This window comes from Candidatus Melainabacteria bacterium, assembly GCA_003963305.1.
GTDB lineage: Bacteria > Cyanobacteriota > Vampirovibrionia > Obscuribacterales > Obscuribacteraceae > PALSA-1081.
The window spans coordinates 182,203-297,545 of sequence record RXJR01000032.1; the positions used below are offsets into that span (position 1 = coordinate 182,203).

At 50.1% G+C, this 115,343-nt stretch carries 98 protein-coding genes and 1 tRNA gene (2 of these 99 only partly in view); 42 read left to right on the forward strand and 57 right to left on the reverse strand.

The features are described from left to right. Both EKK48_28645 and EKK48_28650 read left to right on the forward strand, forming a co-directional pair. Positions 1–135: the 3' end of a hypothetical protein gene (locus EKK48_28645; protein RTL35654.1), read on the forward strand. The gene continues 630 nt to the left of window position 1, outside the view; 135 of the gene's 765 nt are visible here — the last part of the coding sequence; its start codon lies beyond the left edge, outside the window; its stop codon occupies positions 133–135. Between the two features lie 524 nt (positions 136–659). Next, a complete protein-coding gene (locus EKK48_28650) occupies positions 660–857 on the forward strand; it encodes a hypothetical protein (protein RTL35769.1) in 198 nt (65 codons plus the stop codon). A gap of 66 nt (positions 858–923) precedes the next feature. Here EKK48_28650 and fdhD read toward each other — a convergent pair whose 3' ends face one another. Beyond that, on the reverse strand, positions 924–1,766 hold the full coding sequence (fdhD, locus tag EKK48_28655; GenBank protein RTL35655.1) for a formate dehydrogenase accessory sulfurtransferase FdhD: 843 nt from the start codon (positions 1,764–1,766) through the stop codon (positions 924–926). Beyond that, positions 1,763–4,087, reverse strand: coding sequence for a formate dehydrogenase (locus tag EKK48_28660; GenBank protein ID RTL35656.1), 2,325 nt, complete (start codon positions 4,085–4,087; stop codon positions 1,763–1,765). Before EKK48_28660 ends, fdhD begins: the two co-directional genes overlap by 4 nt. Positions 4,088–4,452: 365 nt before the next feature. Between EKK48_28660 and EKK48_28665 the strand changes: the two genes are divergently transcribed. Next, positions 4,453–5,499 (forward strand): cupin domain-containing protein, encoded by a 1,047-nt coding sequence (locus tag EKK48_28665; protein RTL35770.1) that lies wholly within the window; start codon positions 4,453–4,455, stop codon positions 5,497–5,499. Between the two features lie 82 nt (positions 5,500–5,581). Here the strand turns inward: EKK48_28665 and EKK48_28670 are convergent, their stop codons facing one another. The 7 genes from EKK48_28670 to EKK48_28700 all read right to left on the reverse strand — a co-directional run bounded on the left by EKK48_28670 (position 5,582) and on the right by EKK48_28700 (position 14,582). Beyond that, positions 5,582–6,244: a hypothetical protein gene (locus EKK48_28670; protein ID RTL35657.1), complete on the reverse strand. Its 663-nt coding sequence runs from the start codon at positions 6,242–6,244 to the stop codon at positions 5,582–5,584. A 127-nt stretch (positions 6,245–6,371) separates the two neighbouring features. Further along, the gene (locus EKK48_28675; protein ID RTL35658.1) at positions 6,372–7,157 is read right to left on the reverse strand and encodes a hypothetical protein; all 786 of its coding nucleotides are present in this window, start codon (positions 7,155–7,157) and stop codon (positions 6,372–6,374) included. After that, positions 7,157–9,268: a carbon starvation protein A gene (locus EKK48_28680; protein RTL35771.1), complete on the reverse strand. Its 2,112-nt coding sequence runs from the start codon at positions 9,266–9,268 to the stop codon at positions 7,157–7,159. The genes EKK48_28675 and EKK48_28680 overlap by 1 nt, the downstream gene beginning before the upstream one ends. A 106-nt stretch (positions 9,269–9,374) precedes the next feature. Then, positions 9,375–10,607 carry a NupC/NupG family nucleoside CNT transporter gene (locus EKK48_28685; protein RTL35772.1) on the reverse strand — a complete coding sequence of 411 codons (1,233 nt, stop codon included), beginning with the start codon at positions 10,605–10,607 and terminating at the stop codon, positions 9,375–9,377. A 98-nt stretch (positions 10,608–10,705) separates the two neighbouring features. Next, complete coding sequence (locus EKK48_28690) at positions 10,706–11,059, reverse strand: carboxypeptidase regulatory-like domain-containing protein (protein RTL35659.1); 354 nt, start codon at positions 11,057–11,059, stop codon at positions 10,706–10,708. A gap of 82 nt (positions 11,060–11,141) precedes the next feature. Next, positions 11,142–13,394 (reverse strand): PBP1A family penicillin-binding protein, encoded by a 2,253-nt coding sequence (locus tag EKK48_28695; GenBank protein ID RTL35660.1) that lies wholly within the window; start codon positions 13,392–13,394, stop codon positions 11,142–11,144. Positions 13,395–13,580: 186 nt separating this feature from the next. Then, entirely contained in the window at positions 13,581–14,582 is a 1,002-nt protein-coding gene (locus EKK48_28700) for a tyrosine recombinase XerC (protein ID RTL35661.1), read from the reverse strand. A 209-nt stretch (positions 14,583–14,791) separates the two neighbouring features. On the opposite strand from EKK48_28700, the gene EKK48_28705 reads away from it, so the two are divergent. Further along, a complete protein-coding gene (locus EKK48_28705; protein ID RTL35662.1) occupies positions 14,792–15,157 on the forward strand; it encodes a hypothetical protein in 366 nt (121 codons plus the stop codon). A gap of 78 nt (positions 15,158–15,235) precedes the next feature. Then, positions 15,236–15,577 carry a hypothetical protein gene (locus EKK48_28710; protein RTL35663.1) on the forward strand — a complete coding sequence of 114 codons (342 nt, stop codon included), beginning with the start codon at positions 15,236–15,238 and terminating at the stop codon, positions 15,575–15,577. Positions 15,578–15,714: 137 nt separating this feature from the next. Here EKK48_28710 and EKK48_28715 read toward each other — a convergent pair whose 3' ends face one another. Then, positions 15,715–16,695 (reverse strand): alpha/beta fold hydrolase, encoded by a 981-nt coding sequence (locus EKK48_28715; protein RTL35664.1) that lies wholly within the window; start codon positions 16,693–16,695, stop codon positions 15,715–15,717. A 649-nt stretch (positions 16,696–17,344) separates the two neighbouring features. Between EKK48_28715 and rpoB the strand changes: the two genes are divergently transcribed. The 4 genes from rpoB to EKK48_28735 all read left to right on the forward strand — a co-directional run bounded on the left by rpoB (position 17,345) and on the right by EKK48_28735 (position 27,746). After that, positions 17,345–20,818 (forward strand): DNA-directed RNA polymerase subunit beta, encoded by a 3,474-nt coding sequence (gene rpoB, locus EKK48_28720; GenBank protein RTL35665.1) that lies wholly within the window; start codon positions 17,345–17,347, stop codon positions 20,816–20,818. Positions 20,819–20,933: 115 nt separating this feature from the next. Continuing rightward, the gene (gene rpoC1, locus EKK48_28725; protein ID RTL35666.1) at positions 20,934–22,733 is read left to right on the forward strand and encodes a DNA-directed RNA polymerase subunit gamma; all 1,800 of its coding nucleotides are present in this window, start codon (positions 20,934–20,936) and stop codon (positions 22,731–22,733) included. A 77-nt stretch (positions 22,734–22,810) separates the two neighbouring features. Continuing rightward, positions 22,811–26,494: a DNA-directed RNA polymerase subunit beta'' gene (locus EKK48_28730; GenBank protein RTL35667.1), complete on the forward strand. Its 3,684-nt coding sequence runs from the start codon at positions 22,811–22,813 to the stop codon at positions 26,492–26,494. A 184-nt stretch (positions 26,495–26,678) separates the two neighbouring features. Next, positions 26,679–27,746, forward strand: a complete 1,068-nt coding sequence (locus tag EKK48_28735) for an aldo/keto reductase (protein RTL35668.1) — start codon at positions 26,679–26,681, stop codon at positions 27,744–27,746. 103 nt (positions 27,747–27,849) lie between these two features. On the opposite strand, the gene EKK48_28740 is transcribed toward EKK48_28735, so the two are convergent. After that, on the reverse strand, positions 27,850–28,584 hold the full coding sequence (locus tag EKK48_28740) for a GNAT family N-acetyltransferase (GenBank protein RTL35669.1): 735 nt from the start codon (positions 28,582–28,584) through the stop codon (positions 27,850–27,852). 113 nt (positions 28,585–28,697) lie between these two features. Here EKK48_28740 and EKK48_28745 point away from each other — a divergent pair, with 113 nt between their 5' ends. Further along, complete coding sequence (locus EKK48_28745; GenBank protein ID RTL35670.1) at positions 28,698–29,348, forward strand: DUF2059 domain-containing protein; 651 nt, start codon at positions 28,698–28,700, stop codon at positions 29,346–29,348. 8 nt (positions 29,349–29,356) lie between these two features. On the opposite strand, the gene EKK48_28750 is transcribed toward EKK48_28745, so the two are convergent. Both EKK48_28750 and EKK48_28755 read right to left on the reverse strand, forming a co-directional pair. Continuing rightward, positions 29,357–29,935 (reverse strand): DinB family protein, encoded by a 579-nt coding sequence (locus EKK48_28750; GenBank protein RTL35671.1) that lies wholly within the window; start codon positions 29,933–29,935, stop codon positions 29,357–29,359. Further along, positions 29,928–30,464 carry a GNAT family N-acetyltransferase gene (locus tag EKK48_28755; GenBank protein RTL35672.1) on the reverse strand — a complete coding sequence of 179 codons (537 nt, stop codon included), beginning with the start codon at positions 30,462–30,464 and terminating at the stop codon, positions 29,928–29,930. The genes EKK48_28750 and EKK48_28755 overlap by 8 nt, the downstream gene beginning before the upstream one ends. Positions 30,465–30,555: 91 nt before the next feature. Between EKK48_28755 and EKK48_28760 the strand changes: the two genes are divergently transcribed. The 3 genes from EKK48_28760 (at position 30,556) to EKK48_28770 (ending at position 35,506) form a co-directional block, all read left to right on the forward strand. After that, on the forward strand, positions 30,556–30,993 hold the full coding sequence (locus EKK48_28760; protein RTL35673.1) for a transcriptional regulator: 438 nt from the start codon (positions 30,556–30,558) through the stop codon (positions 30,991–30,993). A 113-nt stretch (positions 30,994–31,106) separates the two neighbouring features. Beyond that, positions 31,107–34,286, forward strand: coding sequence for an efflux RND transporter permease subunit (locus EKK48_28765; GenBank protein RTL35674.1), 3,180 nt, complete (start codon positions 31,107–31,109; stop codon positions 34,284–34,286). Positions 34,287–34,288: 2 nt separating this feature from the next. After that, positions 34,289–35,506 carry an efflux RND transporter periplasmic adaptor subunit gene (locus EKK48_28770; protein RTL35675.1) on the forward strand — a complete coding sequence of 406 codons (1,218 nt, stop codon included), beginning with the start codon at positions 34,289–34,291 and terminating at the stop codon, positions 35,504–35,506. Between the two features lie 85 nt (positions 35,507–35,591). Here EKK48_28770 and EKK48_28775 read toward each other — a convergent pair whose 3' ends face one another. Then, a complete protein-coding gene (locus EKK48_28775) occupies positions 35,592–36,032 on the reverse strand; it encodes a hypothetical protein (GenBank protein ID RTL35676.1) in 441 nt (146 codons plus the stop codon). 158 nt (positions 36,033–36,190) lie between these two features. Here EKK48_28775 and EKK48_28780 point away from each other — a divergent pair, with 158 nt between their 5' ends. Together EKK48_28780 and EKK48_28785 are read left to right on the forward strand one after the other, a co-directional pair. After that, a complete protein-coding gene (locus EKK48_28780) occupies positions 36,191–37,357 on the forward strand; it encodes a tetratricopeptide repeat protein (GenBank protein RTL35677.1) in 1,167 nt (388 codons plus the stop codon). Between the two features lie 15 nt (positions 37,358–37,372). Further along, complete coding sequence (locus tag EKK48_28785) at positions 37,373–38,011, forward strand: 1-acyl-sn-glycerol-3-phosphate acyltransferase (GenBank protein RTL35678.1); 639 nt, start codon at positions 37,373–37,375, stop codon at positions 38,009–38,011. A 25-nt stretch (positions 38,012–38,036) separates the two neighbouring features. On the opposite strand, the gene EKK48_28790 is transcribed toward EKK48_28785, so the two are convergent. From EKK48_28790 to EKK48_28810, 5 genes are all read right to left on the reverse strand, one after another. Then, positions 38,037–40,799 (reverse strand): hypothetical protein, encoded by a 2,763-nt coding sequence (locus EKK48_28790; protein ID RTL35679.1) that lies wholly within the window; start codon positions 40,797–40,799, stop codon positions 38,037–38,039. Then, positions 40,789–42,042, reverse strand: a complete 1,254-nt coding sequence (locus tag EKK48_28795; protein ID RTL35680.1) for a hypothetical protein — start codon at positions 42,040–42,042, stop codon at positions 40,789–40,791. The genes EKK48_28790 and EKK48_28795 overlap by 11 nt, the downstream gene beginning before the upstream one ends. A gap of 48 nt (positions 42,043–42,090) precedes the next feature. Then, on the reverse strand, positions 42,091–43,299 hold the full coding sequence (locus EKK48_28800) for a thiolase family protein (GenBank protein RTL35681.1): 1,209 nt from the start codon (positions 43,297–43,299) through the stop codon (positions 42,091–42,093). 13 nt (positions 43,300–43,312) lie between these two features. Then, a complete protein-coding gene (locus tag EKK48_28805) occupies positions 43,313–45,280 on the reverse strand; it encodes a hypothetical protein (protein ID RTL35682.1) in 1,968 nt (655 codons plus the stop codon). Positions 45,281–45,390: 110 nt separating this feature from the next. Next, the gene (locus tag EKK48_28810; protein ID RTL35683.1) at positions 45,391–47,253 is read right to left on the reverse strand and encodes a DUF4388 domain-containing protein; all 1,863 of its coding nucleotides are present in this window, start codon (positions 47,251–47,253) and stop codon (positions 45,391–45,393) included. A gap of 200 nt (positions 47,254–47,453) precedes the next feature. Between EKK48_28810 and EKK48_28815 the strand changes: the two genes are divergently transcribed. From EKK48_28815 to EKK48_28825, 3 genes are all read left to right on the forward strand, one after another. Beyond that, the gene (locus tag EKK48_28815) at positions 47,454–48,737 is read left to right on the forward strand and encodes a tetratricopeptide repeat protein (GenBank protein ID RTL35684.1); all 1,284 of its coding nucleotides are present in this window, start codon (positions 47,454–47,456) and stop codon (positions 48,735–48,737) included. 162 nt (positions 48,738–48,899) lie between these two features. Beyond that, positions 48,900–50,039 carry a hypothetical protein gene (locus tag EKK48_28820; protein RTL35685.1) on the forward strand — a complete coding sequence of 380 codons (1,140 nt, stop codon included), beginning with the start codon at positions 48,900–48,902 and terminating at the stop codon, positions 50,037–50,039. A gap of 308 nt (positions 50,040–50,347) precedes the next feature. After that, positions 50,348–51,541, forward strand: coding sequence for a hypothetical protein (locus EKK48_28825; protein ID RTL35686.1), 1,194 nt, complete (start codon positions 50,348–50,350; stop codon positions 51,539–51,541). A 12-nt stretch (positions 51,542–51,553) separates the two neighbouring features. Here EKK48_28825 and EKK48_28830 read toward each other — a convergent pair whose 3' ends face one another. Both EKK48_28830 and EKK48_28835 read right to left on the reverse strand, forming a co-directional pair. After that, positions 51,554–51,952, reverse strand: coding sequence for a hypothetical protein (locus EKK48_28830; protein RTL35687.1), 399 nt, complete (start codon positions 51,950–51,952; stop codon positions 51,554–51,556). Positions 51,953–52,043: 91 nt separating this feature from the next. Then, positions 52,044–52,289, reverse strand: coding sequence for a hypothetical protein (locus EKK48_28835; protein RTL35688.1), 246 nt, complete (start codon positions 52,287–52,289; stop codon positions 52,044–52,046). Positions 52,290–52,599: 310 nt separating this feature from the next. Between EKK48_28835 and EKK48_28840 the strand changes: the two genes are divergently transcribed. After that, entirely contained in the window at positions 52,600–53,124 is a 525-nt protein-coding gene (locus EKK48_28840; protein ID RTL35689.1) for a hypothetical protein, read from the forward strand. A 172-nt stretch (positions 53,125–53,296) separates the two neighbouring features. On the opposite strand, the gene EKK48_28845 is transcribed toward EKK48_28840, so the two are convergent. Then, on the reverse strand, positions 53,297–53,662 hold the full coding sequence (locus EKK48_28845) for a hypothetical protein (protein ID RTL35690.1): 366 nt from the start codon (positions 53,660–53,662) through the stop codon (positions 53,297–53,299). Positions 53,663–53,799: 137 nt separating this feature from the next. Between EKK48_28845 and EKK48_28850 the strand changes: the two genes are divergently transcribed. Together EKK48_28850 and EKK48_28855 are read left to right on the forward strand one after the other, a co-directional pair. Further along, a complete protein-coding gene (locus EKK48_28850; GenBank protein RTL35691.1) occupies positions 53,800–54,441 on the forward strand; it encodes a DUF4937 domain-containing protein in 642 nt (213 codons plus the stop codon). Positions 54,442–54,688: 247 nt separating this feature from the next. Further along, a complete protein-coding gene (locus EKK48_28855; GenBank protein ID RTL35692.1) occupies positions 54,689–55,174 on the forward strand; it encodes a VOC family protein in 486 nt (161 codons plus the stop codon). A 12-nt stretch (positions 55,175–55,186) separates the two neighbouring features. Here the strand turns inward: EKK48_28855 and EKK48_28860 are convergent. The 3 genes from EKK48_28860 to EKK48_28870 all read right to left on the reverse strand — a co-directional run bounded on the left by EKK48_28860 (position 55,187) and on the right by EKK48_28870 (position 56,795). Beyond that, positions 55,187–55,258: transfer RNA gene (locus tag EKK48_28860), tRNA-Gln, on the reverse strand. A gap of 37 nt (positions 55,259–55,295) precedes the next feature. Then, on the reverse strand, positions 55,296–56,423 hold the full coding sequence (locus EKK48_28865) for a tetratricopeptide repeat protein (protein RTL35693.1): 1,128 nt from the start codon (positions 56,421–56,423) through the stop codon (positions 55,296–55,298). A gap of 135 nt (positions 56,424–56,558) precedes the next feature. Next, a complete protein-coding gene (locus EKK48_28870) occupies positions 56,559–56,795 on the reverse strand; it encodes a hypothetical protein (protein ID RTL35694.1) in 237 nt (78 codons plus the stop codon). A 482-nt stretch (positions 56,796–57,277) separates the two neighbouring features. Between EKK48_28870 and EKK48_28875 the strand changes: the two genes are divergently transcribed. Next, positions 57,278–57,838, forward strand: a complete 561-nt coding sequence (locus tag EKK48_28875; GenBank protein ID RTL35695.1) for a hypothetical protein — start codon at positions 57,278–57,280, stop codon at positions 57,836–57,838. Positions 57,839–57,878: 40 nt separating this feature from the next. On the opposite strand, the gene EKK48_28880 is transcribed toward EKK48_28875, so the two are convergent. From EKK48_28880 to gap, 4 genes are all read right to left on the reverse strand, one after another. Beyond that, positions 57,879–58,835 carry a cation transporter gene (locus EKK48_28880; GenBank protein RTL35696.1) on the reverse strand — a complete coding sequence of 319 codons (957 nt, stop codon included), beginning with the start codon at positions 58,833–58,835 and terminating at the stop codon, positions 57,879–57,881. After that, entirely contained in the window at positions 58,825–59,943 is a 1,119-nt protein-coding gene (locus EKK48_28885) for a tetratricopeptide repeat protein (protein RTL35697.1), read from the reverse strand. The genes EKK48_28880 and EKK48_28885 overlap by 11 nt, the downstream gene beginning before the upstream one ends. A 24-nt stretch (positions 59,944–59,967) precedes the next feature. Beyond that, the gene (locus EKK48_28890) at positions 59,968–61,191 is read right to left on the reverse strand and encodes a phosphoglycerate kinase (GenBank protein RTL35698.1); all 1,224 of its coding nucleotides are present in this window, start codon (positions 61,189–61,191) and stop codon (positions 59,968–59,970) included. Between the two features lie 90 nt (positions 61,192–61,281). After that, positions 61,282–62,304 (reverse strand): type I glyceraldehyde-3-phosphate dehydrogenase, encoded by a 1,023-nt coding sequence (gene gap / locus EKK48_28895; protein ID RTL35699.1) that lies wholly within the window; start codon positions 62,302–62,304, stop codon positions 61,282–61,284. 371 nt (positions 62,305–62,675) lie between these two features. Here gap and EKK48_28900 point away from each other — a divergent pair, with 371 nt between their 5' ends. From EKK48_28900 to EKK48_28915, 4 genes are all read left to right on the forward strand, one after another. After that, positions 62,676–62,894, forward strand: a complete 219-nt coding sequence (locus EKK48_28900; GenBank protein RTL35700.1) for a NifU family protein — start codon at positions 62,676–62,678, stop codon at positions 62,892–62,894. A 149-nt stretch (positions 62,895–63,043) separates the two neighbouring features. Then, positions 63,044–64,672, forward strand: a complete 1,629-nt coding sequence (locus EKK48_28905; GenBank protein ID RTL35701.1) for a hypothetical protein — start codon at positions 63,044–63,046, stop codon at positions 64,670–64,672. A 92-nt stretch (positions 64,673–64,764) separates the two neighbouring features. After that, a complete protein-coding gene (locus EKK48_28910) occupies positions 64,765–66,063 on the forward strand; it encodes a tetratricopeptide repeat protein (protein RTL35702.1) in 1,299 nt (432 codons plus the stop codon). Positions 66,064–66,199: 136 nt separating this feature from the next. Then, positions 66,200–66,571: a hypothetical protein gene (locus tag EKK48_28915; protein RTL35703.1), complete on the forward strand. Its 372-nt coding sequence runs from the start codon at positions 66,200–66,202 to the stop codon at positions 66,569–66,571. 4 nt (positions 66,572–66,575) lie between these two features. Here EKK48_28915 and EKK48_28920 read toward each other — a convergent pair whose 3' ends face one another. The 3 genes from EKK48_28920 to EKK48_28930 form a co-directional block, all read right to left on the reverse strand. After that, positions 66,576–68,252, reverse strand: a complete 1,677-nt coding sequence (locus EKK48_28920) for a hypothetical protein (protein ID RTL35704.1) — start codon at positions 68,250–68,252, stop codon at positions 66,576–66,578. Then, on the reverse strand, positions 68,233–68,937 hold the full coding sequence (locus EKK48_28925) for a hypothetical protein (protein ID RTL35705.1): 705 nt from the start codon (positions 68,935–68,937) through the stop codon (positions 68,233–68,235). Before EKK48_28925 ends, EKK48_28920 begins: the two co-directional genes overlap by 20 nt. Before the next feature lie 287 nt (positions 68,938–69,224). Beyond that, positions 69,225–70,319: a GNAT family N-acetyltransferase gene (locus EKK48_28930; protein RTL35706.1), complete on the reverse strand. Its 1,095-nt coding sequence runs from the start codon at positions 70,317–70,319 to the stop codon at positions 69,225–69,227. Between the two features lie 282 nt (positions 70,320–70,601). Between EKK48_28930 and EKK48_28935 the strand changes: the two genes are divergently transcribed. Together EKK48_28935 and EKK48_28940 are read left to right on the forward strand one after the other, a co-directional pair. Beyond that, on the forward strand, positions 70,602–71,840 hold the full coding sequence (locus EKK48_28935; GenBank protein RTL35707.1) for an MBOAT family protein: 1,239 nt from the start codon (positions 70,602–70,604) through the stop codon (positions 71,838–71,840). A 197-nt stretch (positions 71,841–72,037) separates the two neighbouring features. Then, positions 72,038–73,051 (forward strand): hypothetical protein, encoded by a 1,014-nt coding sequence (locus tag EKK48_28940; GenBank protein ID RTL35708.1) that lies wholly within the window; start codon positions 72,038–72,040, stop codon positions 73,049–73,051. Between the two features lie 196 nt (positions 73,052–73,247). On the opposite strand, the gene EKK48_28945 is transcribed toward EKK48_28940, so the two are convergent. The 4 genes from EKK48_28945 to lnt form a co-directional block, all read right to left on the reverse strand. Next, entirely contained in the window at positions 73,248–73,646 is a 399-nt protein-coding gene (locus tag EKK48_28945) for a hypothetical protein (GenBank protein ID RTL35709.1), read from the reverse strand. 109 nt (positions 73,647–73,755) lie between these two features. Continuing rightward, entirely contained in the window at positions 73,756–74,505 is a 750-nt protein-coding gene (locus EKK48_28950) for an enoyl-CoA hydratase/isomerase family protein (protein RTL35710.1), read from the reverse strand. Positions 74,506–74,514: 9 nt separating this feature from the next. Further along, positions 74,515–74,994 carry a DUF192 domain-containing protein gene (locus tag EKK48_28955; protein RTL35711.1) on the reverse strand — a complete coding sequence of 160 codons (480 nt, stop codon included), beginning with the start codon at positions 74,992–74,994 and terminating at the stop codon, positions 74,515–74,517. After that, entirely contained in the window at positions 74,991–76,616 is a 1,626-nt protein-coding gene (gene lnt / locus EKK48_28960) for an apolipoprotein N-acyltransferase (protein RTL35712.1), read from the reverse strand. The genes EKK48_28955 and lnt overlap by 4 nt, the downstream gene beginning before the upstream one ends. Positions 76,617–76,730: 114 nt before the next feature. On the opposite strand from lnt, the gene ruvC reads away from it, so the two are divergent. Beyond that, on the forward strand, positions 76,731–77,261 hold the full coding sequence (gene ruvC / locus EKK48_28965) for a crossover junction endodeoxyribonuclease RuvC (GenBank protein ID RTL35713.1): 531 nt from the start codon (positions 76,731–76,733) through the stop codon (positions 77,259–77,261). Here the strand turns inward: ruvC and EKK48_28970 are convergent. Together EKK48_28970 and EKK48_28975 are read right to left on the reverse strand one after the other, a co-directional pair. Then, entirely contained in the window at positions 77,251–78,171 is a 921-nt protein-coding gene (locus EKK48_28970) for a cobalamin-binding protein (protein ID RTL35714.1), read from the reverse strand. The genes ruvC and EKK48_28970 overlap by 11 nt on opposite strands. Before the next feature lie 23 nt (positions 78,172–78,194). Next, positions 78,195–79,286 carry an alpha-hydroxy-acid oxidizing protein gene (locus EKK48_28975; GenBank protein ID RTL35773.1) on the reverse strand — a complete coding sequence of 364 codons (1,092 nt, stop codon included), beginning with the start codon at positions 79,284–79,286 and terminating at the stop codon, positions 78,195–78,197. Positions 79,287–79,949: 663 nt separating this feature from the next. Here EKK48_28975 and EKK48_28980 point away from each other — a divergent pair. Further along, on the forward strand, positions 79,950–80,675 hold the full coding sequence (locus EKK48_28980) for a response regulator transcription factor (protein RTL35715.1): 726 nt from the start codon (positions 79,950–79,952) through the stop codon (positions 80,673–80,675). Continuing rightward, positions 80,675–82,384 carry a HAMP domain-containing histidine kinase gene (locus EKK48_28985; GenBank protein RTL35716.1) on the forward strand — a complete coding sequence of 570 codons (1,710 nt, stop codon included), beginning with the start codon at positions 80,675–80,677 and terminating at the stop codon, positions 82,382–82,384. Before EKK48_28980 ends, EKK48_28985 begins: the two co-directional genes overlap by 1 nt. A gap of 56 nt (positions 82,385–82,440) precedes the next feature. Here EKK48_28985 and EKK48_28990 read toward each other — a convergent pair whose 3' ends face one another. Next, positions 82,441–82,728: a hypothetical protein gene (locus tag EKK48_28990; protein RTL35717.1), complete on the reverse strand. Its 288-nt coding sequence runs from the start codon at positions 82,726–82,728 to the stop codon at positions 82,441–82,443. A 511-nt stretch (positions 82,729–83,239) separates the two neighbouring features. On the opposite strand from EKK48_28990, the gene EKK48_28995 reads away from it, so the two are divergent. Together EKK48_28995 and EKK48_29000 are read left to right on the forward strand one after the other, a co-directional pair. After that, the gene (locus EKK48_28995; GenBank protein ID RTL35718.1) at positions 83,240–83,977 is read left to right on the forward strand and encodes a hypothetical protein; all 738 of its coding nucleotides are present in this window, start codon (positions 83,240–83,242) and stop codon (positions 83,975–83,977) included. A gap of 254 nt (positions 83,978–84,231) precedes the next feature. Further along, entirely contained in the window at positions 84,232–88,014 is a 3,783-nt protein-coding gene (locus tag EKK48_29000) for a hypothetical protein (GenBank protein ID RTL35719.1), read from the forward strand. A 17-nt stretch (positions 88,015–88,031) separates the two neighbouring features. On the opposite strand, the gene EKK48_29005 is transcribed toward EKK48_29000, so the two are convergent. The 4 genes from EKK48_29005 to EKK48_29020 form a co-directional block, all read right to left on the reverse strand. After that, a complete protein-coding gene (locus EKK48_29005; GenBank protein ID RTL35720.1) occupies positions 88,032–89,684 on the reverse strand; it encodes a hypothetical protein in 1,653 nt (550 codons plus the stop codon). Positions 89,685–89,721: 37 nt separating this feature from the next. Beyond that, positions 89,722–90,234, reverse strand: a complete 513-nt coding sequence (locus EKK48_29010; GenBank protein RTL35721.1) for a hypothetical protein — start codon at positions 90,232–90,234, stop codon at positions 89,722–89,724. Positions 90,235–90,334: 100 nt separating this feature from the next. Further along, positions 90,335–91,459, reverse strand: coding sequence for a hypothetical protein (locus tag EKK48_29015; GenBank protein RTL35722.1), 1,125 nt, complete (start codon positions 91,457–91,459; stop codon positions 90,335–90,337). 134 nt (positions 91,460–91,593) lie between these two features. Continuing rightward, positions 91,594–92,256 (reverse strand): hypothetical protein, encoded by a 663-nt coding sequence (locus EKK48_29020; GenBank protein ID RTL35723.1) that lies wholly within the window; start codon positions 92,254–92,256, stop codon positions 91,594–91,596. A gap of 76 nt (positions 92,257–92,332) precedes the next feature. Here EKK48_29020 and EKK48_29025 point away from each other — a divergent pair, with 76 nt between their 5' ends. Beyond that, on the forward strand, positions 92,333–93,919 hold the full coding sequence (locus EKK48_29025) for a HAMP domain-containing histidine kinase (protein RTL35724.1): 1,587 nt from the start codon (positions 92,333–92,335) through the stop codon (positions 93,917–93,919). Positions 93,920–94,041: 122 nt separating this feature from the next. Here the strand turns inward: EKK48_29025 and EKK48_29030 are convergent, their stop codons facing one another. The 3 genes from EKK48_29030 to EKK48_29040 all read right to left on the reverse strand — a co-directional run bounded on the left by EKK48_29030 (position 94,042) and on the right by EKK48_29040 (position 97,659). Further along, positions 94,042–94,704, reverse strand: a complete 663-nt coding sequence (locus EKK48_29030) for a hypothetical protein (GenBank protein ID RTL35725.1) — start codon at positions 94,702–94,704, stop codon at positions 94,042–94,044. A 394-nt stretch (positions 94,705–95,098) separates the two neighbouring features. Then, entirely contained in the window at positions 95,099–96,238 is a 1,140-nt protein-coding gene (locus EKK48_29035; protein RTL35726.1) for a hypothetical protein, read from the reverse strand. A 296-nt stretch (positions 96,239–96,534) separates the two neighbouring features. Continuing rightward, positions 96,535–97,659 (reverse strand): hypothetical protein, encoded by a 1,125-nt coding sequence (locus EKK48_29040; protein RTL35727.1) that lies wholly within the window; start codon positions 97,657–97,659, stop codon positions 96,535–96,537. 298 nt (positions 97,660–97,957) lie between these two features. Here EKK48_29040 and EKK48_29045 point away from each other — a divergent pair, with 298 nt between their 5' ends. After that, entirely contained in the window at positions 97,958–98,641 is a 684-nt protein-coding gene (locus tag EKK48_29045; protein RTL35728.1) for a response regulator transcription factor, read from the forward strand. Positions 98,642–98,688: 47 nt separating this feature from the next. Here EKK48_29045 and EKK48_29050 read toward each other — a convergent pair whose 3' ends face one another. Continuing rightward, positions 98,689–99,813 (reverse strand): hypothetical protein, encoded by a 1,125-nt coding sequence (locus EKK48_29050; protein RTL35729.1) that lies wholly within the window; start codon positions 99,811–99,813, stop codon positions 98,689–98,691. Between the two features lie 246 nt (positions 99,814–100,059). On the opposite strand from EKK48_29050, the gene EKK48_29055 reads away from it, so the two are divergent. Then, a complete protein-coding gene (locus EKK48_29055; GenBank protein ID RTL35730.1) occupies positions 100,060–100,689 on the forward strand; it encodes a hypothetical protein in 630 nt (209 codons plus the stop codon). Here EKK48_29055 and EKK48_29060 read toward each other — a convergent pair. Next, positions 100,686–100,928 (reverse strand): hypothetical protein, encoded by a 243-nt coding sequence (locus tag EKK48_29060; protein ID RTL35731.1) that lies wholly within the window; start codon positions 100,926–100,928, stop codon positions 100,686–100,688. The genes EKK48_29055 and EKK48_29060 overlap by 4 nt on opposite strands. 408 nt (positions 100,929–101,336) lie before the next feature. Continuing rightward, entirely contained in the window at positions 101,337–101,684 is a 348-nt protein-coding gene (locus tag EKK48_29065) for a hypothetical protein (protein RTL35732.1), read from the reverse strand. Positions 101,685–102,005: 321 nt separating this feature from the next. Between EKK48_29065 and EKK48_29070 the strand changes: the two genes are divergently transcribed. Together EKK48_29070 and EKK48_29075 are read left to right on the forward strand one after the other, a co-directional pair. Then, on the forward strand, positions 102,006–103,829 hold the full coding sequence (locus EKK48_29070) for an ABC transporter ATP-binding protein (protein ID RTL35733.1): 1,824 nt from the start codon (positions 102,006–102,008) through the stop codon (positions 103,827–103,829). A gap of 31 nt (positions 103,830–103,860) precedes the next feature. Further along, positions 103,861–104,430: a DUF4256 domain-containing protein gene (locus tag EKK48_29075; protein RTL35734.1), complete on the forward strand. Its 570-nt coding sequence runs from the start codon at positions 103,861–103,863 to the stop codon at positions 104,428–104,430. Positions 104,431–104,464: 34 nt separating this feature from the next. Here the strand turns inward: EKK48_29075 and EKK48_29080 are convergent, their stop codons facing one another. Next, entirely contained in the window at positions 104,465–105,265 is an 801-nt protein-coding gene (locus tag EKK48_29080; GenBank protein ID RTL35735.1) for a hypothetical protein, read from the reverse strand. 209 nt (positions 105,266–105,474) lie between these two features. Here EKK48_29080 and EKK48_29085 point away from each other — a divergent pair, with 209 nt between their 5' ends. Together EKK48_29085 and EKK48_29090 are read left to right on the forward strand one after the other, a co-directional pair. After that, positions 105,475–106,080 (forward strand): TetR family transcriptional regulator, encoded by a 606-nt coding sequence (locus EKK48_29085; GenBank protein ID RTL35736.1) that lies wholly within the window; start codon positions 105,475–105,477, stop codon positions 106,078–106,080. A gap of 28 nt (positions 106,081–106,108) precedes the next feature. Then, on the forward strand, positions 106,109–106,498 hold the full coding sequence (locus EKK48_29090) for a hypothetical protein (protein RTL35737.1): 390 nt from the start codon (positions 106,109–106,111) through the stop codon (positions 106,496–106,498). Between the two features lie 48 nt (positions 106,499–106,546). Here EKK48_29090 and EKK48_29095 read toward each other — a convergent pair whose 3' ends face one another. The 5 genes from EKK48_29095 to EKK48_29115 all read right to left on the reverse strand — a co-directional run bounded on the left by EKK48_29095 (position 106,547) and on the right by EKK48_29115 (position 112,941). Then, positions 106,547–107,815, reverse strand: coding sequence for a DUF4185 domain-containing protein (locus EKK48_29095; protein ID RTL35738.1), 1,269 nt, complete (start codon positions 107,813–107,815; stop codon positions 106,547–106,549). Further along, the gene (locus EKK48_29100) at positions 107,787–108,302 is read right to left on the reverse strand and encodes a hypothetical protein (protein ID RTL35739.1); all 516 of its coding nucleotides are present in this window, start codon (positions 108,300–108,302) and stop codon (positions 107,787–107,789) included. The genes EKK48_29095 and EKK48_29100 overlap by 29 nt, the downstream gene beginning before the upstream one ends. A gap of 697 nt (positions 108,303–108,999) precedes the next feature. Further along, positions 109,000–110,628: a chaperonin GroEL gene (gene groL / locus EKK48_29105; GenBank protein RTL35740.1), complete on the reverse strand. Its 1,629-nt coding sequence runs from the start codon at positions 110,626–110,628 to the stop codon at positions 109,000–109,002. Between the two features lie 62 nt (positions 110,629–110,690). After that, a complete protein-coding gene (locus EKK48_29110; GenBank protein RTL35774.1) occupies positions 110,691–110,984 on the reverse strand; it encodes a co-chaperone GroES in 294 nt (97 codons plus the stop codon). 271 nt (positions 110,985–111,255) lie between these two features. After that, the gene (locus EKK48_29115; protein ID RTL35741.1) at positions 111,256–112,941 is read right to left on the reverse strand and encodes a GGDEF domain-containing protein; all 1,686 of its coding nucleotides are present in this window, start codon (positions 112,939–112,941) and stop codon (positions 111,256–111,258) included. A 110-nt stretch (positions 112,942–113,051) separates the two neighbouring features. Here EKK48_29115 and EKK48_29120 point away from each other — a divergent pair, with 110 nt between their 5' ends. Beyond that, complete coding sequence (locus EKK48_29120; protein RTL35742.1) at positions 113,052–113,408, forward strand: histidine triad nucleotide-binding protein; 357 nt, start codon at positions 113,052–113,054, stop codon at positions 113,406–113,408. A 228-nt stretch (positions 113,409–113,636) separates the two neighbouring features. Next, positions 113,637–113,843, forward strand: coding sequence for a hypothetical protein (locus tag EKK48_29125; protein RTL35743.1), 207 nt, complete (start codon positions 113,637–113,639; stop codon positions 113,841–113,843). 188 nt (positions 113,844–114,031) lie between these two features. Here EKK48_29125 and EKK48_29130 read toward each other — a convergent pair whose 3' ends face one another. Together EKK48_29130 and argH are read right to left on the reverse strand one after the other, a co-directional pair. Continuing rightward, positions 114,032–115,102: an NDP-sugar synthase gene (locus EKK48_29130; protein RTL35744.1), complete on the reverse strand. Its 1,071-nt coding sequence runs from the start codon at positions 115,100–115,102 to the stop codon at positions 114,032–114,034. A gap of 204 nt (positions 115,103–115,306) precedes the next feature. Next, positions 115,307–115,343 carry the final stretch of an argininosuccinate lyase gene (gene argH, locus EKK48_29135; GenBank protein ID RTL35745.1) on the reverse strand. 1,439 nt of this gene lie beyond the right edge of the window, so only the last 37 of its 1,476 coding nucleotides appear in the window; the start codon falls outside the window, past its right edge — the gene reads right to left on this strand; its stop codon occupies positions 115,307–115,309.

The following is a 115,343-nucleotide window of genomic DNA, read 5'->3' on the forward strand; positions in this document are numbered from 1 at the left end:
CGCACCTGCTACAAAGACAAAGCAGAAACTTACGGTCCAGTACTGCTTACCCTGGGAACGATTTTCTCAGTAATCCTCACCGTGACACTCGAATTAGCAGTCCTGGGACTGATGCTGCTCGGCGCATTTCATTAACCGTTCGCTTCCATACGGATGAGGCAGCTGCTAACGAAACAATTTCTTACAAGCGATCTGGGGAACTTCACGCAACATCCACGCTTTCGCTAGTTCAATGTACGTATTCGCCTCAGCCGAGGCGGACTCGCCTGAGCATCACCAAAAGCGACATGAGTCAAAGGAAGGAAACCATGAATTGGAAAGCGCTTTTACCGGCGGCGACACTTTTGGTTGTTTTGGCACCAAGTGCAGCATTTAGCAGGAATCATCACTATTACGGCAATGTCTCACAAAACGGAATGGCAAGCCAGTATGGGAATACGGCCTATTATGGCGGCAATAATATCAACGCGTTCGCGAACCATGGCATGAATCCCTACGCGGTGGCACCAGTAACTCCTCCAATAGCAAATATTGGAAATATGGGTATGGCACCATTCGCTAATAATGGTATCAACTACGTCGGCAATAACGGACTGATGGGCTACAACGGCATGAATGGCTCTTGCGGGCGGCATCACCACAAACACAAAAGACGTGGTTTGCTGCAAGCGCTACTTAATCAGAACGGCTATGGCTATGGCAATATGGGTTACGGCGGATACGGCAATGGTCTGGGATACGCCAACGGCATGGGATACGGTGGCTATGGCAACTACGGTAACGGATTCTTCGGTAACTCATACGGCTACGGAAACGGTCTGACCGGTGGTTTGCGCAATATTCTGAACCGCATCTAGCTGAGCGGTGGTTTGCGCAATATTCTGAATTGCATCTAGCTGAGCGGAACTTGAGCAAGGTCGCTCTCAGGAATACTGAATGCGATGCGCACCGGAATAAATATTGAAACGTCCATCTCTGACAAATCCAAGCAGCGTGATGTCGCATTCAGCTGCCAACTGCACGGCAAGACTGGATGGCGCACCGACCGCAGCTATAAGCGCAATGCCGGCATGAGCAGCCTTCTGTATAAGCTCAAAACTGGCGCGTCCGCTTAACATCAAGAGGCGATCCGTGAGAGGCAACGTATCAGCGAGCAACTGTGCGCCGATAAGCTTGTCCAGAGCATTGTGGCGTCCCACATCTTCGAACAGCGCAAGCAAATTTCCTTCCGTGTCGAACAAACAGGAAGCGTGAATGCCGCCTGTATGATCGAAATTTTCCTGCTGAGAACGCAATAGATCCGGCAATTTATGAATCAACTGATATGAGACAACTGGTTTGTCTTTCTGACACTCATATTGCCGCTTGACGCGCACGGCATCAATCGATCGTTTGCCGCAAATACCACAGCTGGAAGCGACGAAGGAATGTCGGGCAAAGACAGCAGGGTCTAATTCGACCTGATCAACTAAATTTACTGTTACGCCATTGCATCGCTTGTCCAGTTCCACACCAGCGATATCGCCCTTCGCTTTTATCACTCCTTCCGTAAACAAAAAGCCTACTGCAAGCTCAGTATCAGTTCCCGGTGTGCGCATCGTCACGGCGACTTGCTGCACCGCCCCTCTGCTGCCGACACGAATCTCGAGAGGCTCCTCCACGCTAACAGCATCGAGCACCTGCTCACACAGAACCTGACCAGGCGCTCCGCTGATTCGAGTAGTCTCGACCTTATCGATGCTCCGATTTTTGGCGATGTGTTTCATGAGCCAGATTTGCCGGGCACGACCTCAACCAATACCTGCTTCATCATCGGCTGGTCGCTCTGGGCGCTGAAGTCGCTGATCGGGCAAAGAACGTTAAGCTCGGGCATATAACCGGACGTGCAACCTTTAGGAATATTGTATTTCACAGCCCTGAAGTTTTTAACACTGCGGCTGGTACCATCTTTTGCATAGCTGGTTATATCAATCAAGTCGAACTGCTTCAATCCACGCTCCTTCATATCTTCTGCGTTCATAAGAAGCAGATTGCGCAATCCTTTCACACCTCTGTATCGGTCGTTATCCGAATAAATCGTCGTGTTGAATTGATCGTGTGAGCGCATCGTGCTGAGCATCAATTTTCCGGGAGGGGGCAAAGTATTGTTCAGTTGAGTGGCTGAGAAATTTGCCCGACCGGTGCTGGTGTTGAATACAAGTTCGCGAGCGTTTTGTTGAAGCCGAAAACCTAACGGCTCTCGAACACGCTGGTTGAAATTTTCAAAACCTGCAATTGCTTCACCCATCTTGTCGCGAATCAGATCGTAGTTGCCGACATATTCGTCCCACGGTGTCACCGTGCCAGGAAGAGTTGCTTTAGCTATGCCTGCGATAATCGCCAACTCTGAACGGAGATGCTGCGATGCGGGCTCATTCATACCGACCGACAAATGAACCATGCTCATCGAGTCTTCGACTGTGACTTGCTGATATCCGCCTGCCTGCATGTCCTTCTCTGTGCGACCAAGACACGGCAAAATCAGCGCTTCCTTGCCGTGCACCAGATGACTGCGATTCAGTTTTGTACTGACTTGCACAGTCAGTTTGCATCGGCGCAGCCCCGCAAATGTCTTCTCGGTATCGGGCGTTGCAATAGCAAAATTACCACCCATACCGAAAAATGCGTGCACATCGCCGTTATACATTCCCTCGATAGTTCGGACGGTATCGAGACCTTTCGCGCGTGGAGACTTGATCCCGCAAGCCGCATCCATCTTAGCCAACCATGCCTCGGGAGGTGAATGATGGATGCCGCAAGTGCGATTGCCCTGCACATTACTGTGTCCGCGGATTGGGCAGGGACCAGCTCCCGGTCTGCCGATGTTGCCCCGCAAAAGAAGCACGTTGACCATTTCACGAATGGTATCAACACCGAATTCCTGCTGACTGATACCCAGGCACCAACTGATGATTGCGGCAGGAGCCTGTCGATAAATCTCACCAGCTTCTTTAATCAAATGCACCGGAACGCCGGAATAGTTTTCAATTTCGTCCCATGAAGTCTTTTCACAACAGGCTTTATACTCGTCAAAGCCGGCTGTGTACTTCTCAACAAACTCCATGTTGATACTGGTTTTGTCAGTCTGGAATTTTTCGAACAAATACTTTCCGATACCACGCATGATGGCATGATCGCCACCGATTCGAGGCTGCAAATTAAGAGCACTCGTCGGAGTAGCTCGAAAAGTCACCATGTCCATAATTTCGTGAGGCGTAATAGCCGTGGTGGCAGCAACTTCAATAAGCGGATTGATATGAACAATTTTCAGTCCGTGCTCTTTCACACCATCGGCAAGGGCACTGAGCATGCGAGGAGCGTTGGTCGCAGCATTGACGCCGATCACGAAAATCGCGTCAGCTTTCTGCCAGTCGACGATATCGACTGTTCCTTTGCCCGTTCCAATCGACGCAGCCAGGGCGCGTCCGCTGGCTTCATGACACATGTTCGAGCAATCGGGAAGATTGTTTGTGCCAAACTCCCTGGCAAAAAGTTGATAAAGGAATGTCGCCTCGTTAGACAACCGACCTGATGTATAAAAGCTCGCTCTGTTTGGCGAATCCATAGCCTTTAGATGCTTCGCAATCAGAGCAAAAGCATCGTCCCACGAGATTGGCTGATAGCGATCCGTAGATTCGTTGTAAACCATGGGCTCGGTTAATCGGCCTTGATTCTCTAACTCGAAATCGGTCCAATTCATCAATTCCGTGACGGTGTGCTCGGCAAAGAACTCACGGTCTGTGCGCTTTTTGGTCATCTCCCACGTGACATGCTTGATGCCGTTTTCGCAGATGTCCATTTTCAAACCATGGCGATCATCAGGCCAGGCGCAGCCCGGGCAATCAAAACCACTGTTCTCGTGATTCATTTTGAAAATGGCACGCACGCCATCTACCATCGCATTCTGTTCGACGAGAATGCGTCCAACACTGAATGCGGCACCCCAGGCAGCCGCGGGGTGGTGATAGTCTTTCTGAGAAAACTTCTGTCTGTCCTTGTCGACCGACTCAGAATTAGGTCCCTGGCCCTGTTCGTCAGAATTTGCCATTAAAACGCTTCCTCAAACTGCTTCCTCGGACTATCAATTGATCAATTGAACCAAACACTTGTCAGCACCGAGCTGGCATTAGAAACTCTACCAAGAATAAGTCAAGAATTCCGCGACTGCCTTAAATAGTCAGGATGACAAGGCTGTAAATGATGCGCCAGTGACTGATAGACTAGCTAGCTCAGCATCGAGGAAAACCCGTGAAGAAAGTTCTGAAGTTAGCCACATCGCTGGCTCTGTTTGCATTTTTGGCCGCAAACGGCACCTTGCTCACTGCTAATCCAGCATCTGCAGCCCAAAAACATCTGACAGGCAGCAAAACCATTAACACAGTCGCAGAAGCGGTGGAACTAGCCAAAGAATCCATGCCTGAAATCAAGTACGAACTGGGCAAACAGCCCATGAAAGCGTATGAAGGCGGTCGATCGAACGAAGCTACGGCAGTCAACTTCCCGATATCAAAAGGTCTTGCAGGTGTGAACATGTACCTCAAGCCGGGTGGTCTGCGCGAATTGCACTGGCATGCCAACGCAGCCGAGTGGTCCTACGTCATTAAAGGGCATTGCCGCATCACGGTTATCAACCCGCAAGGAGAATATGAAGTAAAAGATTTCGGACCAGGAGACGTCTGGTATTTCCCTCGCGGGCATGGACACTCGATTCAGGGTATCGGTCCTGAGGAATGTCAATTCATTCTGGTGTTCGACAGCGGCTATTTTTCTGAATTTGCTACTTTCAGCTTCAGCGACTGGCTCGCCCAGACCCCCAAGGAAGTGCTGGCAAAAGAGTTCGGCATGCCGGTTTCAGCATTCGACAAATTCCCCAAGAGCGAAGTCTACATAGCGCAAGGTCCAGTGCCCACAGCGCTTCCGGCTGAGCCGCCGCCTGAAAGCCAGAACCCGCCTCCGCTGACTCACAGATTTCGTTTAGGTGCGAAAATTCCTGATGTCGTACCTGGTGGCACGTTCAACATCGTGTCCCAGAAAGAGTTCCCGATCTCAACCACGATGTCTGGTGCGATTTTGCATCTCAAGCCGCTTGCCATGCGTGAAATGCACTGGCATCCGAATGCTGATGAATGGCAATATTACCTGAAGGGTCGCGCGCGAATGACAGTATTCGGCTCACAGGGCAGAAAAATCACCAGGGAATTCGGTCCCGGAGACGTAGGCTACGTGCCTATGGGCTACGGGCACTACATCGAATCAATCGGCACAGATGACTGCGAAATGCTTGCTGTGTTCAACAGCGGTGACTACCAGGAAATCTCACTGTCGCAATGGCTGGCGAGCAATCCCAGCTATCTGTTGCAAACGAATCTAGGTGTTTCCGCCGATATCGTCAAAGGCTTGCAGAAGCCGGAAGGGCTCTTCAGCGATCCCAACGCACCTAAGAGCAAATTACCGCAGTAAAACTGGAATCGACTCTGGTTTAAGGGGCACCCGGGTACTCAGGTGCACTCAAATGCACCATACTCGGGTGCACTCAGGTGTCTCAGGTACCGCGAATGTAACCGATTTCTTTAATCTCGTCAGACAACTGATCGAGATTGCGTTCGCAATGCAGCCGTATCAGCAACTCTGCGTTGAGCGGTTTGAGCTGATAGACGTGTTTTACGTCTTCTTCGGCGATCTCCAGATCAAAATACTCGCGAGCATAATCAACATAAGTCTTCGGTTTGCCATCTAAGATTTTGAGCATGGTCCGCGACCCATCAGGGTCGGTGCCAACATTTGCGGGAAATTTGATTTTGCCTGAATGCCACTCATTATCACAGTTCCGCCGCCAGTAGCAAAATGTGGTGTCGTCGATCATGAACGCAGCTTCCTTCAAAAAGTAAGAAAGCTCAGCGGGAAATTGAGCGAAGATTTCTGGAAACGGATGACCATCATTGTGCACAGGATTGAGAAGAGAGTCCTGTGCCAGACCTTTAATCGCCGCACCCTGCCTGGTAAACCATATGAAGTAATGATCACCGGTACCATCTCGCATCGAAGCCATCATTTCACTCGCATCGTCTTTGTTCCAAAACGAATTGAAGGAGTAATAGCGAAGTGACCAGTCTGTACAAAGAATCGCATCAAGCATCGCGATCGCTTTGCAAACGCGCACCAGATTCGGAATATCCGGCAGCATTCTTGATACTGTGTTCGGCAAACGTTATTTCCTCAGCAGACGCAGACTCAAACGTAGCTCCAGACGCAGACTCAAACGTAGCTCCAGACGCAGACATATATGCGGGCGGAGCCGCATTGATGATAATGATGACTTATACAAGTGTACATCAAGATTTTGCCACCTCCGCGATGGCCAACTCCAACGGCTTAACTTCGGGAATCGCCCGCATTCTTATACAGCCGGAAGACTTTGATATCACAAAAGCGTTGAAGGCATTTTCTCTGCCTTTGCGACAGACAAATTCTGCTATTTCCTCCAGCCGAAATGACTCGAGAAACACGAACAGATCTCCGACAGAATAAAAAGTTCGAGGCGCGTCGCGATACTTTGGTATTGGCAGACGCAAATCCTGCAGGCAGGGCTGCAACCAGCCCAAAAGCGTCATCAAGAAACCGATGGCAATAAAAGTATCGAACGACCGCATCAAAGACGACACCACATCGAATGAAAGAATACAAAACATGATTTGCGAAGGGAGATTGGAAAGATAGAAAAATGGAATCGAGCTCTTGCTGACTCGCAGCACTTCCTTTTCTCGATAACTGGCATCTGCTTGAGCGAAAAGTCTTCGCGACACGCAAAGCGAAAAGACGCGCCGATCGGTGAGAACATAAATAGTTCTGCCAGCCCGCCTGGGCACGAATATAAGCTCGAGAGAGCCGGCAATAGCAACAATCGCAAGTAAAACTATAAGTCCAACCAGAATGTGCGAATCATCAGACGACGTTCGCAGCACACCAGCACCGAGCATAAACAAACCAGACAACCATAAAACAGAGAAAGAAAGCAGCGAGCCGCGTACTGCATCTACATTGGGCTTACCACGCCAGACCACCGACTCTGACGGTTCAAGCTCAGCACGTATTGCTAAATCGAAATCCTGTTCGTTCATCAACAGCACTTCATCGGTCCATCCAGCCCACCGAATTCCCTGCTCGCACTCTTACCTTCGGTCGCAACCAGGTCCTCTTGTGGAACCTGGCGCGGTAAAACCGATTTAGGATCGATCCAAACACGAATCGATTCAATCAAAATAATCAAGACGAGGATGATGAAAACGGCACCAAGAACAGCATCGAGATAATCATTGAAAATCAGCACCGGGGTCGTCTTCATTTCAGCGGCGGCAAGCAAACCGCTGCTCATCTTTTGCTCAAGCATGTGCGCATGAGCGAGAAAGCCGAGCTTTGGCAAAGGACTGAAGATCTTTAAATAACCAGCTGTCAAAGTGACGCTGAGCAACCAGGTTAGCGGTGCCACGGTGACGAACATGAACTTCCTTTTGTTCATGCGCACAATCACGGTGGTGGCAATGCAAAGTGCCACCACAGCCAGTAATTGATTGGAAATCCCAAATAGAGGCCAGAGGCTATTGATGCCACCAAGCGGATCTATGACGCCCTGGTAGAGAAAGTATCCCCATCCACCCACGACCATAGCCGAACTCAGAATAATGGCAGGATACCAGCTCGTTTCTCCGAGTCGTTTCCACGCCAATCCCAAAAAGTCCTGTAAAAGGAATCTGCCCACGCGTGTGCCGGCATCCAGACAGGTGAGGATGAACAGGGCTTCGAACATAATGGCGAAGTGATACCAGAAAGAAAGATCGAGCGTACCCAGACCGGTCGACTGAACGGCATGAGCGAATATGTGTGCCATGCCGACAGCCAGTGTGGGTCCGCCGCCTGTGCGCCCCATCAACGTCGTCTCCCCAACCGCGGTGGACAGTGACTGCATTTCGGCAACCGAAACTGGATACCCCCAACTGCTAATGGCGGCAACAGCAGCAACCGGGTCAGCTCCGACAACTCCTTTTGGACTGTTGATGGCAAAGTAAATTCCGGGCGTGATCACACATGCAGAAATGACAGCCATGATTGCAACCGTCGCTTCACACAACATGGCGGCGTATCCGATCGGTCGAGCATGTGTCTCATGCCAGATCATTTTAGGAGTCGTACCGGACGACACAAGTGCATGGAAGCCGGATATGGCACCACAAGCGATGGTGATGAAACAGAATGGAAATATCGAGCCTGTGAAAAGCGGACCTTCACCGTTTGTGAAAATAGTCAGTGGCGGCATTTGCAAGTCTGGTCGCAAGAAAAGGATGCCGATTGCCAATAGTCCAATGATGCCGATCTTCAAAAATGCCGAGAGATAGTCACGAGGCGCAAGCAAAATCCAAACCGGCAGTACCGAAGCAACAAAACCGTAGAGCATAATAGCGATGGAAAGCTGCACACCATCGAGCGTGAAAATCGGAGCCAGAGTAGGGTCTGCTGCAACCCACTTACCGGCAACAACAGCCAGAATAGTTAGCGCTACTCCAATTAGCGATCCTTCCATAATGCGATGCGGGCGAATGAAGCGCATGTAGACGCCCACGAAGACCGCAATCGGCACAGTCATGAGCAGCGTGAAAGCACCCCACGGACTTGATTTTAGTGCATTCACAATAACCAGAGCCAGCACCGCCATCAGTATCATCATGATAAGCAGAATGGCTACAAGTGCAACAATTCCAGCCAGCGGGCTAATTTCCTCTTTCGCCATCTTGCCCAGCGACTGCCCGTTTCGGCGCATCGAACAGCAGAGGATGACAAAGTCTTGCACCGCTCCAGCCAGAACAACACCAACAATGATCCACAAAGTGCCGGGCAAGAAGCCGAACTGAGCAGCTAATATCGGTCCGACAAGCGGACCAGCCCCGGCAATTGCAGCGAAATGATGACCAAACAAGACCCACTTATGCGTAGGCACGAAATCTTTGCCATCATCGATTCTCTGAGAAGGAGTCGTCTGGTAATCGTTTAGTTCGAAAACCTTCTCAGCAATAAATTTGCTGTAGAAACGATAGCCAATACAAAAAACGGAAACTGCCGCAGTAACGAGCCAGACGGCATTAACCGCTTCGCCGCGAGTAAACGCAATAATTCCCAGCGAGAACGCGGCCAGTAAACTGACGCAAAGCCAGACGATCTTGCCGACCACTCCGGGCAGCTTCGATTTCTTTTCTGGTCTGCTATAGCCGCTGGGCGCTGTTTCCTGAGCTTCCGACACCTTCAATTCCTCGTCACTTATCTCAATTCAGTTTCATCAAATCAAACTAAACCAAAAGCCCCGCCAGAGTTGCAGACAGGTAGCTGGCCATGGTTCCACAGATCAGCGCTTTAACACCCAGTCGCGCCAGATCACCACGCCGAGAGGGCGCGATTTCACCGATGCCGCCGACCTGAATGGCAATCGAGCTCAAATTGGCAAAACCACACAGGGCAAAGGTGGCAATTGTTTCAGCATGCGGCGAGATTTGGGTCTGAGTCAACCCTTTCAACATGGAAGACAATTCGGTATATGCGACAAACTCGTTAATCACCATTTTCTCGCCCATCAATTTACCGACGACGTGAGCGTCACTCCACGGCACCCCCATAACAAATGCTACGGGCGAGAAGAGAACGCCAAACACATCCATCATCTTCAAATGTTCCAGACTCAACCCGAGAAAATCAGGAGCTCCGGCGTTGTGCAAGAAACCGCCAACCACACCAAACAAGCCATCGCCCATAGCGATGAGAGCCATAAATGCGATCAACATTGCCACCACGTTAAGACCGATGCGCATACCATCCGACGCGCCGTGTGCAGCAGCATCGATGATGTTGGCATTAGTGCGCTTAACTTCGATCTGCACCTTGCCTTTAGTCATCGATTCTTCCGTTTCAGGCCAGACGATTTTGGCAATCACGAGCCCACCGGGAGCAGCCATGATGCTGGCGGTGAGTAAGTAAGAAGCTTTGATACCAATGCCGATGTAGACGGCAAGCACACCTCCTGCCACACAAGCCATAGAACCGGTCATCGAAGCAAGCAACTCAGACATCGTCATTGTTGCAACGTAAGGGCGGATGAGGAGCTGCGCTTCCACTTGGCCGACGAATACGCTGGCAGCATTAGAGAGCGCTTCGGAGCCGCTGGCGCCCATCAAGAATGCCACCACTTTTGCTACCACTTGCACGACTCGCTGCATCAAGCCAAGATAATAGGAGATGCTGACGAGACTGGAAACGAAGATAATCGTCGGCACAACGCGAAAGGCAAAAATGAAAGCGGCTTTCGGTCCGAAGAGCTTCATCATTTCGTCGGGATTTTCGACCAGCGGTCCGAAAACAAACCCGGCTCCGGCATCGGAGTAATGAAGTAAGGCAGTAATTCCGTCGCCTATTTGCTTGAAAAGTTGCTGGCCGAATTCGACCTTTAAAACGAAGATGGCCATGACGAGCTGAATTATCAAACCAGAGACAACCAGTCGATAATTTATCGCCTTGCGATTGTTCGACATCGCATAAGCGGTGCCGAGGATGCACACGATACCGAGTAACCCGACCCACTTTGATTCTACAGGCAAAATAGCTCTCCCGTGATTCGCTCTGTAGAAGTTTAGTTGTTCAGGCGCTCCAAGTCCACGCCCAGGTATTGCTCCTGCTGCATGTCGATTTCTTTGCTGTAGGGCTTGAAGCCGTCCTTGCGCACTTCGACCCGATGTTTTCCACGCGGCAAGTATCCAAGAAAGACGCCACCGCCCGGACCGTCGGCAGTGCTGGTTTCGATTGCGCCGACACGCTGGTTGTCAACGAGTACCTCCGCTCCAACATCATCGCCGTCGCTGTTGACGACAAAATTCAAGGTCCTGGTTTGTTTTCCTTGCGTTTCCAAGAAAAGCACAAACAGTACACCTATGAGAACGGCAATCCACAATCGCGCAGCTTTAGATTCTTTCGGTTGCACACTCATCGCGACAAGCCACCTGACAGGAGGGGAAGGTTAAGCGACTGTGGCGCAACCGGGGCGCCTTCAAGTTTCACTGATTGTCCAATCATTGAGACAGACCGCCGGCAGGAGTTGGAGCGGTTGTCGGCGTGGGCGAGCCTGGTGTTAAGGAAGGAGCAGGTGTTGGAGTCGGTGCTGGGCTGGTCGAACGCTCAGGAGCCGGAGAAGGTGCTGATGTCGACTTTTCTTCAGTAGATTTAGGCGTATCGGAAATTGATGGAGCAACGCCAGGCGCCGGAGCCATTTCGACCTTGTTCACCTCGACAGGAGTCTGAACTGCAGGAACAAGATCACCGCCAACCGTCACCGCATTTGATACCGGAGCGACTGCCGTGTCACTCTTCACCACTTTCTGATTGAGCTTTGCCGCGGCTTTCTGTTCACGCTTCTGTTCTTCTTCCGTCGGTGCCGACGGCGGAACAAAAGAGCCTGCCGGCGCCGGATGTGCTATGTAATATGCCTCGTTGTAATGCTTCCAGATTTTGGCCATAACATCACCACCAGTGACGTGGTTGCCTTTAATCGGTAAGTTTTCATCGTTTCCGCCCCAGAGCGCAGTCACCATATCTGGTGTGAAACCGACAAACCAAATATCTTTAGCAGCATCGGCAGTACCTGTTTTACCTGCTACGGGTCTGTCGTCTAATTTAGCTCCAGTGCCGGTTCCGAACTTGACTACATCTTGCATCATACTGACCAGACGAGCCACCGGCTCCACAGGAAAGACTTTGTCCACACTGGCCTGGAACACTTCTATGACCTGACCGCGATTGTTCTCGATGCGCCGCAGCACTTGCGGTTTGATTGCCACACCCATGCGTGCGAATGTCGCGTAAGCACCGGCCATATCCAGAGGAGTAACCGCAGAACTTCCCAGTGCCAGAGAAAGATTTGGTTCGAGCTTAGTTGTAATTCCCGCTTCGCGAGCTGTTTCAACGACACTGTCGATGCCCACCAGCTGTGCAATTCGAACTGAGCAGACGTTACGCGATAACGCTAAAGCTTTTCTCAATGGAATGCGACCGAGGAATCTATGATCGAAATTTTTCGGCGCATAATCAGGCAATCCATAAGGTTGATGAATGACCAGAGGCGTGTCTTCAATAATACTGTCCGGTGTCAAAACGCCCTTCAGAAGCGCTGTCAAATAAACGAACGGCTTGAACGAAGAACCTGCCGTATGCGGGTTAGTGGCGCGATTGAACTGATGTTTCCAAAAATCACCAACGCCGCCGACCATGGCGATAACGGCACCGTCTTGCACAGAAACTGACACAAGAGCAGCCTGAGTCACACCTTTTGGCGCTTTGGCGATATCAGCAGCGAGAGTTTTTTCGGCGATTTCCTGCGCTTGCGGATCGAGATTTGTATAAACGCGCAAGCCCTGACGGCGCATTTCGGCTTGACTGAAACGATCGCGCAAAGTCTCCAGGACATGGCTTACATAATAAGGATACTTTTGCAGCGGATTGGCGCCCTTTTTGAAAACGAGTTGCTGCTTTTTAGCGGTGTTGGCTTGATTTGCCGTGATGTAGCCGTACTCGACCATTTTGTCGAGAATCTCATGCTGTCTGGAAATTGCAGCTTTTCTGTTTGCCTGGGTGCCAAGCTCGGAAGGCGCTTTAACGAGACCGGCAAGGAAACTGGCTTGCGCCACAGTCAATTCGGCAGCAGTCTTATTGAAATAGCGCGAAGCAGCGCGCTCGATGCCGTATGCATTGTTGCCGAAATAAACCTGATTCAGGTACATCTCGAGAATTCTTTCCTTCGGATACCTGTGCTCGAGCTCATATGCAACGAACGCTTCCTTGACCTTGCGGTCCATTGTTCGCTGCGCTTCAGTAAAGAAGAGGTTCTTCACGAGCTGCTGCGTAATCGTCGAACCACCTTCGACCACGTGCCCGGCTTGCAAATTTGCCAGACTGGCACGGATGATACTCATCACATTGACACCATGGTGCTCGTAGAAGTGATGGTCTTCAGCAGCCAGCATTGCTTGTTGCATCTGCAGAGAAATCTGATTGAGCGGCACGACACGTCTGTCTTCATCACCCTCAACGGTGCAGATCATGTGGTCGTTACGGTCAAACAGCTGAATCGCTTCGATAGGCTCGTAGCGCTCGACCAGTGTGATATCAGGCAGGTCGTGCAGCTGTTTCCAGATTTTGGCGCCAACGTATCCAAAACCGACCGCGACTACGACGCAGACAACCACGAAAAAGCCTTTGAGGACCTTCCCGATCGCACTGACCGTGCTGTTGGGCTGTTTTCGCCTTACTGTAGGTCTGTGCGTCGCCAAACTTGCCCCCGGGCGGTTCTCGATGAAAAATTCAGTTTAGACCTATCTGGCAAACGCAAAGAGACAAGATTGCTGTTTTCCACGAGGCACATTATATCAGCCACGCCATAACGCCGCACCGGGCACCAAATCAAAGCGTGCGCCCCGGAAGACGCACGCTTAGCAATTGTTCAGCTCCGAGCGCGATCAGGCGCGAGGGTGACTCGTCATATAGACTCGACGCAGCCGATCGAGGCTGACGTGAGTGTAAATCTGAGTGGTGCTGATAGTCGTATGACCCAGCAGATCTTGCACGACACGCAAGTCGGCTCCGCCTTCGAGCAGGTGGGTAGCAAACGTGTGTCGCAAAGTATGCGGGGTGATCGGCTTGGCGATTCCGGCGAGGCGAGCGTACTTGAGTACGATTCGGTGCACAGAACGCGATGACAATCTGGTTGCCTGCCTGCTCACGAAGAGTGGATTGTCAGGCTGAGGCTGTCTGCCACCAGCTAGCTTAGACCAGTGATCCGCCAGATAGCGCTCCAACCAAGCCTGCGCACTATCGTTGAGCAGCACAACGCGTTCGCGTGAGCCCTTACCGATTACACGCATCTCTTTAGCAGCAGCGTTGTAGTCTTGAATGCGCAGTCCGCACAGTTCACTTACGCGCATTCCCGACGCATACAGCACTTCCATCAAGGCGCGATCTCGCACACCAAGAGAGGAATCGTCTGGAGCGAGCAACAAGCGTGTCACTTCTTCGCGATCTAAACAAGCCGGCAGGCGGCGTGACAGTTTAGGTCCACGCACCAATTTAGATGGATCGTCATCGATAAGCTGTTCGCGTTTCAGATAGCGATAGAAGCTGCGAATGGCAGAAATCTTTCTGGCAACGGTCGGACGACTGTAGCTTTCCTGAATCTGGCGAATGTAGCTGCGCAAACCATCTACTTCCATCCAGGCAGAACTTTGCTTTTCTTCAGTTCCCTGTGCACTTTGATTCTCAGCTACCACAGAAGTCTGAGCTTCAGCTTTCTCTTCCGGCGTAAAGTCGAGAACTTCTTTAGTACCTTCCGCCCCTTCATTTGTAATCAGTTGCTTCAGGTCATTTACGTATGCACGAATCGTATTTGACGAATAATTGCGCTCCATTTCGAGGTAGCCAGCAAACTGATCTAGCCAAACCAGAGCGCCTCTCTGGGAATTCACATCGGACCGACTTTCTAGTTATTATCGACATTATGACTACCTCTATTATGGAAACTTCATATGCCGAAAGCAATACCTAATTTGAAGATAGAAACAAAATTCGCCACTTGACATTAGATAAATTGTGACATTCAATACAACTCAAAACAGCTAAAACCCGCGACCCGCGCTACTCTATAGGGATACCCTTCACTTGATTGAGGCAGATAATGTTTGCGAATAAATATTTGGTCGTCGGAGCAGTTTTGGTGGCAGCCACCATCGGCGGGGCGATGTCAAACCCTCAATTCGCGTTGGCGAAGGGTAAGACCTGGACCGTAGAAATGCGTCAAGCCAAGCTGATGCAAGACATAAACGTGGCGCAGCAACACAAAGAGTTGACCGACAAAGAAGCCAAGAAATTGCGCAGTCGTTTATCAGACGTTGCCCGCAAGAAAAAGAAGTTCAAAAATGAGAACAAGAGCACAGGTGAAAAGCTAACTGCTGAAAACAATAAAGAGCTGGAAGAAGATCTGAACAAAATAAGTTCGGATATCAAAAAGTATCAGCTCGAAAAAAGAGTCGAACGCAAGTAGTTTTGTGGTAAAAGCCGTTCACTGGAATCCCGGATCTATCCCCCATGTCACCACATGTGGCAGCCAGAGGAGAAGCGAATGATTCGAAGAAGAAATCCTTCCAGGAGCGACGGAGTAGTTTTCGTCGTACTCGGTTTAGTGCTTTCAAAATTTTCCATACTGGACCCGATCATGGCAGCACAAGCTCATGGTGAGGTCGTAATAGCAAAATGGTGGATTATGATGTCCTCCTATTTCGTCTACTACGGAATATTTCTGATGATCTGGGCACCCACAGCAGGTCACCTTATGAAGCTTCAACCTGACACAAATAAACTTGACCGCAAGGGACTAGCAATCATTTTGCTCTTGAGCGGTCTCGGACTGGGTTCATCGCTCTTAGTCGAGAATTACCTGAACTCGCTGGGCTACAAGTTCTAACATCAGACTCAGCCCACTGGCAACCCGGAGACATCATACCTGGGAAACGCAAATACACCACTGATGGTGCGCCTGTGTAAACCATCTCTAGCGAGTGATGGCTTGGCCAACGGCGGTTTTCATATCGACTTCAGTGACTAGCGCCTATGCTGCAACCAGGTAATGAGCAGGTCTGTAAGCTGTTCAGTGAGCTGATTCTCTTCCAACAACAGATGCTCGCCATCACCAACCACCATCAAAAGCTTGTCGTCGGTGCCGATCGAGTTGAACAATTCAACGGTACCCTCAGGCTTTACAAGCTGATCTTTGAAACCAGCCATGAGAAGAATCGGGGTCTTTTCAATCAGAGCAGCGGCATCATAGTTGCCTTTCATAAAATCGTTGAATTGCTTCAACTCTTTCGGAGTCAGCTTCATGCGATTCGTCGGCGTAGCTTCCATGTGCTTTTGCAACGCTTTATTTTCAGTAGCACGTTCAACAACTTCAGGCGCAATATTCATTGGCTTGTCTTTGTTTGTCAGATATTTGGCGCCGACGACAATGGTCGAACTCATTTTCGCGTAGCGATCGCTCGATGGAACAGAAGAGATGATTCCGTCCACTAAATCGGGATACCGGGATGCGGCTGCCAGCACTATGGCACCACCCATGGATTCACCAACAAGATCGATCTTGCAACCGGGATAGAGCGTTCTCAGTGTCTTCAGCGCCGCCTGGATGTCATTCAAGCAACCTTCAAAGTCGACACGATTCTCGCGGCTGTTCATCCACTCGCCAAACCCTCGAACGTCTAGCGCATAAACGCCATAACCACGAGATGCCATGACATGACCGAATTCGGTGTAAGAGAGACTGCTGAAGCCGAGACCGTGAACGCACAGAAGTATTTCTTTCGGTTTTGTGCGCGGCAACCATGAACGATACGGCACTTTGATGTTATTGCTCCAGATTGGAGCCTTGGCGCGACCCGCCGAAACAGGCGCCTTCGCTTGCACCGGAAGAACAGGCAACATTGAGCCCGTCAGCTGTATCAGGGCAAAAGCCGAAGCAAATACAGACGCAACACTCTTTCTTATTCGCATCAATAGCAACTCCACATGTAATTTCTGTGCGTGCATATAAGGTTGGGGAAGTGCCGCCCGGACACTCCGAATCCTCTTACCACTTTGCCGACAATAAAACTCGGGGACGCGTGGGAATCGAACCCACCCAGGACAGCGCTTGTCTGCCCCGCAACGGTTTTGAAGACCGCACACCACACCAGCGATGCTCCATCCCCACGAGGATGTTGTGGATTATAGCCGGGCGCGGGCGTGGTGCGCCACGGGGAAGATGGTAGAAGCACCCGGGACGGGTGCGCTCCATGAGAGAGATGCACCCGGGACGGGTGCGCTCCATGAGAGAGATGCACCCGAGACGGGTGCGCTCCATGACCGATAGAGGCTTTCGGGCTCGTCAAGGTGTGGCATTCGAGTCGACATTTTCTGCTGACATCAGATTTGGAGCCAGTGTTACATACAAATAAGCAGCATTAAGAAATAACGAACTATTTTGAAAAGCTTTTAAGTTATTAGATAAGCTGGTATTTAGCCGTTTCTGCGCAAATGAGACAGAATTTATTGAAATTCTCGTCACGTACGCGCCGTCACGTCTCATCACATTTGCATTGACATTACAATGATAGGCTACGTATATTTGCACACTTGTGCCTGCAGTTGCCCACACCGCATCTGCCGAAGTATCCAGCCAATCTACCAGAGGTAATCGATGGCTTTAGAGTTATCTGAGCGCGTCCGAACCTTCGGGGTCGGTAGCCCTCGTATCGCCGATCTTCCGGACCTAGCCGAAATCCAAAAGAGTTCCTTCAAGTGGTTCATTGATGAGGGACTCGGAGAAGAATTAAGAGCCTTCAGTCCCATCAAGGACTACACAGGAAGGCTCGAATTACACTTCTTGCCGAACTACACGTTCGAAGATCATACAGAGCCAAATAAGCCGAAAACGCCTGAAGACGCTCGGTCTATGGACGCCAGCTTCACCAAGAAGTTGCGTATTCAAATGCGTCTGGTCAACCGCGAAATCGGTGAAATCAAAGAGCAAGAGATTTACGTCGGCGACATCCCGATGATGACGGACCGCGGTACGTTCATCATCAACGGCGCCGAGCGAGTCATCGTCAGCCAGATCGTCCGAAGCCCCGGCATCTACTACAAACGCGAAGTAGACACCAACGGTAAACGAACATTCAGCGCCACTTTGATTCCTAACAGAGGCGCCTGGCTCAAGTTCGAAACCGACGTCAATGACGTTATCTACGTCAAAATCGACAAGAACAGAAAACTGCCGGCAACAACTCTGTTGCGCGCCCTTGGCTATTCCGACCAGGAAATGGAAGCTCTCTTCCGCCACCGCGACTTCCTCAAGAAGACGCTGGACAAAGACAGCACCAAGTCACGCGAAGATTCGCTCATCGAAGTTTACAGAAAGCTGCGTCCAGGTGACCCACCGTCAGTTGCTGGCGGACAGAGCATCATTGACAGCCGATTCTTTGATGACAAGCGCTACGACCTTGGCAAGGTTGGTCGTTACAAACTCAACAAAAAGCTCAGCCTGAGCGTTTCTGAAGCACAACGCACGCTCACCCGTGAAGACATCGTTGCCGCAGTCGACTACTTAATCGGCTTGCACTACGACGAAGGTCACGTTGATGACATCGACCACCTCGGCAACAGACGTATCCGTTCAGTCGGCGAATTGTTGCAAAACCAGTTCAGAATTGGTTTGACCCGTTTGGAAAGAATCGTTCGCGAACGTATGACATTGCAAGATGCCGATACGCTCACGCCCGCCAACCTGCTCAACACAAAACCGCTGGTCGCTGCAATCCGTGAATTCTTCGGTTCATCGCAGTTGTCACAGTTCATGGACCAGACCAACCCGCTTGCAGAACTGACGCACAAACGCCGTCTGTCAGCCCTCGGTCCTGGTGGATTGTCGAGAGAAAGAGCCGGATTCGCGGTTCGCGACATTCACCCCAGCCACTACGGTCGCATCTGCCCGGTAGAGACTCCTGAAGGTCCGAACGCAGGTTTGATCGGCTCGCTGGCAACCCACGCTCGTGTTAATGAGTACGGCTTCATTGAGACTCCTTATAGACGAGTCGATAACGGCAAGTTGACTGAAGAAGTTCACTACCTTACAGCCGACGAAGAAGACAAATACAGAGTCGCTCCTGGCGACGTGCCTGTGCACGACAACGGTGACTTCGTTCACCCGCTCGTACCGGTACGCTACAAAGCTGAGTTTATCGAAACTCCGCCTGAGCAAGTCGACTACGTAGGCGTCAGCCCGATTCAGATCGTTTCAGTTGGAACGGCTCTCATTCCTTTCCTCGAGCACGACGACGCTAACCGAGCCCTGATGGGATCGAACATGCAACGTCAGTCAGTGCCTCTGGTAAGAACTGAAAGAGCGCTCGTCACAACCGGTATCGAAAAGCAGTCAGCTCGCGACTCGGGTATGGTGATCGTTTCTGACCTGGAAGGAAAAGTCGAGTACGTGACGGCAGCCGCCATTCACGTGCGCACCAAAGACAAGAGACTCGTTAAATACAAACTCTCGAAATTCCAGCGCTCTAACCAGGACACATGCCTGAATCAGAAGCCAATCGTTCAAGTTGGTGATCATGTCAAACCAGGACAGATCATCGCCGACGGTGCTGCCACCAACTCCGGTGAACTGGCAGTAGGTCGCAACCTGCTCGTGGCCTTCATGCCATGGGAAGGCTACAACTTCGAAGACGCGATTTTGATCAGTCAACGTCTCGTGTTCGACGAAGTAATGACTTCGATTCACATTGAAAAACTGGAGATCGACGCTCGTTCAACCAAGTTGGGACCAGAAGAAATCACCCGAGAAGTTCCAAACGTCTCGGAAGAATCACTGCGTCACCTCGACGAGAACGGCATCGTCAGAGTCGGTTCACGCGTTTATCCAGACGACATTCTGGTCGGTAAGATCACACCGAAAGGTGAATCTGAACATCCGCCAGAAGAAAAATTGCTCCGCGCCATCTTCGGTGAAAAGGCACGCGACGTCAGAGACAACTCTCTGCGCGTTCCACACGGTGAAGGCGGCCGCGTCGTAGACGTCAAAGTCTTCGACCGCGAAAAGGGCGATGAACTCCCGCCTGTAGCAAACAAAGTGGTGCGTGTCTACATCGCTCAAAAACGCAAAATCAGCGTTGGCGACAAAGTAGCAGGACGTCACGGAAACAAAGGTATCGTCGCTCGCATTCTGCCGACCGAAGATATGCCTTTCCTTCCAGACGGCACACCAGTCGACATCGTTCTCAACCCGCTTGGTGTACCAAGCCGTATGAACGTCGGTCAGACCTTCGAAACATTGCTCGGTTTGGCAGCCATGCTCACCCAGCAACGTTATGAAGTGCCACCATTCGACGAAATGTACGCCAAAGAAGCGTCTTCGCATCTCGTTCATGGCGAGATCACCAAAGGCAAAGACATCTCTGGTTTCGATTGGGTCGGTGATAACGGCAAAATCACACTCTTTGACGGCAGAAGCGGCGACGCTTTCGACAACCCTGTCACTGTCGGCAAGATCTACATGATGAAGCTGGTCCACCTTGTCGACGACAAGATCCACGCCCGTTCGACTGGACCATACAGCTTGGTCACGCAGCAGCCACTGGGCGGAAAGGCTCAGTTCGGCGGTCAGCGTCTGGGAGAAATGGAATGCTGGGCGCTGGAAGCGTTCGGTGGAGCCTACTCTCTGCAAGAGATGTTGACTATCAAGTCAGACGACGTAAACGGACGTTCGAGAGCATACGAGTCGATCGTTAAGGGTGAAAACCTGAAGCGTCCTGGTATTCCGGAATCCTTCAAAGTGCTCGTTCGCGAACTTCAATCAATCGGTCTCGACGTATCCGTCGCCAAACGCACACGCGAAGGCGGCGAGCTCGAAGTCGACTTGATGACGGAAGTGGAAGAAGCAAGACCACGTGGAATGCGCCGCAGTCCATTTGGCGAAATCGGCATCGAGTCCGAGCTTGCTGAACTTTCACGTCAACCCGTCGTGCCATCAGCAGCGGTGGCAGTCAGCGAACCTGATGAAGATGTCTTCGCCGGTGGTGGTGGCGGTGCAGCCGCTGCCGAAGTCGATGACGTCGACCTCGGAGCCGACGAAGAAGATGACGGTGATGACGCAGGCGATGACGTCTAAATTCGAGAAATCAGTGGGCGGGCATAGTTGTCCGCCCACCCGTTCGAAAGTACAACTCACAAGACAACTATGTCGTAGGGCTCTGTCCCTGAATTGCTGGAGGTCTGTCAGCTAAATGGCTACAAGTATTGATCGGTTTGACTACATCAAAATCGGGATTGCATCACCAGAGCGCATCCTTAGCTGGTCACATGGTGAAGTGACCAAACCCGAAACAATTAACTACCGTACTCTCAAACCAGAAAAAGACGGTCTCTTTTGCGAACGCATCTTCGGACCATCGAAAGACTGGGAGTGCTATTGCGGTAAGTACAAACGTGTACGCCATCGTGGTATCACCTGCGAACGCTGCGGCGTCGAAGTGACAGACTCGAAAGTCCGCCGTCACCGCATGGGTCACATCAAACTCGCCTCTTCAGTGACACACATCTGGTTCCTCAAGGGCATCCCGAGCTACATCGGTTTGCTGCTCGACTTGCCTCTGCGTGACCTGGAACAGGTTGTCTACTTCAACGCTTACATCGTCACAAACGCTGGTAATGCGCCTGAATTGCACAAATACCAACTGCTTTCAGAAGAAGAATATGAGCGCTCGCTCGATGATCCAAGCTTACAGTTCGACGTCGGCATCGGCGCTGAAGCAATCAAACAACTGCTTCACGAACTGGCCAAACCAACCTACGAACGTCCAGACAACAAAGACGATCGTGGTCGTTTGCTCGACTTGCCCGGCTTGAAAGATCTCTCCAAACAGTTGAGAGAAGAGCTCGCCATGGCAACCGGCTCGCAACAGAAGCGCGCCAAAATCATCAAGAGATTGCGTCTCGTTGAAGCTCTGATCAACTCGCACACCGACCCGACCTGGGTAGTGCTCGACAATCTACCGGTTACACCGCCAGACCTGCGCCCGATGGTGCAGCTGGACGGAGGACGTTTCGCGACTTCCGACCTCAACGACCTCTATCGTCGTGTAATCAACAGAAACAACCGTCTGGCTCGATTGCTCGAGATGGGCGCTCCTGAAATCATCGTGCGCAACGAAAAGCGTATGTTGCAGGAAGCTGTTGATGCCTTGATCGACAACGGTCGCAGAGGAAGAGTCGTAGTCGGTCCAAACAACCGACCGCTGAAATCACTCTCGAACATTATCGAAGGTAAGCAAGGACGATTCCGTCAGAACTTGCTCGGTAAGCGTGTCGACTACTCCGGACGATCTGTAATCGTAGTCGGTCCGTCACTGAAACTGCATCAGTGCGGTCTGCCTCGCGAAATGGCTCTCGAACTCTTCAAGCCATTCGTAATCAATAAATTGATTGAGCGCCAGATCGTTCAAAACATCAAATCAGCTAAGAAGCAGATTGAAAAGGGATCAGCCGTAGTCTGGGAAATCCTCGAAGAAGTTATTCAAGGTCACCCGGTACTGCTCAACCGCGCACCGACACTGCACAGACTCGGTATTCAAGCTTTTGAACCGGTGCTGGTAGAAGGTCGCGCCATTCAGTTGCACCCGCTCGTTTGTTCAGCGTTCAACGCAGACTTCGACGGTGACCAGATGGCTGTTCACGTTCCACTTTCAGTTGAAGCGCAAGCCGAAGCACACATGCTCATGCTCGCCTCCAACAACATTCTCTTGCCTGCTACAGGCAGACCGACCGTCACTCCTACCCAGGACATGGTGCTCGGCATCTACTACCTGACGATTGAAAAGCCAGGTTCAGATGATCCGAAAGTCTGTCGCGGTGCCGGAATGCGTTTCGTCAGCCTCAGTGACGCTCGCTCGGCTTATGATGCCGGCGTAGTCGACCTGCACGCCAAGATCAAAGTGCGCGACGTAGACGGCCAAACTATCGAGACAACTCCTGGTCGCATCATCTTCAATGAAGTAGTGCGTGGAGCAATCGCCTCCGTGAATTAAACGAAGAGGATGGCGGGGTCGATGCCGCGCCATCCTTTTCATCCGCTAACAAACTGAACGACGAAGAAGAGGGACCTATGGTCAGCACGACAGATAAGAAAAACACTTTAAAGTTCATCAACATGACGATGGACAAGAAGAAACTCGGAAATCTTCTATCAGACATTTACGAAACGTACGGCACAGCCCGCACCGCGGAATTGGCGAACTCGTTGAAAGACCTCGGATTTCAATATGCCACCAAAGCTGGTGTAACGATTTCGATTGACGACCTCGACGTTCCAGACGCCAAGAAAGGTTTGATCTCCGCAGCCGAGAAAGAAATCGAAGAAGCACAACGACGCTATGAACGCGGCGAAATTACAGAAGTAGAACGCTACAACAAAGTAATCGACACCTGGTCTGCCACCACCGACCAATTGACGAAAGAAGTAGTCGACAACTTCGACAGATTGAACCCGGTATACATGATGGCGTTCTCCGGCGCTAGAGGTAACATCTCCCAGGTTCGTCAGCTCGTCGGAATGCGAGGCTTGATGGCTGACTCTCAAGGTCAGATTATCGACTTGCCGATTAAAGCAAACTTCCGCGAAGGCTTGAACGTAACCGAGTACATCATCTCCAGCTACGGTGCAAGAAAAGGTCTGGTAGATACAGCGCTCAAGACAGCCGACTCAGGATACCTGACACGCCGTCTCGTCGACGTTGCCCAGGACGTTATCGTTCGCGACGTAGATTGCAAAACCAGCCGCGGTATCTACATGCAACCGATCATGGAAGGCGACAAAGCCATGGTCAAATTGTCTGAGCGTATCTTCGGTCGTTCAGTATCAGAAGATGTGATTCTCGAAGAAACCGGAGAAGTGCTCGCACGCGCCGGTGATTTGATTGACCGCGAATTGTCGGCATTGCTCGACCAGAAGAAACTGAAGAGCGTCAAAGTGCGTTCACCACTGACCTGCGACAGCCAATACGGCGTTTGCCAGAAGTGCTACGGCTGGTCGATGACCAACAACCACCTGGTTGATGTTGGTGAAGCGATCGGTATTATCGCAGCGCAGTCAATCGGTGAACCTGGAACACAGCTGACGATGAGAACATTCCACACAGGCGGCGCCGTCGCAGGTGGAAGCAGCCGTGCTCAGGTTAAAGCTCCAGCCGCCGGTGAAGTCAGCTACAAGATTCCGAGCCGTTCAGTAAGAACAGCTTACGGTGACGTTGTAGACCAGACCACCAAAGATGGTGCCATCGTTGTTACTGCCGGATCGAAAGAACACAAACTGCCGATTCCGACAGGCGCATTGATCCTGCTCAAGGCCGGTTCAACAGTAACTCCTGGTCAAGTTATCGCTGAGTACGACCCACCAGGTTCGAAGAAGAACTTGACTGAGCGCGCCAGCAAAGACATCACCGCCGACATCTCTGGACGTATCATGTTCAGTGGATTCCAGGCTGACGAAAAACGCGACCGTCAGGGCAACATCTCTCGCACAGCCAACCGCGCCGGTATCATCTGGGTACTGGAAGGTGACGTATACAACCTGCCTTCAGGCGCTCATGTAGTCGTCAAAGACGGTCAGGACGTAAATCCGAACGATGTTCTCGCTGAAATTCAAATCAACACCGAACATGGTGGTGAAGTGCGTTTCGGTCCTGAAATCGAAACCGAAGTCGTTAAGAGCGGCAAGAAGACAGTCACCAGACTCGTCAAAGGTAAGGAAATCAACGTCATCATCTCGTCGGTCGGCGCCGGTAACGCCAAGCTGGAAACAGCCAAGAACGGCAACACCTGGAGAGTGGCGAAGAGCAAAGAAGCCTACACAATCAAAGTCGTTAACGACGAAATCGTTGAAAACGGCAAGATTATCGCTGAACTCGTCGACGACGGAACCAACGTGGTCAACTCCGGCGGAGAAATCATCTATGACGGCGTCGAAATCGACGATCGCCGCGTAGTCACCAAAGCCGGACGCATCCTCTTCGTTCCTGAAGAAGTTCACTTCATCTCCAAAGACATCAGCTTGAAGATGACTGAATCAGGCGACACTGTCACAGCTGGTCAAGAAATCGTCAAAGACGTTTTTGCCCACATGGACGGTATCGTTGAAATCGTTGCCGACAACGACATCATTCACGAAGTAATCGTTCGCCCGGGCGAATTGATCAACATCGGTGATCCTTCAGACGTAAAAGTTCCGGAAGGTCAAATCGTTGAACCAGGCACCGAGATTCTCGAAGGTCAGAAGTTCAAAGACAGAAAGATCATCAACATTCTCGAAAGAGAAGATGGTACAGCTCAACTTCTGGTTCGCCCGATTGAAGAATATTGGATCGAGCCTAAAGAAACGAAGTTCAAACACCGCGCCACCGACGACAAGATCAGCTTGAGATCAGTAACTCAGTTGCTCTTCAGAGATCGCGAAAAAGTACGTCACTTGCAGGGCGCCCAGCTCACCAGAACATCACTGGTTCTGCAGATGCAAGGTCAATTGCAAGGACTGAAGGGAACGGTGGAAATCGGCGAAGAAGACTTGAACATCGTTGTTCAAGAAAACATCCTCTTGCGTCGCGACACTGACCTCAACGTCACTCTGCTATCCGTTCAGCACGGCGACATCGTCGAAAAGAAATCAGCGGTTGCCACCACGCAAGTGCTGACAAAGACACCTGCACGCGTTCAATTGTCGAAGACAGACGAACGAAGAATTCTTCTTATTACAGAAGAACAGCAAGTGCACCACAAGGCCAAAGGCGCCGTCACCGTCAAGGAAGGCGACTTGTTGCGCAACGACGACCCGATTTCGAAGTCGACGACTGCGGTTCACTCCGGTCAGGTAGTGGCTGTTGATGGAACTGATGTGACTATCCGTAAGGGCAGACCATATCTCATCTCCGGTAACACACAACTGCAATCTGAAGACGGCGCTCTGGTACAACGCGGCGACCTGCTCGCAACGCTCGTATACGAACGTCAGAAAACCGGAGACATCGTTCAGGGTCTTCCGAGAGTTGAAGAACTTCTTGAAGCAAGAAAGCCGAAAGAATGCGCCATTCTCGCTGAAAAAGGCGGTAAAGCCCGCATCATGCGTGAAGATGATACGACTCGTCTCTTCATCGTCTACGGTGAAGGCAACGAAGAAGAAATCGTCATTCCTCAAGGCTTGAACGTTATCGTTGAAGAAGGTGAGGCCATCACACCAGGAAAAGCGCTGACAGACGGACCGCCAAACCCACACGATATCGTGCGTTTGATGGGCATCGAAGCAGCTCAGAAATACCTGGTAGACGAAGTACAGTCGGTATACCGCTCACAAGGTGTAGAAATCGCCGACAAGCACATCGAAGTCATTGTCAGACAGATGACTCGCAAGGTGCGCGTAGACGAGCCAGGCGACACGATCATGTTGCCTGGTGAGTTGCTCGAACGCTACTTCATGGATGCCGAAATCGAAAAATCCAGACAGGCAGGAATTAGAGAAGCCACATACACAGCAGTGTTGCTCGGTATCACTAAAGCCAGCTTGAACACGGAAAGCTTCATCTCTGCCGCATCGTTCCAGGAAACCACAAGAATCCTCACCGAAGCTGCAGTGGAAGGAAAGAAAGATTGGTTGCGCGGCTTGAAAGAGAACGTCATCATCGGACGTCTCATTCCAGCAGGAACCGGCTTCCAGGGACACACAATCCCAACGGAAGAAGAGGAAGAAGAAGAGGACATCTACCCGCCAATCGGCGAAGGTTCCTTCAACGTTCCAGCGTAAGCAAGGCAGTCTGAAAAATTCGAAAAGCGCGGCTTCAAAGCTGCGCTTTTTGCTATGTAATGGTCAGTTCACACGCTCTCTTGATTTCATTCAAAACTCACATGCACCTTGTATGCTCATCAGAATTCAAACCACAATCGATGTCGCTTAAATCTGACAACGGGCGCATAAGGGGAGTATAAAGATGCAAGTATCCGACTACATCACACTTGGGAAATCCGGACTGAAAGTCAGCCCTCTCTGCCTTGGCACCATGACCTTCGGCGAAGATTGGGGATGGGGCGCATCGGAAGACACCGCCCGCGAAATATTCAATGCTTACGCAAAAGAAGGCGGTAATTTCTTTGATACCGCAGATGGTTACACCAACGGCAAGAGCGAAGAGTTGCTCGGCAAATTCATCAAAGAAGGCAAGTTGCGTGACAGTGCCGTCATTGCCAGCAAATTCACCTTCAACGCGCAACCAGGCAATCCCAACGCTGGGGGCAACGGTCGAAAAAACATTTACCGCGCTCTGGAAGGCTCGCTTAAGCGCCTCAACACTGACTATCTGGATCTGTACTGGCTGCATACCTGGGACACCGTCACGCCTGTCGAAGAAGTGTTGGCTACATTCAATGACCTGGTGAAAGAAGGGAAGATCAGATATTTTGGACTCTCCGATGTTCCCGCATGGTATCTGAGCCGCATGCAGACACTCGCTGAAACCGGAGGCAAGCACCGCATCTCAGCACTGCAACTGGAGTATTCTCTGCTTGAGAGAAACATTGAACGCGAGCATATTCCGGCAGCCATCGAGCTGGGAATGGGACTGACGCCCTGGAGTCCGCTGGCTAGCGGTATGTTGACCGGAAAATACAAACGCGATTTGAATAACGGCGCCGAAGGCAGACTGTCTGTCATGAAAGACAAAGGTCATCCAGGATTCGACAAGCTCTTCACCGCGCGCAATTGGGATATTGTGGATGTTTTGAATGACGTAGCGAAGTCAATTGGAAAAACTCCGGCCCAGGTCGCTCTGAATTGGGTGGCAACCAGACCGGGAGTCACTTCAACCATCATCGGTGCAACGAAATTGCACCAGCTTCAAGACAACTTCAAAGCAATCGAATTCACAATTCCAGATGAAGCCCTGACTAAACTCGATGAAGCAACAAAGTTGGATCCAACCCAGCACCCATATCTTTTCTTCACAGAAGGAATGCAAAGCATGGTGACAGGCGGCACGAAAGTGCGAGCCTGGTCAAGATAGGCTCGCACTAAATTTTAATCAGATCAAGCAAGTTCAGATCAAATCAACATTCGAAAGTTTTCTCGGGTCGAATCAACATTCGCATGATTCGAAAGTCCGTCGATCAACAAAAGTTGCTAGTTGAAACTAACGGCATGATTTGAACATCGATTGCTCGGCGCGCACCAAAATCGTTCGCGAGATTGAGCTCGAATCGCTGATGTACGCTGGCTACACCCCAGTCGTCATGCAACGTCTCTCCAACCTGCACAAATCCAAATCTGTCATAGAGCCGCCTGGCGTCTCGAAGAGCAGGAGTGGTCGTCAAGTAAATCTTAGGCATCTGCTTCTTCTTGCAGAAGTTGATCGCCTGCGCCATCAGCTTTGTGCCAATGCCTTGATTGCCCCAGTGCGGATCGACGATCAGAAAACGCAAGCGAGCGCCGGCGCCATCTCTATCGTGACCGTCGATGGCTATGCAGCCGACAACATTTTCAGCATCTCTATAGAGCCAAAATCCATCGCAAGTCGGATCAAAGTTTTCGATAAAGTCGCCGAGTTCTCTGGCGACAAAAGCTTCAAAGCGAGAATCGAAGCCGCAAAGCTCTTTATATACGTGAGCATGCAGCTGCACGAGCCGACCAATCGATCCTGTGCAATATCCGGAGATATATTGACCCGATCTTGAGGAAGTCTTCGGCTGGAGCGATATGTAGCTTGCTGGTCTGGTGTTTAAATGAATCATCCGCAATCCCCGTGTCGAAGCAGTAGGCACCTGTTTCTGCAACATACCGGCGAGAACATCAAACACATATAAAACGGGGACTTTGCGCAACTGGATGTTAAGTGGATTAAACATCTCAGGGGTTCTATCCAACTGAGAATAACTGATCGGGCTGGCTCATGTGCTAAAGCAGCCTGGAGCTGTAAAATACACGGATACCCGATCCGTTCCAATCAGGAGAATTTTTCGTGAGACTCACAACTTTATGTCTGGCAGCCTTTATGTCGGTTTCACTGCACAGCTCAGCACTAGCTATTTCTCCAGAAGCACAGGACAAGACCAGTACCGCAGCAGCCGCCAGCGTAGAGAATCCAAATCTTTCGCCTGAAAAGAAAGCGTTGATTCTGGACCTGCTCAAAATTACCGAAGCGGACAAAACCGTCGATAAGGTGGTGGCGCAAATGATGGCTGCACACCAGAAACAGTATCCACTGATGATCGCTGCAATCGTAAACGCAGACACTAGCTTGACTGACGACCAGAAAAAAGATCTGATTGAAAAATCTCAAGCAAGATCGTTGCGCTCCTCGGAACGACTGCGAGAACTCTTCGTGCAGAAAATCAATCTCGGCGATGTTCTGAACAAAGTGGCTCTAGTTGTTTACGATAAGAATTTCACTGATGCCGAATTGAAAGACATCATCGCTTTCTATAAGACACCAACGGGACAAAAATCACTGAAGCAGATGCCGGAAGTAATGCGTGAGTCAATGGAAATGACGACAACGCTGATTTCACCTCAAATGAACGACATCATTACGCAATTGATGACCGAAGAAAAAGCCCGTCTAAAGACAGCCGACAAGCCGGACGATGGTAAAACAACACAGACTAAATAAGTCGCCGTCTACAAACGCTGAATGATAGCTTCGATCTGTTGCCGATGAATTTTCTGATGTGGTGCAGCGAAGACAAGCCACTGCCTTGCTGTTAATGGACCAAACCACGGGTGAGGGTGGCCCGCCTCGGGATATTTGTCGAAATCGACTTTTTCAACGGAGCGAACGAAAGTATTCGTAAACTCCTCGAACTTACCGACAATTTCAAGAGCATCTAACTCTGTTGAAGGTTTGACATCAGCCGTCCCACGCTTCGGCAGATCAGTGTGGTTGCGTGCAAGAGCGAGAATAATTCCTCTGGTGCCAGTTCCCACAATGATCAGATGTTCCATGGCCATTGCCACTGACCAATAGCGAGAGCTATCCTCTAACCCTCGCAGTCTGGGAATCAATCGACGCTCAGACAATTGTTGCGGCGTCAATCCACGCGCCAGTTTCAAAATCTTTTCCGATTCTTCTCGAAAATCGGCAATCGCTTTTTGATTGCTGGTAGTTTTGAAGCGCTTCGGGAAAATAAAATGCTTTGCTATGAGCAGCTCAAGCGCCGGTATGCCTGCACCTGGTGCCTGTAACTTTGGTTCATTCATTTGAGTCCAGTCCCTTTATATAACCCCAAACCAGAAAGCCCGGTGCCGGCTCGAAATCAATTTCTTCAAAGCGAACGTAGCCGCGGCGTTCATACATATTTCGTGCCACCGTCATTAGTTGTGTCGTATGCAAGGTAATTGCGGAATAACCACTTTCACGTGCCAGTCGCTCGCAGGCATCAATCAATACCGTTCCCAAGCCTTCATTGCGATGAGATGGAGACACGGACAGCAAGCGCATCTCAGGGTATGCGTTAGAAACCACCCTGCCGCCCATCACCTTTTTAGCAGGAAAACAGTAAATTGCGGAAGCGAGGATCTCACCGTTTTTTACGGCTACCAGTCTCGAAATATCGGTGGACGAAAGAATGGTCGACTTGATATTAGCTTGATACTGTTGCCAGAATTTCGAGTCGGCGGCCGCCTCGTACTGAGAATAAGCAGCGACGGTCAGGTCGACAATAGCCTGCCACTCGCCTTGCTCGGCTTCGCGAACCTGTATATCCGAACTGCACGCAGAGCTTATCATTCACACCTCCGGACTACCACTTGCGATTTGCAAGTACTGAAAGCCTACCGCAACCACTTGCAAAATGCAAGTGTTCTGTATAATGGATGACATGACTGCAGTTGAAGCCAGATCTGAATGTGTAATATCCAACGTTCTCGAACTGTTCGGGGACAAGTGGACTTTTCTTGTCATTCGAGACATGTTCCTTTTCAACAAGCACGAGTTCAAAGAGTTTTTGAACTCACCCGAACGCATCGCCACTAATGTTTTGACAGACCGGCTAAAGAGGCTATTAGCAGCCGAAGTAATAGGCGAGCTTCCTCACCCCGATCACGGGTCAAGGAAACTCTATTACCTGACAGAAAAAGGAAAAGATCTCTTTCCTATTCTTGCTGAAATGGCTAAATGGGGCTCGAAGCACATGTCACATTTACCCTCGATGCAGTCTCTCTATGCACGAATGCGTGAGCAACCCGGCGCCATGAAGAAAGAGATGTTCCAGCGCATCAGCGCCTGGGAACAGCAGTATCTTGACAACGAAACTTAGATTTGTTCGTCGATAAACAACTGATCGGCGGATTGATCACCAATCATTAAAATTGCAGAATTACCAACTGCGACCATTTCTGCCAAACTTCAGTTAAGACCACTGAAGACCACATGCACCATATTATCGATAGTTTTGTAAACGGCGCGCTCAAGGGCAGGTATTTGACCCTTGGTCTAACCATTTTGCTGATTTTCTTCGGGTTGGTGGCATGGAAACTTCTGCCCATCGAAGCATATCCGGAGCTTGCCAACCCGCAAGTGCGCGTTATTACGCTCTTGCCAGGCAAAGGGGCAGAAGAAGTCGAGAGACTGATTACAGTTCCACTGGAAAAGGAGATGAATGGAATTCCGAATCAAACGGCGCTCCGTTCCCTGTCGCTATACGGACTTTCTGTAATCATCTCTACGTTTTCAGATGGAACCTCGACAAATGTCGCTCGACAGCAAGTGCTCGAACGGGTGCATGAAGCTGATATCCCAGCTGAGGCGCAACCGCATCTGGAACCCGACGTGGGCTCATTGCGCGAAATTTACCGTTATTCGCTTCACAGCACGCACTATTCGCCGATGGGATTGAGAGCCATTGAGCAATGGGAACTGGAAAAACAGTTCAGACAGGTGCCCGGTGTCATTGGAGTTGTAAGCGAAGGTGGTCCCACCAAAACATTCCAGGTAACCGTAGACCCCTATAAACTGCGCTCCTACGACATTTCGCTGAAGGATTTGTATGAAGCTGTTGCAGAATCGAACGGCACCACAGGCGGTGGATTCATCGAGCACAACGGCAATGCCTTGATTGTTCGCGAGCTGGGTCTGCTCCACGATCAGCAAGACTTGCTCAAGGTGCCGATCAAATCCAGCGCCAATGGAATTCCAGTCAGAATCAAAGACGTGGCGACGGTAGATCTGGCGCCAATGGTCAGGCGCGGGCAGGTCGGCAAAGACGAGGAAGATGACGTAGTCGAAGGTATTGTTTTACTGCGCAGGGGAGAAAATCCCTCCCGAGTTTTAGAGGAGCTGAATGCGCGCTTGCCCGAAATACTCAAACATCTGCCCGCAACCGTCGAGCTAACTCCGCTCTATGACCGGTCACAATTGACCAACCAGACGCTGAAGACTGTGGGCACAAACGTAGCGATCGGCATCACTCTGGTGATTGTTTTCCTGTCAATTTTCCTTGTTAACGTAGTATCAGCGCTGATCACGGCAGTGGCTATTCCACTTGCCATGCTGACTGCGTTCATCTGTTTAGCAACACTGGGCGTACCAGCAAACCTGCTCAGTCTGGGCGCCATCGACTTCGGCATTCTGGTCGACAGCGCCGTCGTCATGACCGAAAACATAGTGCGCAGGCTCTCAGAAGACGGACAGAAATTATCCCCGCAAGAGCGCTTGACCCTTCTTGGAGACGCGGCGCGCGAGGTCGGCACACCAGTAGTCTTTGGAATAATCGTCATCATCGCAACGTTCCTGCCGATTTTTACTTTCAACGGCGTGGAAGGAAAGCTGTTTCGACCGCTTGCCACCACGATGGTCTGCGCCCTCGTCGGGGGCGGGCTGGCGGCTCTGGCACTGGTGCCGGTACTCTGCTCGTTCTTCATGCTCAAATCAAAAACAGTCGAGCACGAATCACCACTGGTTGTATTCGCCAGACGCCTCTACAAACCGACTTTGCAGTGGGCGCTCAAACACACAAACATCGTCATCGGGCTCGCGCTGGCAGCAGTGATAGCCTCTGGATTCCTCTTCACACAAGTAGGCAGCGAGTTTTTGCCCCACCTGGAAGAAGGCAACATCTGGCTGAGAGCGACAATCAAGCCCGGCAGTGTAACGCTTCCGGAATCAGTAAAAGTGTCGCGAGAGATTCGTCTGACGCTGCTGAAGTATCCCGAAGTCAAGCAAGTTTTATCGCAAGTCGGCGGTCCTGATGATGGAACAGATCCAGCCCGATTTGCCGATCAGGAACATTATGTAGATCTGAAGCCGGCCAGAGAATGGCGACCACAGTATCACGAGAATAAGGAATTGCTGATCAAGGACATGCGAGATGACCTGCAGCAGCTTCCTGGCGTTGAATATTACTTCACTCAATACATTCAAACGACCCTAGACGAAGCCCTGTCAGGAGTACAGGGATCGCTTGTGGCCAAGGTCGCCGGTCCTGATTTGCAAGAGCTGGAAAAACTTGGACACGAAGTCGGTCGCATCATGGCAGAAACGCCAGGCATCGTAGACGTCATAGTTGATCCATTGCTCGGACAGCCGCAGCTCGCCATAGAAATCGATAGAGACAAAGCAGCGAGATACGGATTGAATGTAGGCGACTTACAAGATCTCGTCGAGATAGCTGTGGGCGGTAAGGAATGTACAAAGGTGATTGATGGAGAGAAACGTTTTGCGGTTATTGTCCGCCTCTCACCAAATTATCGCTCATCAGAAGAGTCACTGAGAACCATTCTGGTTGACACTCCTCATGGTGGCAAAATTCCTCTCATGGACGTAGCCACAATAAAAGAAATCGTCGGTGCGACTCAGATCTGGCGAGATGGTGGCTCACGCATGGCGACGATTCGCGCCAACGTTCGCGGTCGTGACCTGGCCGCCTCAGTCAACGAAGCGCAAGCTAAAGTCAACGCGGAGCTGACTATTCCTGAGGGATATTCAGTTCAATGGAGCGGCGAATTTCAGCGACAGCGCGAAGCCATTCACCAGCTGTCAATCGTACTGCCAATAACATTACTTGTGATCATCTCGATCTTGTATATTTCATGCGGCACGCTGCGAGGCGCCGTGATCATGTTCTCAGTTGTGCCTCTTGCCGCCATCGGCGCTGTCTGCGCCCTCCTTCTCACCAGGACATATTTCTCCATTGCGGCCGGGGTCGGACTGATCGCCCTGTTCGGATTAGCCGTTAAAAATGCCATTTTGCTGGTTTCATTCGTAAACGAATTACGACACGATGGACACTCTGTCTACGACAGCGTTTTCAACGGCTCGCTGACTCGCATGCGACCTGTGCTGATGACAGCTGTAATCGCAGCAGTGGGTCTCTTGCCTGCAGCCCTCTCCAATGAAATCGGATCGCAGACACAGAAGCCATTTGCTATCGTTATTATTGGTGGACTCGTCTCATGTACACTACTTACATTGTACGTACTGCCTGCGCTCTATTTACGGTTTGCCCCGAATGTAGGACGATCGCGTAAGATGAAACCGAAAACAGAACCCGAGCAAGCATCAGAGCCAGCCTTGCTATCGCCAACAGCAAACGAACATAGCGAGGAGAGATAGAAGTGAACTTGCCAAACTGGAGCTTGCTAATAGCGGCTCTCACGCTGCTTTCAGGATGCACCGAATCCGCTAAAACAGCTGCTCCTCCACACCTGAAAGTGAGAGCAGAAGATCCTATTCAACTGCCCGCAGACGAGATTCAGAGACTCGGAATCACAACCAACTCAGCCCAATTCAGGACAATTCCCGAATATTTGGAAACAGCTGGAGTCGTAAAAGGCGACACCACTATGACGATGCCTGTCTTGTCCCTGGTGCCCGGACGAGCCGAGGAAGTCGACGTTCAAATCGGCGATCAAGTAACAACAGGTCAGAAGCTAGCGACAGTGCGCAGCGACGAAGTAGCACAAATCGAATCGGAACTGTTGCAGAAATTGCTGGATCTCGAGTCCGAAGAAATGCAGCTGAAAGTGAAACTCACTCTTGCTCAAAAAACATACAACCGCAAACAGTTGCTGCTTCAAGAAAAAATCGCCTCACAGGCAGACGTAGAGGGCGCAGAATCAGATCTGCAGGAAGCAGAGGCCGCGATCAGATCTTCCCAGATCAAAAGAAAAGGCTACATCGAGACCGCCAAACAACGTTTGAAGCTGTTCGGTGTACTGCCTGCGGCTGTAGACAAAATTGCCGCCACAAAGACTATTGACCATCTCTTTCAAGTGCGTGCGCCGCGTTCAGGCATCATTACAGAGCGCGATATTGACCCGGGCGAAGCGGTGGAGAACAACAAATCGATGTTCACGATCTCTGATTTGCACAAGGTCTGGGTGGTAGCACAAGTCTTCGAGCGCAACCTGGAACAAGTGAGCATAGGCACACCAGCTGAAGTTTCTATTCAGGGCGCTCCAACCACGAAATTTCTAGGACAGATAGATTTCATTGACAGCCATGTAGATCCAGAAACGAGAACGGTTTCAGTACGTGCAACGATCAACAATCCATCATTGAAATTGAAACCTGATATGTTCGCCAAGCTGAATCTGACTATCGGAAAGATCTCGGGACTTTTCGTGCCGGAGCAGGCAGTGCAAAAGCTGGGCGAATCAGACATCGTCTACATCAAAATTGCGCCCAATACATTTCGAGAGCAGAAAATCAGTATTGGCGCCAAGTTCAATAACAATGCACAAATTCTCGACGGCTTAAAACAAGGCGACGAAGTGGTGACGAATGGAAGCGTTCGTCTGCTCGGCAAAGTCGTGCAAAGAATCAGCAGCTGAAGTTCACTTGCTCGGCAAACTCATTCAAGAATCAGCAGCTGAAAATCAGAATCGAAGTTGACACCAAATATGGTGCAGCCTCGAATTAGCAATTTGTGTGCACGTGCGGATGCAAAATTTCAGACGCTCTGAAGCGCTTTTTGATGCGATGCGCTAGAAAATAAGTTAATGGTTTTCGGCTCGGATTGCAGCGCTGATCGAGCAGCAGATGGGTCAAAATTGACGCTGTGATTCCGACTCGATATGGCTGTTTCTGCGGTCCACGGAAGAACAGGAAAAACAACGCCACGAGTTCATATGAATGCAGTGGCAAATATAGCTTTCCGCTATAGTGCTCGTGTTTAGCCTCGTTCACCTTCGACCAATTGAGCTTCCATCCGTGCGCGGAAACATAATCGAAGATATGATCGAGATCAATCAACCAGCCGACGAGAAAACTGGCTAAGGCGGCATTTCGGGAACGGTATCTGTAATAACTGGCTAAACTGACGCCTGCTGACGTGATTATGTGTCCGACTGTTCTCATCTATTTCAGTTTCCTCGAGCCACCCTACTAAGTCTTAGCATAGTTTTATATACCCGAATGCAACAGTTTTTCCCAAAGATCCCCAAAACAAGTCCAAAACAGTCTCAAATTAACAGGTAGAAGGTTCGAACTTGACGCGCTATCAGGAGAGTACATTGATGAACGAGCTGAGAAGAATAGCCATAGCCGCGGCTTTTGGAATCGCGGTGGGTTGTTCGACTGCATCGCTGCCAGTCGCAGCGCAGGTTCCTGCAGCCGGAGGGCAGAGCCCACATGCGATCAGTCTTTACAATCTCGGATTGACCGCCTACAAGCAGGGCAGCCCAGAGTCAGCGATTATCTTCTTCAAGCGGGCATGCGACATTGACCCGAACCTGGCCGATGCTCAGTACAACCTGGGTGTTCTCTATCAGAGCCAGAAACGCTGCAAGGAGGCGGTTCCGCGCTTTCAGGAAGTGCTTCGGGTTAAGCCAATGGACCCTGACGCGCACTACCAGCTTGGCGTTTGCCTGACAGACCTGGGTCAGACGGCTGAAGCTCGGCAGCACTTGACCGCCATCGCTCCCAACAACGCCCACTTTGCCGAAGCTCAAAGACGCATTCAGATGATTGATTCAGGGCAGACGTCACAAATCGTCGCTGCCCCGCCTGTCCAGACTACTCAGGTCGACTCGAACGTCACAGGAAGAATGGTCCAGGGTGGCGGCACAGTCACGACTGCAGGAGGCGCCGGCGAGCAGGCAGCGCAACCAATGTCGTATCCGCCACCGGCTGCCACTCAGCAACAACAACCGGTCCAACAACAGCCTGTTCAGCAGATAGCCGTTCAGGCGCCGCAAGCCGCTGCTCCCCAGGTGCAAGAGCAGCCTGCGACCATGCCAAAGTTCAACACCCCACCGAGCCCCACCGGCCCAGTGGCGGTCCTCCCGAATGCTGCCGTGAGAGTCATAGCCACGGGCTTCTCAGCCCCGGCCGGGCTCAGCTTCGGACCAGGCGGTAGCCTCTACATCGCGAACTTCCTGAACAACACAATCGACCGCATCACAGCCGATGGAAGCCGTTCTCAGTTCGCCAGCGGCGCCAACATCAAGGGACCAATCGGGTTGATTGTGGATAATCCAGGCAATGTCTATGTCGCCAATTACGTCTCAGGAACGGTCGTGCGCATCAGCCCAGCCGGCATCTCCAGCGTCATCGCGACAGGATTCCGTAAGCCCTACTACCTGGCACTCGATAAAGAAGGCAACTTGTTCGTCAGCCAGCAAGAAGACAACTCAGTTGTGCGCATCACGCTCCCCCGCACAAATGTCGGCGTGAAGCCATAAGGCACGCAGGAATCATTGCCCGCACTAGACTATAAAGACAAAAACTTCAGCCCGATTCGCAGATTAACGCAAATCGGCACAGCCCGATACCTTCTCTATCCGATTTACTACTGGCGCAACCGCTTGAAAGTGACGGGAAGGGAGAATGTGCCTAAGAACCAGCCGGTTTTGATTGTGGCGAATCACCTGTCTTACTGGGACCCTCCCATTCTGGTAATTGCCGTTGACCGACCCATGGGATTCATCGCTAAAGAAGAACTTTTCACAAACCCGAAAGTATCGGCCTTGATCGAGTTCTATTCAGCCATTTCAGTAAATCGAGATAAGCCGGAAAAACGCACAATCAAATCAGTGCGCAACATCTTCAAGGCTGGTTGGTGCGTGTCTATGTTCATTGAGGGTACGCGACCGAAAACACCCGGCTACCTCGGTCCACCGCATCTAGGCGCTGCCTATTTCGCAAAATCAAACAACGTTCAGATTCTTCCGGTTGGACTAATTGGCACCGCCGAAAAGGGCGAGAAAGCGTTTGCGCATATCGGAAAGCTGATTCAACCGAGCGATGATTTTGAGAAGACAACGTGGGAAGTAATGGAATCGCTGTCACAACTGACGGGATTCAAAATACGCGAAGATCGAAAACTGGCCGAGTAATCCACAAGCACTATATTCAGTGAAACTAGCCGCGCAAAGGTGTGCGGCGCGCGAAATCGATTTTTGCGGTCTGCTCAGGAGTGAGCTGGCTGATCAGCCAGTGGTGTCGCTGCTGGTGACAGCTGAAAATAACCACCTGGTGATTCGCCACCAGCACATCGAGCAAAAACTGCATGACGCGCAAGAAGCGCTCATCGTCTGCTTCGCTGAAAGGTTCGTCAAGCACGATCGGCAGCGGATTACCCTTTGACAGAAAGCGAGACACGACCATACGTGCCAACCAGTGCAACTGCTCTTTGGTGCCAGTTGAAAGTTGAGTGCTTATGTTCGAGGCATTCACTTCCTGCCCGTCGCTTTTCTTGCGAGCGGTAATTCGCAAGTCAGAGTCAAAATGAAGATGATCGAAGTCGAGTCCGATGTTGGTGATCATCTCTTTCGCAATCTCATTCAGCTTGACTGACCAATCTTCGTAGGTCTCGGCAGAAAGTCTCTGCAGCGTATCGCGCGCAAGTTCAATGGCAGTTTTGGCACGGCGAACATTGTTCAACTCCCGCGATACCTGCTCGAGTTCTTCCACCGCGGCCAGATAATTCTGATCGTGATTCATCGATGCAGTGCGCACCGCGAGAGTCAACTCATCCCGCTCACGGCGCAGGTCATCCAGATACATCTTGCTGGAATAGCCACCACTCAAGTTCATACGTCTTGGTGGTGTCATGGGCGGCGCCATCTCAGCGATGTTCGGATACTGTTCAACCAATTCCTGCATGCGAGCAAAAATCTCCATGCGCATGGTCTCCAGACGCTCCACTTGCGGCGGCAGCTCATCTGGCGTGAAGCCAGACGACATATCTGTTTCCATCTTTCTCAGCTCAGTATGCATCACCTGCCAGCGATGGAATGAAGCAAGCTTGGAGAAAAACTGCTGATGAACATCTGCAATATTATCTGAATCTTCAAGGTGAGCGTTGACAAAAATCTCTCGCAGCTGATCGTCAATGTTTTGAATCTCGCTGGCGAGAAACTCGAGTTGCTGTTTACTCTGTTTGACTGCGCTGTATGTCGAACTGATATGGCGCTGCTCTTCGATGTACTTGCCGATTTGATCCGCAAGTTCAGTGGCGCTGTCTGAGTTGATTTCCCAGGCCTGACGTCCTGCTTTAACGAAGAAAGGTTCGAGGTCTGCTTTAACTTGAGCCAGCGTTGTTTCTCTATCAATAATTAGATTGTCCAGACTGGCTCGCGCTTCCGCCTCTTTGTTCACCGGCATCGGTGCGCCTGTCAACTGTGCCACAAGATGCTTGCCGCTGGCCAAACCGATCTTCTGAGCGAGCGCGTCCAACCGGCCTTCCAGACCACGTATTTTGGTACTCAGCTCATCGACCTGCTTGCGGCATTTTTCTATTTCTGCTTCCGCTAGCTCGACTTCTTTCTTTTTAGAGGCGCCGGGAAGAACAAACATCACTTTCTTTGTTTTCTTTTGCTCTTCCACGTCGAAAATAAACATTCGATTCTTGTCGATTTTAGACTCGGCGTCTGCAATTGCTTCCTTGAAAGAATCGATTAAAGCCACATATGAACGAGCGTTTTCATGCTCCATCTCATCAAGAGATTGTTGAGCCGGAGCCCCAGGCTTAGCGCCAGATCCAACATCAGGATCCCGGTCACCGCGCCGCTGGCGCAGGTCGTGCAGTTCTGCCTGAAGGTTGTAGAAAGTCACCGCAAGCACACCGATGCGCTTGCCTTCGTCGGCACTGAACTCACTCAGACCGTCGAATCTATCTTGAGCGTGTTTTTCGTGCGACTCATATTCGCGCAGCTGTGGTGCCATCTCTTCCAGATAGCGATCGTAATCTTCCTGACGAGATTGACGACGGGTCCACAATTCTTCCACTCGTTTTACGGAGTCAATCGGAAACCCATCCATATTGCCGAGCGAACTCATTTCCTGACGCAACTCTGAAAGCTTCGCCAGAGTTGTTTGGGCCTGAATCAGCCTGTTATCAGTGTCCGCAGCCTCCAGACAGAGTTCGAAATACTCATTGGCGCCAGCCTGTTCGGTATCATCGACGATATCACCTTCAAGTTTGCCTATCTTGCTGATATTGACTCCGATCTGATCCTTGTCTGATTCCAGTTTTTTGATCTTGTCTGACAGCTCGTAATATTGCCCTTCCAGATCACGCATAACCACTTCCACTCGATTTCGCTTACCCTTGTGTGGGAAATGATGCAGGGCGTCTTCGAGTATTTCGATGGCGTGGCTGGCATTGCTGGCCGGCTGTGAACTGTCTGCGATTCCTTGAAACAGTGAAGTCAAATCGCTGTCGCCGCTAAAGGCGTGCTCATCGAGCTCTCTTTGCCCTACGAAGCAAGTGCTGCGAAACATTTCGCGTGTCATTCCGGTCAATTTGAGACCGACTTGATCCTCGCCGTTCGGACCACGGAATCGCTTCGTCACATCTTTGTTTTTCTGATCGCGGTCGACAACCTGCACTGCGCCGTCGCTAAAATCTCGAATAACTTTCAACCGGGTGCCATTGGTGGTGATATCGATACTGGCGATATATGGCATTTTGGAAGCAGCACTCGGTCTTCGCGCTTCACGCTCTGAGGGTTGCTCGCCGCTCTCTGGAAAATCATAAAGAATCGCCCAGACGGCACTGGCTATGGTGGATTTACCGTACTCGTTGCTTTCCACAACGAGATTGAGTTTATTGTCTTTAAATTCGATCTTTTCACCGGAAATATTTCCATATCCGGCAAAGTCAATCCTCTCAATCCACATCGCGAACAGTCACCTTCTTTCGTCTGAGCGCATCCAAACCATAGTACAAAGCATCTTCAATCAAATTCGCATCATTTTGATTGGTATCATATTCGCCACCAACATCTTCAGCATTTTTCTTCATAGCCAACAGAGCTTCAACAAATTTTGCCTCAGTAGTTCGCTCATCGAACGTTTCGGAAAGATAATCAGGTCTCGTATAGTCCATAACCGCTACGTTGTAATAACGATACTGCAACTCGTCGATGATTTCAGCCGGATTAGTGTCAATTCTATAATTGCCTTCCAGTTGCAGAAAGACAAGATCGCTTTCGATGCGGCCGCCATGGTCGGCGATACTCATTGTGATCTCGTGCAGCATTTCCTCACCAGTCAGACCGGATATATCGGCAGTCACCATAACCATCCGGCGGCGATCCAGCTCTAACGGTTCAATGTTACATTGCCAGGCGCCAAATTCGTTCTTTTGTATCGTTCCAAGTAAGGCAAAACGCGGACCGAGCTCATCAAAGCCTCTGCCAGCTATCGATCCCGAGTATGCGCCCAGAATATCCCCGGCCCCTGAAAGGACCTCGGTATAGTCTTGATAATGTCCGAGAGCAGCATAGGTAAACTGGTTCTCCTCCAGCTGCTCAGCCGTAAACGGGCTGTAAGGTGCTGCCTCGTTCGCCCTGTCGACTCCGGTGTAACCCTCGATAGAGCCGCATAACAAAAGAATATTTATCTCTGCGTCCAGGTCTCGGGGAATCAGGTTAGCCAAGGGGTTCTCGGCTTGAGGAGCGGAATCGAGCAGCGCTCGCCCGGTAAAGGCGACATTCGGATAAGACGGGTGCCTGACCGTGGAAAAGTCGCCGGTTTTGAAGATATGAACGTTATCAGGCCAGGTTGGCAAGCCGAAGAGATGCAAAATATCATTGTTGTAGAAAGACTCCGGTCCATAACAGTCTTTGTCGCCCGGGGTAATCAGGACCGGCACATTTTCTAATTCAGCACAGCCATTGATGATTCGAGACAATGTTGCGCCCCTGATCGTCTCGTTGTGCCACAAATCACCGGGAATCAGAACCGCGTCAACGCGCTCAGCTCGCGCCACTTCAAGCGCCAGCATAAAAACTTCCAATATTTCACGCCTTCGCTGCCGTCGTTCGCTTAGTGAGAGCGGCAATTTGAGAAAACTCAAACGAGAATCCAAATGCACATCTGAGAATTGCAGAAATTTAAATTGTCCGCTCTCTTTGTCCACTGCAGCTTCCTAAACGAACAGCCGGAGCCGTTCTCGACCGTAAGCAGTCTAATTTTCGAGAGCTACTACAGTGGCAATACCCTGTCCAACTCCCACACACATGGTAGCCAAGCCGTAACCTGCTCCCCGGCGTTTCATCTCATGGATGAGAGTGCCAAGAATGCGGGAACCGCTGCTCCCCAGTGGATGCCCGAGGGCGATGGCGCCGCCGTTTACGTTCAACTTCTTCGTATCTATGTTCAGCTCACGCACGCAAGCCAGAACTTGCACGGCAAATGCTTCGTTCAACTCGACCAGATCGATGTCCGACATCTTCAAACCGGCACGCTCTAAAGCCTTACGAGACGCGGGAATCGGTCCCGTACCCATGATCGATGGATCGACACCGGCCACGGCTGAACTGACAAATCGCGCGATAGGAATCAGCCCCAACTCGTTGCACATTTCTCTCGACATAACCAGGAGCGCACTGGCTCCGTCATTAATGCCCGATGAGTTCCCGGCAGTGACAGAGCCGTTTTCACGGAAAGCAGGTTTGATTTTTTTCAAATCTTCCAGCTTAGTTTCAGGGCGAGGCTGTTCGTCTACGGAAAATACTTCAGGCTCCGTACTGCCTTTCTTTTTCGGCAAATGCACCGGTATTATTTCATCATCAAATTTGCCTGTTCTGGCTGCTTCAGCATATTTGTGCTGGCTCTCCAGGGCGAACTGATCTTGATCTTCACGCGAAATCTTATAGCGCTCCGCAACGTTTTCTGCAGTTTCCCCCATCGAATCAGGTGGATACATATCTGCCAGTTTTTTGTTTACGAAGCGCCATCCCAGTGTTGTATCGACCAGCTTCTGATTGCCTCGGGCAAATGCCGTAGTATTCTTCAGAACTACGTACGGTGCGCGAGTCATTGACTCCACGCCACCGGCGATATAGATGTGACCATTGCCTGTCTGGATAGCCCGGCAGGCATCATTGACAGCCATCAATCCCGAACCGCACAACCGATTAACCGTAGCCCCGGGCACCGCTGCCGGCAAGCCTGCCAGCAAGGCCGCCATGCGGGCCACGTTGCGGTTATCTTCACCAGACTGATTGGCACAACCGAAGATCACATCTTCAATCTGTCCGGGATTGATGAAGCTGCGCTTCAACAATTCCTCAATTACTATCGCCGCCAGGTCATCGGGCCGAATCTCCTTAAGCGCTCCGGCATAGCGGCCGATTGGCGTGCGTACTGCGTCTACGATAACAGCTTCTCTCATGGGAACCTCAATTTCAATTAAATTGGCGCCAACCAGGCACCGCTATCCAAACTTCACTGTCGTCACTCAAAGCGGTCAGCACCGCCGCTGGTGCAGCTGGATTAGCCGCCACAGCTCGTCTGATGTCAGGGTTTTTATCCCTGGAGAACTGTTCCAGCAAATCTGCCGGCGCACTGGCGTTACCGGCGACTGCTGCTCTAACCAGCTCGTCATCGCCTGCCAGCTTCTTCAAAAGAGATGCCGGGGAATTCTTGTTAGCGGCGACGGCAGTTTTGACATCGAGACTGGCATCACCGCCAAGTGATTCCAGCACCGCGGCCGATGCTAAAGGATTGCTCGCTACAGCTACACGAACGTTGGGATCTCGGTCAGCAGAAAGAGCCTTCAAGGCGCTGGACGGCACGCGATTGGAGGCTGCCACCAGGAGTCTGAGTGCGGCATCTTTAGACTGCGCCAACTGATCGAAAACCGCATCACCAGGTCTCTGTACGCGATTGAGTAAACGCTGCAAGACCACCGAATCAGCATTTCCGGCAAGCGAGATCAAGGCAGCTTCAGGCGTTGCTGGGTTGGAAGCCAGAGCTCGCAACACCATAACAGAGGCATCGTTTACCAACCCGGAGAGCACAGCCGCATCAACATTCGGATTTGTGGCGACTGCCTGTCTCACATCTTCATTACCATCGCTCGATAGTTTTTTGAAGACCTCGTTACGCCAGGAATTGCCGGGGGCAGTACCCTTAAATGAGTTGGTCGCCAGCGCCAGCCGCACCATGAGCGAGCTGTCTGCCATCAATTTCTTTGCATCGGATTCGGGCAAGTAAGGATTCTGAGCCAGCGTGTGCCTGACTAGAGGCGACTCACTGCCCGAAAGAACGGCAAACATGTCAGAAGACAGGCTGGGTCTTGCGGCAATGATCTGGTCGATGGCAACCGAATTCACCTTATTGAGCCGCTTGATGATATCAGGGACGGTGCTAGGATTACGAGCTACAGCTTCACGCACCCGTTCACTGGAGTCGTTAGCCAATTTTTCGACTACGGCAGCAGGCAGCGAATGATTGGTGGCCAGTGCCCAGCGGACACGCATCTGTTTGTCGGCAGCCAATTGGTCGATCAGTGTCGGATCTTCCTTTATAGATTTGGCATTCTGTGCCACTTCCAGACGAACTGCCCAACTGGTATCGCCAGCCAGTTTCTTCAATACCGCAATTGGTGTCGATGGATTGGCCGCAACGCCTTCTCGCACCACTTCGTTGTTGTCTTTGGAAAGCAGTTCAAGAGCTGAAGCCGGCGTATTGGCATTCTGCGCCACGAAGGAACGCACACCGAGATCGCCGTCTTGCGCCAGTACAGCTAGAGCCGCCGGTGACATAGTGCTCTGGCGCGCGAGAAATGTTCTCACCAGGCGATCACCGACGCGCGAGAGTCTGACAACTTGCTCGGGCGGCAAATGCGGATTGCGCGCTAAAGAAAGCAAAAGGTACTCAGTTTGAATGGGTCCCTGAGCCAGTTTCGACAACACATCAGGAGTTGTTTTCGGATTGGCAGCCAGCGTTTCGATAATTTTCGGCTGACGGGAATTAGCAAGGTAAGAAAGGGTAGCAGGACCAACAAAACTGGGATTAAGTAACACGGCCTCGCTGACAATATCGTTTGAATCTCTTGCCAGCCTGTCTTTATCGGCATCTGGAGTATTGGAATTAGCAGCAACGGCGCCACGAATTTCATCAGATGGATCATTTGCCAACTTGCTCAATATCGCGGCGGGACAATGTGCATTCTGCGCCACGGAGAGACGAACCAACATGGCCGGACCGTAAAATTCAATTGTCGGCGCAGCGGCGTCACGAGTCTGTTCAAGCCCGGAAGTGGCTGCTAACAAAGTGTTGGATGCCATCGCGGCCGGCGGCATCATCACAAGCGTAGAAGCCATCAAACTTTTCAAAAATTGCGCGTTAGCAGCTCGCAAAATTGACATTACATTCACTCCCTTGAACAAAAAACCGTGGAGCTTGATATCTCAACGGATCACATCATTTTAACGGGTCTAAGATTTCGATGCAGCAGAAAACTACAAAATTCCAATCGTCAAGAAGCCTGGTGAATCTCTCGAATCAATCCCAGTAGAACATCGCGATTCAATTCCTGACTTACGTATTCGATGTACTTAACTTGCCAGTTTTCAATGTCCTTGATAATTGTGGTCAGCGATGTTTGCGCCGAACGAGCTGCAGCCAGGTCAACGCCCACCTCGCCACCGGCGCCCATGGTGAATATTCTTGCCCGCCCGGAATAACCGATGCTGTCTCGTAAGGCGAGGCGCAGAAACGCCAGGCTGCGCTCCGCTGTAATTTTGGCACTGACTCCTCCAACAAGCTGCTGGAACTTGTCGAGAGGTCCGTGCAGATCCACTTTCGGAATTTTCACGAGTTCATGGTGCAAAAGCAAATTAATGGCTGTCGTCAATTGAGAAGTTGTGACGTCACCGAGATAGCGAATACTCGTCGCCAGCGAGGTGATGCCATCCATGGCAGCCCAGACACGCTGAGCCCGCTCCATCTCTTCCGCCGATACGGGTCTCTTCTCTTGCGGATCTTCAAGCAACGTCTCAAGCAATCCGTTGTCATCGGGTACCTTTTCGAGTACGGAGTTGATACCTTTAGGCAACTTTTTCAAAACAGTATCAGTATTATCTTTCGCCAGAGCAGCATCGAGCAAAAGCTTATCCAGCGGTTTCGAAACCTTACAGTTATCCCTGGCGAGGTCGGCTGGAGGAGTGCGTTGAATGAAGACGAAGATTCCATCTTTCCACGATGAAGCAAATTCGATCACAGCAGAATTGCCTGCAACCTTGCCGACTTTAGCGTGAGTCAGGCGACCAACCTCGAACTGGGCGCGGAACTGCGAATCTTTGTATTCAACTGAAAGCACACCTGATTCACGGTTGGTGGCGATGTTTTGCAAAAGGTTGGAAGGGTCGGTCGTACCAAGGTGACCGACCAGCGATTGCACTTGAGTCTCCTCGCCGGATGTCTTCACGAGCTTGACTTTGTCTGAATCAGAAGTCTGTCCGTAAAACGCCTGGTCTTGCAGTGCGATCTCCAGCTGACGAGTGTTGATAAAACCCTTCTTCACAGCCAGTGGTCCGAGAGTAACCCGCTCTTTAATCGGCATACTGTGCAACTCGAAAAGCAATTCATCAACCTGATCTTGAGTGACTAATTTCGATGCGAGCAGCAGATCTTTCAATGTGAAAGGAGTCTGGTTGCGGAAACAGTTGACGAGGAAAGGCACCTTATTGAAGATGGGATAAATGGCGCGGCTCTGTTCAAGCCCCTTCAGCTCTTCCAAAACGTCATCGGCGGTCATCCGCCCTTGCGAGGTGATGCGATGCGTGATTGTGCTGAGCGGCGTAAAATTGTCGACGGCAGCAATCACTGCATTTCGGCGACGCGGTTGGTCCATTCCAGCTTTCATTTTGATGCCCAGGTGCGTCAACACCGGCACGGTCGACATCAGGACCTGCTGCGCCAGGTCAGTGCTCTCTTCCGCCACTTCGCCGGAAGACCCTATTACAGACTGTACATGCCTTGCAAGAGGCGCGGAATAGTCGAAAAGCTCAGCATGGTTTTCAAATATATGAAAGCTCAAAGAGCCCATCAAAGTATCTCTGACAACGGCTACAGCTTTGTCCTTTTTGACGAAAACCAGGGCTCCCTGAACTTCAAGCAGAGTGCCGGCCAGCCCGCCAGCCTCAATCAAAAGTTCGGCCGGGAAGAGGTAACCGCATGTCGTGGCGTCAATCAAGACCGCGTCAAACAGATGCTTACCGGCTGAAAGACCGTTCAATTCAGCCAGCAGATCAGGACCATATTTGAGAACTACGACGTTCTCCTGAGACATCATGCGACTCAGACGCTCTGTAATGATCTCATTTTGTTCAACGGCCATTCGTCAGCTCAACCGCCCTGTGCTCGGGTCTACCCGCCAGAGGTAGTATGCCCACTAATCTAAGATAACAAATCATTGCGGTAAACTTCACCTGGGGCGTCAGAAGTTCGGGCTGCCGGTTGGAATTTCTTCGTCTTTCGTCAGAACTACGACGCTCGCCCACGCTTATCAGACACTCGTACAGCGCGTACGCAGGACATATGAAGCCATCCGCCGGGACATTTTTGCTAGCTGTCAGTGCGTATGCTTGTGCCTGGGTCATGGGTCCTGCTTACGCCGACTCCCCGGCAGCGTTTCCAGCGACTGGCTCTGAATCGCCTGCTGCTCCAGTAGAAACGCCCCCTGCTCAGTCAGAATCAACAGCATCGCTTTCGAAAAGTCCTGACACTAATACTCAGGTTCAAAGCACACAAAGCGTCGGCACCAACATATCACCGGACATTCGCGACGATCATCCACGCGTCAAAGAACTATTTTCACAGGCGGTTCATCTGCTCAAAATCAATCACGCTTATCAGGCGCGAGATCTATTGGAACAAGCCGTCGCTCTCGCCCCCAAATCAGCCGGAATCCATTGCAATCTCGGACTGGCCTACCAAAATTCAGGCAACATTCCGCGTGCGCTGGAAGAGTTCAGAGCCGCTCTGGCACTCAACCCTCGCATGCCCGAAGCCACTTTGAACCTGGCTGGTTGTTATCAGAGCATGGGAGCAAATACAGAGGCTATTTACTGGTACAGAAGCTATTTATCGGCAAAAGAAATCGCGGAACCGCAGCGCAAACAGATCAACGACATCATTGCGGCGCTGGAAAATGCCGTACAAAAACCTTACTCAGATCCAAAGGGAGAAGATTACCTGGCGAACGTTACAGCAGAAGGCACTTATCGGTGGGCGAAAGAGAAAATGCCGATTCGCGTCTTCGTTCAAAATGCTGATGCTTTGAACAGCAAAGCACCGGGAGGCTACAAGGAAGCGTTCAAAAGCGCATTGCTTGGAGCTTTCGATCGCTGGTGCCAGGCCACAGGCAATCGGGTCAAGTATCAAGTTGTTCCAGACAAAGAACATGCAGATATCTTCTGCACATGGACCTCTGATCCCATGGAAGTCACAGAGAATGGCACTCTTAGCGAGCGCGGCTCAGCCAAGATTATCGTCAAAGGCAGCCAGATCGAACGTGCGACGCTGAAGATTTTGACGCGACCTATATTGGAAGACGGTGTGCTCAGCGAAGACGAAATGAAGAAAGCATGTCTTCACGAAGTCGGTCATGTACTGGGTCTGCAAGGGCATTCAACCAACAACCACGACGTGATGTTTTTCACTGTCGACACAGCAACAGTCTGGCCTGTTCTGTCACGAAGAGACAAGGCGACAATTTTGCGACTCTATCAAAGCTATCCCGTAGTTAACGCCAAACCTATATCGACCGCAAATAGCACAAATTCAGCCACGCAACCAAAACCTAAACCCAGAGCAAAGTGACTTCATCATTTAACGTGCGCGAAAAACCCGGAGCGCTGGCGCATTCGAGAAATTTGGCACTTGGATACTTAATTCGCTGTAATCCCCCGAATCGATGCATCAAATAGACTACTACTGGCGCATTGGCGAACCGCACCGTCCAAATTCGAGCACCAAATTTAAATGAAGTTATCGGAACAGAAAAGCTCCTTCAAATCGAAAGCGATTTTGCTATCGACGCTGCTTACTATGGCGTCGATGCAATCGGTTCCGCTCATGGCGCAAACAACGCAAGAGCCCGAAATTGGTGAAGCTCGACCGGCCCAGTCCAGACCACTGTTGAAAGGTTCAGCTGAATACGTTGTGCCGCAAGGCACAACCATCAAACTACAGATGGCTTCAGTACCAACCACCGGGTTGCATTTGCTTGATCGCGACCTGGATGGAAATTTGTATCCTGCCAAACTGGGCGAAGAAATAACGGCTAAGACGACTGAAGACATGTATGTTGACGATAACAAGGTCATTCCCGAAGGCACGGTCTTCCACGGAACTGTATCTAAGATCGTTGCTCCAAGGCGCTTGCACAGAGACGGCTCACTTTCTATAGCATTCGATCATTTCACGACTCCGGACGGAAGAAAATTTGCTTTCAAGGCTGACGCAAATAATTTCGTCGCTTCCACAAACAAGTCGAAGATGCGCGAAGCCGGTCGTGTCGCAGCGCATGCTGCCGGCGGTGCCATCGTAGGCGCTCTCGTTGCATATCAACTTTTCGGCATGAAAGGCACGATTGCCACACACGGATACAACATCGCTGGTGGTGCTGCGGGTGGTGCATTGCTGGCGACAGGGTTCGCCTTGATGGACAAAGGCAAAAAAGCAGTGCTGGAGCCAGGTGACAATCTGAACATGCAAATCGACACTGACCTGCTCATGCCTGCAGCGGTAGAGCCGACAGCCAAAGCAAGATCACCCTATCTGGAAGGACTGACTATAGAAATCGAGAAGTCCAAAGTGATCAAAGATGGACTGGATGGACATCTTGTTCGACTGGACGTAATCGTAAACAACGACAGCGACAAAGAACTCAAATCCATAGACTTATACATGGAAGATGGAAATGGTAACCGTACGCCATTGTGCAATGGCATAGAACTAGACCTGGAAAGCACTGAGTATTTGTTCACTCTCAAACCGCATACACGCAGAAAGATGCGCATGAACTTCCAGAGCGAATTTCCCAAACTGCAGCGGCAGTTGGTCTGGCTCGACCACAAGAGTCGCCAGGTTTGCTTCCGCCAGAAACTTCCTATCAACTAAATCTGAATACCATCCATATGTAAAGCTGTAATCCGCAAACCCCCTGCGGACTGAATAAGTGGAACTACGTATTTTCCCGTATTGACGAAAGGTGAGGACGGTTTCATATTATAGACATCGATGAGGCGGCAAACCCATCGAACCAGGTTTCCGAAATTACTAGATGCACAGCGATGCACCACTAATGGTATCGCGCATCCAGTCCCCCGATCTCCCTTCAATCTGCTTTTTGCAGATCAGATCGCCGTGGCATCTCACAAACGCAATGAGAATAAGCCCTCTTGCCAGCCATCAGGAGTCGCGAAGCCATGCGACCGGAAATTACAATTAGTTCGATAGCGTCTGAATTGATTAGTTCATCAGGGCTGATACCGGGTGAAGTTCTGGTGCAGGCGCACTTACTTGCTAACAAGAACAATATCCCCTTCGGCAGAGCGCTGGTAATGAGCGGTCATCTGGGTGAAGGCGACTTGACCTCACTTTTGCAAGCAGCGCAAATGGTCAAGCAAGGCGAAATCACAAAAGAAATGGCCGTTCCGATTATTGTCAAAGCAATCTCGGAATGCCTGCCCTTCTTCAGCATTGTTCAGAAATACGACGAAACGCCACGCAGAAAGCTGGCAGAGCTTTTGCTGGCAGCGCGCATCATGACCGAATCTGACTTGAATAATCTCATCCACCAGAGCGAAGTGAACAAACTGACACTCGGTCGGTTGCTCACACTTTCAGATTGTTTGACGGCGAAGCAACTTAGGGCCGCACTAGAACTGCTCGTTCTGGTGAGAGGCAAGTGCATCTCGCAAGAAATTGCCGTTCGTGCATTCAAATACATCTTCGCTTCTCACGTGACAGTGCTGGAAGCATTGACGCAGTGCCGGGTAGAGATGCCGGCTGCTATGCCAAAAGTGGGAGAATTGCTGTGCGGCGCGGCGATAATCAGCGAAACAGAAGTGCTCAATGCTGCGGAAATCGGTCTGGAAACGAACAAACCAATCGGCGAAGTTCTGTTCGAACGCGGACTGGTACCGCCCCTGGTGCTGAAGGCAGCGCTGCGTTTGCAGAGCATGGTACTGAGTGGCAAGCTCAACTTCAGCCAGGCAGAAGAGTTGCTGCGGCAGGCTCACGCGCATCAAGTTCCCGTCGAAAAAGTTTTAGAAGAACTGGGCGAATTCAAGAAAAATCTGGTTGAATTCTTGAAACGCTCACGCAAAATCACTGATAAAGATTTGCGCCAGGCGCTCGAAACTTATCCGACCCTGACCGATGACCTGGCCAGAGCCCTTCTTGCAAATAACGCCATAGATCTGAAATCACTGAAAACAGCAGTGCATTGCTTGAATCTGGTGCGCAACGGTACAGCCAATATGGATCAAGCAATAATGGTTTTCCACTACTGCTTGCGAACCGGGACCTCAGTCAAAGAAGCGCGCAAAGAGCTCACATGGAACAGCTCTCTGGCAGAAACTCGCAAAGTTATCAATAAAATGTCTGAAGTAGCATAGCGGCTGGAGCGCTCAAAAAACGCTGTCAAGCTTCTCTTTTTCAGAGCGACCCTTCTCAGTCCGCTTTTCGCGCTGCTTATCAATTCTGTATGCGTGCCATGAACCACGCATGGTCAGCTCGGACTCATAGATGACCCACTTACCGCTCATCGTTTTTCCATCGTCACTCATCGTTCCCTGATAGTCGATGGACGCGACCTTGAGCGTCGTGTACTGCTTTGTAAAACGCACGGTTGGATAGTTGAAACTGCCAACGAGCACTGCCGCTCCAAGCCACTCATCATCTACAATTTCGCCTGACAGAGCACCTTTACTGTCAGTGAAAGAAGCGTCAAAGGCACTGCCTCGATCGGGGTTATCTGAATAGGTGTAATGTCCCCGCCATTTGCCATCGATTTTGTGGGAAGTCATGCGATTCGCCAGTCAAAATTGAACACCAGGACCTAAGATAACACAGCAGGCTTGGGCTTTCGGCATCTGAACCCGATGCAGATATTTTCTGCTAATCTAATGGGAGTTTGGTGTTCCCCAAAGTCAGCAATGCCTCTGGCAGAGAAAGTATGAGCGTTCCAACTGTTTGTCCGAAATGTTCTGGAAACCTGGTGAACATTGGGGGCAAACCAGTTTGCGAAAAGTGCTTCCATACTGTTGAACCGGGCGCAGCAGCCGCCCCTTCACCAGCTCCAGCTCCGAATGCGCCAGCACCAGCACCTGCGCCATCTTCAGCGCCTGCGTGGAGCGGACCCACTGAGGCAAGACCGAATCCGGCACCGCAGCAATCGCAGCCGGCTCCTCAGCAGCCCCAATTTGCTCAGCAGCCCCAGCCTGCTCCGCAGCAGCCCCAGTATGCTCAGCAACCGCAGCAGGCTCCTCAGCAGCCCCAATTTGCTCAACAAGCGCAGCCAGCGCCACCCAGACCGGCCGGTCCGGTTTGTCCGAAGTGTTCAGGAAACCTGGTAGACATCGGAGGCAAACCGGTTTGCGAACAGTGCTTCCACACGGTAGAAACTGGTTCGACCGGTTCCAGCCCTGCGCCAACTCCGGCGCCGAGAGCTCCAATGCCGCAACAGTCGCAGTCAGGACCGGGACCAGGCGGCGCCGCAGCCAGACCTCTGAACTACGCTCCACAACCGACGCCGAATTTAAGCCCTCCGGCTCAGCAGGGTGGTTCAGTCAGCGCGGGCGAATGCCCAAAATGCTCCGGCACACTTATGGATATCGGCGGCAAACCCGTATGCGAACAATGCTTTTACGTTGTGGACACCCCCAGTTCACCGGCCCGGATCAGCAGTAGCAGCAGTCCTTTCGCAAGCCAAGCCGCACAAAAACTTGCGCCTCCGCCACCAACAAATTGTCCAAAATGCTCAGGCAAGCTGGTCGAAGCTGGAGGCAACCTCGTATGCGGAGATTGTTATCACGTCGTAGAGCAGCCAAGTGCGACCCCGGCACGACCGAGCAACAACTTCACGCCGAGACGCACAGGTACTGGCGAAGAAGAACCGATGTCACCGCAAATGATCGGTGGCATAGCGCTGATTCTTCTCCTGATTTTGATGATTATTGTTCTGGCAATAAAGCACTGATCGCATCTCAATCACGCCCTTAGTTCAGAACGGGGCGAACTGCGGCGAAATTACCGCAGTGTGCTAAACGCCACAAAACCGAGCGATCAGCGCAGCAAAACTTGCCACCGTATATAGAACTACTTATTCACGACTGGAAGGTGGAGAATCTGAGTGTCGAACTAACTATTCGCTATTCTTTAGATTGCTCTTTCGAGTCAGCAGCATCGTCGCTGTCGTCATGCACTTCAGCACCGGTGCCCTTCAGCGCCGCTTTCGCTTGCACAATCAGCTCTTCCAGTTCAGCAATCTCGTCATCGAGTTGCTTGTAGGAAGCGAAATCTCCTTCGCAGGCTTTCAAAACTTCGTCGCCTTTGAATGTGGAATGTTCTTTGTACAAATCAAATACGCTCTGCCCGATCTGCTTCAAAAGGCGCTCTTTAGCTTGTTTCTTCTGTTGGATCTCGAGTTTGTACTTAGTGAAATGCGTAGCAAAATTAGCAGTCTTACCAATGACCTTCAAATCTGCCTTTGCTTTATCTAAAAAACTCTCTTTCATGAATTGTCCTTTTTAGGCGCTGATGATACAAGCTTACAGCAAATTATGCCGGTGACGCCGTTATATCCACAAAAGCCCATCTAATTAGAAGGGCGATATACTATAGCCTTCCTTTCTATGGCTACTGCGGGTACAAAATGCTTCTCAAGTGGATCATATGTCGCGTCTCCGAGCAACTGAAGGTGCCGTTTTCGACATCCCAGAGCAAGTGGAGCCAGTTGTCAAAAGTGCCGGGCTTCCTTGGGCAAGTAGGTGGCTGGAACTTAAAATCCAGCGAAGAAGCTTGCATCGTGGCGCTGTGGAAAGACGAAAACTACTACAAACAGTTCATGAATCTACAGCACGACAAGATTGTGCGGCATAACGACCAGATGGGCACATATGAATCAATCGAGGTCTCACTTTTATCGCCGACCTACGATATGCCGGGCAGCCGCAAATCGATGATTGAAAGCCTGCAAGATGCTTGCGCTCTACGAATCGCAGATTGTTTCGTCAAGCCGAGCCGTGAAGAGCATTTCTTAGAGATGCAGCGCCAGGTCTGGATTCCCAACATGTGCAAGGCCGAAGGTATGCTGGCCGGAGTCTTTAGCAAAGTCGAACACGAGCCATCTCGCTACATGGTTACAACACTCTGGAACAGTCTTGAGTGTCACGACGAATACGCTGAAAAACTAGTGCCGTCTCTAAGGGAGTCTGCCAGCGTAAACGATGATATAGAGCAGCTCCACGGTGGGCTGGTCTCGCTGAATAGCGATTGGCTGGTTCTGCCGAATTAGTAAAATCGTAGACAGCACAACAACTTCAGGCACCATATGCGATACCCAAGTAAAAAAATCGTCAGACTCGAAATTGAATCTGATCACCTGCCAGTTATCGTGAAGTTAGAAATTCCGCTTACGAAGTAACGCAGCAGTAGCACAAGTAATCGACATTTCTAAAGCAAAGTGTCTCACAGCAGAGCCAGCATTGATGTGCGTTTTAAGCATATGCACTATACTTACCGGCTCAGATCGCGGAGGAAAAATGCAACAGTTATATCCATGCCTGTGGTTCGACGACCAGGCCGAGGAAGCAGTCAACTTTTACACTGGAATTTTCAAAAACTCGAGCATAACAGCCGTTACTCATTACGGCGCAAACAGCGCCAAAGCCTCAGGTCGAAAAGAAGGTTCTGTGATGACTATTGACTTCGAGCTGAACGGTCAACGATACCTGGCATTGAACGGCGGACCCATCTATAAATTCACACCTGCAGTGTCGCTTGTGCTGCACTGCGATACGCAAGAAGAGCTTGATTATTACTGGGAGAAGCTCTCCGAAGGCGGTGCGGAGGTAGCATGCGGCTGGTTGACGGATAAATACGGACTATCCTGGCAAATCGTTCCATCGATGCTCGATGAAATCATGCGCGACAAAGATCCGGAAAAGCGAGACCGCTTCATGGGAGCCCTGGTTCAAATGACCAAACTCGAAATTGAGCCCCTTAGAAGAGCCTTTGAAGGTCGCTAAATAAGGAAGATACTGGGGTGCAAGGATTTGAACCTCGGAATGGCTGGATCAGAACCAGCTGCCTTACCACTTGGCGACACCCCAAAATGTGTCTTCATGCAGCATATTGAATTTGATCGGCTTATGTCAAGCCGCTTGAATTGTCGAAAGTCAAAAGATTTGCGGAACCGTCAGCTACTGGTCTCAGCCACATTCGCATGTCGGCGATTTCGGCTTTGCGATTCGTAATTAACAACAAGTTCTCGTAACACTCCAAACTCTCCAGCGAATCTGGATGAAATGGAAAATCTCGGGCCACGGCATAGGCGATCTCAAGAAATCGCTCGGCTTTTTCGCTTTGCCCAAGAGCTATGTACTCTTCAGCGATTGAGTTGAGCGTCTTCAATTCGAGCGAGGAAATTGCTCCCAGATGTTGAGCGGCAAGCAATAGGAACTTTGCACCAATGGTCTCTGCTGCGTCCAAATCTCCCTTGCGAAGCAACACCAGTGTCAAAGAACTCAAGCACGTCAATTCCGCCTGAATCTTTTGCACAGCAGGAAAAGCTTTCTGTAAGTCAGTTCGGTCCATAAGTTCTTTCGCCTTGAGCAAGCACTGCTCAGCGCCTGCCAGCTCATTCTGTTCAAGCTTCAAAGCAGCAATGGATAAATTTGCAAACGATAAAAACGCTAACGTCTTTGCGTCACCGCTGTGCAAAAATTTCATGCCCATCTCATAACGATCGCTTGCTTCCTGGAAAAGCCCTTGCCGTCTGAGCGCCCCCGCGAGGTTGAAGTACAGAATCGCTTTGTTGATTCGAGGGCTGCGTTCATTCTTTGCTGTACTTGCAAGAGCCTCTAAAAAATATGACTCAGCACTATCAAACTGACCTTGCAAAAGGCGCATTCTTCCAAGCTCTGCCAGCAAAAATGTGCGCACCCCACCGTGATTGAGATGCAGTCGCGTAATCAGATTAAGAGCACGCAAGTAAGCGCGATCCATCGCTTCATAGTCTTTTCCGACAATGTCCTTTTGCACGATGAACTGCACACAACTATGGATAAAAATCGGCAGCGAGAGATACGTCAGGAATGTGATGAAGGCAAAATACGGCAGAAGATAAACGGGGCTTGGGATAGTGAACAGCAGAGAGACAGCGCTGACCCACAAGCCGATAAAATACAGAGGAAACAAAACCCCGAATACCAGCGGTGCATAGACCTTGAAGCTCTGCGCCGGGGTTCTGGCTGGTAGATATCTTTGAGACCGCATACATAACAAGTATAGTCAAAACTATCAAAGAAAGGTCTCGAATAGCGCTTCTCCCTTGCAAATCAGAAGCTCGCCAATGCAAACAAAAAGCGAGCACCGTAAATGGTGCTCGCGGCGATGCTTGTGAAGACTGATTTACGCTGCTTGCAGCTGCACGTCGTAAATCAAACGAACGAAGTCATACTCAACGCGAATCGAGACAGTGTTCTCGGTAGCAAACTCGAGTCTGACGCGACCCAGGGTGCTTGTGCTGTACTCGCTCCAGTGCTCGGGTACCGAAACAATAACGTTTTCCGGACCCCACTCTTCAACGTAGGCTTTCAACACCTGGCACAATTTGTCTTCGTCTTTAGGATCCTGAAACATGCTCATTAAGTCCACCTGCGTTCCGTATAGTCGCTGCTGCTTTGTGGATTAATAGTATGAAAACGTGCACCGGGGGACAATTGGTGAGATTCCCACGCACTTCGTAATCCTCCCATGCGCACATTAAATGCGACCTCATGAAATAGCGAATCAGACATGCTTGCCTCCCGTACAGTGACTGAAGTTGCCTATTGAGCATGGTCCTTGCGAAAATTCATGGAGACTGAAGCAAGAACCTTCTGAATTCAGTTTGCCGCTCCTTTGTGAAAACGAGCGGTGCTATTCATTAGATGCTCGCCGAATGTTTGGTGCTGACTCGTTCATCTGAGATCGGAAACCTTCTTAGCTGCCGATTTGTCATATCTGCCGCGTTAGACGGTAATTGCTTAGATATGCGTTTGCTCCTATCCAGGAATTCTCTAATCTCGATCACCGGAATTTCCAAGTCACTCCGCATAAAAATGTAATGGTCAACCGAGGAGGAGATTATGAACACCCCGAGTTCGCTGGCTTCTGTTGCATGCTCTACATTTAGTCCCGATTACTTTGAATCTCATTTACTAACCGTATGCATGCATTTGCAATCTATTGGAAGGCTCAATGGTCTACTCAATTTGCAATGCTTTGATACTCAAGTCAGGACTGCCGCTTACAACTTATTTAAAGAATCAAGCAAACGCGAGCTTGAAATAATGACAAAATGCTACATCGAGGCGATCGCGACAAAAATGTTTTTCGGGCGACTTCTAGTAAGTCGTGTATCGGGAACATGGACTATCTACTGCCGACACGATGCGTTTTTCAGTTCATACAAGTTCCGGAGCCCTGGTTCAAGCGAGGAGCTTGAATTTCTCCGTTGCCTTGGCGTCTCAGAAAACCTCTTTTGGCAACTGGAAGATTTCGAATTCATCTTGCTGCCCCAGACAGTCTTTCCGCTGAGCTTCCTGACGAACTCATGCAAAGACGTCATCTACAATAGCAATAAAGATCAATTCACCCAGCCTGCGAGCAAGAGTTTACAACTGACTGCTCTTCCAAAAGCCGTATAAACATCAGGAAATGAGCTCAGACAGTAAAGCCCCAAGCGAATCAAGCGCTGCAGCTTTCCCCGGTACCCTTACAGGCAAGCTGTTCGACCTGAATGGTCGTGTGATGGAGGTCAAAGTCTTCATTGAGGATTTTTGTGACGTTGGTCAAAACTTCCTCAGCCGGCGCAGTACTATCGATGATGATGTGCCCTGACATCGCATCCAGCCCTGAAGTAATCGTCCAGACATGCATGTCGTGGATGCCCTGCACCCCCGGCACGGCTGTGATCGCCTCGCGCAGGCTCGACAGGTCGATATGGCCGGGCGTTCCTTCCATCAAAATGTTGATGCACTCAGAGAGCAAAAGCCAGGTGCGAGGAAGAATAGCCAGACCGATTATTCCGCTGATTATCGGATCTGCCAGATACCACCTGGTAAAAATGATGATCAGACTGGAGATGATAACGCCGACAGAAGCGAGCGAATCGCCCAGGATCTCCAGATAGGCGGCACGGGTATTAATAGATGCATCAGCGCTCTTCTTGAGCATTTTCAACGAGACAAGTTGCATAATCAGCCCAATTGCCGCTACAACGAGCACGGGAATACCATGCACCTCGGGCGGGCTGCTGAGCCGGCGATAGGCTTCGTACAGAACCACCAGAGAGAGCACGACCAGAGCCAGTGCATTGAAGAACCCAGCGAGAATTTCACTGCGATAATAGCCATAGGTTTTGCCAGGCGTTGCCGGTTTGCTCGCGAACCAGACGGCCAGCAAGCTGAGTACGAGAGCTGCGACGTCGCTTAACATATGTCCGGCGTCGGCAAACATAGCCAGACTGCCTGTGAAATAGCCTGTCACGCATTCGATCACCATATAGGTACCGGTCAAAGCAAGCACAGTGAGCATTCCCTTTTTGCTCTCGTTGCGCAGGTCATGGTGACTGTGACCGACGCCGTGGCTGTGACCAGCCCCGTGACTATGTCCATGTCCGTGACCGCCATGACTATGGACCATTGTTCACCGCTGCAGTTGTGGGGGAAGAGTACAGTCGCGCCATTGTGTTCGCATCCCGTGTCGTCAAATTTCGCCATTCGTCAGCGATTGTTGCAGAGTAAAACATCGCATCAGTGGGGTTAGCCGTGTGCCCAGTCAACCCTAGCACGTGTCCTATTTCGTGTAATGAGATTGTGCGAATTCTGTTGGGAGTGACAGTCATACCGGGCATCATCGGCACCGTCAGAATCTGAATAACGCCGTGTACTATGCCAAACCTGCTGCTCGTCAAACGGGTTTCGCCAGCCTCGGCTTTGTTGGCAAGCTTTGAAGGGTCGCTGGTCCACGTAACTTCGATATCGGCATTTGCAGGCACAGACTGAAACTGAAACTTCAACGCGCCGCCGGAGGCTTTTGCCCAGTCATCGAACGATTGCCGCAAAACAGCGTCGTATCGAGGCAGATAACCAGCCACTCTAACGGGCGGTCGGATAAAAACTCGAAGCAGCGTGTGGTCTGCCGGCCAGCGCAATGTGCCGCGTTTCGTCACTTCGGCGAGATAATCATCGGGCGACGCACTGGCTGGTGCGGTCGTGCCCAGACCCAGCGCGTCTGGCTTAGTAGTGCCTGCCGACTCGTTTTGCAGTCCTCTGATCAGGTTCGAGACCTGTGCGGCCTGCGCGCCACGAGGGAAGAGAGCCAGATATTGACGATAACATTTGATGGCATTGTCGACTTGACCGGAAGCTTGATATACACCACCCATACTAATCCAGCACTGATCCAGACTGGGTTTCAGCTTAATTGCAGCCTGGAATTGTTCGATAGACCCGGCTGGATTTCCTGACTTCGCCATGGCCAGACCGTAGTTATAGTGAGCCTCGGCGTAGTCAGGCGCCGTCTCAACGGCTTGCTTCAACTTGGCGCTCGCTTCCTGATATCGATTGGCGCGCAAAAGGTTGTTGCCATCTATAACGAGCAGTCCGGCTTCATAGAAGGCACGCGAAACGGGTTTGCCGTCCATCTCATATCGTTCACCGGTCTGCGATTTCGCTGCGCCTGCACCTGCCAGCAGCAGCGAAATCAGCAATAGTCCGGAAACGAATGGTTGGGCGGCGCGAGGGTTCATATCTACCCTAACTTTACCAAACTATCAGCGCGATGCTGTAGCCGGTGCAGCGGCATCAAGACACGCAACGCCGGGCAGTTCGAGCCCTTCGATGAATTCGAGCGAAGCTCCTCCGCCTGTGCTGACATGCGTCAACTTCTCGGGTTCTACGCCTTTAGCACCAAGGGCCGCTACGGAATCACCGCCGCCGACAATCGTCTTGACACCGCTGGCGGTGAGCTTAACGAGCGTATCGATGACGTGGTACGTCGCCTTCTCAAATCCTTTGGTTTCGAATACACCAAGTGGTCCGTTCCAGAGAATGGTTTTGCACTTAGAGAGTTCCTGGTCGATCAACTCGGAAGTTTTAGGACCGACATCAAGCCCCATCATATCGGCTGGAATATGGTCCACATCGACAGTGATACTTTCTGCGCCTTCTTTGATCTCTCTGGCGCAGACTACGTCGACTGGAAGCACGATGGTGACGCCTTTGGCTTTGGCCTTCTCGAGCAATTCACGACAGAAATCGACTTTGTCTTCTTCGACGAGCGACTTGCCGGTTTGCTTGCCCTGCGCTTTCAAGAAAGTGAAAGCCATCGCTCCGCCAATCACGATTACATCAGCTTTGCCAAGCAGGTTTTCCAGAACACCGATTTTGGAAGAGACCTTGGCGCCACCGATGATAGTGGCGAATGGTCTGACCGGGTTATCCAGCGCCTGCGACAGGTGGTGAATTTCCTTCTCCATCAAAAAGCCTGCCAGAGCCGGTTTGACGATGTGTGAAACGCCTTCGGTGCTGGCGTGCGCTCTGTGAGCAGTACCGAATGCATCGTTGACGTAGACATCACCGAGCGCACCCAGTTTCTTGACAAATTCTTTTTCGTTCTTCTCTTCTTCGGCATGGAAGCGGAGGTTTTCCAGCAAGCAGACTTCACCGTTCTTCAGTTCGTTTACAACTTTCTCTGCTTCATGGGCGATGCAATCTTTGGCAAAAGCGACTTTGGTCTTCAGCAGTTCACCCAGCTTCTCAGCTACTGGCTTGAGGCTGAGCTTATCGGAAGCGCCTTTAGGTCGGCCCAGATGCGACATCAGCACAACTTTTGCGTTTGCTTTGCGCAAAAAATCGATAGTCGGAATAGCAGCCTTGATCCGAGAATCATCAGCTACAGTGCAATCTTCATTCAACGGAACATTGAAGTCTACTCGCACCAGAACCCGCTTACCATCAAAAGTTGATGCTCCTGCTTGCGCAATTGTCTTTTTCATCACTTACTCCATCCAGAAAGTTGTATGAACGCTTCTGTTTAAAACACCTGCCTCTTGGTAGAAGCAGGTGTTTCACAGAACTGTTGTGGACTAGACTTTGACTGCCATCTTGTTGGCGACGATGCCGGCAAGTTCGACCAGTCTGTTGCTGTAGCCCCATTCGTTGTCGTACCAGGCCAATACTTTGACCATGCGGTTTTCGACAATCATTGTCAATTCAGCATCAACAATTGATGAGTGCTTGTTGCCACCAAAGTCAGACGATACCAGAGGCACGTCGGTAACTTGCAGCAAGTTCTTGAGAGCGCCACCAGCAGCTTCTTTCAAAGCCTGGTTAACAGCTTCGACTGTTACGTCTTTCTTGACGGTAACAACGAGGTCAACAATGCTTACGTTCGGGGTTGGAACGCGCATTGCAAAACCGTTCAGTTTGCCCTTCAGGTGAGGAAGAACAAGACCGATTGCTTTAGCTGCACCGGTGCTGGAAGGAATCATCGAGCAGGCAGCAGCACGAGCTCTGCGCATGTCAGAGTGAGCTGTGTCGAGCAGGCGCTGATCCAGCGTGTAGCTGTGGATTGTAGTCATCAAGCCATGATCGATGCCGAAAGCTTCGTCAATTACCTTTGCTACTGGAGCAAGGCAGTTGGTGGTGCATGATGCATTGGAGATGATGTTGTGCTTTTCAGGATCATAAAGTTTGTCGTTGACACCGATAACGATAGTGATGTCTTCGCCCTTTGCTGGAGCTGAAATCAACACTTTCTTGGCGCCGGCTGCGATGTGAGCTTTCGCTTTTTCAGCATCGGTAAATACGCCGCTGCATTCCAAAACGATGTCGATATTGAGCTTGCTCCATGGGCAATTGCCTGGTTCACGCTCTTTCGAAACATGAATGGTCTTTCCGTTGATGATCAACGAATCTTCGTTGTGATCGACTGAATGCTTCAGTTCACCTAGAACTGTGTCGTACTTCAGCAAGTGAGCTGAAGTTTTGATGTCTTGGAGAGGATCGTTGATTGCAACGATTTCTACGCCTTTGACTGGGTTTTCCAGATAGGCGCGCAAGGCATTACGCCCGATGCGGCCGAATCCATTGATAGCTATTCTCGCCATATTTGCTTTGAACTCCTCACGTATCTAAGTCTCTGCCTAGTTCTTTGCGCATAATGAACAATCTTGGACTGCCTTGAACGGCGCAAACAGGCGCAGGGCTCAGGTTCTTTCTTTGCCAACATAGAGGATAGTACTAAAGGACGGGTTTCTGCATATGTTTTATAGGGACTTAAGACTGTTGCAGACAAATCTTTAATTTTGCTGAACCGGAAGGGCACAAGCCGGGCATCAAGATACGCTTATAAAGTAGGCGTGACAGAGGAAAGGTTGCTGAACACTGCAGTTTGAGACAAGTCAAGCAGCTTGCTGCGCAGGCAATCCTGGGATAAGCTGGAATAAGGCACGCCACTTTAGAAGAAGAGGTTTTCACCATGCATGAACAAGTTGAAGCAGTCCTGGACAAGTTGCGTCCAATGCTGATGATGGACGGCGGCAACATTGAATTAGTGGATGTCAAAGACAATGAAGTCTATGTTCACCTTGTCGGCGCATGCGGCATGTGCCCGAGTTCCACGATGACCCTGAAAATGGGCGTCGAGCGCGCTTTGAAAGAAGCAATGCCGGAAATCATTCGCGTCGTAGCCGTCTGAGCCAGCAACAAAGGTCCATAAATGTATGAAAAGCCGAAGTACTCAGGTGCTTTGGCTTTTTTCATTCCCTCCACCGCTTGACTTCATGAGTTATCCACGAACTTCGGTCATTCTCGAGTCATAACCAGCCAGCAAGAGGCTCCCTTACTATGAAAAAGATCAGCGCAGTTTTGCTTGCCGCAACGTTGGCTTGTTCGGGCGGAGTCGGGGCTTCAGCACACGGACATGGCGGTGGAGGTGGGGGCATGCATATGTCGTCTTTCCATGCGGCACCGTCATTCCACTCCGCACCGTCATTTCATTCATTTTCGTCATTCCATTCAGCGCCATCGTTCCACTCGACTCCGTCATTCCACTCCAGTTCTTCATTCCATTCCAGTCCATCCTTTCATGCGATGCCGTCCTTCCATTCCAACTCTTTTGCCAGCCCTTCAAGCAGCTCTGGCAGTTTCGGTTTCGGCTCACGCCATTCGCGCACGCCAAATCAGCAGAACCTTGATGCGAATTCATCCTTTCACAACGAGTCCGGCTCGGGTTTCAATTTCGGCCATCACCACCACTCCACTGATATCAATTCACAGACTGGTATCAATAACGATACCGCTTCACCGCATCATGGAGGCTTTCTATTCTGGGGTCATCACCACAACAGTACACCCGTGATCGCACTGCCCGGCAGCGACCCAGGCAATGCCGGAGGTTCTGGAAACAACTATCACCAGGGCGGAAACTTCTGGGGTCATCATCACAACACTTACAATCCTGATGCGTTTGGCGACGGTTCACCAAATGCGGTTGCGTATGCGCATCACCATCATCAAAATCTGTATGACGTGAATATGTATCCATTGTCGATGACGCCCCCACCATCGAACTTTATTATCAACATGGCTCCGCCTCCGATTACACAGCCACTGCCAATTCGCTCACTTTCAATCACAAAATATTTCTACAGCCAGCCTCCACGACTCAATTACAACTACGGCTATTTTGGTGGCTATGGCTCCACATATGGTGGCTATGGATATCTGCCCACAAGAGCAATTGCATCTCTACTTTTTCGCTTGCTTTCGCTGATCGGGTTTGGCGGTTCCAATCAATACAATACAGCCCTTAATCCCAATAATTTCCTGGGTACATGGGGTCCGCAGTCATCACTGATGACGGGTGCGTTCGACAACACCAATGCGACGAATTTCGTCGACAACTACAGCAACTTTAACTACACAGGCGGCAATGTACAGCCATTTGCAAATCTGTTACCTGATGGAACACCGTATGGCGACAATGACCCACAGAACCTGTTATTACAGCAATCCAGCCAGACGCCTCCAGACCAACAAAACCTCGCCTCGCAAAATCAGAATCAGCAAAACTTCTCCCAGCAGAGTGGGAACTCGCAAGACTCTACTGAACAAAATCCCGACAGAATCAACCGTAACCTGCTGAGCATGGTCCCGCAGGGTCAGTACCTTCCGCCCGGTCTTGCAGGACAGGTAACGGACAACGTCGCCGCAGATTCTGAGCAACAAGTCGAGCTAAAAGCCACAGCATTACCTCTGCTGCCTGTTCCACTATTCAAGCAACCTATTTTCGACTACCATCACATCGGTGTGCTGGGCAGCGCTTTCACACACAACATCAAACTGCCCGCCGGCACTTATCGAGCTCCTGAAATTTTAGGTCTGATTTTTACTCATCAGTTCTGGGACGCCCCGGAACAACAACAGACTATCGACGAAGAGCAACAACCGCCAATTTTGACGCAGCAAAACTAATCCTGGGGCGGGTAGTCAAGACACGCGACCACAACTGAATCTAACGCTAAGTGGGTACATAAATACTACTGGACCCTTCAGCGGAAACTCGCATGACCTGGGAAGAGAGCATCAATCGTGGCACTCTGGCATTAGCTAGAGCTGATTATGCAACAGCAGAATGTGCTTTTAAAAGCGCACTGGCAACGGCTCAAGCCGAGTTCAGCCCGCACGACGAACGATTGCAGCAAACGTTCAGCTTTCTGGGGCAGACCTATTACAAACTTGGCGATCACGAGAAAGCCAAAAACTTTCTTGAACTGTCTACAAATGCCGACAGGGCGGAAGAAAACGATACTCTCAGACTAGCCGTCGATCATCTTTCACTGGCACAGATGGATTCAGCCAACGGTGAATCGTCTAATGCTCGAGACCACTTCCACAAAGCCATTGCAGTTTTGCAAACCGCCAAAACAACAAATTTCGAATACTCCTTTGATGCAACAAATGAACTCGAGCAACTCTTTAATGCAGCTTCGAAAAGAGAAAACGCTCAAACCAATGAGAGTTTCCGCGACTTGCTGCTAAAAGCCCAGGAAAATCATCGAGCCAGACCAAGAACGCAACAATACTTCGGCACTGAACCAAACTCCATTGTCGACGCATGGCAAAATCTTATGGAAAGCGGTCTTACGCTTGCACTGAATAAAGATTCAGAGTCGATAATCACTGCATTTCAAAATTTAAACAGCGCCCTTCGCATAGCCACAGCCATGTTTCCTGCTGACCATCAGTACATTGCAGACAGTCTCAGCTCGCTGGCGCTTGTGGCTGCGCAAATGGGTCTGGAAGAAGAAGCGGATGACTTATTCAGAGAAGCGTCGAGAATTTTCGAAAAAAACAAAGTCGATCCACTGAAAGTGGCGATGTTCAAAATGAATATGGCCAACTTTTACACAGACCAGTTCGATCATCAAGCCGCGATTCAGGCACTCTCGGAGGCTGCGGAACTTGTAGAGCAATTGGATGCACAGGAAAACGAAAACAGCAGCTTTGTCGATGGTATGTCCAGTTCATTCTTCGTACTGATGCAGAAAGCTGATATTCATCGCAACGCCAGGGATATGATACGGCGCGGCATCGAGCTGGAAGAAAACGACAGACTCGAACAGGCCGACTACTATTACCGAAACAGCATCGAACTGCTTCAAAAGATTTTCGGCGATATGCACCTGGAAGTTTCAAGCATTTTGCGCTTCAGAGCTCACATTTTGAAGAAGCTTGGAGACAAAAAAGAAGCAGCCATCGCTGATGCTCGGGCACAGGAAATCGAAGATGAAATCGGCAAGAGAGCAGAGCAATTGGAACAACTGAAGGCGAATTTGCCCGCCATTCGCTACAGTCACTTTTAGCAACAACAGCAACCTATTTTCAGCCAAATTCTTACTAATTGATTAGCTATAAGCGATCGTTCGTCCGGCTGATCTATAGTCGCATCATAGGGATGCCAAGAAGAAGAAGAAGAAAAAAAATTGGAGAATAGAAGTTATGAATCCGCTTAGAGCTTTGTTTCTGAGCCTAGCAAAAATGCCACCAACACTAATGCTGCTAATCATCATCGGTTTGGCTGTGATAATAACCATGAGCGTAACAAACACGATCGGCAACGAAGAATCGACCCGACGCGAAATCACACCAGGATCTGTCGACCCCAGTCAAAAACAGAAGAATGTCGTGTATACGCTCACCTACATTCCAGCCGGTGCAAAGATCGAACAGAAGCAAGTGGCTATGCGTTCGATGAATGAATTAGATGCCTATGACGATGCGGAAGTTTCGCTTGCAAGCGTACTGGGAGCAACGCCCTCGAAACCGATACCAGCGCACGTTCAACTCAGAAAAAGCGACTTCGCTCCGTAATCAACTAAAGCCCCGCCTCGGGCTGCAGTCCGTCTCGAGCTTTATTTAGAACCGCCATCTGTTCTTGTAAAACACTTCGTAGCCGTTTATGTTTTGGAAGCTTATGCCATCTAACTTCCGAGATAACCTCCCGACGCAAGGTTTCTTCCGCCGCGATAGTCATACCAACACCATATGCGATACCACCACCGCCGAAAGTTTCGAACCGCTTCTCGACTTTCTTAGGATACTGATAAGCGCCAACCAGAGTTTCAATTCCGTTTGCACATTTAGTGATACCACCGGCAAAAGCGCCAAAATCACCGACAACGCGACCGACAGTACCTTTGGGAACCTGAGGACGCATGGAAAAGTGTTGAGCCAGAACCTTTCCCTGAACTTCGTAGGTTGAAACGTGATGAGCGATTTCGAGATTTTTCTGACACGCAGGCAAATTGCAAAAGTTCTGCAGATCCGAATCAAACTTATTGACGATAGCATCTCTTGCATCAAAAGAAATTTCGGAAGTAAGTGGATGCCCCGCTTTCCGCGCGGCATGCAGACCAGCGCGGCGAATCAACTCAGGAGCGACCGCATTCATTGGTCCGGTTACGCTGTCACCCACACCGCCCGGCCAGAGGTATTTTGGAATTTTATCTTGTATAGTCACGATTGTGTTCGATAGAGTACCAGCACCGCCGAGGATATTGCTGGCGCCCACGTACTCGTACTGAAAGAAGCGAGCTGCACGGACCGAACGAGCGCGAATGTAAGCTTCCTCCAGATCGTCAGCACAACAATTGCGAATCTGCTGCAAAATCTGCGTCTCTTTCATAAGAGCTTGCTTCACTTCCGGATCCGGCTCAGCCTCTACCAGTTTGGCTCGCTGTCGAATCAATTCATCAATCGCTGCCAGACTCTCCCGAGCATGACTCAAATATGACTTCACATCGAGTCCGATTTTCTTTTCGTGCCATTGAATGCGCAAGTCATTCGCGGCTTCCCCCGCACAACCCGCCAGGATAATTGCATAAGCGATAACCCGGAGCCACGATGAGTTAACGAAGAGATTTTTTGGAGCTTTGGCAGTGTTATTGCGGTACTGAAGACGTGTGCAACCATTGATATAAGATCCAATCGCGGTCAAAACTTGATTTGAAAAAGCATACGAAAACCAGCGCCGTTCCCGCCATTGGTTAAGAGGAGCAGTCTGCAGTTTGAGGTTGGTCGACATTTGCAGGAGTTCCAACTGTTTATCAACCGCTCGTGCAGTTATGCGATTAATTTCGCTGGCTTGTGTGATTGGCGGTACAGCAGCGATAGCAACGACACTTTCAGTGGTGCCAGAGCCGGCAAAGGCACTTCTATCGGCACTGCTACCGGCCCTTTCACCGGCAGCGCTATCAGCACTGACACCGAACTTTTCACCTGCACTGCTATCAGAACTGCCACCAGACTTTTCACCGACACTGCTACCAGTGCTGCCATCAGACTTTTCACCGACACTGCTACCAGTGCTGCCACCGGACTTTTCGCCGACACTACCAGCGCTGCTACCAGACTGTAACCGGGCGCCTGCATAGAAATCCGTACTAACTGGTATTTCAGAATTCTCAGCCCACACGGGCACCTGCAGCAAAACCACCAGAATGGCAGTGATCGCGGCACAAGCGCGTTTAAGATTAGGGCGTGTCGAATCCATTCTTTTTGACGAAATCCTGCAGGGCGGTCAGTTGCTTACTTTTGAGATTCACTGAATAAGTGTTGCTATGCATCCGAAAGGGAATTAAAAATGTTTTCTGCTTGCTTGACAGAACTTTTTCTCCATTATCTTGATCGTAAGTCTTGCAAATTACTTTGATTGACATTGATAGCGGTATCAAGGCGCTGGAGCTGCTAGAGCGTTGCTTTCCTAAAACGAACTTTGCCTCTTCGACCATTGAAGCCCCAGCCGATTTAGCGTTGTACAGAGTCGGCACATCTTTGACCAACTCCACCAGCCGATTCTTAACGAGCGCGACAGGAGTAAGGGCGCAATAGTTTTCGCTGGAATTGAAATGACTGTTTTCAATAACGAGAGCGTCGTTGTCACTCTTATAACGCAAGACTGGATTATCGGTAAACCCGCAAAACCGGTCGGTTGCCACATCTACTGCATCCATTAAGATTGGCTTGCCGGAGACTGTACGAAAAAATGCCAGGACGACGACTTGCCCGCCAATGCGGGAACTCTCTTCCGTTGCATTGTATGTGGCGAGCAGGGCAATAGCTGGTTTACCGCCAACCAAAATTTGCCGGGCCTGGGCATCTACAAATTCTGCCTTTCCTGTATAACCCGGATCTGGCTCATCTGCTGACTGATCAAGCACTCTAAATGGCTTTGTCATCTCGACTACCTTGTTGGCTGTGATACCAGGGGTGATGCAGCTCACAAGTGGTTCAGTCGCTATTGCTGAATGATGCTTTTGACGTGCTGACGAAACAATTTTCGCTTTGGCATGCTTTCCAGCATTAGTGACAGCCGGAGAGCTACCGGAGTTTCCCGGGAGAGCACTCGCTCCATTAGGAACTTGCACCGAAGCCAATGTTGTTGCAAGCAGCAACAAAACAAACTTTTGAAAACCGTGGCGATTCTGCGGGATCTTGTAAGCGAAATTCACGGCGAATCAGTGATCTAAAATCTCTCGGTAGTAAACGCTTTTGGAAGTGCGCCGGCTTTTACAATCGGCCAGTCAGTTGGAAGCTCGTCCCAGAATCCTGTCACCAGTTGAACTAGCTGACCCGGAGTCAGTCCTTCTTCGTTGTTCTGACACATCACTCCGAGCGGGTCGCGCATTCCCACGTCTTTCAACGACATGTTGATAGCTTTTTCGAATGCCTCAAGATTGACAACACGAGCCAATTGCCCCGTGTGCAAACGAATCGTATTGGTTTGATCTATCAATCCTAATTTCAACAACCGTTCAGGAGTTGAATCCAACCACTCAACGGTCTTGTACTGCCGCCGCATATTTGCAAATACAGCCAGACCATCTTTGAATGCTTGATCGTCGAGGTAAACCCACTCAGCAACGACGAGCTTGTCTTTCTGCACCGAACGGCTCAAATCTAGAATCATGTAACCGTTTTGATGGACCAGTAACTTCCAGACAAAATCCGGACCATAAATACTTGCCAGCCGCTGCCAGCGCTTCTCCGACCGTCGAATGCCAAGATGTCCGCCTGTCAACCATTGCTCTCGCAAAGCGGCCGCCTTCTCATGACGGTTGGAAGGCGCGATCGTATACGCGTCGGCGCTGCCCAAGCCAGCGAGACCGACAAAATGGTCCAAATTGAGCTCTATAGTGTAATGCCAGTCGGAAACGGCCCAGCCCATCGACTCGTAAAAGGAGGGACGCGCCGCTCCCAGCATAGAGAGCGGAATTTTTCGGCGATGGGCGCTTTTCAAACACTCTGTCAAAAGTGCGTTGACCAGACCCTTGCCTCTCCGAGTGGGCGAGCTGGCTACACCGGCAACGCCCAGACAAGGTACCCATTTGCCGAAAAAGCGCACCTCGAAATCGTGCATGCCGACGACGGCGCCGAGCTCGTCACCGATATAGGCACCCAATACCGAATCCAGTTCGCTCTCTGCATAGTCTCGCCAGAACGCCCGCCGCAAATCACCAAATGACAAGACCCAAATATCTACAGCCTCGTCCAATTTGGCACGTGGAATCGGCTTGATTGAAAAGGGAAGGTTTTGGCGTGCGTCCACCAGAGATGTCATACAGTCGTTCGTCCTTAGCCTGCGGGCTCATCATAGCCCATACAGAACATCTTCAGACCTGGCTCAGCAAAAAAATTTGGCAAACCTGACGACGCCGCTCTCTGCAAAAAATGGCACCAACCATTTCCACACAATGCCAACGCATCAATAAAGTCGACATCAGCAGAGTAATACAGGAGCCGAACCTGACACTTAAACTCAACAGAAACAAAACGCACCAATAAAGTCGACAAAGCGACGTCCTTAATTTGACAGCAATGCCGATCTCGATGTCTAATCCAAGTGTCTAAGCAACAGCAAAAAATAGTTCATCCAATGATCTTCTCGACCTATTGGTTCCTTACGGCGCTGTCAATTTTCTTAATTTGCTACGCGGTATCAGAGCCAAAGCTCCGCGTCATTTTGCTGCTTGCCTTTTGCATCATTTTTCATACTCACTTCGCCGGTTCAGCTGGAGTGATGCCAATAATCGGACTCGGCGCGGCTACTTACTTTCTAGCCAGGTCGCAGGACAAGCGCGCACAAACCCTCGGAATAGTCGTCTGCTGTCTGGCGCTGATATTCTACAAGTATTCTCACTTCATCTGTCGAGACTTACTTGGTGCAATTGGCACTGCTCAGGCAAAGCAACTAGATGCATGGCTCGACAATATCTTGCCTGCCACAGCCCCTCTGGCAATTAGCTTTTTTGTATTTGAGTTTGTGCACTACTTGTGGGAACGACGACAAGGCAAGCCAATCATTGAAAAGCCGCTCGACTTCGTTCACTTTGCTCTCTTTTTCCCGTCTCTTGTTGCTGGACCAATCAAAAGATACGAACAGTTCCTGCCCTCGCTTACAGCCGGCACCAGAAACACAAGCGCTCTGGATTTTTCTCAAGGTCTGGCGCAAGTAGCAGCAGGATTTTTCAAAAAGATCGTTCTGGCAGACAACTTGACCCTGTCTATAAACGCCGTAACGCCGGAGTTTAGCGCCATATCGCAGCCAGAGCGCTGGATCTTTCTGCTTGCACTGAGCTTGAGAATCTACTTCGATTTCAGCGGATACAGCGATATCGCAATTGGTATCGCCAGAATGATGGGCATCGATTTACCGATGAATTTCAACTGGCCCTACACAGCCCGCAACATCCAAGAATTCTGGCATCGGTGGCATATATCACTGAGCTCATGGGTGCGCGACTACATCTATATTCCACTGGGCGGATCGAGACGCGGAGCACTACGAACAATCTGGAATGGTATCTTCGCCTTTGCCCTGTGCGGCATGTGGCACGGCGCCGCATGGAACTTTCTCTGTTGGGGTCTGTACCATGGATTCGGTTTGGCGGTGGCGACCAATTACCGAGATTCACTCGGCAAAATTGGAACTACCATCGGATGGATGTTCGACCGCATTCCGTTTGCCGCACGCGCTACCACTTTCGGCTATGTAAGTTTCGGCTGGTTGCTCTTCTTTTATCCGCTTGCCCAGGCTTTTCAAATGTGCAAACTATTGTTTTCCGGAGCAACGGTTCAATAATATGTGGATTCAATAATATGTGGACGACGCTCCGCAAAATTTTGATGCCAAAAGTTTTCTTCGTTGGTATTTTTGCGGGCTTAGTAGCATGCAGCGCGGCTGGCAGGTACTGCGCCGCCAGAAATCCATTCGAAAACTTTCGGCGCTTTCACCGTGCATTGAGTGCAGAAACCTGCTTTTACGCTACGGTATCACAAATGGTGGCAATGATAAAAGAAGGATTGGCTGAGGGCAAAACAGTGATCGTCATAGGTGGAAACTCGATTGCCGAAGGCCGAGGACAGGGTAAAGATCTCTGGACAGTAGATCTGCAAGGGAGATTAGGACCAACCTACAGAGTTCTGAATCTAGCTCAACCAGGAATGCCTGCTCTAACCGGACCTTACGTAGCTTTCCTGAGTTTGGCCCCAAAAAACAGAAATCTATATTATGTTGCCGTCACACAACCGTTGTACACGAATGGTCCCGAAACTCCATGGGCCGGATATTCCTACTGGTGGGACGCCTATTACAAAGGGCTGCTTCCCTATTTCCCTCACCTGAGCGAGGCAATCGACGAACGAATTAAGATTGAAACATCTAGTCAGAGAGCCGAAAGAGAAGAGTGTCAGCTGGAGGAATTTTTAGACTCAATTTTTTATTTCCAGGATCTATGGTCCACAATCGCCTACAAATCATTCTTCACTGTCTGGACAGAATTTACCGCTCCAACATTTCTAGCACCTAGAAAAGAATATCCAGATGAGGATCCACCCCCGATTCCCATTGAAACTCGTTTTAACGCTTTCAACAGAGACGAAGAACTTCACGAGATAACCAGAAACTTCAAATTCATATTTGAATTCAACCAGACGACTAATAACTGGCAGTTTTCAAAACGCACTCTAGATTGGTTCAAGCAATCCATAGCAAACAGCGTGCCTGATCAGCTTCGATCGCAGGTCCTAATGATCGACGTCAGAAGAAATCCTCTGATCATGTCGCGCACCGTAACCGAGGACGAATTGTCTCGGTCCGACAAGGTTTCGGAAAAGAGCAAAATAATTTGGGAGGCAGCCGGCGTTTCCGCCATTTACGCGGGCAAAGACTTTCAAGTGAATGACTACCTGGACGGGTGTCACTTATCGCCCTCGGGCGGTGCGAAACTCAGTGCTGCAGTGGCTTCCAAGCTTGCGGATATGCAGCGCAGCAACAGCCTGCGCAGATTTTAAATGGACTCCCCTTCAATCGAACTCAGGTCATGAAAAGCAGAATTTTGAATGGATGTATCTCGCTGCTACTGGGCATCGCTATCGGAATATTTTTCCACTACCTGCTGTATCGGCTCTCACTGCCGCGAGAACCGTTTATATACGCGAATTTCTGAATGCGCACGAAACCTGAGCGCATCACACGTCCAAACAGCGACTATGGTGCGACGAATCCGAAAACGGAAAGTATATTGCCGTCAGGATCTGCAAACTCAATGGACATGCCGACTTTGTCCGGTCCCGGCTCACAGACCTGCACGGGTCCCTTGAGCAGCTTGACTCCGGCAGCTTTGAGAGCGTCTACGGTGCCGTGGAAGTCTTCAACACTGAAAACAGGCATGGGCTGTCCGTAACCGCTCTTGGCAGTAATAGGTTCACCGGCGCTGTGGAGACAAAATGTGGTGGCACCGGTCTCGAATTCGACCCAACCGCCATCATCCAGTTTAAGTGTCATGCCCAGTGTATCTCTATAAAATGGGATGGACGCTTGAGCGTCTTTGACGTAAACAATCACATAACCAAGAGTCGAGATTTTGACGTTAGTTTTCACAGGCATGAACAGCCCCTCCACAGGTTCGAACTCTAAGGTTACTGCATTCACCCCATCGAAACATGAAACGCAAGCGTTGGAGCGATTTTGAACGATTTATCCAGACGGGCGATAATCAGGTCGGGCGCTTACGCTTCACTTTGTCTTGAAATGTTTCGCTTATAAAAGCCGAGACAACTTCTCTGTCGTTTTCTTCCGGGCAGAGCGGTTGTTCGCACATAATGCGATTAATAGCCTGCTTGCACGAGGCAATAGAAAACGGCACGTTCGTAGTGATCCGCTTGGCTAAGCCATCTGCAGTCGACCGCAGATTCGACAGCGGCACAACATTGTTTATCAAGCCGATACGATGCGCTTCAGCACTGTTGATCGAATCACCAGTGAGTAAAAGCTTTTTGGCATTTGCCGGACCAACAAGCGTAACCAGGCGCATCATCGTCGTATCATCGAGAGTCAGACCCAACCAGGCGACGGGAACAGCAAACATCGATTCTTCAGAGGCTACACGCAGATCACAGGCTGTCGCCAGCAAGCAGCCGCCGCCAAAACAGACCCCGTGAATCATCGCTATTGTGGGAACATCGAATTTCCATACAGCATGCAAACAATCGCGAATCGCATGCCAGAGGTCGCTGGCTTCTTCATAAGTCTTCAGCTGTGCGGCTTCTGCCGTGTTCGCTCCCGACGAAAAGTCATCTCCCTCGCCGTGGATAATAATGCAACGCGCACCCGCGTTCTGCAGTGCCGCCATCGCCTGCGGTATCGCCAGCCACATCTCTTTACTGATCGCATTATGCTGTTCCGGGCGGTTCAGCCTGATGTAACCAATGTGCTTATCGACGCTCGTTTCTAAACCTGATGACAAAGAAACTCCTTATTTCGGCATGTCGAACGTTACAGGGTCGCCAACCTTGACGTTGTGTCGCTTGGAATATCCGGCCGCCAACTCGACCACTTCAGAAACCTCGATACCGGCACCGGCTGGGTATGTCGGGCAGTCGCGTTCATTTTGCGCTCGGCACGGTGGCACATTTTCAAAAATCTTGATGATCTTGCCGTTCTTGATGAAAAGCATGTCAAGCGAGATAAAACAATGTGCCATCCAAAAATTGACAGGGCGCGGAGGGTTGAAAATAAAGACCATGCCCTGATCTTCAGGAAGAGATGTGCGATACATCAAGCCCCGTTCGATCTCCTGCTCGGTCTGCGCAACTTCTAGCTTGACTGTATTATTAGCGCCAATTTTTCCTGTCGGCATCTTTGCCTCAACTGCCTCAGATCCAGGTGAAAACAAAGCCGCAGCGACAATCGTCGCCGGAAGTGCAAGTCGATACCACAGATTGCTTCGTTTCATAACCACCACATTTTACTGAAAGGAGTTTGTCCGTAGAGAAATTGTACCGTGTCTATAAGTGAGCCACGCTTGCCGGGATAGGAAACGCTGGTGACAACTCCAGTCGGGTCGATTACAGCAGATATTCCGGTGTTCGTTGCCAACACCACAAAGCGTCCGTTTTCAACAGCTCGCATGACAGCAGCGGCGAGTATCTGCCGGTTCAGAAAGGACTGATGGAACCAACCTAAATTGGAGACATTTACTAGCAGATTGGCGCCGTGGCGCACTTCGTTGGAAACAAGATGCGGATAAATCAATTCGACACAGATCGAAACTCCGATACCGCCCCAGATGCTGCGCAAAGGACGAGCCGATTTGGACTTCAAAAACACTTCCGGACTCAGAGGCAACCGCTCGTTGATAGTCTGACCGAGTGGACCAAGAGGGGCGAACTCTCCAAATGGAACTAATCGCTGCTTGACGTAGAGGTTATCTCTGTTGGTTGTGCCGATCAGCCGAGCACCGTTGACGAGCCCGTTGCGCATCGCTTCAATCGAGCCGACTATTATCTCTTTCTTTTCATGCGCGGCAACTCCTTTCAAACGCCCGGCAAGATTGCCGGGTGTCATCTGATCTGAGTTGAGAAGACCCTCTGGCAGAGCGATAATCGGCACACCAAGATTAGTTGCCAGTTTGGAATATCGATTCGCCACCTCAACCGGTTTTGAAGTCTTCAACCTGTCTTCTTCGATGGTGACATTGCCCTGCAATATCGCAACTGGAATCACAGGCGTCTGTTTGTAGAAGTTAGATTCCGCTCCGGGTCTCGTCGATAAAGCACTCTCCTGAATTTGCTCCGTGCCCCAGTTGGTAGCAGCCAGCACCACCATCAGTACCACGAGCGCATCAACCCAACAGCCGGCTTTTGGTGAAATCTGATCGACGCGTTCCTGCAGTTTCTGCGCCGCGCCACTGAACTCGAGGAATATCTCGGCGAGAACACAGTTAGACAAAATCAACAGGAAATCAATCAATCCACTTCCACCCAGCTTGGCGATCTGGATCAGTGGCATCTGATGCGATTGAGAGTACGCAAGCTGATTTACAGGCATGCCGACAAAAAACTCAGACGTTCCGATTACCCATTGGAAGAACACCCAGAGAATCGGAACACTCAAGAGATATGGGAAAAACGGACGTTTGAAATGAGGGAAATATCCGGCTCGCAGCGGCAGGCAATAGACCAGCAGAGAGAAGACACCAATCAACAAAGCTTCGTGAATCGATTCCAGTGCCCAGACGAGCCCTGCCGCTTGCACCCCCAGCCAGTCGTCAAGACCAAGCCACCGCAACGGAAACAAACCGAGGTACCAGCTCAAAGAGACAAGGTAGAAACCGATGCCGAATGCTATTCCTGTCAAAAAAGCTTCCATGCGCGTCGCACAACCACGCAACAGCACCAGAAGTGGTGCCACACCGATCCAGGCCAGCCACCACTGATCGAATCCCGGGCTGCTCAAACCGAGCAGGCAACCGAAGGCGAAAGCAAAGGGAATTTTTTCGAACGACGAAAAACGCTGTAGCCAGGCCACAGAAGTTGTAGGCCCGAGATTCTCGACTAAGATCTCACTACTTTGCATTGAAGTCGCTCATGATGCCAGAGACAATGTTACACTTTGTTTGCGTGACCGTGATTTATAGGCGTTTACCTTAGGCACAGAAAGGCGATTAGTCTGAACAGTGAATCACAAGGATTGCGAATTCTCGGGATAGATCCTGGCACTGCCACTGTTGGATATGGTGTGGTGCAATCGACCGGTGGTGGCGGTAAGGCATCGCTCCGTTATATCGCATCCGGAATAATCAAAACGACGAATAGAGACACCACTGGCGACAGGCTCTCTATTATACGAACAGATATGCTAAGTCTCATCAGCGAATATAAGCCTGATGTCGTTTCTGTTGAAGCGTTGTTCTTTTTCAAGAATGCAAAGACGTTGGTTCCTGTCGCTCAAGCGCGCGGAGTAATTCTCGAAGCGGCGGCGTGCATGGGGCTTCCGACCTATGAATACACCCCCATGCAGGTCAAATTACATCTCACCGGGCACGGTCGAGCTGAGAAATATACAGTGCAACTAATCATTGCGCAGCTGTTAAATTTGCCAGAAATAATCAAGCCAGACGACGCTTCAGACGCCCTGGCAATCGCAGTGTGCCATGCCAGAATGTCGCCGATAACTACGGTCAGCTCGCAGTTGCAGGCTGGTCAGCAACTCAGTACTTAATCCAGCCTGTGCCCTGGTGACCGAAGTTGAAGAGGGTGGGATGCAATATCTCCGCCATGATTTCCAGTGATTCAACAGCCCGTGGCCCCGGTCGGTTGAAATATTGATTACCGTCAGCGACATACACATGCCCGCTCTTCACAGCCTTGAGGGTTTTGTAGCTGGGCTTGTCAGATAGCAAATGCATCTCTTCAAGAGTTCTTTTTATATCGAAACCGCAGGGCGTCACGACGATGAAATCCGGATCATCCTTCTCTACCTGCTCCCAGGTCATCCAGGGAGAATGCTTTCCGGCCTCGCCGTACAAGTTCACCCCACCTGCCATTTCTATCAATTCAGGCATCCAGTTTCCGGCTGCCATCAACGGCTCGATCCACTCGATGCAGGCGACAGTCGGTTTCTTCTCAGTCTTTCGGGCAGCCTCCTGCGAGATTTGGTCCATCCGCTCTTTGTAGGAACGAACCAGCTCGACCCCTGTCTGCCTGGCACCCAGCGACGTCGCGACACGATCGATATCCAACCAGATATCTTCCAGGCAATTCGGCTCAAGCGAAATAATCTTCGGCCGAGACCTGATCGTCTCGCACGCCGCCGCCTCGACATCTTTCAAACTGACCGCACAAACTTCACATTGCGCTTGAGTGATGATGTGCGAGGGCGCCAGCTGGTCAAGAAGATCTGCATCTACTCGATATACGCTCACAGCTTCCTGAAGGATTGCCTTGACGCGCTGATCGATTTCATAACTGGTGCCATCAGTTTTAAACTTAGGACTCGTACATTGCGGCAGATCTTTGACCTGCGGCGGATAATCACACTCATGAGATCGTCCAACCAGCTCAGAGCCGAAACCAAGCGCGTAAACGATTTCGGTGGCACTGGCGATAAGGGATACGATTCTATTGGTCATTATCTTTACTCACGGCGCGACTTCTATCGGCGATATTTAGCATCGATCAGATCAGGTGTAATATCGGCGATGGTCGGACATCCACTCAACGCCATTGCCAGATCGAACTCTGATCTCAACATTTCCAAGACGGTTTGTACCCCGCTTTGACCGGCCACAGCCAACCCCCAGAGCATCGGTCGGCCGATTAAGACAGCCCTCGCTCCAAGCGCGATCGCTTTCAAAACGTCAGTACCTCGACGGATGCCACCATCCATAAATATTTCAACACGCCCGCCTACGGCGTCCACCACTTCAGGAAGAGCGCGAATAGTAGGGATAGTGGTATCGAGCTGACGCCCGCCATGATTGGAAACAATGATTCCATCGGCACCATATTCGATGGCACGCTCGGCATCATCACCGCGCAAAATTCCTTTTACGAGAACAGGCAGTTTCGTAATCGACTTGAACCAGGCAAGATCTTTCCAGGCCAGACTCGTGTCGTACAGGGATGAGATGTATGCAGCCAAGCCCGATTCAGCAGAGTCACCCGGAAGCTGTTCAAGATAATTTCCGATAAAGTTTTTGCAGACCAGACCGGCCGGTAACTTGAACTTGTTGCGCACATCACGCTCGCGGCGCCCCAGCAAGGGCGAGTCGACGGTCAAGACGAGTGCCGTATATCCAGACGCTTCCGCCCTCTCTACCAGGCTTCTTGTTACGTCCTTATCTTTATATACGTAGAGTTGAAACCAGAGGTTCTCAGAAGTGGCGGCTCGCACTTCTTCAATCGAATGATTCGACAGAGTGCTTAGAATCATGGTGGTGCCAAACTTTTCTGCCGCGCGTGCCGTCGCAAGTTCACCGTCAGCATGAGCCAGTCCTTGAAATGCCGCAGGCGCGATCAGAATCGGAGCTGAAACATTGCGACCAAGTACTGTTGTTGCCATGCTGCGATTGCTTACATCAATGAGCATCCGTGGTCTCAGCCAGATATCCTGAAATGCTGCCATATTGGCACGCAATGTATTCTCGTCACAGGCACCACTAGAATAATAATCGTAGGCGAGAGTAGTAAGTTTAGTTTTCGCCACCTCTTCCAGGTCGAAAATGTTGATCGACGTGTTGGGCATTTCCAGATTCTTCACAGAAATCTTCCTGTCTGTTTGGGTTATTTTGAGCTGGAGCAAACTCCAGCTATGCACTGGCTATTGCTTGAAAGTAGGTCGTTTGACGACTCCTGCAGTGCAGCCTTGAAATGCATTGCTGTGCTAGTTTACCGCGATTAGCAAAAAAAGCAGACAAGCCAACGCCCAGTTGGCGATGGCTAATCTGTTGACGCGGGAGAAAACCCAAAACGCTTTACTCTTCAACCTTAGCAAGCGTTGTTGGCAAATTTATGACATTTTCCATCTCACCTGTCGAAAAATCTAAATCGCTCAGAAATTATCGTAGTTATCACGAACTCGCGCCATAATCGCTTCCATTTCATCGAGCTGACGCTTAAATTCCTTTCTTTGATTGAGAGCAGCCTTACATTCCTGCTCAACAAAAATAAAACCGATTCCTGCAAGGGGAAACAAAACAACTGAGGTTAGTATTGCCAGTCCACACATAATAATTCTCGCCGAAGGGATTGCCGTTTTGCACTTCGTTGGACACAAACTGGTGTCGCCGACTGTCTAATTAAGCAGCATCTCTGTAAAGGCATTATGTTGACAAACCCTCCTTCTTTTAAGATTTTGTAAAGACGCAAAAGCTTGATATGATGCGGAAGATGGAACACCGGACGTACTATGCAAACACCGAACACAATCACGCGTTTACTGCTTGTCGATGACGACGAAAAATTTTGTCGCCTGATTTCGGATTATCTGTCGCGATTTGGATACGAAGTGCATGCGGTGCACAGTGGCACTGAAGGCGTGCAGGTAGCTAAAGATGACTCCTGGCATGCAATTATTCTGGATGTGATGCTTCCGGGAATGGATGGGTTCGAGGTACTGCAGAAGCTGCGTGAATCCATTGCAACGCCGGTACTGATGCTGACTTCACTGGGAGAAGAAACTGACCGTATCGTTGGTCTGGAGCTAGGTGCCGACGATTACTTGCCCAAAACATCATCACCGCGTGAATTGCTGGCCAGATTGCGCGCCGTGTTGCGTCGTGCCACACGACCACTGCCGGAAACAGCCGAGCAACCAGCGCAAGAAATTGTGATCGGACCGATTCGCATCAATCTCGGCGCACGAGTGGCTTTTCTTGACGAGGAAACGCTGCCACTAACTCCAGTGGAATTCGATATTCTCGTTGTTCTGGCAAATTCGCGAGGGCGCGTCAAATCTAGAGAAGAGTTGATCAACGAAATTCGAGATCGAAACTACGACGTATACGATCGTTCTATTGATGTCCACGTTTCTGCATTGAGAAAAAAGCTGCACGACGATCCTAAATCTCCAAAGTTTATTCGCACAGTTCGTGCGGCAGGATATATGCTGATCCACCCAAATGAGAAACTCTGATGAAAGTGCGGTTTCCACTCTATGCGCAAACGATCAGTTTTCTGCTGATTCACTTGATACTACTTTTGGTGCTCTTTCTAGCTCTCTTCAATACCAAGTTCGGTCCGGGCTGGGACGCAGTTTTATCAAGCCCGATGGGCGATCGCGTGGAAGCAATCGGCTGGGTGATTCAAAAGCAACTGGAAGTAAACAAGCAAGGCGAGTGGAATAATGTACTGGAAGAATTCGGAAAGTTCTACGGCGTCGATTTCTATCTTTTTGATTTTTCGGGCAAACAACTGGCAGGTCAATCGATCACTCTGCCTGAATCAGTTGAGCACGAGGTAGTACGACGCCGTCGCATTGGACCTGGCGCACCGGGCGGGAACGATCGCGAGGGTCCGCCGCCGGGTGCACATCTACCCGGAGCGATACCAGATGATGGACCGTTGGGTGCTCATCCACCTGGTGCCGCTCCCGTAGATGGACCGGTGGGCGCACATCCACCCGGTCCCGCTCCCGCAGATGGACCGCCGGGTGCACATCCACCCGGTCCAGCTCCCGCAGATGGACCGTTGGGTGCTCATCCACCCGGTCCCGCTCCGGCAGATGCGTCACAGCCTGAAGGTCCGCCACCGGGCGCGGTGCGACATCGATTCCGCGGTCGCTTCATTTTGCACAGCACAGCTCCCGATAAGTTCTGGATCGGCATTCGAATTCCGATTTCGCGGAACAATCACATCGTGCCAGGTACGTTGCTTGCCTCTGCCGATAACCTCTGGCAGACCGGCGTCTTCTTCGATTTCAAACCAGTGCTTATTCTCGTTGGCGGCGTTCTGCTTTTGTCAGTAACTTTCTGGTGGCCGTTCGCTTACAGAATTACAAGGGCGCTTGCCGAAATGACAAAAGTGACAGAAAAAATTGCTGAAGGTCGTTTCGAGTCACGAGTCAAAGTAAACAAATGGGACGAAATAGGCTCGATGGGCGAGGCGGTAAATCAGTTAGCTTCGCGGCTTAACACTTTTGTGACGGGCGAAAAACGCTTTCTTGGCGATATTGCTCACGAACTTTCATCACCACTGGCGCGCCTGCAAATCGGATTGGAGTTGCTCGAAACTACTGCCACCAGCGAACAAGAATCAATGCTCAACGACATTCGAGAAGAAGTGGAAGAGATGACTCACCTGATAAACGAATTGCTCGCCTTCTCGAAGGCGGGACTGCAAGGCAAAGAAATTGAATTGAAGCCGATCAATCTTTCGGAACTTCTCAGCAGCGTGACACTTAAAACAGCATCCGAACAAATTGTGAAACTAGACATTGAAAAAGATCTTTGCGTGCTGGGAGATCAGATGTTGCTGGAGCGAGCTTTCGGCAATGTCTTCCGCAACGCAGTGCGTTACGCGTCGGCAGACGGAGACATAAAGGTAAAAGCGAACAGAGCGGGCAGAGACATAAGCATAATCACGTCAGACAATGGTCCCGGCGTGCCACCGGCAGCGCTCGAACATCTCACCGAACCATTTTTCAGACCGGAACCTTCACGCAGTCGAAGCTCAGGAGGAACGGGGCTGGGGCTGGCAATAGTTCAAACTTGCATCGAATCTTGCAACGGCTCGCTCTCGATTCGCAACAAGCAACCAAGAGGTCTCGAAGTCGAAATTCGACTGCAAGCGGCAGAAAACACTGCGCCGGTCGCTTCGGCGCCTAAAAAATCCGACGCTTCTTAATCAGGACCGCTTTCGCTCCCAAAATCGGACTTCTCGTAGATCAAGATTGATTCGACTTAAAAAATCCGACGTCTCGTGATCAAATTTCCAATTACGATGACCATAGATACGAGCCCGGCAGCCTGTCCAACACGCTGAGCTTGCCATGCACCGGAGCCGACATTATGACGCTCTGGCTCTTTGACTAACTGAACCTTGGGAATCACAGCTTTATTGGCACAAGTGTTGACGATGTCTCGAACTCCGTCCACAGGACCCTGAATCAGAGTATGCGCAAATGATTCCGTGAAACCGCCGACTAAGTCGTTGTCGCGACTTTCATCTCTGCAACCGTCTTCGCTCATGTATGCACCTCGCACGCAATCTCTGATTTGAGTTTCTCTGCACTCGATTTTATCCGAACTGCGGTAGAGCAAGAGCGCCCGGAGGATAAAATTCACGACCGCGAGATTAAACCTGTGAAGTGTCGACTTTACTCTTCATCCCACGGCAAAACACTTGCGCTTCAGGGCTTTTCAGCCTTTACAATTCCTTTGCAAAAATCCCTCCAAAAAACATATCTGCTTTACGAGCTTGCGATTAGATAAGTAATGTCGGCAGTTGCACTGTTGATTCGCGAAACAAGCGACGTATCTAACGGAGCTGCATGAAAAAAGAGGTAGACTCGAAACTGGACATCAACAAAAAATATCCCGTCGAGGAATTCAAAATTGCTGTCTTTGTTTTATTCTTAGTTCTGCTGATTTTAATTGCAGTATCGGTAGTAATGGTAACGTCGTCGAACCATCCCGGAGTTTCAATGATCTAGGACAACGCCAAGAATTAAAGTGATTCAGTCACAATTACAAATGACGCATGAAATGGAGTTCTACAATGAAATTATCAAACGCACTTTTCGCCAACGTTTTACTGGCCGGCGGTCTACTTGCAGTTCCAGCAATGGCCGTAGAAAACAAGGATGCCACTTTATCTAGTGGCACAAGGGCAGATGTGATTGCAGAAGGTCCTGGTGGCGGCGGCGGTGACCACCATGATTGGAAGAAACCGAGAATGACTGATGATCAGCTAATTCAGATGGCAGCATTAAAAGACAAATATCTGTCATCCACAGCTTCACAAAGAGATCAGCTGGAAGCATTGCATCGCCAACTTAGAACCGCACTGGCGAAACCCGAGATCAACCGGTCCGAAGTGCTTTCGATACAGTCTCAGATGAACTCAATCCGAGATGATCTGGACACCAAGAAGATGAACAACAAGTTGGACTTTATTGCACTTTTGACACCAGAGCAAAAAGACCACTTCAGACATCACATGCTCATCGCTAATGCTTTTGGCGGCGGCCACGGGTCATGGGGCCACGGGGGAGGATGTGGCGGAGGCGGCTTCCATGGTCGGGGTGGTCACCATCACCACGGTCCGAGAATGGGCGCGGGCGGACCTGCCGGACCAGAGGGTCCTGGAGGTCCAGGCGGACCGGGCGCCCCAGGCGGGGCTCCCAGATTGGGCTTCGACGGCGACGGTCCGGGACCGCTGGCATTCGATGCGCCGGACGCAGGATTCATGGGACCGGACGGTCCAGACGGCGAATAAACCTGGCACAGACTACAAACCTGGCACAGACTATATCCACAGGAAGAGCCGGCCGCACAAAGCAGCCGGCTCTTGCCGTATGACCCGCGCTCTGACATCTGACACCGACGGGCCCAGGGACAAATATTCCTGTCCGTACAGTTTGGTAATGTCCTGGTAATGTTGGCAACCTATATTCATAGTGCCAACTAACCCAGCCCCTTACTAGATCATTTGCTCCGGCAGATAGCCCGCAGGCTGCCGAAGGATTTTATATGTCAGATAAAGTCGAAAAAGTCGAAAAAGCTGAAAGACAGCCAGCCCAGCGCCCAGTAGTCGACATGACCACGCGCGATCCAGGCACCGACACCACTCGCTCTGCCGCCGACACCGCCGCGCTGGTCAAGCAAGGCGTAGTCGCTAATCTGACGCTGGTCGATGGCAAAGCCCAAACCCTGACGCCTGAAGCAGTCTCGAAAGATGCTGAATTGCTCCACGCCGCTCTCACAAAGACCAAACTTTTCGGTGCAATCAGCAGCCCTGACGCCGCCACCGTCGAAAACATTCTCGACCCAACCAACAAAAAAGACCGCGCCGCCCTCGAAGCCAAATACGAGCAACTCTACGGATCGAAGCTCCGCGACGATGTTAAAAAGTACCTGGGCGGAGATGGAGTTGCCTTCCGCACAGTCGAATCAATGCTCAATCGCACAGACAACCGCACCAATTTCGGCGGCAACCTCGAAGTAGCAATGGAAACAACAAAAGTCGACCCTGAGAAAGGAAATCGCCTTCTCCGCGCCGCCGTCGGTAGCTTGAATTCAGACCAGATTTCCCAGATGGCTGTCGACCTGCAGAAGGTCGATGGCGCGAAGCCTCTTACCGATCTTGTGCCTGCCAATGCCACAGAACAGCAACGTCGTGAGCTGACACTGGGCTTGGACATCGCTAAGAGCGGACGTCAACCAGCCAACGAAACAGAAAGAGCCGCTTACAACGCTTATCAGAAAGCATACGTCGATCGCACCATCAGCGAAACTCCTGGATTGAGCGACGCTAACCGCCAGGTACTGGGCATCATGACTCAGGGCGTCGATCACAGATCAGCCGAAGACGTAAAAAAGATGGCTAACATCGCACTGGGCTCCGGCGACTTGAAAATGTTCGCCGACGCAGTCAACGGCGATACACCAGCCGCGATCGAAGCTCGCAAACAGCTTTCCGGTGATCCCGCTTTCGTTAAACAGTACAACGAAAAATTCATCAACAACGCCAATCAGACCCAGGCAGATGTCGCCAACGATTTGCTCAAAGATGGAAAGGTTTCCATCCCAACAATCATCAAAGGCGACTCCAACATCCTCTTCGGTTTACTCGACAATCCAAAAAACATCGACCTCGCCGCATCAAGCTCTACACCGAAAGAACAGAAAGATTTCAGTGCCGGTAAAGAACTCGCTTTGAGCGGACGCAAACCAGCCAACGAACAAGAATCCGCCGCCCTTGATTATTACAACAAAGTTCAACAGGCGATGAAAGAAGCCGGTATGGACCCGAAGCAACGCGCCATCACTGAAGATGAAATCGCACACGGCGGCAAGACCCTCATCTCCAGACTCGCCGAGCTCGACAAACCAAGCACATTGGGCTTCGGTGGCGGTCACACTACTCAGGACTTGATGCGCGCTATCGAGAACATGTCACCAGCTGACTATCAGCTCCTGAAAGATCCTGCTTACAAACGCGATTTGCTCGCATCGACATGGACTTATGAAAAGAACGAAGACGTAAACCGCCGCATTCAGAACATGATTGAAGCCAAAGCCAGCGCTCCGAACTTCGAAGCCTCGCAGGGCATCAAGCGCACCGTCTGGGAAGTCTACAAAGATACTCAGACCGGCGGCGCTTCCGACAAAGACCTCGCCAGCGCCATCGCCAGCATGTCACCGAAAGATGCAGCGATGTATAAATCAGATGCCGACTACCGCAAGAGAATCGACGACATCGTCAACAACAGCATGTATAACGGTGCTCAGGATCTCGCCAAGTCGGTTCTCGCTCAGGTTGCTCAAACTGGCAAGCCAGCCGAATTGTCAACGCTGCAGCAAATTCAGAAGAACACTATGGACGGTGCCACACCGCGCCAGCAAATTGACCTGGTCGAAAAACTGTTAGCAGACCCCAAAGTCAGAGAAGGACTGGCAAAGCCATGGACTGAGCAGACCGACGAAGAAAAGAAAATGAAAGCGGCGATCATCGACGCCATTCCGACAGCCATGAGACCCAACCACCCGCTCTTCCAGGAAGGGCGCGTTCCACTGGGTGACAAGGTTGCATTCGGCGTTCCAGTAAACCAACTCTACCCGGACATTGCCCGCCTTCCAGAAGCGCAAAGAGCACAATTCTCCAACCTTCTTAATGATTCTGAGAAGCAGATTCTCAACAACGTCATCGCTCAGAGTGGACAGGAAAGACTGGAAGACAGAATGCGCGCCATCGTCGTGAGCGGCGGCTCTTACAAAGACATTCAAGGCGAACTGGCCAAACTTACTACAGACGAACAAAAGAAAGCTCTCCTGAACGCTTACGAAAACAAGTACCACAGCAATCTCTCGAACGATTACATGCCGTTGGTCGATGCTGCCGACAAAGTTCAATTTCAGAACTACTTGAGACCGGTCGGTGACGGAAACCAAACAGCTTTCGAACATGCGAAAACCACTGACGGACTGACACGTTTCGCATTCGATGCCAGTGCCCAGACCGTAGAGCGTGCACTGCAGATCGAAAAAGGAATGCTCTCACAGTTCCAGGCACTCAACAAACAACTGCCGCAGGAAATGCAAGAGAAGATCAACACCCTGATCACAGAAGCCGTCGATCAAAACCGCGCTGCCCCTATTGAAGAAATCAAGGCACTGGGCAAGGCTGCAGTTGATGTGGCAGCGGTCGTCGCTACCATCTACACCCTGGGCGGAAGCGCAGCACTCGCAGCCAGCATTCGCGCTGGTGAAGCTGCTGCCACAGTTGTGAGCAGAGCAGTCGCGGAGCGTACAGCCGCAGCAATTTTGGAAAGACAAGCCGCTGCGCCAGTTGTTGAGAGCCTGGTTGCTGCAGACAGAGTCGCAGCGGTTGCAGAACCAATCGTCGCTGCTGACAGAACCGTCGCCGCTGTCGAACCGGTCGTTCAAGCAGTCAAGCCGGTTGTTCAGGCGGTCGAACCAGTCGTCGCTGCTGATAGATCTGTAGCCGCAGTCGAGCCCGTTGTTCAAGCAGTTGAACCGGTTGTTCAAGCAGTCAAGCCGGTTGTTCAGGCAGTCGAACCAGTCGTCGCTGCTGATAGAACTGTCGCCGCAGTCGAGCCCGTTGTTCAGGCAGCCAAGCCTGTTGTTCAGGCGGTCGAACCAGTCGTCGCTGCTGACAGAACCGTTGCCGCAGTCGAACCAGTCGTCGCTGCTGACAGAACCGTCGCCGCAGTGGAACCAGTCGTCGCTGCTGACAGAACCATCGCCGCAGTCGAACCAGTCGTCGCTGCCGACAGAACCGTCGCCGCAGTGGAACCAGTCGTCGCCGCTGACAGAACCGTCGCCGCAGTCGAACCAGTCGTCGCTGCTGACAGAACCGTCGCCGCACTGGGAGCCGCCGACAAAGTCGCCCGCGCAATCGAGCCAGCAGTGGTAGCTGGAGCGGCTCTCACCGCAGCAGCTGTAACTGAAATCGCGACAAAACCTGAGCCAGTCAAGCAAGAAATCACACCACCAACGGTACCAACCGATAAGCTGATGGCACTCGCCACGGTTCGCAGAGGCGAAGGACCTTTCCAATCGGCAGAGCGCATCCTCAGCGCCGATGGAAAGCGTCACAGCATCGATGAAGTGATGGCTCTGACCCGCGCACTGCAACGCAATTTCTCACCCGAGCGCAATGGCAACCACGACATGAAAGGCTTGAAAGTAAACTATCAATTCATCACCAAAGATAACTTCGCCGCTATCATTGCCGACGTTAAGAACCCACAGGTCAAAGCCCAGCTTATGAAGATGGCATTGGCTTCCTAATCTGCTGAATCGAAAGTTCAAATCGGCGGAATAGAACGCTTGCGAAATTTAATCTCAACGCCGACTGATGGATTGGAATAGCTGGGTCGCACAGCACCGCCGATGGGTCCCGCATCGAATTGAACTGCATTTGCCAGGTCTTCGGAGATTGAGTTGCGATCGGTATCAGCAGGAGAAGCCATATCGGCAGTAATCCGCAAGGGCTCGCCAGCATGTTTACCACCGTTGATCCGCCCAGGTTGGTAGACAAAGTCACGGATGGAGCAATCATATGCAGTTCCAAGGGACTCATCGATAGCAAGGAGACCAGATACTGCATACCATTGTTTGTGGCTCACCGGAAGAGTAAGAGATTTCGAGATCCTCATCGACTCCAAAATCACATTTCCGTCTGAGTTAAAGCGAAGCATGTCTGCGTGAGCTTCTCCATCAACACTTAACGGCAAATCGAATGCAGCAAAGAGTGATTCCAGATTTATCGAGCATCCGCCGCGCCTGATCCAGTCATACACTGCTATGCGTTGCAGCTGCCCCATCGGTGGCCGCGCGAAATTTATCAACGGAAGCGAGACTTTGATAAGTTGATCCGGAGGACTATCATCAAGAATGGACTGCTGAGTGCGATCTGCGGGACCTTTTGCCAGTCGTGGGTTAGTGAGCAGAGAAGCGAGCGTTGTCAGTCCGTGAATTGATCCATTTGGAAAGGTCAGCATCAAGGCACCAGGGAACAATGGGCGATCAGACACAACTCCAGGCTCTGCGCTAGCTGTGGCCCTCAGCCGGGTTTGATCCACGGCGCCTCTAAGTCCCGAATACTCGACCTCTTGCACAGCATCACAACGGACTATTGATGGAATGAAATAGGGAAGATCTGACAAATTCTCTTTGAAGTCTTTTGACTCTACGAGACAAGTCGCGTTCGACATGGCTGCAAAGACAAAATCCTTATCTTTATATCGGCAATTGACATACGCTTTGTAGCATCCACCTTCTTGCTTATCTGGCGAATCAAGATTCGCATAGCGCGTAGGTTTCGGAATAGGAGTCGAGGTAGTCAAATCTTCTATGCAACCCAGCGTCAACACCATCGACCCAGGCACCAAGATCGACTTGCCACCATTCATCCGAATCTGATTGGAATTGTATGCCTCTATAGCATCCTTGAGAGGTTCGACCAGGGCACCATCGATATCTTTACCTCTGCCACCGGGTCTGATAGACATTCGTAACTCGTCTACAAGTTTGTCTTTCACTACGTTGACTTGAGCATAATCTCGTTCAGCACACTTTTGCATGATCGGATCTTGAAGAAGATCGGCAATAATCAAGTCAAGCCGCGCTGTCGCAAGCAGCGTGTTAATGCCTCTTACAGGTAAGAAGTATCCATCTTGCGCCAAAGTACCTTTGCCAGTGGGAGGGTAATCCGACAAACAAACAAAACCAATTGCATCATCTTCGATTACGATTCGACTCAAGTCATTAGCCGCCGCCAGTGCTGCTGCCTGTATCGAAGTCACCTGTTCATGATGACTGCCCAATAACCTCACGTAACTGAGACCAAACATCGCAAAAACAAGGACTATACCCAAGAAAACTGCCACCACTAGTGCAAGCATGCTGCCAGACTGCGAACGCGAACGCTTACTATGGAAACTCAAAACCTCGGTCATCGGCGTCAATCCTCTTCAAGCATTCCATCGGTCTGCATCATTGAAGTCTCCAGGGCAAGGCATTCTTCGGCTGGATAACATTTATGCAGTTTCGCTCGATGAAGCTAGTGGGAAATGCTGTATGCGGCAAAAGCAGGAATTCAAAATCGCTTGACGACCAAAAGAGTTCGTCTGACACTCCCAGACAATTGAGAAACTCCATCTCAGCGATTGTGCCGGCGTTTTTGAACCTATATTCGCCATAGAGGCTTGCGGAGTGGCTGTGAATGAACCAGCAACCTGCTCTTCTACTGACGAAGACCCTACCCATGCACAATTTCTCCTGAATCTCGCGTCTGTGCAATTCGAATAAAGCTTCGAGTTGAGGTTTTCGAATCTCCTTGTAGCGGCGATATGCGGATGCTCGGATCGATGCATCCCAACACTGCAAGGCTAGAAGTGTGAGCTTTCCAATTGACTGCATGTGCATGCATGCCGCTAGTAAATCAGACTCCAAACTATACGAGCCTGAGCCGATGTTTCCACCGATTGTACACTCGAGACCAATCATGATGAACTCCTATGTTTACCACCACCATTGGTATTATTGTCGCTGCATAAAGTTGGAAATTCCGGTGATACGCCTTAGAAGAAATCGACCTGGGCTGAATCTATTTCAGTGCTGTCACGACTACTCTGACAGTGATACTACCGAGATTGTTATCAAACCAGTCGGGCGACGATCCAGGTCCGTCAGGGCCGTCATTTGTTCCCAGATACAGCCGACCCGATGTGGGCGGTATAAAATTGATGCTTCCACGCCCCAGGAAAAACGGAGGATTACCGTCGCCTGCTTTGCCCAGTAATGAACCAGGCGGAAAACCTGTATTGTTGAACGGATGTCCATAAAAGTCCTCAAACTTTTTGTTGCCATCAGCATCCCAGGTTGGACGAAATCCGGTATCAGGATCTTGCCAGACGCTCCACTCACCGACAGCTCTGTAATCAATCCAGACACGATTTTTGCTGCCGACATTCATCTTGGTATCGAACCACTTCCAATTTTTCGCGTTGATCAGGAACACCTCTTCGTCAACAACCGTTTGCCCGGCTTTCTCAATGTCATGATAGATAGTCGGGTAATCCCAGCCGCTATCTATCAGGTCGGTTAACTCCCCGGGAATGTCCAGACCACTGACCCTGAGGTTAACTGGTGAAGTTCCACCCGAGAGAGAGAGAATCTTATCGAATTCGGCAAGACCAAGTGGATACTCAGCGAGATCTTGAGCACACATCGAGATCCGACACGGCACTCCAAGACCTGGTATCTTCCCAATAATAGGAATAAACGTGATCGGCAGGAGTGGTTCGACATCGTAAGTAGACTCGGCCTTGTACTCATAGAGCCAGTTCGTGGTATCAATTGGAACGTTTACCGGTGAGTTTGGTCCGTATTGAACAGACCGACCGCTAACGCTGCAACTGGTTGCTTGAACAAATAGATTCGTTCCTGTGTCCGCATGTCCACTGACCGGGCGCAGGTGAAGAAAACGGTGTAATCCGTCAGCATTAAGCCGCTTCAACTCACTCGACATTGAAGACAGCGCTTTTTTGTAAGACTGTTGCGCAGCGGCTCTTTCTGCAGCCACTTTGGCAGTTAGAAAAATAGTTGAGCAGGCTATTCCAAGTGAAACCATGTTAACGAGCGGAAACACCGCCATCATAAAGAGGACAAACAGACTAAGTGGAATCTCTGCAGCGGACCCGCGCTGTCTATTGGAAATACGAGTGGTCATAGTTCTTGTACCCGATTACATTTCTAGAACAGACGCTAAACATAGAAACGCAGTAAACTCAGCAATTGACATCTCCAGCATACCCCGAGATTCGAGTATCGAACAGCGCCGTGTCCGAGCTGTGACTGCTCCACCTAATACACAGACGGCAAGTCATTGAACCAGACGTTATGCGGTGCTGGCGGTGTGAGACTGGGTGGAATTCCTTGTTTTATATGCAAATTGTTTATCGCGACATCGTAAGGAAACTGCCAAATCGGCATCGTATGTTTGGGCTGTACGATCGGAATGTACAGCGAAGGTCCGGTCTGGGAATCTTCGTAAGAATAGGGATAAGGACTGATAGCAACTGCAGCTGTCACCCGGTTCGCTGGCAGAACCGCCACGGCTTTGTCTTCCATGCCAATAGATACGGGCAAGGACATGCCTTCGATAAGTGGAAGATCGATTGTGGCGTTGAGAATTACAGCGTCATTGTCATCAACCTGAACAGTTTTTGTAGTGACCTTCAGATTCTGTCCCTTCAGACCAGAGCGGGCGCACAGTTTTTTTAACATCAATTCCGCCTGTTTTTGATCATCATCGTGCTCCGGCCGATTAACGATGTATTCGGCGGTTTGATTCATTACAAACGACAACTTTTGCTTGTAGATGCAACCTAATCCGGTGTCAACAAGACATACAACGATAAGTATAGTTACCGGAATGATCATCAAGAGGTCTGCAGTGGCGAATGTCATTCCGCTGCAGCGTCGGCCTCGAATCCTAGCGAGTTCGTTCTTCAATTTTTTTGACATGGCACTTTCCCATCAAACCGGAGAATTTGTTGCCTCGGGTGCAGCCGTGGGCTAACATTCCTATCTTGACCCTAAGATGTGGAGAAGACCGGTGATCTCGATTAAAACTGAGGACCGAAAAAAGAGATCCTCCTTTTTCGTGAAATGGATGAACAGCAGTCTGCGTAATCGTTTAATCGTCTACTCGATCATTCCGGCGGGATTGCAGCTGCTTTTATCAGTCTATCTGTTCTTCGAGTTCAACAGATTCGAAAAGCTGGCCGAACACGAGACACTTACAAAAGAACTAATAGGAAGGACCAACTGGGTGCAAACCCTTCTTTTATCAACATCTTTGTCCTGGGTCGAATATTTGGTTTCAAATGACACAAAGTATGCCGAGTCGATGCAGAACCTTCGAAAATCCGCATCCGAACAGCTCGTCGCCCTGCAAGAGGTTGTTGAACTATACAGCCGACACAATATTGGCGACGTTACTAATTTGACACAGTCTATTCGCAACTACACCGCCGTCATACTCCCCCCAACCAAAGTTGAAAACGACGAGGCTGCAAATCTATCAGACGAAGAAAAAATAGCGCTCATGAAAGAACGCTTGCTCAGTCCGTCCTTACAAACTGCAGCCCGTCAATTTCATATTGCTCGACAAAAACTTCTATCGAGTCAACGCAACTCGTTCAAACTGAACCACATCGATGCAACTCCAGAAAATCGCACGGTTCTCAAGTATATTGTAATCGCCCTTATGGCCACGGGCATCGGCACCTCAGGAATCTTTATACTGGCATACAGTCTCTATGTGCAAAGACGTCTGAATATCCTGAAAGAAAATACGATCCGCATAGCCCAAGGTGAGGAACTACCTGAATGCACATCAGGTAGCGATGAATTGGCAGCAGTTGACCGTGCTATGCACCGAATGGATTCTGAACTCAAAGAGGCGGCGAAAAGAGAGCAAGAGATAATGCAGTTGAAGCAGCATCTCATGGATATGGTAGCTCATGACCTCAGGACCCCTCTGACTAACCTGTCGGCGGTCCTTGAAATTTTGCTGGATGATGATGAAAATCCTGCATCAGAATTTCAGACTCAGATGTACCGCCGCGGGCAAAACTCCATCAAGAGAATGATGACACTTACTAATGACCTGCTTTTGCTCGACAAGGCGGATGCTGGAATGCTCCAAATTCAGCCAGAACAAACCAATCTTATGGAGATCATTCAATCTTGCATTGGTCTAGTTGAACAAATTGCGGGAGCAAGAAAGGTGAAAATCGAGAGACAAGGCACGTGCGGACAATTAGTTGCCGACGAGAACAGACTGGAACAAGTGCTGGTAAATCTGCTCACAAACGCGATCAAGTTTTCACCATCAGATTCCACAGTGAGCATTGCTACCGACGATCTAGGAGATCGTTACGAAATCAAAGTTTCTGACGAAGGGCGAGGCATTCCGCCTGAACAAGTTCCGTACGTATTTGACAGGTTTCGCCAGGTGACGGCGGCAGACTCCGCCGAGGGGCGCGGAGCGGGACTGGGACTGGCAATCTGCAAGGCAATCGTCGAACTTCATAATGGTCAGATTTCTTGTCACAGCGAAGTCGGCAAAGGCACCGTATTTAATATCATACTACCAAAGGAACCAGCTAACATTGTGTCCTGATGTATTGAATGAGGAAGCGGTATCCTTGCACGAACCGCTTCCTCTAATGACTTCACCTCCTGAATTTAGTTGGTTGTGGTTTGATGGGTGGTTGGAAAAACTCTCTGCGCTGCTTTGCCGCACTAATAAAGCGATGGGAAATCATTGAACCAGGGATTTTGCGGTGGTGGTGGTGTGAGAGCAGGAGCAGCTCCTTGCTTAACATGCAAGTTGTTAATTGCAGCATCGTACGGAAACTGCCAGATTGGCATCGTGTACTTAGGCTTGATAATGGGAATGTAGAGGGCTGGTCCCGTGTTCGACTCTTCAGTTGAATAAGGATAAGGACTGATGGCAATCGCAGCGCAGACGCGATTCGCTGGTAAAACAGCTGTCACCGTATCTTGCATTGTAAGAGACACCGGTAAAGCCGTACCCTCAAGCAACGGGAGCTCGATTTGCGCAGTGAGACTGACTGCATCGTTGTCATCGACTTGCACCATTTTGGTGCAAACCCTCAGATTCCGCCCCTTTAAACCCGACAAAGCACAGAGCTGCTTGAGCATTGATTCTGCTTGCTTTTGATCGGCATTATTCTCCGGCAAGTTTACTATATAGTTGGCAGTCTGATTCATCACAAAGGACATCTTCTGCTTGTAGACACAGCCCAGTCCAGCATCGACCAGACATACAACTATAAGTATCGATACCGGAATGAGCATCATCAAATCCGCAGTGGCAAACAACACCCCCCTTGCATTTCTTCGTCGAATTCCTGCGCCTTGATTATCCTGTCTATTTTTCATATCACTTTATCCCATCAAACCAGAGTATTGTTGCCGCGGGTGCAGCCGCTTGGCTAACATGTTTATCTTGACTTTGATTTATAAGAAATACCGGTGATTATGATTAGTAATGAGCGTGAAACAAGTAGTTATTGGTGGTAGCTAAATCAAGTTCCTCAAATAATTCAGGTCCGTTGATTTATCTTCTCAATTTGGAATGCTTTCGAGAAAAAGCGCAATCGGCAAGGCAATACAACCGGTACTGCCTTGCCGAAAATAATCACCATTATGTTTGTTTGTTATGGATGAAGAAGCGATGCAGCGTCGCTTACGCACCGCCTCTTTTTTGAATCACCTCCTGATGCCACAGTCTTGTGGTTTGATGTAGATGAATTTTCCAACTCGAACCAAGACTTTACTCGAGATAGGGAGTAATGGAATTTGGATATGTCTTCACCAGACCTCCGGCTGGGTCTGTTCCGCTCACAACTTCCTTGACCATCGCCAGGTAGCCATCAGTACCATACCACCAGACATAATTTAGCTTCAGGTCTTTGGCTAAGTCATAAGTGGCTCTTACATTTGCGATCGTGTCATTGGCGAAACCACCACCACCAACTGGATGCTTCGTGTCCATATACTGCACAGCGTAACCGATTGGGATCTTTCCAGCTGCCATCGGAGTATTAGAATATGAATGACGCTCGAGAGCCTCATCCCAAGGTCTCAAGTCAGGTCCTCCCATTCCGACCCCTTCAGCAATCGCCTTCTGAATCATTGATCGTTCCCTATCTGGAAATGAAGGACTCTGATTGATGAAATTAATAAACTGAAGCACTTGGGTGTGAGGCAAACTTGCATTGAGCGCCTTGAATCTGTCGACGATATTACTGTTATACACATCATTGTTTTTCGGCATTATATTGTTCGGAGTACCGGCAAGATCCTCAAGTGACGGAGATGCTGTCTCTGGAAGATTTACGCCTTCAAGTGCCGATACATTCGGATCCGAATTAAGTGCTGTGCCCAGTGCCGTGTACAAGCTAACCAACCGAGCTTGTACAACTGGATCCCAGGTGACTGGCTGTCTGATGATGCGACCCTTTCTTTGTACTGCAGAGAAAGCACTGTAGAAACCTCCACCCGGCTTCGGCGACCCATTCACTAAGTAGCTTGGGCATGTCTCATAGGGATCGGGTCCAAAACCTTTGAATTGCACCTGAACGAAAAGATGTTTGTTGGCAAGCTTAGCCAGGCGCAGGTGCCTTTTGATTTTGGAGAAGTTGTAATTGTTCTTAGTTGGCTCGCAGGATCGCCACGTGTACATCACTTGAACGCCACGTAATTTCGGCGATGCATGGAGCAGTCCATCCACCTCGGCATCGCTCGGATCCATACCGGGGCAGAAGATGTAGTTACCTGGATGCCAGCGTGCCGATTTGGATTTTCCAGCCGCCTCTGCCGAATCGAACAACGCTCCTCCGGCAAGGGAAACAAGCGAAAAAAGCACGAGCAACGGATTACGAAACTTTCGCGACGCAAAAATTGTTTTCATCTCAATCCTTCCTGAGTAATAACAGTCAATCACCACACAATCCAGAGTAGATTCAAATTGTGAACTAGTACGGTGACTCCGATTAATCTGAGCGCCGCACCACCAGCAATGGCTTCAACCGAAAAGCAAATGCTGCTCAGATCGACACTCAAGCTCAAATGAGTTCCTGTCTCGAGTTTTTATCAAAAAAAACTGAAGAAGCGGTGCTCCTCAGACACACCGCCTCTTCTTTGATTTCACCCCTGATATTAATCTTGTGGTTTGAATGGATGAATCTTTCCAACCAAGACCTCAGCTCAATTGAGATAAGGAGTAATCGAAGTTGGATATGCCTTTACCAAACCTCCAGCTGGGTCTGTTCTAACCGCAGGAGCGTCAAGGACTTCCTTAACCATATTGAGGTAGTTGTTAGTCCCAAACCAGAAGACGTAATTAAGTCGCAGGTCCTTGGCGAGCTTATAAGTGCTCTTTACGTTCTCAATGGTGTCGTCAGCAAATGAACCGCCTCCAATGGGGTGGTGCGTATCTGGATACTGCACAGCATATCCCACCGGAACTTTCCCAACAGCCATCGGAATGTTAGCGTATGAATGTGCTGCAAGCGAGGCATCCCATGGTCTCAAGTCTGGGCCACCAATGCCGACACCATCAGCAATTGCCTTTTGAACCATTGATGCTTCCCTGTTTGCGAAAGACGGACTCGCAGTAACCCAATTTATGAACTGCATAACTTGAGTATGAGGCAATGCTGCATTGAGTGCCTTGAATCTCTCTACAAGATTATTGTTATAGACCTCCACGCTCTTTGGCATCGCCTTGCTTACTGACTCAGTAACAGTACCACTGGCAGTTTCAGGAAGATTAACGGCCTCCAGGGCTGAGACATTAGGATCCGACTTAAGTGCGTTGGCCATGGCGTTGAGAAAACTCAAGAGTCGAGCTTGCACCACTGGATCCCACGAGGCTGGTTGCCTGATCAGTTTCCCGTTGAATTCGAACGCATAGAAAGCGCTATAATAGCCCCCGCCAGGTTTCGGCGATCCGTTGACTAAATAATTTGGACACACTTCATACGGGTTTGATCCAAAACCTTTAAACTGCACTTGCACGAAAAGATGTTTATTTGCAAGCTTTGCCATTCGCAGATGTCTTTTGATTTTAGAGAAGTCGTAACCGTTTTTGGTCGGCTCGCAGGATCGCCACGTGTACAACACCTGAACACCACGGAAGCGCGGCGAGGCATCAAGCATTTGCTGGACCTTTTCGTCAGTCGGATCCAATCCGGTACAATAGATGTAGTTACCTGGGTGCCACTGAGCCGCTTTAGATTTCGCCTCTGCTGACTGAAACAGCCCTGCGCTCGCGAAAGAGAGAATTGAGAGAAGAACCAATAGCGGAAAACAAGAATTTCTTTTGCTCATAATAGTATTTCCTGTCAGAATACGTCTTTATGATAGGCAGCCGGTGTGGGAAATATTGGTGAAGCTGATTAAATAGCAGTTCAGTTTTGCGTTTCACCAATCACAACTTTCGCTATAAAGATGGCTCTGTCCCATTCCTTTGAATTTCATTTCGCTACCACATACGGTGGCACAACGAAATTCAAGGCAAGAGAAAAAAACATTCTACTGACAAGCAAATGCAGATTACCTTTTTTCAGCTACAGAAGTGCGAACTGATTAGCGTATAATTAGTCTTCAATGCTGCGAGGAAGACCTGTTGCCAAAAGTATTGCTGGTCGAAGACGATCTAGACATGGCGGACAATATTGCCATCTGGTTTAAACGTCAAAATTATTTGATCGAACACGTAGCCGACGGTGGCTCCGCCATTGAAAGGTTGTTGCAGGACTCTTACGACCTTGTGATTCTTGATTTGGACTTACCTGTCAAAGACGGACTAACTGTATGCAAAGAATATCGCGACAGCGGAGGATCGACACCGATTTTGATGCTGACAGGACGCGCTGCTTCCGCACAAAAGGTCGCCGGGTTAGACACTGGAGCCGATGATTATCTGGCGAAACCATTTAGTCTTAACGAACTGCTTGCCAGAGCCAGAGCCCTAATTAGAAGAGCTAGCGGTATAGTTTCCAATCAAATTGCTCTTGGTAATTTAAAGATCGATGCACAAACCAGACAAGTATTTTTATCTGGAAAAGAAGTCAAACTTCGTCCTCGCGAATATGCTCTGCTCGAATTTTTTGCCAGACATCCCGGGGAGGTTTTTTCCAACGACACGTTACTGCAACGAGTATGGAGTATAGACTCAGACAGTTCTAACGAAGCCGTAAGGAGCTGTCTTCGCACTGTCAGACAGCATCTCGAATCAGAACCGTCGGTGGTGATTGAAACGGTGCACGGGGTTGGTTACAGACTCCGAGTTATACAACAGGAAACTTAACGGAGGAGGGAAGTTTGGCTCCCCTCCTCCGTCCTCCACTGCCACGATCATCTGTCGAGCAACGGTCTAATCGCACTCGGGTAGGTCTTTACCAGACCACCAGCGGGATCCGTTCTGAGTGCAGGCTGGTCCAACACTTGTTTAACAAGGGGAATGTACCGATCCAGGTTGGTCCAGAACACATAGTTCAATTTGCGACCTTTAGCCAAATCAAGGGTATTCCGAACATCATTTACATCATCGGCGGCGCCACCTGGACTCATGGTGTCAGCATATTGAACGGCAAAACCAATAGGAATCTTTCCTGCGGCAAGGGCACATTGCGAGTACACGTTTTCAACAAGATTTGACCGACGAGGATCCAAATCAGGTCCACCAAATCCAACCCCTTCGGCTATCTCCTTAGCCACCATTGCCGCATTATTTGGAAGCGCCGCCGTCGGGTGGATAGCATTGGTATATTGCATAACCTGTGTGTGCGGCAACGCAGCATTCAGAGTCTGGAAACGCTGAATTACAAAATTGTTCGCCTGATCCTTGTCCAACGGCAGCACATTGGGTTGAGCAGCGATGTCATCGGGACGAGCGCCACTAGCAGATTCAGGCATGTTAACACCTTCGAGGGCAGATGCATTGGAATCTGATCTCAATGCGTAACCCATGGCTGTTAGTAGATTTTTCAATCTGTGATTCACAGCCGGATCCCAACTCGCAGGCTGTCTGATGATTCTTCCGTTACGCACATATGCATAGAATGCACTATAGTTGCCACCACCCGGCTTAGGCGACCCTTTGAGGTCCCTGGGACAAACTTCAAAGGGATCGGCGCTGAAGCCTTTGAACTGAATCTGGGCCCAGATGTGCTTGTTTGCAGCCTTCGCAAGCGCCATGTGTCGCTTGATTGCACTGAAATTATAGTTTCCGAGAGATGGCTCGAGTTCATTCCAACGATAGACGATCTGCACACCACGGAAGCGTGGCGAATAGGAAAGCCAGTCGCTAACCTTGCTGTCACTTGCAGGACCAATCAAAATGTAGTGCCCTGGGTGCCATTGAGCTGTCTTAGACTTCCCCTCTGCCAATGCCGGGAACGGGACAATGGCTAGAGAAAGCAGCGCTGCCGATGAGAATGCCATCAAGCCGTTTCGAAGAGCACTAGTAAGTTTCAACATTGATCCTGACCTCACACAGTAGCCGGTTACACAAACCGATTTTGATTTACGTAACTGTGAAACACCGGTGAAGTTGATTAAACAAGCGACCGCTCGACACATGCCCTCATTCATGTAAAACTACAATTTTGAGTGTATTGCGAGATTTTATCAATCTGGAAATGCTTGTTGAGCCGAACTCTAGAGCATTCCAGCCTCAGCAGGGCTAAAAAACGATGCCATAATGTACTGAGAGGTCCCCTTTCGATGCACGACGAAGATCACTATCGCAGCTTGAAGACACATATGAACGGTTTGCGGGTGCACGATCACGTGTGCATGGCATACGAGGATCGTGAGCAGCAAGTAACAGCGATCGCCCAGTTCGTTAAGGCCGGAATCGAACTCGGCGAGAAGTGCATTTATGTCTGCGACAAATTAAATGCCGAATTCGTTTTGAAAGTCCTGAAAGAGACCGGTCTCGATGTTGAGACCCTTCTGGAGAACGGTGCGCTTGAAGTCCTGACGCCGGAAGAGTTCTACCTTCGCAACGGCAAGTTTGATGCAGAGGACGTAATTACTCAAGGTCGGCTAATTATCGCAGATACTTTGAGGAAGGGCTTCAAAGCTCTCCGATGCGCATGTGACATGAGTTGGGCAAAGACTTACAAGATCCCCCCCAAAGCGTTAATCGATTACGAAGCCAAAGTCAGTTGCCTATTCGAAGACAAACTAGTAAGCATTTGCCAGTACAACACACACCTGTTTGACGATCAAACATTAAACACGCTGCTCCAGAACCATCCAGTGACGATTCACGGCGGTGACATCGTATACCGCCCACAACTCGCGCCGGCAACAACCCATGTGCCAATGGGACACGAGCAATCAGCCTAATTTTTTTGTTGCTGCCTGAACCAATCTTCAAGCTCGGCCGCATCACAGTCAACCGAATAAATCGTCATGCCTTCAGTTTGAACACTGCAGGCGGGCGAAAACTTTTCCAAAAAAGCACGGATAGTCTCGCGATTTCGAATCATATGCCAGGGCAGCTCATATGTAGTCGGCTCGTGTAAGACAAACTTAGCTGATGTATCTTTTTGGCTCACCACAAGTGAGCCTATTATTCGCGGCATAGGTTTCCCTTAGTAAATACACAGCTGTTGATCTTCTAGTTTCCTATTTCTAATCAGTTTTCGCTATGTTGCTAGACAACCAAAAGCGAAACTTATTGACTACACGCATCACATATGGTGCATAAATTAACGCACCAAAACCACATAGGAAGGGCTTTGGCGCGATTATGAAATTGAAAGTTCGTCCAATCTAGCAGCCAGATAAAATCTCGCTGCATCGTCAATAAAGCATTTGGCTACACTGGAAACGCCTTGAATAAAAGGCGCTCCCCTGCTCTCCCATCACTTCCGTCAAGAATCCTGACGGCATAACTTTCACACTATGCAGTCGACTTTTTACGACTTTTTAGAAGTGGCAGCAAAACGCACAGGCAGATGAGTTCCCACCCTACACTCAATCGGAGCAAGTCAGCGCGCAACCGTATTGATCTCTAACCTCGCAGAATATCCCTTTTCGTCCACAAAAAGTCGAGCCGAGCGTTCAGGCTTGATCAGGCTTAAATCTTGATTTTGCGGACACAAACAAAGGTACTCCCCGCTGTTGTATAGCTCTCCGGCAGAGATCTCTTTATCGTCGCAAAAGAAAGTCATCGGAATGCGATCTTCAACCTGCCGGGTGTCAGTTTTAAAATCAAGCAATTCGAAGTCTTTATCATTCGGACAGAACGCTAGATTGGAACCGTTCGGAAGCAACTCACCGGAGCCAACCTCGTAATCCCCTCTAAAGACCTGCACAGGCATCTTAATCTCGTTCATTTGTCGACTCCTTAGTTGGCACGAATCATCATTGAAGCTCGGAGATCGATTGATTGTGCCGTTTCTAAATAACGATTGGTATCTGTAGCCGCGTTACACGCTTGCCATTGGACGGAGAGCCATGTCGTGTAGTTCCCCGAGTTCATTGAAAAACGATTTACGAAACCGTCTTCGAGCTTGACAAGGAAATACCGTTACCACTACTATCAACAACTCCCCCAACACCGCCCGAGAGTAATAGGATGATTGCCTTTTTCAACGTAAAACCAAGACTGAACCAGTCTTTCACAGCTTCGTTGAGTTTTAAGGCGAGTTTTAATCATGTTCAAACGCAATCCAATTATCTATCTCACCATGACGGGCTGGCATTATGCACGCACGCTGCGGCCGCTGATGCTGTTCTACACGATCCTGTTCGCGCTCTCGCAGGCAGTTTCGCTCTCTGAACCGTACATAATCGGTCAACTTCTTAATTCAGTTCAGACCAACATTGCTGCCGGCACAGCCGCCAGAGAAAAACTTGTTCACGACATTTACCTGTACCTGTCGCTTTTTTTCGCCATACAGTTTTTCGCTTGGGTCTTCCATGGGCCAGGCAGATTGATCGAGCGGTTTGTCGCATTCCATATCAAAGTCAATTACAAATCGACTCTGTTCAAAATGCTCACAGACCTGCCGCTGCAATGGCACCGGGAGCATCACTCAGGCGATAGCATCGACAAGATAAATCGAGCAACAAACTCTCTGGCGACATATTTCGACATGACGTTCGAAGTTCTGTACATGCTTTTCAGGCTGGTTGGAACGCAGGTAATCCTGTTTGCGTTCATGCCTGTGGCCGGCTGGGTGGCGACTCTAACAAGCATTGTCGCGTTCACGATGATCTACTTATTCGATAAAGTTTTATCGAAGCAATATATGGAATTGAACACGATGGAAAATCGTGTCGCCTCCGCGGTTCACGACTACGTAACCAACATCATCAGCGTCATCACGCTGAGGCTGGAGACACCTGTCATTCAGGAAGTATCTAAGCGAATGACACGCCCGCTGGCGCTATTCAGAACCAATTCCAACATCATCGAACTGAAGTGGTTTTTGACGTCAATGCTGATTGCCACCATGGTGGTATCGGTCATGGTCTGGTACACCCACACCGCTCTTAGTGCGGGAAAAATGATCATGGCTGGAACCTTCTTCACTTTATTCGAATACCTGAGACGAATTGGTGATTCGTTCTACAACTTTGCCTACATCTATGGCTCAGTTATGAAACAGGCGGCGGATGTGCAAAGCGCTGATTCGTTGATAGAAGCGCACGACAAAATCAATCTGGACACTGAGAAGTACAACATGCCGCCCAACTGGAAACAGTTGTCTATCAACAATTTGCACTTCACTTATGAAGATGAAAAACACAGAACGCATCACCTTGAGAATGTATCTGTCGAACTAACTCGCGGTGAAAAAGTGGCATTCGTCGGTCAGAGTGGAAGTGGCAAAAGCACGTTTCTTAGCTTACTGAGAGGAGTGCAAACGGCCAATGACGTGGAAGTCATTTGCGATGGAGCGGTGTTGCCTGGCAAGCTAGCACATCTCAGCCACAGTACGACACTGATGCCGCAGGATCCCGAAATTTTTGCCGATACAATCAAATTCAATATAACTTTCGGCTTTGAAGCCGCCGAGGATGACATCATGAATGCGGTTCGGATTGCCAGATTCGAAGATGTATTGTCGCGGCTTCCGAACGGACTCGAGACAAGCATTGCTGAAAAAGGTGTCAACCTCAGCGGTGGAGAAAAGCAAAGGTTGGCCCTTGCTCGTGGCGTGTACTTTGCAAGATCGAGCGACATAGTCTTACTTGACGAGCCCACAAGCAGCGTCGATACATATAATGAACGCCAGATCTACGGGGCTGTAATGGAAACGTTCGCAGACAAGTGCATCGTGTCATCGATTCACAAGTTGCACTTGTTGGAAATGTTCGACATGATCTATGTCTTCGATAATGGACAAATCGTCGAAAGCGGTACATTTGCCGAGCTAGCAGCAAGCGGCGGCCGCCTGGCAGAGATGTGGAAGAATTATCAGGTGGCAGATACGATCGTCGTATCTGGTGACTTTGAGATCCTGGAAGCATAATATTTGCGCATATGGTATCGGGAAATTAACGATGAACAAAACCAGTCAAAGAGAGCTCGCCGCGTCCGAGCGTGATTCGCTGCTTAAGACTATAAAATCACGGTTTGAAAAGCACCTGAAACGTCATAAGGACATTGAGTGGTCGAGAGTACAAGAACGACTCGAAGCCAACTCAGAAAAACTCCGAGCTCTAAATGAAATGGAAAAGACAGGTGGTGAACCTGATGTCGTAGGTCATGACAAAAGTTCGGATGAGTTCATATTCGTAGATTGCTCAATCGAAAGCCCCAAAGGACGCAGAAGTCTATGCTACGACCGTGAGGGATTGGATTCACGGAAAGAATTCAAACCCGCTGACACAGCTATGGATATGGCAGCAGCAATGGGCTGCGACCTGTTGACTGAGGAACAATACCGAAGCTTGCAAGAACTAGGCGAGTTTGACACCAAAACATCAAGCTGGCTTTTGACGCCTCCTGCAATCCGTAAGAAGGGCGGTGCTATTTTTGGCGATCGGCGCTACAACCACGTTTTTGTTTATCACAACGGCGCATCCTCTTATTATGCCGTCAGAGGTTTTCGCTGCTGCTTGAAAGTTTAATTTGAGCCATCGCTGCTGCTTGCGAGTTTTAAGTTCAAATCTGCGCTGGTCGCTGCACAGCTTGAATTGCCTGCGCATAAATAGCAGGATCTTTCACCCCATGCTGCCAATTGATTTCCAACAGCTGGGCTTCGAAGTTCAAGCTTTGCAGAGTGCGCACCAATCGGCGTTGTTGAAACGGTGGAACCACCTGATCCTGGGTCGCTGAAACGACGCAAACTTTCATAGGTCTTCTGGTCTGGACACTCGACAGCAATGACTGCAAACTGTGACTCTGATATTCAGAAAATTTGGACCTGGGATCTCCTTCGAAAGCAGAGCGGAGCACTTCCCGGACGCGGTCAGAACGAGTCAGACCATACAGTTCGTACAGATCGTCGGCAGGTTCAACACTGATGACGCCAGTTATTTTATCGAGAACATCTTTTGGGGCGTAGTGAAGATAAGCAAGAGCTTCGTAGCCGCCCATCGAACTTCCGCAGAGGACAACCTCTTTGATGGTCGGATGCGCTTGAATAGTTTGGCGAATTATCCCAGTGACATTGTCATAATTGTCCCTGCCTGTAAAAACGTCAGTGGCATTGCTGTTTGAACTGCGAATCGCGACGTCGGCTTCCGCCCCGAGAATTCTTCCCGAAACGCTGTCTTTCACTGTAGGCACAACGAAAGGCTCACTGCAGTTCGAATCAAGTGCGTGGAAGTACATGACCAACACTTTCGGCACTTTGCTATTGGTGGCGTATCTGGTGTCGGCATGCTCTACAGAGAACGCCAGTAGTGGAACAGCTGAGACACCAATCAATATTGCTAGAGATAGCGCCAGCCTAAATATCATGAGGGATACCTTTGTTCATGGCAATTGATGAGACCATCACAGCTTAGGGATTGATTGTTAGGGTCAAATTGCCGATTGTTCGCTCTATAAAGGAATGCAATCGCGGCTTCAAAGATAAAACTTCAGATGAAACCAATACCTGATCTATACCCAGAACGCTTGGCATGCTATTATTAGGTTGGTCAACCAACTAATATTCGGAAAAGACCATGCCACGACCATCCAACACAAAAGAGCGCAAGATTCAAATCGTAGAGGCGTTGATGAAAGTAATGTCCAGCGAGGGCTACGCTGGAGCGACGATTCCACTCATAGCCAAACAAGCCGCCCTAACAACCGGACTGGTGCATTACCACTTCGACAGCAAACAAGCGATCTTACTCGAACTCGTTCACCATTTGCTCGACCGGGCTAATATTGAACCGCCTGAGAATCTCGACGCCGAGTCAAAACTCTCGCATTATATCGATGCCCATCTCGCTCTTGGTCCTAAAGCGAACAGAGAGGCAGTTTCATGTTGGATCAACATTGGCGCTGAAGCCACACATCAAAAGGAAGTGCAACTGGCTTATCAGCAGGCAACCGAATATCAGCTTTCCGTGCTCGAAGGCATCGTTGACGAGGCGCTGCGTGCCAAAGGGTGCAGTACCAAAAACAAAAGAAAAATCGCGCTGGGAATTTTAGCAGCCATCGAAGGATGCTACAGGCTTTTAATTTCAGCACCAGATATGATACCGCCAGGTTTCGCCGCTCCGACCGTGCAAACGATGGCAAAGGGTCTGCTGTCAGCCGAAGAAGCCGAACCAGATTCATAACTGAGAGGTCAAATATATGTGGATAACAATGAAAGTACTTTACGATCTTTATCTGAAGAAAGCACTGGACGCCGCAAGGACTCAGCCCAAAAGCAAGCAACCCGAATACACCGTCGACGCCGAAGGCTTCACTCAAATCAACGGAGACGATGCCGGCCAAAAGTTCCCCTGGAGCGATGTTCGGCACGTCGGGATTATCACAACATCAGACGGACCATTCTTTGACGACGTATTTTTCATCATTCAGTTCGCCAACAAAAACATCTGCCTCACAAGCTTTCAAGCAGAAGATATGAAGCTCATGAGTTACTTCAACATCTTGCCAGGCTTCAGGTACGAGAGCGCAATTGAAGCAATGGGGTCGGTCGATGATGCCTCATTCCACTGCTGGGACGTGAGCTGGGCGCAGCCAATTTAGACCGATATTGAGCGATAGACTTGATTACACGTAATGATTTCGCGCAGGTCACTTCTTAAGCGTGACGCGAATTATTCGGGGATAGTACAAATCGGGACGAGCAAGATAATGCTTCATCTCGCCAGGATTCGGACAATAGCTGACTACGATTTCGTCTTTATGATGCGAAAATTCAGGATGCGCCTTGGCGCTGTAGACCGCGGTCCGTCGACCTAAAACAACTTCCAGGTGCTCGGGGCATTGATAAACCTTGATGGGGTCGCTCCATGGCCCCTCTGGCTTTCTGGCAAAACGCATGCAAATGTCGGACGACATTGGTGCCATGTACGTTGTCACCAAATACGGTTCACCAGCAACTTCGGTAACAGTCATTTCGGAAGCGCCATCTTCAAAAATAATGCTTGCTTGATCAATGTCTGGCACCCATTTTTGCCCGTTCCAAAACTCGAACTTACTCATGTCCATAGCCAGAAGTGCTCGCTGCGGAATTCGAGCTACACCAGTCGGATGAACCGCCGGACCTCGCGCAAATTTTTGCAAACTCGAATAAAAATAAGCAAAGTCGTCTTTCAACAAAAGGGCGGTTCCCATTAAAGCGGTTCGCTTATGCTCTGGCAGCGCGATGCCCTTCCATTGCCATTTCGTAGGCGTCTCTCCGGCATTTGTAATTTGAAGTATGTCGTCAGACTTCCATTCAAAACCAAAATCACCAGGGAATTTAACCGGGCGCGGCACTATCACTTTACTTGCAACAAACAGCTTTTCATCGAGAACGAATCCATCGCCAGGCCAGTAGTAGGATTTGTTTCCAACAGTCTTAGGAATGAGGACCGGCCAGCGTTGGCCGTTGATATTGCGCCAGAAGAAATCCACCTTCTGACTCTTCAGCTTCTGAACGGCGACGGTATTATTTATGAAATCGAAGGAAGACGCTGTATCTGCGTCCGAGTTATTCGATTTAGACTTAGGCTCAGACCCAGACTTCGATTCAGACCCAGATTTCGATTTAGATTTCGAAATCGATTTCGATTTTGATGTCGCCCCTCTGTTATCCTTTTTGATAAAAGTGTCGCCAAAAAACCAAACAGTTGTGTCCTCGTCTATCGGCACAGTGCAGGCCCCGTCCGCGCCACACCATCTCGAGCTCGACCGGAACATCTTGGTCAATGATTGATCGGGCACCGCAGACTTTACTGTGAACGGTTTATAAGGGTCCGCCACCGCCGACACCATATTCAGTGAGTTGCTAACGATCAGACTTCCAAGAACAAAATTTAGCTTCTGTAGTTTACTCTTCATTGTCAAATAATAAGCCATAGTGCCCGACAATCAGCCTTACCCTGCCTGTATCGGGATCTCTTATAGGAAGACCATCTCGACCGGCGCCCCAGACGACGTAAGTTGTTGTTTGATTACTTATCGCCGTAATTGTTCCAGGAGGAGCGTTCCACTCCTGTGGAGGCTGAGTAAGGTATTGCTGAATATCGTTATTGGTCAAACTCAAATCTGCAGATTGAATTTGAATGCGATCCATGTTTGCGGCAACTGGCACCGGTTGTGGTGACTCAACTGGAGCCTCGACTGGGTTAGCATAATCAGATTGTGCATCTAATCCCTGCGCCAGCTGAAGTTCGCCAGAGTCGTAAGGAATATTCGGCACGAGTTGATTCAGCTGTTGCTTAGCAAACGCTATTTGCTCTCCGCCCTCAGGAAATCGATGGTTCCAGGTGCAATATTGCGCGAACCAATCAGAAACTTTCGTCATCTGATTGAAGAGACGATTATCTTGTTGCGCTCTCGCCATTTGCCTTGCCGTCATCTGCGCGTCACACTTGATCGATTGCATTAGCAATAGAACAAATGAGAGAACGGCAGCGATAGCAACTGTATTTGGTTTAGGAAACCGCATCTTCAAATGGGAATTTCAGGAAACTATTTAGGTACAACGTAGAGCAAACACTCAGATCATACCAAGGTTGGGTTTCGCACACCGTGACCAGACTTTGTTCACGCAACGGATAAAGGTGGCTAGGCACTCTTAGCCCATTCAATTCAAGCAAGAAATAGACACTTTTCGCCGAAGCCGATTCTGCCTGCCTCAACGAGATCGCTAGCCGCCTTAAAAGAATCCAGACGCCCCAGAAGTCTCAGAGCGTGGGGCTTTCCGGGAACACTAAGGACTAAATCCCTTACTTGAATGTAATTAAATAGATGCGGCGCAAAGTCCCAAAAGCCTCACTGGGTCATGTTGTCAATGAAATGAATTAATTACATCGAAGTAAGGAGCGCTATGGAACCACCCCATCGAGCCCATCTATCAAAACCCAAAATGTACTGCAGCATCATGCATCTATCAAAACCCAAAACCCAAAATGTACTACTGCATCATGCATCCATCAAAGCAAATATGAACTCAATTCCACACAACACCCACACGATGCGAAAAACGGGGGATCTTTCGATCCCCCGTTTCCAATTGAGTTCTTTATCGCGAGGCGATTTTAGAAGTCACCCATGCCGGCGCCTTGTGGCATTCCCATTGCTTTCTTTTCTTCTGGGACGTCAACAACGAGCGCTTCTGTGGTCAAGAACATTCCAGCGATTGAAGCTGCGTTCTGAAGAGCGCAACGCTCAACTTTAGCTGGGTCGATGATACCGGCTTTCGCCATTTCAACGTATTCGAAGGTCATAGCATTGAAGCCGAAGCCTTCTTTCTGTTCTTTGACGCGTTCGACAACAACTTCACCGGAGAGTCCGCAGTTGTCGGCGATCTGGCGTACAGGAGCTTCGAAGGACTTGATTACGATTTCGAAACCAGTCTTTTCGTCGCCGTGGAGTTGCTCTTTCTGCTTTTCGAGCTTCTTGCTGATGTAGAGCAAGGTTGTGCCGCCGCCAGGAACGTATCCTTCTTCGACTGCTGCGCGAGTTGCATTCAAAGCATCTTCGAAACGAAGCTTGCGATCTTTCAATTCTGTTTCGGTTGCAGCGCCGACTTTGATTACGGCAACGCCACCGGACAATTTAGCGAGACGCTCCTGGAGCTTCTCTTTGTCGAATTCAGAATCAGATTCTTCGATCTGACGCTTGATGACAGCAATTCTCTTGTTCACTTCTTCGTGGTTTTCTTTGCCAGCGACGATAGTGGTCTTGTCCTTGTTGATGCGGACCTGACGAGCTTTACCGAGAACGTCGATAGTTACGTTTTCGAGCTTGTTGCCAGCTTCTTCAGAAACGACTTGACCGCCGGTCAAGATTGCGATGTCCTTGAGCATTTCTTTGCGACGATCGCCGAAGCCAGGAGCTTTGACTGCGCAGCAAGGAAGTACTTTGCGGAGGTTGTTGACGACGAGAGTTGCGAGAGCTTCGCCTTCTACGTCTTCAGCGATGATGATGAAAGGACGGCCTGAGCGGGCTACTTTTTCCAGTACTGGAACGAGATCAGCCAACAGGTTTACTTTCTTGTCGACGCAGAGGATGAAGGGCTCGTCGAGAACTGCTTCCATGCGCTCTGGGTCGGTGACGAAGTAAGCAGATACGAAACCTTTGTCGAACTGCATTCCTTCAACAACTTCGAGTTCAGTGCTGAGTGATTTTGATTCTTCAACAGTGATCACGCCGTCTTTGCCGACTTTTTCCATTGCATCAGCAATGATTTTGCCGATTTCTTCGTCATTGCCGGCCGAGATGGTGGCAACTTGAGTGATTTCGGTTTTGGCTTCAACTGGCTTCGAAAGAGACTTGATTTCTTTGGTTGCAGCGTCAACGGCTTTCTGGATACCGCGACGGAGAACCATTGGGTTGGCGCCAGCAGCTACGTTGCGCAAGCCTTCTTTGATCATTGCTTGAGCGAGGACTGCGGCTGTTGTTGTACCGTCACCAGCATAATCGTTGGTCTTGACGCAGACTTCGCGAATCAACTGGGCGCCGGCGTTCTCGAGGTGATCTTCGAGTTCGATTTCTTTGGCGATGCTGACACCGTCATTGATGATCTGTGGTGAGCCGAATTTCTTTTCGAGAACTACGTTGCGACCTGAAGGTCCCAAAGTAATTTTTACTGTGTTTGCAACTTGATCAACACCACGCTCTAGAGCGCGACGTGCTTGTTCTGTGTAGACAATTTGCTTTGCCATTTTGTGTAAATTCCTCTTTTAGACGAAAACAGCAACGCTTCGGCGCTGCTGTGAGTGTAGATTTAGCCAACGATGGCGAGAATGTCGCGCTCAGCGAGAATCAAATAATCAACGCCTTCAATTTTTACTTCGGTGCCAGAGTATTTAGCGAACAGAACTTTGTCGCCTACTTTGACTTCCATAGGCTCACGTGTTCCTTTGTCGTTCAGCTTGCCAGGACCAGCGGCAAGTACTTCGCCTTGCTGTGGTTTTTCTTTGGCGGTGTCAGGAAGAACAATTCCGCCAGCAGTTTTTTCTTCTGCCTCAAGCTTCTTGACCACGACACGGTCAGCCAATGGTTTCAACTGGAGTTTCATCGCAGATGCAGTAGCCAATGGTTCATCCTCCTAAAGAATAAACAAGAGATTTGATACAAAGAGGTATCTCTCGGACGCCTAATGCTGTTTTACACAGCAGTTCGGGACGTTCGGGACATCTCTTACAAATGAAAGTTTATATAGGGAATGTCGCCGTCAACCCGTTTTGCGCATTTTCTTAATTATCTAGGGTTACGGTCAGAGGCATGGCAGCGTAGTCTAACCGAGCTCAAATCGGGCAACCACTGGCACAGAGCGCCGAACGACTGGATTACGTTGATGAACTGCGGTCTTCTTTCTTCTTCACCAGACCAGGTGTCTTGGTCATCCATGAAGCGTATTCGGGGGCCACTGTTAGTCGACTATTCAAACTTGCCTGACGCTCGTTGATGACGGCGAGTTTGGCTTGTTTAGCCAGGTCCTGCCAGGAAATTGGTCCGCTCATAGCCTGAGTGCCGGATTGAGCAGTGACTACCCTGTCTCGACCTTCGTACTTGGCGATATCGAGCGCTTGCTCAGCAGCACGAAGCAGAGCTTCCGCATCTTCAGCATTGCTCGGGTAGTTCGCTACGCCGATGGACACAGTCACCGTACCTACACCAGGCGAAGCTTCGGAACGAATTTTTTGACGTAGACGTTCGGCCACATCAGCAGCGCTCCGAGGAGAGGTTTCAGGCAAAATGATGGCGAACTCCTCACCGCCGAAACGGCATGGAATATCGATATCACGCAGGGCACTCTTTAACAGGCGAGCAGAATATTTAATGGCATCGTCGCCTTTATCCTGCCCCAGGTGCTCATTGATTTGACCGAGATGGTCAAGGTCGATCAGCAAAAGTGCCATTTCATGCTTGTGGCGACCAGATCTTTCAATTTCCTTGACCAGAGAATCTTCAAAATGGAGTCGATTGTAGAGCCCAGTGTGCGCGTCTTGAATAGATTGCGCTGCCGCTGTCTCATGGGTAAAGGCAACGTTCAAGGCTGTTGTCACCTGACCAGTGAGTGATTCGAGCAGTTCAATCTGTTCACGATGGAAGGCACGACTTTCAGTCGAAAAGACTTCAATCACTCCCAGTGGCGCTCCGTTGTGAATCATAGGCAACGAAACGACTGAGGCAAAAGGCGCTCCGCCCGTAGCACGAGGTAAACCGTACGGTTCACGGTTACCATCACCAATGTACTCAGTGCGTCCAGAGCGCATACAGCTGCCCGCGATAGTGTCGCGTACGCTCATGTCGAAATCTCTCAAACTAGAGCCTTCCAGCCCCTTGAAAGCAGCCAAAATGAAGATGCCGCTGCCCTGGTCGAAGAGCAAAATAGCGCAGTGTGGAGTATTACCCAAGATCAAAGCCGTGTCCGCAGCAATCTGCAGCACTTCGGTAGCCTGCAGGACACTCGAACTAAGTGCGCATGAGGTCTTGTACAAAGTGCTCAAACGCTCACGTTCGTACTCACTGCGTCCAAACAAAATCGAGTTAGCGATTGTAAGGGCGGTGACGTCAGCGACTTCCTTAAGGAAGTCGGCGTAATTCAAATAGGCGACGTTGTTGACCTCCAACAAAACCGCACCGACAAGAAGATTCGATGAGATCAAAGGCAGTGCCATCTGACCACTGCTGTTTTCGCGTTTCATAATTGAAGCGCTGAGATCAGGCGCGGTCTGCGGATTATTGGCGCTGACCGCGGTGCGCTTCTGCACGACATACTTGAGCAGACTCTCTGCTGAAAATGGCAATACTTTTATTTGCTCCAGAGTGGCGTCTGAATAGCCCTTCGCGGCCATCAGCTTGAGCGCCAGGCTCTCGTTGTCAGAAAGGAAAATCGCAACCTTGGCTCCGCCGGCCAGATCCGCGAATTGAAGAACGGCAGCATCCAGAACATCCTTCAGACGCAAAGACGAAAGGAGCGCCTTCTGCATCATGATGTAGCGTGGCAAAAGGTTGCCATCATTTGTCATCGATTGTCTCCTTTAAGATCATCATCAATTTTGGTTCGGACATCCGACAGAGGTACTCTTCATACCATAAACTTCTAAGGATAGAAGTTTTTTGCTCACAAAGGTGAAATATGGAGCCATCAAAAACTGCGTCGCACGATTGTATTTTTTGCAAAATCATCGAGCGTCACATCCCATCAAACGTTGTCCTCGAAGATGAGACGAGCATCGCGATCAGAGATGTTAATCCACAAGGCCCTACACATATACTGATTCTGCCCAAAATTCATGTTGCCAATATAACTGAAGTAAAAGATGCCCAAGTTCTTGGAAGCTTATTTATGAAAGTGGGCGAAGTGGCGAAAGCTGAAAAGTTGGACCATGGCTTCCGTACTGTTGTGAATACAGGTGAGCATGGCGGACAAACTGTCGACCATCTGCACATTCACGTTATCGGTGGCAGACAGTTAGATTGGCCTCCAGGTTAAATCCAACGCATATACCATTCAGGCGAAAGCGAGTTTTGAACAGGCATTTAACAATACTTTTGTATTGTTTCAACCAAATCAATTCCGTTTCGATCCTCTTTGAATTGGGTATTACAGTAGTACGGGAAGATTGCCGGAACGATAAACTATTTCCTGCGTCTCTCCAGATAATGAATCCGCTCAACTGCGAATTCTGGCACCGTCAAACGGTTCTATGGGGACACTGCTATGGGTACTCAACAAACAACTGAACAAGTTCTCTGGATGGCGGATTGCTACAGTTTGGCAAAGCGCTTCCCGAATCCCCACACCTGGCTGTCTCTTCTTGAGCCCGTCGAACCTGAAAACGCGGCTGACATCAACCCGTTTCACTATTGGCTGTGGATGGAAATCTGGAAGGCGGCGCAAGCTGAAGAACCAGTCGGCGTTAAGTAGAGTTTGAAAGCACTGTAGACTAAGACACTACATTAGCTTAAGACGAGCCCGCAATCTTTGCGGGCTCGTTAACGTTTGATAGCATTCGGAAGCAGTCATCAACACAGCTTCTGCACAATTCAAGAGTAGCTGCGTTACCGTGTCACCGAGGAGAACCACTGCGATGCACCTGCAGGCAAGGTCTGCTGTTATCGTGTGGCAGCGGCCGCAGTCTCTTCCGAGGCGCCATTTACTGTCGCCACTTCGCTATACTTTGCGCCACCACTGACAGTGCAACCATAACCGATAACGCTGTTTCTTATCTCGGAATTAGCACCGACGACGCTGTCCGACCAGACAATCGAATCGACAACATGGGCACCGGCTTCGACAGTAACGTTATCACCGAGCACTACGGTGCCACCGAATGTGGCGCCAGGTTGAACCTTGCAATTACGCCCCAACAGAACCAGACCCTCAAACTTTGCGGTGTCGTCAATTTGGCTGCCGTCGCCAACCCAAACGGTGGCGTTACCTCGCTCTACCTTTTTCCCAGGCAAATCGACTTTTACTTTTCCACTCAAAGCATCAAAGTTAGCTTCGCGATATTGAGCAACACAGCCAACATCAGACCAGTAGCCCCCGATCTTCACACCCAAAACCGGCAGCTTCTTAGCCACCAATGTCGGAAATAATTGTCTTCCGAATCCGTACTCACCAGTGGCAGGAATGTGGTCAAAAATTTCCGGCTCTAGAACATAAATACCGGTCGAAATGAATTTCGACAATGCTTCTTCGTTAGAAGGCTTTTCCTGAAACCCTGTGATAAAGCCGTTCTCGTCTGTAACAACAACGCCAAATCGACTGACGTCATCCATCTCTTTAATAGCTATGCTTGCCAGCGCCTTTTTCTTCTTGTGCTCTTGGATCACGCTGGTCAAATCTGTGTCGGCGATCAAATCGCCCATAATGACAATGAACGTATCGCCTTGCAGAAATTCGCGGCAAGCACGCACTCCGCCTGCATCTCCGCTCAATCGCTCTTCCGTTTTGAAGGTCAGATTTACGCCGAATTTTTTTCCTTCGTTAAAATACTCAATCAATTTTTCCGGCATGTAGTGCAGGTTTGCACAGATATCGGTGAAATCATGCTTAGCGAGAAGTTTAAGCAAATGCTCCATCACCGGAATATTCGCAACAGGCACAATCGGCTTTGGCACTTGTGTCGTCAACGGTTCAAGTCTAGAACCAACACCAGCCGCGAGCACCATTGCCTTCATCGATAATTCCTTTTGTTTCGTAAGTAGATTGGTTGAGTCGAGTCGTTGCAAAGAATTTCAGTTCGAAGTGACGCACCGAACTGTTATATATAAACGAAGTGTAGACAGTGTAACCTTTCAAACGCCATTCTGTTTATAAAAAGGCGCTTCTGTTGAGGAACTGAGACCATTAGCGCGACTTTGTAGGACGCCCTGAAGAACAGATCAGCTGCAAGTTTTTTCGCCCTGGCAACAGAGTCGT

What these genes read in the sequence shown, in the direction of transcription:
- EKK48_29020 (RTL35723.1), bottom strand. Translation starts at nt 92,256, where the DNA reads ATGTCAAAAAAATTGAAGAACGAACTCGCTAGGATTCGAGGCCGACGC.
- EKK48_28815 (RTL35684.1), top strand. Translation starts at nt 47,454, where the DNA reads ATGAAGCCATCCGCCGGGACATTTTTGCTAGCTGTCAGTGCGTATGCT.
- EKK48_28975 (RTL35773.1), bottom strand. Translation starts at nt 79,286, where the DNA reads ATGCCCAACACGTCGATCAACATTTTCGACCTGGAAGAGGTGGCGAAA.
- EKK48_29110 (RTL35774.1), bottom strand. Translation starts at nt 110,984, where the DNA reads ATGAAACTCCAGTTGAAACCATTGGCTGACCGTGTCGTGGTCAAGAAG.
- EKK48_29070 (RTL35733.1), top strand. Translation starts at nt 102,006, where the DNA reads ATGTTCAAACGCAATCCAATTATCTATCTCACCATGACGGGCTGGCAT.
- EKK48_29095 (RTL35738.1), bottom strand. Translation starts at nt 107,815, where the DNA reads ATGGCTTATTATTTGACAATGAAGAGTAAACTACAGAAGCTAAATTTT.
- fdhD (RTL35655.1), bottom strand. Translation starts at nt 1,766, where the DNA reads ATGAAACACATCGCCAAAAATCGGAGCATCGATAAGGTCGAGACTACT.
- lnt (RTL35712.1), bottom strand. Translation starts at nt 76,616, where the DNA reads ATGCAAAGTAGTGAGATCTTAGTCGAGAATCTCGGGCCTACAACTTCT.
- EKK48_28665 (RTL35770.1), top strand. Translation starts at nt 4,453, where the DNA reads ATGCCTGAAATCAAGTACGAACTGGGCAAACAGCCCATGAAAGCGTAT.
- EKK48_28855 (RTL35692.1), top strand. Translation starts at nt 54,689, where the DNA reads ATGCAACAGTTATATCCATGCCTGTGGTTCGACGACCAGGCCGAGGAA.
- EKK48_28995 (RTL35718.1), top strand. Translation starts at nt 83,240, where the DNA reads ATGAAATGGAGTTCTACAATGAAATTATCAAACGCACTTTTCGCCAAC.
- EKK48_28660 (RTL35656.1), bottom strand. Translation starts at nt 4,087, where the DNA reads ATGGCAAATTCTGACGAACAGGGCCAGGGACCTAATTCTGAGTCGGTC.
- EKK48_28820 (RTL35685.1), top strand. Translation starts at nt 48,900, where the DNA reads ATGAAGTTATCGGAACAGAAAAGCTCCTTCAAATCGAAAGCGATTTTG.
- EKK48_28850 (RTL35691.1), top strand. Translation starts at nt 53,800, where the DNA reads ATGCTTCTCAAGTGGATCATATGTCGCGTCTCCGAGCAACTGAAGGTG.
- EKK48_28780 (RTL35677.1), top strand. Translation starts at nt 36,191, where the DNA reads ATGAACGAGCTGAGAAGAATAGCCATAGCCGCGGCTTTTGGAATCGCG.
- EKK48_28840 (RTL35689.1), top strand. Translation starts at nt 52,600, where the DNA reads ATGCCGCAACAGTCGCAGTCAGGACCGGGACCAGGCGGCGCCGCAGCC.
- EKK48_29085 (RTL35736.1), top strand. Translation starts at nt 105,475, where the DNA reads ATGCCACGACCATCCAACACAAAAGAGCGCAAGATTCAAATCGTAGAG.
- EKK48_29010 (RTL35721.1), bottom strand. Translation starts at nt 90,234, where the DNA reads ATGATTGGTCTCGAGTGTACAATCGGTGGAAACATCGGCTCAGGCTCG.
- EKK48_29130 (RTL35744.1), bottom strand. Translation starts at nt 115,102, where the DNA reads ATGAAGGCAATGGTGCTCGCGGCTGGTGTTGGTTCTAGACTTGAACCG.
- EKK48_28740 (RTL35669.1), bottom strand. Translation starts at nt 28,584, where the DNA reads ATGTTTAATCCACTTAACATCCAGTTGCGCAAAGTCCCCGTTTTATAT.
- EKK48_28905 (RTL35701.1), top strand. Translation starts at nt 63,044, where the DNA reads ATGAAAAAGATCAGCGCAGTTTTGCTTGCCGCAACGTTGGCTTGTTCG.
- EKK48_28875 (RTL35695.1), top strand. Translation starts at nt 57,278, where the DNA reads ATGAACACCCCGAGTTCGCTGGCTTCTGTTGCATGCTCTACATTTAGT.
- rpoC1 (RTL35666.1), top strand. Translation starts at nt 20,934, where the DNA reads ATGGCTACAAGTATTGATCGGTTTGACTACATCAAAATCGGGATTGCA.
- EKK48_28910 (RTL35702.1), top strand. Translation starts at nt 64,765, where the DNA reads ATGACCTGGGAAGAGAGCATCAATCGTGGCACTCTGGCATTAGCTAGA.
- EKK48_28980 (RTL35715.1), top strand. Translation starts at nt 79,950, where the DNA reads ATGCAAACACCGAACACAATCACGCGTTTACTGCTTGTCGATGACGAC.
- EKK48_28800 (RTL35681.1), bottom strand. Translation starts at nt 43,299, where the DNA reads ATGAGAGAAGCTGTTATCGTAGACGCAGTACGCACGCCAATCGGCCGC.
- EKK48_29055 (RTL35730.1), top strand. Translation starts at nt 100,060, where the DNA reads ATGCACGACGAAGATCACTATCGCAGCTTGAAGACACATATGAACGGT.
- EKK48_29090 (RTL35737.1), top strand. Translation starts at nt 106,109, where the DNA reads ATGAAAGTACTTTACGATCTTTATCTGAAGAAAGCACTGGACGCCGCA.
- EKK48_29080 (RTL35735.1), bottom strand. Translation starts at nt 105,265, where the DNA reads ATGATATTTAGGCTGGCGCTATCTCTAGCAATATTGATTGGTGTCTCA.
- EKK48_28865 (RTL35693.1), bottom strand. Translation starts at nt 56,423, where the DNA reads ATGCGGTCTCAAAGATATCTACCAGCCAGAACCCCGGCGCAGAGCTTC.
- EKK48_28710 (RTL35663.1), top strand. Translation starts at nt 15,236, where the DNA reads ATGATTCGAAGAAGAAATCCTTCCAGGAGCGACGGAGTAGTTTTCGTC.
- EKK48_28775 (RTL35676.1), bottom strand. Translation starts at nt 36,032, where the DNA reads ATGAGAACAGTCGGACACATAATCACGTCAGCAGGCGTCAGTTTAGCC.
- EKK48_28750 (RTL35671.1), bottom strand. Translation starts at nt 29,935, where the DNA reads ATGAATGAACCAAAGTTACAGGCACCAGGTGCAGGCATACCGGCGCTT.
- EKK48_28880 (RTL35696.1), bottom strand. Translation starts at nt 58,835, where the DNA reads ATGGTCCATAGTCATGGCGGTCACGGACATGGACATAGTCACGGGGCT.
- EKK48_28970 (RTL35714.1), bottom strand. Translation starts at nt 78,171, where the DNA reads ATGACCAATAGAATCGTATCCCTTATCGCCAGTGCCACCGAAATCGTT.
- EKK48_28825 (RTL35686.1), top strand. Translation starts at nt 50,348, where the DNA reads ATGCGACCGGAAATTACAATTAGTTCGATAGCGTCTGAATTGATTAGT.
- EKK48_28890 (RTL35698.1), bottom strand. Translation starts at nt 61,191, where the DNA reads ATGAAAAAGACAATTGCGCAAGCAGGAGCATCAACTTTTGATGGTAAG.
- EKK48_28990 (RTL35717.1), bottom strand. Translation starts at nt 82,728, where the DNA reads ATGAGCGAAGACGGTTGCAGAGATGAAAGTCGCGACAACGACTTAGTC.
- EKK48_28955 (RTL35711.1), bottom strand. Translation starts at nt 74,994, where the DNA reads ATGAAACGAAGCAATCTGTGGTATCGACTTGCACTTCCGGCGACGATT.
- EKK48_28690 (RTL35659.1), bottom strand. Translation starts at nt 11,059, where the DNA reads ATGAGTGTGCAACCGAAAGAATCTAAAGCTGCGCGATTGTGGATTGCC.
- EKK48_28915 (RTL35703.1), top strand. Translation starts at nt 66,200, where the DNA reads ATGAATCCGCTTAGAGCTTTGTTTCTGAGCCTAGCAAAAATGCCACCA.
- EKK48_29000 (RTL35719.1), top strand. Translation starts at nt 84,232, where the DNA reads ATGTCAGATAAAGTCGAAAAAGTCGAAAAAGCTGAAAGACAGCCAGCC.
- EKK48_28870 (RTL35694.1), bottom strand. Translation starts at nt 56,795, where the DNA reads ATGAGCATGTTTCAGGATCCTAAAGACGAAGACAAATTGTGCCAGGTG.
- EKK48_28940 (RTL35708.1), top strand. Translation starts at nt 72,038, where the DNA reads ATGGTGGCAATGATAAAAGAAGGATTGGCTGAGGGCAAAACAGTGATC.
- groL (RTL35740.1), bottom strand. Translation starts at nt 110,628, where the DNA reads ATGGCAAAGCAAATTGTCTACACAGAACAAGCACGTCGCGCTCTAGAG.
- EKK48_28845 (RTL35690.1), bottom strand. Translation starts at nt 53,662, where the DNA reads ATGAAAGAGAGTTTTTTAGATAAAGCAAAGGCAGATTTGAAGGTCATT.
- EKK48_29035 (RTL35726.1), bottom strand. Translation starts at nt 96,238, where the DNA reads ATGAAAACAATTTTTGCGTCGCGAAAGTTTCGTAATCCGTTGCTCGTG.
- EKK48_29025 (RTL35724.1), top strand. Translation starts at nt 92,333, where the DNA reads ATGTGGAGAAGACCGGTGATCTCGATTAAAACTGAGGACCGAAAAAAG.
- EKK48_29030 (RTL35725.1), bottom strand. Translation starts at nt 94,704, where the DNA reads ATGAAAAATAGACAGGATAATCAAGGCGCAGGAATTCGACGAAGAAAT.
- EKK48_29120 (RTL35742.1), top strand. Translation starts at nt 113,052, where the DNA reads ATGGAGCCATCAAAAACTGCGTCGCACGATTGTATTTTTTGCAAAATC.
- gap (RTL35699.1), bottom strand. Translation starts at nt 62,304, where the DNA reads ATGGCGAGAATAGCTATCAATGGATTCGGCCGCATCGGGCGTAATGCC.
- EKK48_29005 (RTL35720.1), bottom strand. Translation starts at nt 89,684, where the DNA reads ATGACCGAGGTTTTGAGTTTCCATAGTAAGCGTTCGCGTTCGCAGTCT.
- EKK48_28765 (RTL35674.1), top strand. Translation starts at nt 31,107, where the DNA reads ATGCACCATATTATCGATAGTTTTGTAAACGGCGCGCTCAAGGGCAGG.
- EKK48_29065 (RTL35732.1), bottom strand. Translation starts at nt 101,684, where the DNA reads ATGAACGAGATTAAGATGCCTGTGCAGGTCTTTAGAGGGGATTACGAG.
- EKK48_29075 (RTL35734.1), top strand. Translation starts at nt 103,861, where the DNA reads ATGAACAAAACCAGTCAAAGAGAGCTCGCCGCGTCCGAGCGTGATTCG.
- EKK48_28790 (RTL35679.1), bottom strand. Translation starts at nt 40,799, where the DNA reads ATGTGGATTGAGAGGATTGACTTTGCCGGATATGGAAATATTTCCGGT.
- EKK48_28760 (RTL35673.1), top strand. Translation starts at nt 30,556, where the DNA reads ATGACTGCAGTTGAAGCCAGATCTGAATGTGTAATATCCAACGTTCTC.
- EKK48_28730 (RTL35667.1), top strand. Translation starts at nt 22,811, where the DNA reads ATGGTCAGCACGACAGATAAGAAAAACACTTTAAAGTTCATCAACATG.
- EKK48_29100 (RTL35739.1), bottom strand. Translation starts at nt 108,302, where the DNA reads ATGGCGAGAGCGCAACAAGATAATCGTCTCTTCAATCAGATGACGAAA.
- EKK48_28930 (RTL35706.1), bottom strand. Translation starts at nt 70,319, where the DNA reads ATGACATCTCTGGTGGACGCACGCCAAAACCTTCCCTTTTCAATCAAG.
- EKK48_29015 (RTL35722.1), bottom strand. Translation starts at nt 91,459, where the DNA reads ATGACCACTCGTATTTCCAATAGACAGCGCGGGTCCGCTGCAGAGATT.
- EKK48_28810 (RTL35683.1), bottom strand. Translation starts at nt 47,253, where the DNA reads ATGGCCGTTGAACAAAATGAGATCATTACAGAGCGTCTGAGTCGCATG.
- EKK48_28885 (RTL35697.1), bottom strand. Translation starts at nt 59,943, where the DNA reads ATGAACCCTCGCGCCGCCCAACCATTCGTTTCCGGACTATTGCTGATT.
- EKK48_28715 (RTL35664.1), bottom strand. Translation starts at nt 16,695, where the DNA reads ATGCACGCACAGAAATTACATGTGGAGTTGCTATTGATGCGAATAAGA.
- EKK48_28830 (RTL35687.1), bottom strand. Translation starts at nt 51,952, where the DNA reads ATGACTTCCCACAAAATCGATGGCAAATGGCGGGGACATTACACCTAT.
- EKK48_29040 (RTL35727.1), bottom strand. Translation starts at nt 97,659, where the DNA reads ATGAGCAAAAGAAATTCTTGTTTTCCGCTATTGGTTCTTCTCTCAATT.
- EKK48_28735 (RTL35668.1), top strand. Translation starts at nt 26,679, where the DNA reads ATGCAAGTATCCGACTACATCACACTTGGGAAATCCGGACTGAAAGTC.
- EKK48_28755 (RTL35672.1), bottom strand. Translation starts at nt 30,464, where the DNA reads ATGATAAGCTCTGCGTGCAGTTCGGATATACAGGTTCGCGAAGCCGAG.
- EKK48_28685 (RTL35772.1), bottom strand. Translation starts at nt 10,607, where the DNA reads ATGTCGAACAATCGCAAGGCGATAAATTATCGACTGGTTGTCTCTGGT.
- EKK48_29050 (RTL35729.1), bottom strand. Translation starts at nt 99,813, where the DNA reads ATGTTGAAACTTACTAGTGCTCTTCGAAACGGCTTGATGGCATTCTCA.
- EKK48_28945 (RTL35709.1), bottom strand. Translation starts at nt 73,646, where the DNA reads ATGCCTGTGAAAACTAACGTCAAAATCTCGACTCTTGGTTATGTGATT.
- EKK48_28925 (RTL35705.1), bottom strand. Translation starts at nt 68,937, where the DNA reads ATGACAAAGCCATTTAGAGTGCTTGATCAGTCAGCAGATGAGCCAGAT.
- EKK48_28675 (RTL35658.1), bottom strand. Translation starts at nt 7,157, where the DNA reads ATGAACGAACAGGATTTCGATTTAGCAATACGTGCTGAGCTTGAACCG.
- EKK48_28705 (RTL35662.1), top strand. Translation starts at nt 14,792, where the DNA reads ATGTTTGCGAATAAATATTTGGTCGTCGGAGCAGTTTTGGTGGCAGCC.
- EKK48_28900 (RTL35700.1), top strand. Translation starts at nt 62,676, where the DNA reads ATGCATGAACAAGTTGAAGCAGTCCTGGACAAGTTGCGTCCAATGCTG.
- EKK48_28920 (RTL35704.1), bottom strand. Translation starts at nt 68,252, where the DNA reads ATGGATTCGACACGCCCTAATCTTAAACGCGCTTGTGCCGCGATCACT.
- rpoB (RTL35665.1), top strand. Translation starts at nt 17,345, where the DNA reads ATGGCTTTAGAGTTATCTGAGCGCGTCCGAACCTTCGGGGTCGGTAGC.
- EKK48_29125 (RTL35743.1), top strand. Translation starts at nt 113,637, where the DNA reads ATGGGTACTCAACAAACAACTGAACAAGTTCTCTGGATGGCGGATTGC.
- EKK48_29060 (RTL35731.1), bottom strand. Translation starts at nt 100,928, where the DNA reads ATGCCGCGAATAATAGGCTCACTTGTGGTGAGCCAAAAAGATACATCA.
- EKK48_29115 (RTL35741.1), bottom strand. Translation starts at nt 112,941, where the DNA reads ATGACAAATGATGGCAACCTTTTGCCACGCTACATCATGATGCAGAAG.
- EKK48_28985 (RTL35716.1), top strand. Translation starts at nt 80,675, where the DNA reads ATGAAAGTGCGGTTTCCACTCTATGCGCAAACGATCAGTTTTCTGCTG.
- EKK48_28805 (RTL35682.1), bottom strand. Translation starts at nt 45,280, where the DNA reads ATGTCAATTTTGCGAGCTGCTAACGCGCAATTTTTGAAAAGTTTGATG.